This is a genomic window from Flagellimonas pacifica, from assembly GCF_900215465.1.
Classification (GTDB): Bacteria; Bacteroidota; Bacteroidia; order Flavobacteriales; family Flavobacteriaceae; genus Flagellimonas; species Flagellimonas pacifica.
Window position 1 is genome coordinate 1,153,430 of sequence record NZ_OBEH01000001.1, and the last position, 115,343, is coordinate 1,268,772.

Annotated in this window: 83 protein-coding genes and 1 tRNA gene (2 of these 84 running past the window's edge); 38 read left to right on the forward strand and 46 right to left on the reverse strand. The window is 38.2% G+C overall.

Annotation, left to right across the window (positions count from 1 at the left end; genetic code table 11):
• Positions 1 to 1,259, forward strand: the 3' portion of a protein-coding gene (locus CRO15_RS05160) for a GNAT family N-acyltransferase (RefSeq protein ID WP_097044684.1). The gene continues 562 nt to the left of window position 1, outside the view; the window shows 1,259 of its 1,821 coding nt (coding positions 563-1,821); its start codon lies beyond the left edge, outside the window; its stop codon occupies positions 1,257 to 1,259.
• Positions 1,260 to 1,271: 12 nt separating this feature from the next.
• Here CRO15_RS05160 and CRO15_RS05165 read toward each other — a convergent pair whose 3' ends face one another.
• From CRO15_RS05165 to CRO15_RS05255, 19 genes are all read right to left on the reverse strand, one after another.
• Positions 1,272 to 1,694, reverse strand: coding sequence for an arsenate reductase ArsC (locus CRO15_RS05165; RefSeq protein WP_097044856.1), 423 nt, complete (start codon positions 1,692 to 1,694; stop codon positions 1,272 to 1,274).
• Positions 1,695 to 1,710: 16 nt separating this feature from the next.
• Complete coding sequence (locus CRO15_RS05170) at positions 1,711 to 2,187, reverse strand: GNAT family N-acetyltransferase (RefSeq protein WP_280950953.1); 477 nt, start codon at positions 2,185 to 2,187, stop codon at positions 1,711 to 1,713.
• Positions 2,188 to 2,211: 24 nt separating this feature from the next.
• A complete protein-coding gene (locus CRO15_RS05175) occupies positions 2,212 to 2,706 on the reverse strand; it encodes a DUF6428 family protein (RefSeq protein WP_097044686.1) in 495 nt (164 codons plus the stop codon).
• A gap of 2 nt (positions 2,707 to 2,708) precedes the next feature.
• A complete protein-coding gene (locus CRO15_RS05180) occupies positions 2,709 to 3,032 on the reverse strand; it encodes an ArsR/SmtB family transcription factor (protein ID WP_097044687.1) in 324 nt (107 codons plus the stop codon).
• 98 nt (positions 3,033 to 3,130) lie between these two features.
• Positions 3,131 to 3,556, reverse strand: a complete 426-nt coding sequence (locus tag CRO15_RS05185; protein ID WP_097044688.1) for a TM2 domain-containing protein — start codon at positions 3,554 to 3,556, stop codon at positions 3,131 to 3,133.
• 51 nt (positions 3,557 to 3,607) lie between these two features.
• Entirely contained in the window at positions 3,608 to 3,994 is a 387-nt protein-coding gene (locus CRO15_RS05190) for a VOC family protein (RefSeq protein WP_097044689.1), read from the reverse strand.
• 6 nt (positions 3,995 to 4,000) lie between these two features.
• Complete coding sequence (locus tag CRO15_RS05195) at positions 4,001 to 4,456, reverse strand: DUF1801 domain-containing protein (protein WP_097044690.1); 456 nt, start codon at positions 4,454 to 4,456, stop codon at positions 4,001 to 4,003.
• Positions 4,457 to 4,464: 8 nt separating this feature from the next.
• On the reverse strand, positions 4,465 to 4,971 hold the full coding sequence (locus CRO15_RS05200) for a DUF4199 domain-containing protein (protein ID WP_097044691.1): 507 nt from the start codon (positions 4,969 to 4,971) through the stop codon (positions 4,465 to 4,467).
• Between the two features lie 186 nt (positions 4,972 to 5,157).
• Positions 5,158 to 7,182 (reverse strand): PepSY-associated TM helix domain-containing protein, encoded by a 2,025-nt coding sequence (locus CRO15_RS05205; protein ID WP_097044692.1) that lies wholly within the window; start codon positions 7,180 to 7,182, stop codon positions 5,158 to 5,160.
• Positions 7,179 to 7,490 carry a hypothetical protein gene (locus tag CRO15_RS05210; RefSeq protein ID WP_097044693.1) on the reverse strand — a complete coding sequence of 104 codons (312 nt, stop codon included), beginning with the start codon at positions 7,488 to 7,490 and terminating at the stop codon, positions 7,179 to 7,181. Before CRO15_RS05210 ends, CRO15_RS05205 begins: the two co-directional genes overlap by 4 nt.
• Complete coding sequence (locus CRO15_RS05215) at positions 7,491 to 7,823, reverse strand: hypothetical protein (protein ID WP_133067206.1); 333 nt, start codon at positions 7,821 to 7,823, stop codon at positions 7,491 to 7,493.
• Positions 7,824 to 7,882: 59 nt separating this feature from the next.
• Complete coding sequence (locus tag CRO15_RS05220) at positions 7,883 to 10,306, reverse strand: TonB-dependent receptor (protein ID WP_097044695.1); 2,424 nt, start codon at positions 10,304 to 10,306, stop codon at positions 7,883 to 7,885.
• Between the two features lie 153 nt (positions 10,307 to 10,459).
• On the reverse strand, positions 10,460 to 10,876 hold the full coding sequence (locus tag CRO15_RS20005) for a response regulator transcription factor (RefSeq protein WP_097044696.1): 417 nt from the start codon (positions 10,874 to 10,876) through the stop codon (positions 10,460 to 10,462).
• Positions 10,877 to 10,885: 9 nt separating this feature from the next.
• Positions 10,886 to 11,818: a 2-hydroxyacid dehydrogenase gene (locus CRO15_RS05230; protein WP_097044697.1), complete on the reverse strand. Its 933-nt coding sequence runs from the start codon at positions 11,816 to 11,818 to the stop codon at positions 10,886 to 10,888.
• Between the two features lie 20 nt (positions 11,819 to 11,838).
• Entirely contained in the window at positions 11,839 to 12,204 is a 366-nt protein-coding gene (locus CRO15_RS05235) for a cupin domain-containing protein (RefSeq protein WP_097044698.1), read from the reverse strand.
• 12 nt (positions 12,205 to 12,216) lie between these two features.
• Positions 12,217 to 13,569, reverse strand: a complete 1,353-nt coding sequence (gene mgtE / locus CRO15_RS05240) for a magnesium transporter (RefSeq protein ID WP_097044699.1) — start codon at positions 13,567 to 13,569, stop codon at positions 12,217 to 12,219.
• Positions 13,556 to 14,413 carry a 16S rRNA (adenine(1518)-N(6)/adenine(1519)-N(6))-dimethyltransferase RsmA gene (gene rsmA / locus CRO15_RS05245; RefSeq protein WP_097044700.1) on the reverse strand — a complete coding sequence of 286 codons (858 nt, stop codon included), beginning with the start codon at positions 14,411 to 14,413 and terminating at the stop codon, positions 13,556 to 13,558. Before rsmA ends, mgtE begins: the two co-directional genes overlap by 14 nt.
• A gap of 59 nt (positions 14,414 to 14,472) precedes the next feature.
• Positions 14,473 to 14,790: a DUF4286 family protein gene (locus CRO15_RS05250; protein ID WP_097044701.1), complete on the reverse strand. Its 318-nt coding sequence runs from the start codon at positions 14,788 to 14,790 to the stop codon at positions 14,473 to 14,475.
• A gap of 34 nt (positions 14,791 to 14,824) precedes the next feature.
• Entirely contained in the window at positions 14,825 to 16,609 is a 1,785-nt protein-coding gene (locus CRO15_RS05255) for a tetratricopeptide repeat protein (RefSeq protein ID WP_243396903.1), read from the reverse strand.
• Between the two features lie 203 nt (positions 16,610 to 16,812).
• Here CRO15_RS05255 and CRO15_RS05260 point away from each other — a divergent pair, with 203 nt between their 5' ends.
• Positions 16,813 to 17,196 (forward strand): hypothetical protein, encoded by a 384-nt coding sequence (locus CRO15_RS05260; protein WP_097044702.1) that lies wholly within the window; start codon positions 16,813 to 16,815, stop codon positions 17,194 to 17,196.
• Positions 17,197 to 17,286: 90 nt separating this feature from the next.
• On the opposite strand, the gene serS is transcribed toward CRO15_RS05260, so the two are convergent.
• Both serS and CRO15_RS05270 read right to left on the reverse strand, forming a co-directional pair.
• Positions 17,287 to 18,558, reverse strand: a complete 1,272-nt coding sequence (serS, locus tag CRO15_RS05265) for a serine--tRNA ligase (protein ID WP_097044703.1) — start codon at positions 18,556 to 18,558, stop codon at positions 17,287 to 17,289.
• Positions 18,559 to 18,718: 160 nt separating this feature from the next.
• On the reverse strand, positions 18,719 to 19,318 hold the full coding sequence (locus CRO15_RS05270) for an RNA polymerase sigma factor (RefSeq protein WP_165769910.1): 600 nt from the start codon (positions 19,316 to 19,318) through the stop codon (positions 18,719 to 18,721).
• A gap of 114 nt (positions 19,319 to 19,432) precedes the next feature.
• Between CRO15_RS05270 and CRO15_RS05275 the strand changes: the two genes are divergently transcribed.
• From CRO15_RS05275 to CRO15_RS05295, 5 genes are all read left to right on the forward strand, one after another.
• Positions 19,433 to 20,608, forward strand: coding sequence for a FecR family protein (locus CRO15_RS05275; protein ID WP_097044705.1), 1,176 nt, complete (start codon positions 19,433 to 19,435; stop codon positions 20,606 to 20,608).
• Between the two features lie 130 nt (positions 20,609 to 20,738).
• Entirely contained in the window at positions 20,739 to 24,281 is a 3,543-nt protein-coding gene (locus tag CRO15_RS05280) for a TonB-dependent receptor (RefSeq protein WP_207763816.1), read from the forward strand.
• A 47-nt stretch (positions 24,282 to 24,328) separates the two neighbouring features.
• On the forward strand, positions 24,329 to 26,233 hold the full coding sequence (locus CRO15_RS05285; RefSeq protein ID WP_165769911.1) for a RagB/SusD family nutrient uptake outer membrane protein: 1,905 nt from the start codon (positions 24,329 to 24,331) through the stop codon (positions 26,231 to 26,233).
• A gap of 29 nt (positions 26,234 to 26,262) precedes the next feature.
• Positions 26,263 to 27,483, forward strand: a complete 1,221-nt coding sequence (locus CRO15_RS05290) for a DUF5000 domain-containing lipoprotein (RefSeq protein WP_165769912.1) — start codon at positions 26,263 to 26,265, stop codon at positions 27,481 to 27,483.
• Positions 27,484 to 27,553: 70 nt separating this feature from the next.
• Positions 27,554 to 28,768 (forward strand): DUF4998 domain-containing protein, encoded by a 1,215-nt coding sequence (locus tag CRO15_RS05295; RefSeq protein WP_097044708.1) that lies wholly within the window; start codon positions 27,554 to 27,556, stop codon positions 28,766 to 28,768.
• Positions 28,769 to 29,054: 286 nt separating this feature from the next.
• On the opposite strand, the gene CRO15_RS05300 is transcribed toward CRO15_RS05295, so the two are convergent.
• The 3 genes from CRO15_RS05300 to CRO15_RS05310 all read right to left on the reverse strand — a co-directional run bounded on the left by CRO15_RS05300 (position 29,055) and on the right by CRO15_RS05310 (position 34,038).
• Positions 29,055 to 31,490, reverse strand: coding sequence for a TonB-dependent receptor (locus CRO15_RS05300; RefSeq protein WP_165769913.1), 2,436 nt, complete (start codon positions 31,488 to 31,490; stop codon positions 29,055 to 29,057).
• Between the two features lie 303 nt (positions 31,491 to 31,793).
• Positions 31,794 to 33,107 (reverse strand): HTTM domain-containing protein, encoded by a 1,314-nt coding sequence (locus CRO15_RS05305; RefSeq protein ID WP_097044710.1) that lies wholly within the window; start codon positions 33,105 to 33,107, stop codon positions 31,794 to 31,796.
• Position 33,108: 1 nt separating this feature from the next.
• On the reverse strand, positions 33,109 to 34,038 hold the full coding sequence (locus tag CRO15_RS05310; RefSeq protein ID WP_097044711.1) for a bifunctional riboflavin kinase/FAD synthetase: 930 nt from the start codon (positions 34,036 to 34,038) through the stop codon (positions 33,109 to 33,111).
• Positions 34,039 to 34,220: 182 nt separating this feature from the next.
• Here CRO15_RS05310 and CRO15_RS05315 point away from each other — a divergent pair, with 182 nt between their 5' ends.
• Positions 34,221 to 37,892: a reprolysin-like metallopeptidase gene (locus CRO15_RS05315; protein WP_243396904.1), complete on the forward strand. Its 3,672-nt coding sequence runs from the start codon at positions 34,221 to 34,223 to the stop codon at positions 37,890 to 37,892.
• A gap of 2 nt (positions 37,893 to 37,894) precedes the next feature.
• Positions 37,895 to 38,578: a hypothetical protein gene (locus tag CRO15_RS05320; RefSeq protein ID WP_097044713.1), complete on the forward strand. Its 684-nt coding sequence runs from the start codon at positions 37,895 to 37,897 to the stop codon at positions 38,576 to 38,578.
• A gap of 1 nt (position 38,579) precedes the next feature.
• Here CRO15_RS05320 and pth read toward each other — a convergent pair whose 3' ends face one another.
• The 3 genes from pth to CRO15_RS05335 form a co-directional block, all read right to left on the reverse strand.
• Positions 38,580 to 39,209, reverse strand: a complete 630-nt coding sequence (pth, locus tag CRO15_RS05325; protein ID WP_097044714.1) for an aminoacyl-tRNA hydrolase — start codon at positions 39,207 to 39,209, stop codon at positions 38,580 to 38,582.
• Positions 39,210 to 39,299: 90 nt separating this feature from the next.
• Complete coding sequence (locus CRO15_RS05330) at positions 39,300 to 39,944, reverse strand: 50S ribosomal protein L25/general stress protein Ctc (RefSeq protein ID WP_097044715.1); 645 nt, start codon at positions 39,942 to 39,944, stop codon at positions 39,300 to 39,302.
• Between the two features lie 83 nt (positions 39,945 to 40,027).
• Positions 40,028 to 40,969 carry a ribose-phosphate pyrophosphokinase gene (locus CRO15_RS05335; RefSeq protein WP_097044716.1) on the reverse strand — a complete coding sequence of 314 codons (942 nt, stop codon included), beginning with the start codon at positions 40,967 to 40,969 and terminating at the stop codon, positions 40,028 to 40,030.
• A 153-nt stretch (positions 40,970 to 41,122) separates the two neighbouring features.
• Between CRO15_RS05335 and CRO15_RS05340 the strand changes: the two genes are divergently transcribed.
• The 13 genes from CRO15_RS05340 (at position 41,123) to CRO15_RS05400 (ending at position 59,231) form a co-directional block, all read left to right on the forward strand.
• Positions 41,123 to 41,204 (forward strand) — tRNA-Leu (locus CRO15_RS05340).
• A gap of 130 nt (positions 41,205 to 41,334) precedes the next feature.
• On the forward strand, positions 41,335 to 41,685 hold the full coding sequence (locus tag CRO15_RS05345; protein ID WP_097044717.1) for a hypothetical protein: 351 nt from the start codon (positions 41,335 to 41,337) through the stop codon (positions 41,683 to 41,685).
• 331 nt (positions 41,686 to 42,016) lie between these two features.
• The gene (locus tag CRO15_RS05350; RefSeq protein ID WP_097044859.1) at positions 42,017 to 42,706 is read left to right on the forward strand and encodes an ABC transporter ATP-binding protein; all 690 of its coding nucleotides are present in this window, start codon (positions 42,017 to 42,019) and stop codon (positions 42,704 to 42,706) included.
• Between the two features lie 7 nt (positions 42,707 to 42,713).
• Positions 42,714 to 45,215 carry a TonB-dependent siderophore receptor gene (locus CRO15_RS05355; RefSeq protein ID WP_097044718.1) on the forward strand — a complete coding sequence of 834 codons (2,502 nt, stop codon included), beginning with the start codon at positions 42,714 to 42,716 and terminating at the stop codon, positions 45,213 to 45,215.
• 64 nt (positions 45,216 to 45,279) lie between these two features.
• On the forward strand, positions 45,280 to 46,722 hold the full coding sequence (locus CRO15_RS05360) for an ABC transporter permease (RefSeq protein WP_097044719.1): 1,443 nt from the start codon (positions 45,280 to 45,282) through the stop codon (positions 46,720 to 46,722).
• Positions 46,719 to 48,068, forward strand: a complete 1,350-nt coding sequence (locus tag CRO15_RS05365) for a DUF3526 domain-containing protein (protein WP_097044720.1) — start codon at positions 46,719 to 46,721, stop codon at positions 48,066 to 48,068. Before CRO15_RS05360 ends, CRO15_RS05365 begins: the two co-directional genes overlap by 4 nt.
• A gap of 103 nt (positions 48,069 to 48,171) precedes the next feature.
• A complete protein-coding gene (locus CRO15_RS05370; protein ID WP_097044721.1) occupies positions 48,172 to 50,469 on the forward strand; it encodes a TonB-dependent receptor in 2,298 nt (765 codons plus the stop codon).
• A gap of 26 nt (positions 50,470 to 50,495) precedes the next feature.
• On the forward strand, positions 50,496 to 51,719 hold the full coding sequence (locus CRO15_RS05375) for a DUF4374 domain-containing protein (protein ID WP_207763818.1): 1,224 nt from the start codon (positions 50,496 to 50,498) through the stop codon (positions 51,717 to 51,719).
• A 1-nt stretch (position 51,720) separates the two neighbouring features.
• A complete protein-coding gene (locus tag CRO15_RS05380; protein WP_097044722.1) occupies positions 51,721 to 52,422 on the forward strand; it encodes an ABC transporter ATP-binding protein in 702 nt (233 codons plus the stop codon).
• Between the two features lie 48 nt (positions 52,423 to 52,470).
• Positions 52,471 to 53,907: a DUF3526 domain-containing protein gene (locus tag CRO15_RS05385; RefSeq protein WP_097044723.1), complete on the forward strand. Its 1,437-nt coding sequence runs from the start codon at positions 52,471 to 52,473 to the stop codon at positions 53,905 to 53,907.
• A complete protein-coding gene (locus tag CRO15_RS05390) occupies positions 53,900 to 55,336 on the forward strand; it encodes a DUF3526 domain-containing protein (protein WP_097044724.1) in 1,437 nt (478 codons plus the stop codon). Before CRO15_RS05385 ends, CRO15_RS05390 begins: the two co-directional genes overlap by 8 nt.
• Before the next feature lie 15 nt (positions 55,337 to 55,351).
• Complete coding sequence (locus CRO15_RS05395; protein ID WP_097044725.1) at positions 55,352 to 57,574, forward strand: DUF5916 domain-containing protein; 2,223 nt, start codon at positions 55,352 to 55,354, stop codon at positions 57,572 to 57,574.
• 244 nt (positions 57,575 to 57,818) lie between these two features.
• The gene (locus CRO15_RS05400) at positions 57,819 to 59,231 is read left to right on the forward strand and encodes an alkaline phosphatase PhoX (RefSeq protein WP_097044726.1); all 1,413 of its coding nucleotides are present in this window, start codon (positions 57,819 to 57,821) and stop codon (positions 59,229 to 59,231) included.
• Positions 59,232 to 59,249: 18 nt separating this feature from the next.
• On the opposite strand, the gene CRO15_RS05405 is transcribed toward CRO15_RS05400, so the two are convergent.
• The 4 genes from CRO15_RS05405 to CRO15_RS05420 form a co-directional block, all read right to left on the reverse strand.
• The gene (locus CRO15_RS05405; RefSeq protein ID WP_097044727.1) at positions 59,250 to 60,143 is read right to left on the reverse strand and encodes a slipin family protein; all 894 of its coding nucleotides are present in this window, start codon (positions 60,141 to 60,143) and stop codon (positions 59,250 to 59,252) included.
• 1 nt (position 60,144) lies between these two features.
• The gene (locus CRO15_RS05410) at positions 60,145 to 60,513 is read right to left on the reverse strand and encodes a GntR family transcriptional regulator (RefSeq protein WP_097044728.1); all 369 of its coding nucleotides are present in this window, start codon (positions 60,511 to 60,513) and stop codon (positions 60,145 to 60,147) included.
• A 231-nt stretch (positions 60,514 to 60,744) separates the two neighbouring features.
• Entirely contained in the window at positions 60,745 to 61,185 is a 441-nt protein-coding gene (locus CRO15_RS05415) for a DUF6438 domain-containing protein (protein ID WP_097044729.1), read from the reverse strand.
• A gap of 42 nt (positions 61,186 to 61,227) precedes the next feature.
• Positions 61,228 to 62,298 (reverse strand): putative zinc-binding metallopeptidase, encoded by a 1,071-nt coding sequence (locus CRO15_RS05420; protein ID WP_097044730.1) that lies wholly within the window; start codon positions 62,296 to 62,298, stop codon positions 61,228 to 61,230.
• Between the two features lie 241 nt (positions 62,299 to 62,539).
• On the opposite strand from CRO15_RS05420, the gene CRO15_RS05425 reads away from it, so the two are divergent.
• The 16 genes from CRO15_RS05425 (at position 62,540) to CRO15_RS05500 (ending at position 87,940) form a co-directional block, all read left to right on the forward strand.
• A complete protein-coding gene (locus tag CRO15_RS05425) occupies positions 62,540 to 63,058 on the forward strand; it encodes an RNA polymerase sigma factor (protein WP_097044731.1) in 519 nt (172 codons plus the stop codon).
• A 10-nt stretch (positions 63,059 to 63,068) separates the two neighbouring features.
• The gene (locus CRO15_RS05430) at positions 63,069 to 63,980 is read left to right on the forward strand and encodes a FecR family protein (protein ID WP_133067207.1); all 912 of its coding nucleotides are present in this window, start codon (positions 63,069 to 63,071) and stop codon (positions 63,978 to 63,980) included.
• Positions 63,981 to 66,536, forward strand: a complete 2,556-nt coding sequence (locus tag CRO15_RS05435; protein ID WP_097044733.1) for a carboxypeptidase-like regulatory domain-containing protein — start codon at positions 63,981 to 63,983, stop codon at positions 66,534 to 66,536.
• A 355-nt stretch (positions 66,537 to 66,891) separates the two neighbouring features.
• Positions 66,892 to 77,013, forward strand: a complete 10,122-nt coding sequence (locus CRO15_RS05440) for a T9SS type B sorting domain-containing protein (RefSeq protein WP_133067208.1) — start codon at positions 66,892 to 66,894, stop codon at positions 77,011 to 77,013.
• A 37-nt stretch (positions 77,014 to 77,050) separates the two neighbouring features.
• Positions 77,051 to 77,971: a PorP/SprF family type IX secretion system membrane protein gene (locus CRO15_RS05445; RefSeq protein ID WP_097044861.1), complete on the forward strand. Its 921-nt coding sequence runs from the start codon at positions 77,051 to 77,053 to the stop codon at positions 77,969 to 77,971.
• Between the two features lies 1 nt (position 77,972).
• Positions 77,973 to 79,922 (forward strand): OmpA family protein, encoded by a 1,950-nt coding sequence (locus CRO15_RS05450; protein WP_165769914.1) that lies wholly within the window; start codon positions 77,973 to 77,975, stop codon positions 79,920 to 79,922.
• Between the two features lie 154 nt (positions 79,923 to 80,076).
• Complete coding sequence (locus CRO15_RS05455; protein WP_243396905.1) at positions 80,077 to 80,616, forward strand: RNA polymerase sigma factor; 540 nt, start codon at positions 80,077 to 80,079, stop codon at positions 80,614 to 80,616.
• Positions 80,613 to 81,161 carry a hypothetical protein gene (locus CRO15_RS05460; protein ID WP_133067209.1) on the forward strand — a complete coding sequence of 183 codons (549 nt, stop codon included), beginning with the start codon at positions 80,613 to 80,615 and terminating at the stop codon, positions 81,159 to 81,161. The genes CRO15_RS05455 and CRO15_RS05460 overlap by 4 nt, the downstream gene beginning before the upstream one ends.
• A complete protein-coding gene (locus tag CRO15_RS05465; protein WP_133067210.1) occupies positions 81,142 to 82,230 on the forward strand; it encodes a hypothetical protein in 1,089 nt (362 codons plus the stop codon). The genes CRO15_RS05460 and CRO15_RS05465 overlap by 20 nt, the downstream gene beginning before the upstream one ends.
• Before the next feature lie 81 nt (positions 82,231 to 82,311).
• Positions 82,312 to 82,974, forward strand: a complete 663-nt coding sequence (locus CRO15_RS05470; RefSeq protein ID WP_097044738.1) for a hypothetical protein — start codon at positions 82,312 to 82,314, stop codon at positions 82,972 to 82,974.
• Positions 82,964 to 83,143 (forward strand): hypothetical protein, encoded by a 180-nt coding sequence (locus tag CRO15_RS05475; RefSeq protein ID WP_097044739.1) that lies wholly within the window; start codon positions 82,964 to 82,966, stop codon positions 83,141 to 83,143. The genes CRO15_RS05470 and CRO15_RS05475 overlap by 11 nt, the downstream gene beginning before the upstream one ends.
• A 16-nt stretch (positions 83,144 to 83,159) precedes the next feature.
• Positions 83,160 to 85,502: a TonB-dependent receptor gene (locus CRO15_RS05480; protein ID WP_097044740.1), complete on the forward strand. Its 2,343-nt coding sequence runs from the start codon at positions 83,160 to 83,162 to the stop codon at positions 85,500 to 85,502.
• A gap of 15 nt (positions 85,503 to 85,517) precedes the next feature.
• Positions 85,518 to 86,354 carry a GIN domain-containing protein gene (locus CRO15_RS05485; protein WP_097044741.1) on the forward strand — a complete coding sequence of 279 codons (837 nt, stop codon included), beginning with the start codon at positions 85,518 to 85,520 and terminating at the stop codon, positions 86,352 to 86,354.
• 39 nt (positions 86,355 to 86,393) lie between these two features.
• Positions 86,394 to 86,684, forward strand: coding sequence for a DUF6958 family protein (locus CRO15_RS05490; protein ID WP_097044742.1), 291 nt, complete (start codon positions 86,394 to 86,396; stop codon positions 86,682 to 86,684).
• Positions 86,685 to 86,730: 46 nt separating this feature from the next.
• Positions 86,731 to 87,372 carry a DUF4202 domain-containing protein gene (locus tag CRO15_RS05495; protein WP_313788455.1) on the forward strand — a complete coding sequence of 214 codons (642 nt, stop codon included), beginning with the start codon at positions 86,731 to 86,733 and terminating at the stop codon, positions 87,370 to 87,372.
• Complete coding sequence (locus CRO15_RS05500) at positions 87,359 to 87,940, forward strand: precorrin-2 dehydrogenase/sirohydrochlorin ferrochelatase family protein (protein ID WP_097044744.1); 582 nt, start codon at positions 87,359 to 87,361, stop codon at positions 87,938 to 87,940. The genes CRO15_RS05495 and CRO15_RS05500 overlap by 14 nt, the downstream gene beginning before the upstream one ends.
• Positions 87,941 to 88,000: 60 nt before the next feature.
• On the opposite strand, the gene CRO15_RS05505 is transcribed toward CRO15_RS05500, so the two are convergent.
• The 15 genes from CRO15_RS05505 to CRO15_RS05575 all read right to left on the reverse strand — a co-directional run.
• Entirely contained in the window at positions 88,001 to 88,753 is a 753-nt protein-coding gene (locus CRO15_RS05505; protein ID WP_097044745.1) for a LytR/AlgR family response regulator transcription factor, read from the reverse strand.
• A gap of 1,025 nt (positions 88,754 to 89,778) precedes the next feature.
• Positions 89,779 to 90,453, reverse strand: a complete 675-nt coding sequence (locus tag CRO15_RS05510; RefSeq protein ID WP_133067211.1) for a hypothetical protein — start codon at positions 90,451 to 90,453, stop codon at positions 89,779 to 89,781.
• A gap of 215 nt (positions 90,454 to 90,668) precedes the next feature.
• Positions 90,669 to 91,055, reverse strand: coding sequence for a hypothetical protein (locus CRO15_RS05515; protein WP_133067212.1), 387 nt, complete (start codon positions 91,053 to 91,055; stop codon positions 90,669 to 90,671).
• A 265-nt stretch (positions 91,056 to 91,320) separates the two neighbouring features.
• On the reverse strand, positions 91,321 to 92,334 hold the full coding sequence (locus tag CRO15_RS05520; RefSeq protein WP_097044748.1) for a dienelactone hydrolase family protein: 1,014 nt from the start codon (positions 92,332 to 92,334) through the stop codon (positions 91,321 to 91,323).
• An 18-nt stretch (positions 92,335 to 92,352) separates the two neighbouring features.
• On the reverse strand, positions 92,353 to 93,294 hold the full coding sequence (locus tag CRO15_RS05525; RefSeq protein WP_097044749.1) for a PorP/SprF family type IX secretion system membrane protein: 942 nt from the start codon (positions 93,292 to 93,294) through the stop codon (positions 92,353 to 92,355).
• A 936-nt stretch (positions 93,295 to 94,230) separates the two neighbouring features.
• The gene (locus CRO15_RS05530; protein ID WP_097044750.1) at positions 94,231 to 97,563 is read right to left on the reverse strand and encodes a VCBS repeat-containing protein; all 3,333 of its coding nucleotides are present in this window, start codon (positions 97,561 to 97,563) and stop codon (positions 94,231 to 94,233) included.
• A 163-nt stretch (positions 97,564 to 97,726) separates the two neighbouring features.
• A complete protein-coding gene (locus CRO15_RS05535) occupies positions 97,727 to 99,433 on the reverse strand; it encodes a SusD/RagB family nutrient-binding outer membrane lipoprotein (RefSeq protein WP_097044863.1) in 1,707 nt (568 codons plus the stop codon).
• A 13-nt stretch (positions 99,434 to 99,446) separates the two neighbouring features.
• The gene (locus tag CRO15_RS05540) at positions 99,447 to 102,581 is read right to left on the reverse strand and encodes a SusC/RagA family TonB-linked outer membrane protein (RefSeq protein ID WP_097044751.1); all 3,135 of its coding nucleotides are present in this window, start codon (positions 102,579 to 102,581) and stop codon (positions 99,447 to 99,449) included.
• Between the two features lie 220 nt (positions 102,582 to 102,801).
• On the reverse strand, positions 102,802 to 105,039 hold the full coding sequence (locus CRO15_RS05545; RefSeq protein WP_097044752.1) for a GH92 family glycosyl hydrolase: 2,238 nt from the start codon (positions 105,037 to 105,039) through the stop codon (positions 102,802 to 102,804).
• Between the two features lie 51 nt (positions 105,040 to 105,090).
• A complete protein-coding gene (locus CRO15_RS05550; protein WP_097044753.1) occupies positions 105,091 to 107,424 on the reverse strand; it encodes a glycoside hydrolase family 20 protein in 2,334 nt (777 codons plus the stop codon).
• 25 nt (positions 107,425 to 107,449) lie between these two features.
• Complete coding sequence (locus tag CRO15_RS05555; protein WP_097044864.1) at positions 107,450 to 109,735, reverse strand: GH92 family glycosyl hydrolase; 2,286 nt, start codon at positions 109,733 to 109,735, stop codon at positions 107,450 to 107,452.
• Between the two features lie 52 nt (positions 109,736 to 109,787).
• On the reverse strand, positions 109,788 to 112,046 hold the full coding sequence (locus CRO15_RS05560; RefSeq protein WP_097044754.1) for a GH92 family glycosyl hydrolase: 2,259 nt from the start codon (positions 112,044 to 112,046) through the stop codon (positions 109,788 to 109,790).
• 17 nt (positions 112,047 to 112,063) lie between these two features.
• Complete coding sequence (locus CRO15_RS05565; RefSeq protein WP_097044755.1) at positions 112,064 to 113,152, reverse strand: carbohydrate-binding family 9-like protein; 1,089 nt, start codon at positions 113,150 to 113,152, stop codon at positions 112,064 to 112,066.
• A gap of 10 nt (positions 113,153 to 113,162) precedes the next feature.
• A complete protein-coding gene (locus CRO15_RS05570; protein ID WP_097044756.1) occupies positions 113,163 to 114,128 on the reverse strand; it encodes a glycoside hydrolase family 130 protein in 966 nt (321 codons plus the stop codon).
• A 37-nt stretch (positions 114,129 to 114,165) separates the two neighbouring features.
• A protein-coding gene (locus CRO15_RS05575; RefSeq protein ID WP_097044757.1) for a sodium:solute symporter family protein crosses the window boundary here: on the reverse strand, positions 114,166 to 115,343 show its 3' portion. Its footprint extends 700 nt past the window's final position; the window shows 1,178 of its 1,878 coding nt (coding positions 701-1,878); the start codon falls outside the window, past its right edge — the gene reads right to left on this strand; it ends in the stop codon at positions 114,166 to 114,168.

Sequence of the window (115,343 nt, forward strand, 5' to 3'; positions counted from 1 at the left end):
TAAGAAAGGCAGAAGTGCCTGTAGTACCTATTTATTTCCATGCAAGGAACAGCCATCTTTTTTACAGATTGTCCAAGATCAGTGATGTTTTTAGAACTGCTAAACTACCTTCTGAACTTACCTCCCAGAGTAGGAGACCTATTAAGGTTCGAATTGGGCAGCCAATATCTGTAAACGCTCAAAAAGAAGAAGAGTCTTTGGAATCGTTTACGGAGTTGCTTCGGAAAAAAACCTACCTCTTGGCCAATGTATTTGAAAAAGAGAGTTTGTTGGATAAGATGCCCACTACTTTGAAAATTCCAAAGCCACCAAAAAAGATTGCCTCTGCAGTAAGCAGTGAGGTTTTAGAAGGGGAAATTGAAAAGTTGAGGGAAAAAGATTGTCGAATGCTTCAGAGTAAGAACTATGAAGTGTATCTGGCCCAACAGTCTGACATGCCCTTTATTTTGAATGAAATTGGGAGGCAGCGGGAAATAACCTTTCGAGAAGTTGGAGAGGGAACCAATAATGCGGTAGACTTGGATGCTTTTGATTCCTATTACCACCATTTATTTCTTTGGGATAATGATTCAAAGTGCATTGTTGGGGCGTACCGAATGGGGCTGGGTTCGGAGATATTTAAAAAATATGGCATTGATGGGTTTTACCTCCAAGATCTTTTCAGATTTGAACCTGAATTGTATGGGATGATGGAAAAATCCATTGAAATGGGAAGGGCATACATTGTTAAGGAATACCAGCAAAAGCCTATGCCATTGTTTCTGTTGTGGAAAGGAATTGTCCATACTACCCTGAGACACCCAGAGCATAAATATTTGATTGGAGGGGTAAGCATAAGCAACCAGTTTTCCAATTTCTCAAAATCGTTGATGATAGAGTTCATGAAATCTAACTATTGGGACCCCTATGTGGCGCAATATGTTAGACCAAAAAAGGAGTTTAAGGTTAAATTAAAAGATGCTGATAAGGAATTTGTTTTTGATGAGACCCAGGCCGATCTCAATAAGTTTGACAAGTTGATCAGTGAAATAGAAATGAGCAGTCTTCGTTTGCCAGTACTCATTAAGAAGTATATTAAACAAAATGCCAAGGTGGTGGCCTTTAATGTTGATCCTCTCTTTAATAATTCAGTAGATGGATTGATGTACATTAAAATAGCAGACCTTCCCGAAAGTACTGTTAAACCAGTAATGGAGGAGTTTCAGGCTGAGCTTGAAAGAAAAATGGCGGAAGGAAACAACCATACCGCCATAGAATAAGTTTAATTGATGTTAGTTTACCAATTCTTCTTTCACAAAATCATGGCAAAACTCCTTGATTTCATTTCTTGCCTTTAAAAAAGCGGCATGCTTAACTTCCTCTGTTCCGGTAACTTTTGAAGGATCAAAAAAGTTATGGTGAATTCGCTCCGCAGTTTTAGCTGGGATAAAAGGACAATTTTCTTTGGCATGGTCACAAACAGTGATAATATAATCCCAATCAATGCCCTGGTACTCATCCACATGATTGGAAGTGTGATTTGAAATGTCTATCCCATCTTCCTTCATGATGGACACAGCGCCGGGATTTAGACCATGGGTTTCTATTCCCGCACTGTAAACATTAGCCAAAGAATCTTGAAAATGGTTTAAATAGCCATGCGCCATTTGACTTCGACATGAATTTCCTGTACAAAGTACCAATACGTTTTTCATTTTTGTTTTTCGGTGTTTAATCTGTTCCAACTTTTTTGCTTCTTCTTTCAAATAGCAGGTTATCTTTCCATTGACCATGCAATTTGCCTACGCGTTCGCGTTTGCCAATGTAGCGAAAACCAACTTTTTCATGAAGATGGATACTGGCTTTATTTTCTGGAAAAATACCGGATTGAATGGTCCACAATCCGGCATTTTCACTCTCAATTATTAATCGTTCTAAAAGCAGTTTTCCAATTCCTTTGCCCTGGTTATTAGCCCCGATATACACACTGATTTCACCAATGCCTCCATAAACACATCTACTGGAAACAGGAGATAAGGCTGTCCATCCAAGAATGTTATCGGATTCTTCTGCTACCAATCTGCATTGAGTTAAATGGGCCTGGTTCCAATTTTCATAACTCGGGATTTCTTGTTCAAATGTTGCAAAGCCGGTAGCTATGCCTTCGGCATAAATTTGGGATACTTGTTCCCAATCCGATGCTTTCATTTCTCGGATTAGCATACTAGGCAATTAGCAACAACCACTTTCAGGGGCACAACAAGCTGTTTCCGTAGTCACTTTCTCCGATTTTTCAGTAACACCACAGGTTTCTTTGGCCTTGCAATCCGTTTTTTGAACAGATAACTTAAAGGTTAATGTATCTGAATCCAGAGCATAATCGTTAACAAAGAGTTGTGCTGTGTGGAAATTAGCATTACTATATTCAAACTTAACCTCGGCATCTTTGTTCATAGGTTTCATTCGGTCTACTTTATTCAAAATCCCCAATGCTTTATATGCAGACATAAACTCTGTTTTTCCAATCTCCTTTGGACTTTCCCATAGTTGTACTATAGTTTCTTTCCAAAAATCGGTTCCTGCGCCACAATCTACAGATTCAACCGTAATGTTCTTCACTTCAGTGATGTGATAATTGGCACCTACAAGTTTACCTTCTGTGTATTCAAAAAGTAAACTTTTATCCTGATGTTGTTTTAATAGTGATAGAAATTCTGATGTATTCATGATTAACAGCAATTATAATTAATATTAGAAAAGAACAGATGAAAAGATTGTTGTAATTCTTCCCAGCGCTCTTCATTTATGCAATAGCAAAGATTTTTACCCTCAAAGGTTCCTTTTAAAAGGCCAATTTTTTTGATTTCGTTCAAATGTTGAGAGATAGTGGGTTGTGCAAGCCCAATAACATCTACAAGGTCATTGCAAATGCAACCTTCTTGCTTACTTATATATTCCAAAATGGCAATACGAGCAGGGTGGGCCAAAACCTTTGCGGCTTGAGCCAATTCGTTTTGCCTTGAGGTGAACATATGTGTTTTAGTAACTCCCATATTTAAAGCAAATATATAAATTAATTTTAATATTGCAATATTACGATTATAATAATAAATAAAAAGGCCAGAAGAAATAACTCTGGCCTTTTCTTATGTTAGAACCATGGTTTTTTACCCACTTGGTATGTGTTGTAAAATTCCTCATCAGATTTTGTGAGGTAAATAATTCCTTCAACAACAGTCACTACCCAAACAACCATATTGGCCATACCGCAAGTAACAATCCCTAATACTATGGTACAAATTAAAAGTATAATCCCTTCTTTATTATACCCTAAAATAAATTTATGGATTCCGAACCCGCCAAGCACTATGGCAAGGATTCCTGCAAGAATCTTTTTATTGTCCCCACCGGCACCTTTTATGCCTTCGGCAAATTCGTTGGCCGTCTTTTTGGCTTCGTCGGCAAAATCACTAGCTGCCTCTTTGGCATCTTCTGCAGCTTCCTTTGCGGTTTCTTTTGCTTTGTCAAAAGCTTCCTCCGCTTTATCTCCTAAGTCTTTCTTTTCTTCTTCGGACATGGTATTATTTGTTGGTTAAACTTGTTTTAAAAGTAGCAAATAAATCAATACCTAGAGAAAAGCTTTATCAACAGGCTCCCAAAGCTCAATTTTATTGCCTTCAGGGTCAAGAATCCACCCAAATTTACCGTAATCATATTCCTCTATTTCTCCTACAACGGTGACACCTTCTTCTTCTAAAGTCGCTAAAAGCTCAACAAGGTTCTCAACCCTAAAGTTCATCATAAACTGTTTTTCACTTGGTTGAAAATAGGTGGTATCATCTTTAAAAGGACTCCATTGTGTCATACAATCGTTACCATCTTTGTCTTTCCACCAAAAACTCCATCCATATTGATCGGTTGGAATGCCAAGCCTTTCTTTATACCATTTTTTAATGTTATCTGGATCTTTGGTCTTGAAAAAGAAACCACCCAATCCTGTTACCCTGTTTTTCATTCTAATCTATTTTTTTATATTCTTTTCGTACAATGAAATCCAATCTTTTGGGGTCATTTTTTGACACAACTCCGCAATTAAGTCATATGGGATAGTTTCTACTTTTTTAAACCGAATGCAGCTTTTGCCCATATCCAATTTGGTTTTTACATACTTGGGATATTCACCTACAAACCAATTCATTAGATTTTTATCGGCATAAATACCGGAGTGATACAAGGCCACAAAATGCTTTTGAGAGGCAATGTTGATAAAAGGAAGCGGCAACTTTGGGTTGCAATGGTATCCATCAGGATAAAGCGAGTGAGGCACTACATAACCAATCATTTTATAACTGATACATTCTTCAAATCCATCTGGTAGATTTTGTTGGACTGTTTTGCGCAGTTTGGAAACAGCTTGTTTTCGGTCTTCAGGAAGTTTGCTTATGTATTCATCTGGAGTTTTTGCGTCGATTGTCATAGTAGAAATTATTTACGTTGTAGAACCAAAGCTGAAATTAAGGAAATTATACTACCGATCACAAATACGGTCATGGCCATAAATGCAAAAGAAATTAATGGGTTTGAAAACATTTCCTTTTCAGCATTTAGTTCTGCTAGTCTTTTTTCAAATTCATCGGGCGGAAGAGTATTTCTTAGACCTTCAACAATTGTATCGTAATAGTCCACCATGAAATCAGGATTCAATATCTGTGAATAAATAGTGTCCAATATCCCGAAGGCCAAAGCTGTGATTAAACTGATCAAGATTCCGATGATAAGGGCATTTTTAAAACTGACCTTTCCTTCATTTTCCGTATCCCTAAAATGCCTTATCCCAAAATAGACAAAACCCAAGGAAAGAATCATGGAGACATAGCCTATAATTTCTTGGGCAGTGAAAGACAAATTGTCCAATAGGAATAAACTTATCAGAAATAGGATCCAAATTGTAATTGCGCCATAAAGCCCAAATCGAATTATTGTTTTTTTCATATGTATTTGTTTTGATGGTTGAAGCAAAAATACCCAGCGAGGGAAATAGGGGAGTCATACTAAAGTACCAAAACCATTAAATTATTATCTGATAATGAATAAAAAAAAGCCCATTCTATATATAGAATGGGCTTAACAAACTAAACTAACTCAAACTTAAAATAAGATTTTTGTTATGATAAAATGTTAGTCCACTTGCTTGGTCCATTTGATTATACTGATGAGCAAAAACACGTTTGCCACGACCATCATGGCAAGGATGAGTAGCTCGGAAATATTTGAAATTTCATAAAACAAGGAGGCCACAAAATGGTATACATTAAAAAGTCCAGCCAATAGGGCCCAAATAAAAGCGGTCCATTTATACCAGTTTTTTTTTACTTCCAAAGTGAGTAAACAGAATAGTAGGGCCAAACCTTCCAAGGCAATGCGCCAAAGATGATGTTCTGTAGGAACCGTACCATCAGAACCTTCTATCATAACAGTTTCATTATAGTACACGCCAAAAAGGCCATAAATATGGTGTACAATGTATCCGACTGCCAAAAACAGCCATAAAATTGAAATTTTTGTTCTCATAAATTTTAGTTTTTCATTAGTTGTTATTTCATGTTTTTGCTGATATTCTTGAAAAGCTTCTTCTCTAAGTATTGCGTGTTCTATTTTGGGAATTGGACGTTTTAATTTTAATAAAACAAGTACGGAAACCAATCCGACCATAATCCAGAACAAGTCAACACTCAAAATTGCATATTGATTTGCAGCATACATTTTCCAAAACCAATTGCCTGATGTAACTCCGTTGCAGATAGGGATTAAGAAAGCAAAAATACTCCCGAATAAAAGGCTGTATTTGTTGATTTTGAAATTGTCCCGTGTAAATCTAAGAGCAAAGGACAATGCTATCCACCCTAAAAAGAAAACACCGTATAAAATGGATTGTCTTGAGGCGTCCAAATTTCTGGGAAGTACTTTGGCCACAATAAAAGTGAAGGCCGTAATGGGATACATGCCCAAACAGATAGCAAGATAGATATGTCCCACTTTTCTATTGAAAAGCTTTTGGGTAGTGGGCACTTTATTCTTATTTCTGGCCTCAAGCCAAATCAATACTCCGGAAATAATCACAAAACAGGTGATGAAAGCCAACACTAGATATATGAATTTTAAAGGAAGGCCTCCATAATCACCAAAATGCAATCGACGGATGGTCAGTTCCACATCCTCTACATAATCATTTATATAGGGGTCTTTTTCAGCTTCCAATTTTTGCGACATTACATCGAAGACCAGCCTGCCATTTCCTAAAAATTTGTTTTTGGTATCGAGCAGTCCATCCACCTGAAACTTCATGTTTGTTGCTCCGTAATTTCTTATATAGACCTGGGCAGGTGTAAAAGTTTCCCATTTTGCCAAAGTTTTGTCCATAAATGGATTTAAGGAGGGAACACTATCTGCTTTTTTGCCTATTTCATAGGATTTGGTCATGGGCCGCAACTCTTCGGAGAGTTGTTTGGTGTCATTTTTATATAGATAGTTGGCAGGAATCAATATCAACACGGATAAGCACAAAAAGCAACTGGTGACGGCAAACACAAATTGAAAGGGCAACCCAATAATTCCTAATGCGGTATGGGCATCGGTCCATACCGTTTTCAGTTTTTCTTTTGGACGAAAAACGTAGAAGTTACTGATGATTTTTTTCCAATGGACAATTACTCCCGTGACTATGGCAAAAAGGAAAAATAGGGCCACAAAACCTGCCAAATAGAGGCCCAAGGTTGGGATTTGACTAAAAAAATGCAAGCGGTACAGCAGTTCACCCAAGCTGTAAAAAGCATAGTACTCGGAGAGCTTATAGGTATTGGCATTTACATTAAAATAGTAATACTTATCGGGTTGATTGACTATGGTGCTGTCCTGAGATTGACTCAACAACACATAAATTTCCTGTTTGGCATCAGGTGGGATTATCCTAATATCCCTACCGTATAGGTTATACCCATCTGCTTTAATGGAATCTACCAATCGATCATAATCTATGTTTTGGATTTGTTCCGTAGTTTCGAGGTCACCCTTTTCCCAAGCGGTAATTTCATCTTTGATCAATGCAAAGGCACCGGCAAAGAAGATAATGTAAAGGGCAACGCTTATAACTATCCCGCTTACCGTATGCGTATGAAGAAAGACATTGTAATTTCTTTTGCTCATGATTTGGGATTAATGGGATGATACAAATTGCCGTAATGGACAGCGACAGCGAGGATAAGGATGACCGCCATATAGATTAACCAAACCTTCCATCCGTTTTTTGATAGAAAGGGAAGCAACAGACAGAGTGTCCAAACTAAAAAAATGCTATAAGCTGACGTGATAAGTACAACCCTATGATTAGGCAACCATAATGCCAATGCCATATGGAACATGGCGGCTATTAGGTATCCTCCAAAAATACCCGCTGAAATCTTGGCAAAAGCATGCCAACCAGAATGTGATAGATATTTGGGATTTGCTGGCATCTATGATAGGGTTAGTTCCAATATCAAAAACCCGGCAAAAATGGCAACCAAGCTTTTGTAATCAATCATCTTTAAAGGACTTATCAAGATCACTATGCTCCCAACTGTCGTAAGTAGAATAAATCCCCAAAAAAGCCCCGTGCCAACTCCTTTGTAAATCCCTAGAAGGGTAAAACCAATTACCAAAAAAAAGATTCCAATAACATTAAGGCCCAAATTGATTTTTGGCGTTAGTTTTTCAAGGAAAAGAGGAGGGCCGTATTTGTTCCTTTTGGAAGTTAGATAGGGCAAGAAGAAACCCAAAAAGAAAAATGCGATAATAATTGTAAGCATGGTCATGATTTTAATATTGACCTAGAGGAACCAACCCCTAGGTCGTTGTGCTGAATGACTTAAAATTTATAGGTGAAATTGGCATATAAAGCTCTGGGCATTTGCGGGGTAATAGTTGTCCATCCCTTATAATATTCCTCATTAAGTGCATTGTTCAGTTTTAATGCAATGCGATATTTATCCACTTGGTAGAAAACAGAAGCATTTACCACGGTATAGCTGGGAAGAATAAACTCCCCGGTGGAAGCAAAATTGATGGCAAAGCGTTCGCTTGCGCCATTAAAGCCCAATCCCAATCCAAATCCATCCAATTTTCCTTCTTGGAATTCATAGTTGGCCCAAAAATTATATAAGTTTTCAGGGCCGGCGTCCAAAGGCCTTCTGTTCAATATTTCAGCATTATCAGATTTTGTGGTTTCACTATCATTGTTACTATATCCAGCTCTAATGTTAAGTCCTTTTACAGGGTTGGCATTAATTTCAATTTCAATGCCGCTACTTTTCACTTCACCACCCTGAATTTTATTAAATGGAGACGAGGGGTCTGTAATCACACGGTCGGTAACTTTAATATCATAATAACTTACCGTTGCATTAAATCTATTGCTAAATAGGTTGGTCTTAAAACCAAACTCCAATTGATTGGCCTGCTCGGGGTCAAAAGTCTTTAATGTTTGTGGTCCGCTGTTAGGGTCTCCCACCAATTCAGGTGCTACATTGGTAAATCCATTTTGATAGTTCGCAAAAAGGGACAATTTATCCAGAATAGGTTGGTATAGAATTCCAAATTTTGGAGAGAATGTAGTCTGATCGTAATCATCATCTACATTGGCCAAATCACCCTCATTGTCAAAAATATCCAATCGAATGCCGGCCATAGCGGAAAGTGAAGGGGTAATGTTCAGCACATCGGAAACATAGGCACTATAGATATGGTTTTTGGATTTCACATTAGCAACTCCCTGCGATTCCAAAACGGCATCAACACCTGAAGTGGACAATGGGTATGGCGTGGTTTCAACATCTGGTGTAAATGGATTATCACCGCTGGAACCCCCTTCCGGGGTTATGTTTCCATAAAAGGCATAGCCACTGTCATTACTTGTCATGGTAGAGTTAAAATAATCTATGCCAAATACAAGCCTGTTTCGTAAAGTTCCCAATTTAAAATCCCCAATAAAATTCTGTTGAATATCCGTGGTCTGGGTGTTGGAATTTTGCTTGCTAATAAAACGGGAGAAGGTATCATTGCCCAAAACTCCAAAATCGAACAGGTAAGAATAATACCCTTTGGTAGAAGTGGAACTCTTCGATAGAATGGTCTGTGATTGCCATGTATCGGAAAGTTTGTAATCCATCTCTATGCGATAGTTTTGGGTTGGATTTTGAAGCGTAAGCTCGTTACTGGTGAAAGAAAGCTTATTGTTATAGGCAAGTTCATCCAAATTTGCCGATTGTGTGGGTGCGCTTCGATTTAAGAACAAAAACATGGGATTGGTTTGTTCCGCCTGTGAGATTTCTCCATAAAATGAAAAGGATAACCTATTATTTACGCGATAAGAAAGTGAGGGAGCCACAAAAAATGACTTTCTAAAACCTGCATCCTGAAAGCTTTGTTCCGTTGCATAGGAAGTGTTCAATCTAAAGTAGATGTTGTTTTCCTTGTCCAAAGAGGTGTTGAAATCACCACTGATCTGATTAAAACCATAAGTACCAGAAGTAAAGGAAAGTTCACCGCCAAAACCTACATACGGTTTTTTGGTTACCACATTGATGAGTCCGCCATACGAAGTAACTGCACTACCAAAAAGTGTTGCTGAGGGTCCTTTTATCACTTCAATACGCTCAATGTTGGCGGCATTGATGGTGCCGTTGGTCAAACCCGGTATACCATTGACCAATTGAGGTTGTACGGAGAATCCACGGAGCGAGTAATAACCTGCGCCATCTCCTCCACGTCCGGTAGAAGTCCATAATTTTTCTACACCAACTGCATTTTTAAGCGCGTCTTCAAAGTTTGTGACTACTTGAGATGTCAACAAATCTGAAGTTATGGTGCTATATACCTGGGTGTTTTCCAAATCTTTGAGAGGCAGTTTGGCAACATATGCCGTTTTTTTTCTTGAGAACTTGTTCCTGCGTTCTCCTTCAACTATAACCTCTCTAAGAATCTCATTTCCTTCGTACAAAATAATCGATGGAATTTCTTGAGTTTTGCCATTGGAAATGTTAATGGGAATTTCTCGGGTTTTAAAGCCGATGTATGAAACAATGAGTGTATAATTTCCATCCGCTACATTCAAAATTTCAAACTGCCCTTTTTCATTCGTTTGTGTTCCTTGGGTTGAATGACCTATAAGAATATTAACCCCTAGTAATGGCGTTTGTGCGTTATCTGTTATTGACCCTTTAATACTTCCATTTTGAGAAAAAGAGAGAGAAGTGGCAATAAAAAACAAGATAAAGGTTAGTTGGTTTTTCATTTATTTTAATTTAGACTTAATTCAAATAATTTATTTCGGCGCAAATGTAAACCTCAAATTTTCTTGGGCAAAATTTATTTAGAATTATTTTAAATAATATTTTATGGAAGGACAAACCACCCCAATTTTATGGATATTGGGATTAAAAATTGCCTACGAATTCAATATTCGTAGATTTTTTGCATTTTGGATTGCTTGAGTTCTACGTTTGGCATTCAGTTTTAAAAGGAGACTGGATACATGTGTTTTTATGGTACTTTCAGATATAAAAAGTTTATCAGCAATCTCTTTGTTGGATAACCCTTCTGACATATGAACCAATACTTCGTATTCTCTTTTACTTATGCCCAGGTAATCAATCTTTTTTAAATCAATAGATTGTGTAGAAGTGGATTTTTTACTCAAGGATTTTCTGTTGACGTAAACTCCTATTATGAAAAAGACAACTGCTACAGTGGCAATGGCCACCTCAATAGAAAAATCGCCAGAGACATAAGAATATTTACTCAATTGGAAAAGCACCAAAAGTGCCACAATGAGTGCTGAAAAAACAAAGACGGTCTTTTTCACCCACTAAATTTAACAAAATCTACCCTGGATTTTGTCCACTATGGTTTGGGCCAACTTTTCTTTGCTTTGTAATGTCCAACCAGCCACATGGGGGGTTAATAGCACATTTTTGGCCTTTCGAAGATATTTGAAAGCCTTGGGTTTTTGCGTAAACATATTCTCAAACGACTTCTTTTCATATTCCAAGACATCCAATCCTGCCCCTAATATTTTTTCTGATTTGAGCGCTTTTACCAAATCTTTAGTGACTACGCACTTTCCTCGTGCTGTATTCAGAAGCCAAAAAGATTTGTGGAACTTGTCTATAAATTCTGAATTGATCATTCCTGCCGTTAATTCGGTTTGCGGTACGTGTAAACTGATCACATCAGATTTTTGCTGTAATTCCATGATTCCAACCTGACGGGCATTTTCATCGCCAACGCCCCCCACAATATCGTAACAGATTACTTCGACATCAAAACCTTGAAGCTTTTTTGCAAAGGCTTTTCCCATATTGCCATAACCAATAATGCCTATGGTATTTCCATCTAATTCTACACCGCGATTACCTTCACGATTCCATTTGCCTTTTTTTACTTCTCGATTGGCTTTGGTCATTTTGTTCATGAGAGATAACAGCATGCCCAAGGTATGTTCACCAACCGCATTTCTATTGCCCTCAGGTGCAGAAGCCAAAAACACGTCTCTGTGTTTTGCATGTTCCGTATCAATGTTTTCTAGTCCAGCCCCAACTCTTCCTATAAATTTGAGATTGGTGGCTTTGTCCAAAAATTGTTGGTCCAAAGTAAATCGACTGCGGATAATAATACCATCATACAAATGAATCTTGTTTTCCACGTCTTCTTTAGAAGATGTGTAATCTTCATCATTTTCAAATCCCAGTTGGGAAAGCTGTTCCAGGAGTAGGGGGTGGTTGGTATCTAGGTGGAGAACTTTCATGAAGCTAAATATACAATTCCTTAAATTTTCGGATAATCCGTTTGCGTCTTTTCATGTTGAACGTCGCCAGTATGAGCTGTGGTCAGTTTTTCAAAAAGGAGGACATGTACTTCCTCTCCATTTTTGGTAAGGGGGTTATGTTCAACTCCTTTAGGTACCACAATAATTTCACCTTCATTTATTATTTCTGTCCTATCCCTAAATTGCATATAAAGTGTTCCTTTGATTACTTGGAACAGTTCATCCTCATGCTCATGGGCATGCCAAACAAATTCTCCCTCTAACTTTGCCAAAAGTACTTGCATATCATTAACCAATGCTATTTGGTGAGGGTGCCATTGCTTGGTAAACTCCGCATGTTTTTGTTTTATGTTGATAGGTTTCATAGGTGTTAGAAATTATATGCCCAAAATGATTTTAGCGATCCAAAAGTAGATCAGAATACCAAAAATATCGTTACTGGTAGTAATGAAGGGACCCGTAGCAATAGCGGGGTCAATTCCCCTTTTATTTAAAAACAATGGAATAAATGTGCCAATAATTCCAGCTACAATGATAACAGCAACCAGAGAAATGGAGATGGCCAGAGCAGTTAGGAAATCACCCTTCCATATCCAAGTAAATATCAAAAGCAGTAAGGCCAATATAAGCCCATTTAGTAAAGAAAGCAGCATCTCTTTGATAAGCCGATTACTGATACTTCCTTTTAGGTCGTCATTGGCAAGTCCTTGTACGATAATCGCACTGGATTGTACGCCAACATTTCCGGCCATGGCTGCAATTAATGGGGTAAAGAAAAACAGAATGGCGTGTTTGGATATCATTTCCTCAAAACCACCCATGATAGCAGCAGCACCTAGCCCACCAAATAAACCTAAAATTAACCAAGGTAAACGTGCTCGAGTAAGTTCCCAGATGCTATCATCGGCTTCTACATCTTGAGATATACCTGCAGCCATTTGATAATCTTTATCGGCTTCTTCTTTAATAACATCTACAATATCATCAATGGTAATCCTACCCACCAATCTGCCAATTTCATCTACTACGGGAATGGCTTCCAAATCGTATTTTGACATGATCTTAGCAACTTCCTCAGCCTTTTCATTGACATCTACAGAGTCTACTTTTGAGATATACACATCTTTGATGTGTGTTTTTGTAGATGTGGTCAAAAGGTCCTTTAAAGAGAGCCTTCCTTTTAGTTTTTCTTCATCATCCACCACATAAATGGAATGTACCCGAGTAACATTTTCAGCTTGTGCACGCATCTCTTTTACACAGGTAAGCACGTTCCAGTTTTCCCTAACCTTCACAAGCTCTTTTGCCATGAGACCTCCTGCAGAATCTTCATCGTAACGCAAAAGGTCAACAATATCCTTGGCGTGATCTTTATCTTCAATTTCAGAAATGACCTTTTGGATAATCTCTTTGGGGAGCTCACTAACAATATCCGCAGCATCATCGGTGTCCAATTCTTCCAGCTCACCGGCAATTTCTTTCACTGAAAGGTTGTTCAAAACTGCTTCCCGGATATCTTCATCCATTTCAGCGAGAATATCAGAGGTTTTCTCACTGTCGAGGAGTTTAATGAGATAGGTGGCCTCGTCTACGGTAAGTTCATCAGCAATTTCAGCAATATCCGCATAGTGGAATTCTTTCATCATTGACCGAAGGTCACCGTTCTTATTTTCGGTGATCAACAGTTTAATGTCTGCTATAAGCTCGTCTGTGAGTTTAAACGGGGTCATCTGCTATCTTCTGTGTTAGCGCTACAAAATCGGCAACGGTTAGCTGCTCTGGACGCTGGTCAAAGATAGTATCTTCTTTTAGATTTTTAGATAGGTTGAAAGTTTTAAGACTATTGCGAATGGTCTTGCGTCTTTGGTTAAAGGCAAGCTTTACCACTCTAAAAAACAATTGCTCATTACAAGGAAGGATGATATCGTTTTTCCGAGTTAGGCGCAAAACTCCGGAATGTACTTTGGGCGGAGGATCAAATACCTCTGGTGGAACCGTAAATAAGTATTCCGCATTGTAGAAAGCTTGTGTGAGTACAGACAGAATTCCATAGGTTTTACTCCCTGGTTTTTCGCAGATACGTTGCGCAACTTCTTTTTGGAACATTCCGGAAAACTCTGGAATTTGTTGCCGTATTTCCAGCATTTTAAAAACAATCTGGCTGGAGATGTTGTAAGGAAAATTTCCAGTTATCGCAAATTGTTCATCTCCGTACAATTGCTTCAAATCGAACTTTAGAAAATCGGCCTCAATAACATTTAATCTATTGTTCCTTTCCAAAATTGCCGCATGTTCCAACGGAAAACTATGATTCAAATAAACAATTGATTCTTCGTCTAGGTCCATGGCGACCAAATCTAAATCCCTTTGTAAGAGATATTTGGTAAGAACTCCCATTCCCGGGCCAATTTCTATAACATTGGTATAGCCACTAAGTGAAAGGGTTTCTGCAATTTTTTGAGCAATGGATTCGTCCTTCAAAAAGTGCTGGCCTAGATGCTTTTTAGCCTTTACCGCTCCATTGATATTCCCGTTTTTACTTTTGGAGAACTTTTTCTTGTTTTTTTTGGACACGAGACTTTTTTGAAAGTTAGTTTGATCTTCAATTTTGGCGATTTTGAAGCCCTTGCTTGTTAGGCTATCTGTTGGCTGATAATTTCAAGCTCTGTTCTAAATGCCACAAATTTGTTTGCGAACAGTTTTAAGGCATCACCCCGAAGTCGTTCGGCATCTTCTATATAGTATAATTCCAGGGTTTCGCGATCTTTTGTGGTGTATTGCACGGAATAGGTTGCACCTCCCATATCTTCTTCAACCAATACCTTTGCCATTTTGGCATGGGAAAACTTTCCTGTGGCCAGCATATCTGGAACATGTTTGTCTTTCATCCATAATAGCCATTGGTCATGAACACTTTCATCAACATTTATAGTAACGTTATAAATAAGCATCTAATTTTGTTTAACGAATCAAAGTAACAAAGAATTAGTTGATTGCATCACCTCTGAGTCTTCTAAAATGCTTGCGAGCCTTTGGAAAATAGTAACTGTCCTGGTAGTTGTAGATTATTTTTTCGTAATGAACTTTTGCTTTTTCCTGTTGATTCAATTTGGTCCTGTACAATTCGCCTAGAGCAAAATGGGCATCATCAGCTAGAATACCATCAGCATAAAATTCTACTATTTTTTTATAATTGAACTCGGCGTCAGAAAAAGATTTTTGATTTTCTAAAAGTTGCGCCTGTTTCAACAAAGCTTCATCCTCTATTTTTTCTCCCTTGTGGTGTTGTAAAATGTCTTCCAATGCCTCAATGGATTCTTTGTTCTTATTTTGATAAGCCAAAAGATCGGCTCGTGCGTATTTTTTTAGAGCGGTTTGGGTGGAGTCTTCAAGTGAGTTGTCAGAGATCAAAAGACTCAATTGCATGGCATCATTTGCAATTAGTTGAGAAGTGGAACCACGAAGCACTTTTAGTTGTGTGAGTGCCCAATCGAAGTCACCTTTGTAAAAACTGGTCTGAGCTACTTTAAAACGGGCATCTTGACCCAGCACATCATTTTTTAGGCTTTTTTGGACTTGAGTAAAATAAATTAATGCTTGATTGAATTTTTGATCAAACACCAAAATATTGCCCAAAGCCATTTTTACATATGCAACGCCCATACGTCCCAAAGGAAGCTTCAAACTTTCTTTTAACATTGCAATGGCAGGAGTTGCAGTTTCTTTCTTAAAAGTTAGAAAATTGGCGTAGGCAATTTGCAATTGGAGTGTTCTACTATCATTTCCATATTCCCTAACTAACTCATTGAATTTTTTTTCAACAGCATCCAATTTTTTGTCATTGGCATCTACAAGTTCAATATCAATAATATGAAGTTCGGCGTTTAGTTTGGTGACGGGGTCATTACTATTTTCTATCATGAATTTATAAATGGAAGCTGCAGACTCATGGTCTTTGTCTTCCATGGCAATTTGTCCCAGGTTATTGAGGCGATCCAATGAAGCTCCTTCGGAACGCTTATAGATAGCTTTTTCTTGCCCAAATGCACTTTTGTATTGTTTTTGCTGAATGAAAAGCCAACTCAATAGCTCATTCCACAAGATATCAGGGTTTTTCTGGGCATTTTGTAGTAGTACTTTTCGTAGTAAAATGTTATTGGCATTGGATGGAACTTCAGAAATAAAGTCATCCAGATTCCTAAGAACGTTGGAGCGGGAGGTTCTGCCTTCTACAATTAGATTTAGATAGGACTGATACATTTTTTCAATATTGCCCTGTTCTCCATAGATTCTTGCTAACTGAAAATCGTAATTTAAATCTGGCTTCAGTGCCATAGCTCTGGTATAGGCCTCAATGGCATAATCCAATAGTGCATATTTTTGAAACCGATATCCCACACTATAACCAAAGTTTGGATTTTCTTCTATTTTTTGAATGGCCTTATCATAATAAATAGTAGACTGATCTGGCTGGTTTTGCAAAGTATAATTATAGCCCAATTCTATAAAAAATGTTGGGAAGGCATAAGTTTCCTTTATTTTTTTTGAAAGAAAGTCTTGAGCTTCAGTATATCGTTCCAATTGTTGGTAACAGGCCACCAATCCCTCTGAATAATCTGTGCGTCTTGGGTTTTTTTGAACCAATTTTTCATAAAAGACTACGGCTTTTTCATAATCTCCATTATTGAAATACTGTTTGGCCAGAAAATCTTCTTGAGAATAGCTAGCCTGAAGTATAAAACATGAAATAAGAAATATGAAGTGTCGCAATTCGTTGTTTTATTTCAAATATAACGTAGAAAAATGCCGGTTGATGTTAAGCAAGTCCAAATAAGTGATTTATTTTTAAACGAGCGACTCGGAACTCGTATTGATCATATAATGGGATTTAATAATCATTTAACAATATATTTATGTATGTAGGAAAATTATTACATAATTTTAATGGATATTAATATTTAAACCCCACTATCATGAAAACAAGAAGTAAATTTATGATTGCATTATTTGCATTAACTCTAATTACATTTGTTACTGCACAGAATGTTGAATCTGCCCCATCTTTATTAGCTAATGATGCTCCATCGGAAATTAATTCTTTGGAATCGGCAAAAGCTGCAAGTATATCCCTTTCTTGGTGTGGAACTGGGCCTTATGGACAGGTTGATGCCTCGGTGATGGGAGGTACAGGTCCTTATAAATGGTATCAAGGCGGCAGTCTGCTTACCACTACATTTTCCTCGTCAGTAACCTTGAGTTTTGGTTGTAACGGTGGTGTTATAACTGTAAAAGATGCCAATAATAATCAGGATTCTGATATTGTGCCTCAGGGATGTCAAGATCATGGCTGTAATTAACAAGGAGTAGGATAAAATCCAACATAAAAACTATCGAGAAGTGTTCAGCTCTCGATAGTTTTATTTTTACAATATATTTTTCTGAAGGGTTTACTTGATTTCATCAAACCCACAATAGGGAACCAAAGCGTCAGGAACCTTAATACCATTTGGGGTTTGATAATTCTCTAGGATTCCAGCTAAAACTCTAGGTAAAGCTAATGCACTTCCATTTAGAGTGTGTGCCAACTGACTTTTTCCATTCTCATCTTTAAAACGAAGCTTTAACCTGTTTGCCTGAAAGGTTTCAAAATTGGAAACCGAGCTTATTTCCAACCATCTGTCCTGGGCTGTGGAAAACACTTCAAAATCGTAGGTAAGTGCAGAGGTAAAACCTAAATCCCCTCCACAAAGACGAAGAACCCTATATGGGAGGTTCAATTCCCTAAGAATATTTTTGACATGCTCTACCATTTGGTCCAATGCTTGGTATGAGTTGTTTGGATGTTCAATGCGAACCACTTCAACTTTATCAAATTGGTGCAAACGATTTAAGCCTCGAACATGAGCTCCATAACTTCCAGCCTCTCTTCTAAAACATGGGGTATATCCAGTATATTTTATTGGAAAATCCTCTTGGGAAACCATGTCACCTCTATGTAAGTTGGTAATGGGGACTTCAGCTGTGGGAATTAAATACAAATCATCTGCCTGTATATGATACATTTGGCCTTCTTTGTCAGGTAACTGCCCCGTTCCATATCCTGAAGCCTCATTTATCATGAGCGGAGGTTGTACCTCGGTGTACCCAGCTTCTGTATTTTTATCCAGAAAATAAGAAATCAGTGCACGTTGTAACCGAGCACCTTTGCCCTTATATACAGGAAACCCAGCTCCTGTAACTTTTACACCAAGCTCAAAATCTATGATGTCGTACTTTTTTGCCAACTCCCAATGGGGTAATGCATCTTCTGAAAGGGATGGAATTTCCCCTTCACGGAAAATCTCTTCATTGTCTTGATCAGTATTGCCTGACGGAACTGATTGATGAGGGATATTAGGCACTTGATACAAGTGCTCTTGAAGTGCGGCCGTGGTGGCATTTAAATCTTCACCCAGCTGTTTTGATGTTTCTTTGAGACCTGCGGTCTGCGCTTTTATGGCATTGGCTTCCTGTGCTTTTCCAACTTTAAAAAGCTGACCAATTTCTTTGGATAATCTATTGGACTCCGCCAAAGTGCCATCCAATTCGGTTTGGATAGAGCGCCTTTTTTCATCTAAATCCAAAATTGCACATAGGATGGGTTCCGCATCAATATTTCGTTTTTTAAGTGCGGTAACGATACTTTCTTTATTCTCCCGAATGGTCTGTAATTGAAGCATGGGTTTTTATTAGAGCTGCAAATTTAGGGTATCTTACAATAAAACGAGGTAAGCATTTAATTGAATCTGATAAAATGAATTCAATGTAATGAACAACACAAAAGTAACTTGACTAAAGTAAGGTTAACCTATATCATAGTATAAGGCTATTGCCATTAAATCAAGCATTACCTATTTTGAAGCCAAGCAGGTGCTTTTTTAAAAACAAGAGAAATATTTTCGGGGAATCATGATACACTATTTTTTTAATTTGTTTTATAGCACGACTAATATGTTTTTCAACTGTTTTTTCCGAAAGGCCAAGCTCTGTAGCAATTTCCTTGTATTTGTAGCCTTCCTTTTTACTAAGTAAAAAGACTCTTTTCCGTTTTTTTGGTAATTGGTCAATTGCTTCTTCCAAGAGTTTTATTTTTTTCTCTATTATTTCACGATCCATATCAACCACTTGACCTAGTACTTCCTGTTTCAGCTCTAAAAGCAATTTTTCTTTTTTCTTTATTATGCCTGCATCTTTTACAAATTCATTGAACACTGCACGGTACAGGTAACTCTTTAAAGATGTTGTGATTTCAATTTTATCTCTGGTCTGCCAAATTTTTATAAGGACGTTCTGTACAATATCTTCCGCACGATGAACATCACCTGTTAAGGCATAACAATACTGAACCAAGCTCTTATAATAAAGCTCATAAAGATTTTTATAAGCTCTTTCGTCGCCTCTCTTTAACCCTACCGTCAATATTTCCTTTTCTATGGGCAAATTTTCAGAATGAAGATGATTGTTATTAACAAATATTAACAAATATTAAAAAAAGTTTAAAAAAAGTGTAGGGTAATCATTAAATAATGAGTCATAGTTCTAGATAAAGTCAATATGACAGACAAAAAACTGGAAATTTTACTACAACGTTTTCGACAAGGTGGTTTGACAGAGAAAGAACTGGATAATCTTATCGATCTACTTTCGGATGAGAAAACCAAGAAAAAGTACAAAGAATCTGTTGAGGTTGAATATTTATTATCCATTAAGTATGTTGATATAGACCCAAAAGCTGCTTACTTGGATTTTTTATCCAAAAAATCATTAAGGGATAGAAGTGGAAATGCTTTAAGAAAAAGACGTAATGCATTTTTTGGATATGCAGCTGTATTCCTTGGTTTTATAGGCCTAGGTTATTTACTATGGCTAAACAATGGAAAGGAATTATCTCCATCCCCATTGATAGAAATAGAAGAAAAGGCTATTACACTGCAGTTAGAAAGTGGAAAGACAAAGGTAATCCATGAAGATGGGAGTTCTCAAATAACAGATGAAAATGGACGTACCCTTGCAGTACAAAAAGATGGGGGGATTACCTACGAAGAGAATACAGATATTGAAAAACTTGTCTATAACGAACTTCATGTCCCTTACGGGAAAAAATTTAGAATAGAGCTTTCTGATGGAACCATGGTGCATTTGAACTCTGGGTCATCTTTAAAATACCCTATCAAATTTTTAAAGGGGAAAAATAGAGATGTTTTTATAGATGGAGAGGCATTTTTTGATGTCATTGAGGATAAAGAACATCCATTTACAGTTCATGCAGGGGAGGTAAACGTAAGAGTGTTAGGTACTAATTTCAATGTGTCTTCATATAAAGAAGATGTAAGTGTAAATACTGTTTTGGTATCGGGGCATGTTAAATTGTATGATGCTTCTGATAGGTATGATTCAAAAACGTCATTTGATATTGAACCGGAGCAAATGGGAGTATGGAACAAGGAACAGGGGGAATTCAGTTCAAAACAAGTTGACACAAATATTCATACGGCTTGGATGCAAGGAAAACTCATTTTTAGAGATATGCCCTTTAAGGATATTCGTAAAAAATTGGAAAGACATTACAATGTTTCCATTGTAAATAGTAATGAAGTATTTGATGAAAACACGTTCAGTGCTGCTTTTGATATTGAAAATATTGAAGAAGTCTTGGAGACGTTTAGTAGAAATTTTGGAATCAAATATGAGATAATAAATAATGAAGTAATAATAAAACCTAAAAACTAACCGCCTATGTGAAAACGAAAAACAAAACCAATCAATTTGATCAGATACAAAAAAGGGGAATGCTAGGAACACTCCCCTGATTTTAAAGATGTTCGATTAAATAAATAACCAAACAAAGCAACACAAAAATATGAAAAAACCAATAATACTTGGGCGTCCCATGATTGCCTTCAAGTACGACCTTAAAATGAAAATAACCACCATACTACTCATAGCGGTTTTTTTTCAAATCAATGCAAGTACATATTCCCAAAACACAAGAATTTCTCTGGATTTTACCCAGGTAACTTTGGGAGATGCACTGGATGAGATTGAGTCATTGACAGAGTTCAAATTTTTTATAGATACAAAAAGAATAAACGTAGATAGAAGGGTCACCTTCAAAGGAAAAAACGTGAGGATATCCAGAATCCTTAAAAGATTGTTCCATGGTACTGATATTGTTTATGAAATTTTCAACAAGCAAATAATATTAAGAAGGGAAGCTCCTAAAATAGCGCCAATTTCTAAGGGAGTCCAACTACAGGACATCAGAAATGTTCCACAGTTTACCATTTCTGGAACAATTACAGATGATCAAGGAGTACCATTGGCCGGTGCCAATGTGCTCGAAAAAGGAACTGTAAATGGTACGTTGACCGATTTTGATGGAAACTTTACATTAAATGTGGCTGATGGAAACGCGATATTGGTCTTCTCTTATTTAGGTTTTGCAACCAGAGAAGTTGGAATCAATAATAGAACTTCCTTGACCATAAACATGCAAGAAGATGCTGCTGGTCTTGATGAAGTGGTAGTGGTAGGTTTTGGTACTCAAAAGAAAGAAGCAGTTGTTGGAGCTATGACTTCTATAAAACCAGCAGAACTAAAAATTCCATCTAGTAACCTTACAACGGCGCTCGCAGGTAGATTGTCAGGGGTTGTGTCGTTTCAAACAAGTGGTGAGCCAGGTGAGGACAATGCCCAGTTCTTTGTTCGTGGAGTAGCATCCTTTAATGGACAGAATGGACCTTTAATTCTAATAGATGGTGTTGAACTGACCGCGGATGACCTTGCCAGGTTACAACCAGATGATATTGAAAGTTTTTCGGTGCTTAAAGATCCAACAACTACAGCTATATATGGAGCGCGAGGCGCCAATGGTATTATCCTTGTAACCACAAAAACAGGGGTAAAAGGAAAACCCGTTATCAATTTTAGAGTTGAAAATTCGTATAGTGCACCTGTGCAGATAGTTGACTTGGCCGATCCCATTACCCATATGCGCCTTCAAAATGAAGCCGATCGGACTAGAGGAAGGTTCCCAAGTTTTACCGAAGAAAAAATTGCTTCCACAGAAAGGGGCCTAAATCCAAATATATACCCTGCAATAAACTGGTTTGATGAGCTTTTTCAGGATTTTTCCATTTCTAGGCGTGTCAACCTTAATGTAAGAGGAGGAGGAGATAAAGTAAGATATTATGTTGCTGGATCAATTAACAACGACGAAGGTATTTTAAAAGTCAACAAAGAAAATAGCTTTAGTAATAACATTAAATTGAATCGTTTTTTGCTCCGGTCCAATGTCAATGTAGACCTACATGAGAATACGGAGATGATTGTGAGACTGCATTCAACAATAGATGATTATAGAGGTCCTTTGCAAGGAGGAAACAACATCTATAATGCCGCGGTACGGACTAGTCCTGTTAGGTTTCCAGCTGTTTTTGAGCCAGACCCTTCATTAGAAGGAGTGCCTCATATTCTCTTTGGAAATGACCAAGGTCCAAGGTTGGGCACTTCCAACGGAAATAATCTGGCTGCATGGTTTAATCCCTATGCAGAACTTCAAAGAGGTTACAGAGATTATAGAAGACAGTTGAATTTGGTGCAGCTAGAATTCAAACAAGACCTTAGTTCCATTTTAACTGGTCTGAGTGCACGTTTTTTAGGAAACTTCAACAATACGTCTTACTTTGAGAATAGAAGATCATATCTCCCATATTTTTATAGGGTATTAAACTCTGATTCCAATACAGGTGAATACCAATTGGCGAGGACAGTTGAAGGTAATGAATCTTTGGAGCTGGAACGTCGTTTTGAAGATAGCGTAAATAATTCCGTGATATACATGGAAGCCGCTGTTAACTACTACAACACCTTTAATGAAAAACACAATGTAAGCGGACTTTTAGTGTTTACTGCACGTGAGTTTTTGGATGGAAACGCTGGTACGGTGCAATTATCACTTCCAAGTAGGAACTTGACATTGGCAGGTAGGTACAATTATGACTATGACAACCGCTACTTTTTAGAAACAAATTTTGGATATAATGGCTCAGAACGATTTGCAAAAAGTAATCGTTTTGGGTTTTTTCCTTCTTTTGGTGCAGGTTGGCTGGTTTCAAATGAAAAGTTTTTTAAATCCAAAGTAATAAGCAGGCTTAAATTACGAGCATCTTATGGTTGGGTTGGAAATGATAGAATTGGAAACACAAGAAGTGATCGCTTTTTCTACCTGTCAGAAGTCAATATAGACAGTCCAGGAAGAGGGTATACTTTTGGAACTGAATTCAGTGAAGGGATAAATGGTGTCTCTATTTCAAGATATGCCAACCCGGAGGTTACTTGGGAAACTTCGGAAAAAGCCAATATTGGTGTAGAGTTGAATTTGTTTGATGATGCAGTTCAACTTAGAACAGATATATTCCAAGACAAGAGATCCAATATTTTACAAACCAGAACTGATATTCCAACAACCCTTGGATTGCAGACTACTATACAGACAAATGTAGGTGAAGTAACGCAAAAAGGTATAGATGCATCTTTGGACATTAACCATTCTTTTAATAATGGTGCTTGGTTGCAGGGTAGGGCCACTTTTGTTTATAGTGATAATGAGTTTACTGTTTTTGAAGAACCAAATTATGATGGTGTTGGCACACCATGGCGTTCTAACATAGGTAACAATGTAAATGTTAGGCAAGGTTTTATAGCAGAGCGTTTGTTTGTTGATGATGAAGAAGCCCTAAACTCACCTATACAATTTGGAACGCCAGGAGTGGATTATGGCGGTGGAGACATCAAGTACAAAGATTTGAATGGAGATGGCCAGATAACTTTTGAGGCTGATGCAGCTCCAATAGGAAAACCTACAATTCCTAAGATCACTTATGGATTTGGTCTATCAGGAGGGTTTAAGAATTTTGATCTTAGCTGTTTCTTTCAGGGATTGGCCGAAACCTCCTTCTTTATAGACCCTGTGCGTACAGGACCATTTATAAACAGCCTTGTTGGACAACAGAATGATGATATTATAGTATCCACAGGTAATGGGCTTCTTTCAGAAAACGGACTTCTCCAGGCTTATGCAGATAGTCATTGGTCTGAGGAGAACCGGGATGTATATGCCTTATGGCCTAGATTATCTACAGAAATTGTGCAAAACAATGTACAGAGCAGTACATGGTGGTTGCGCGATGGCTCATTCTTAAGGCTAAAACAAGTAGAACTGGGCTACGATTTGGCCGATGCACTTAACAATGATAGTGTGCAAAGATTCAGGATATACCTTTCAGGGACCAACTTGGTTACATGGAGTAAATTCAAAATGTGGGATCCTGAATTGGGAGGTAGAGGTTTAAACTATCCTTTGCAACGTGTATTTAACTTAGGAATCCAACTAGGGTTTTAATAGCGTACGTGATGCAATCATTAAATCAATTTAAGAAAAAGAGAATCATGAAAATAAGACTATTAAAAGGGCTGATGACCATTTTGTTGATATTGAACACAATGGCATGCTCAGATTACGTTGATGTAGTTCCGGAAAACATTGCAGTAATAGAAGATGCCTTTGAGACAAGGGACTCCGCTGAACGCTTTTTGGCAACCCTTTATGGGTATTTGCCAGCATATGAAAACGCAAATGCCAACCCTGCACTGAGTAGCGGTGACGAGATATTTGTTAATACAAACGTTTCAAGAAATTGGCCTTCGGCCATACTGGCGCAGGGAGGCCAGACAGTTTCTAGCCCATTAATGGGGTATTGGGGAACAGGCAGTGTAAGTAACCTCTTTATTGCACTTAGAGATTGTAACATTTTCTTGGAAAATGTGGACAAACCTTTTAACCTTACAGAGGATGAAAAAATAAGATGGATAGCGGAGGCCAAATTTTTGAAGGCATACTATCATTTTTATTTAATGCGCATGTATGGCCCTATTCCCCTTGTTCGAGAAAATATTGAGGTAAGTGAAGGAGTAGATGCGGTAAGGGTACCACGTAATTCGGTAGAAGAAGTAACGGATTATATTGTTGAACTGTTGGATGAGGCCATAGCGGACTTACCTGCTTCAATCGCTGATGAGGGAGCTGAATTGGGTAGGATTACTGCACCAATTGCTGCGGCTATAAAGGCCAGGGTATTGGTTACAGCTGCCAGCCCTCTTTTTAATGGTAATGCCGACTATTCTAGTTTTTTGGATAGTGATGGTAATGAACTTATCAGTACCACTTATAGTGAGGACAAATGGGTAAGGGCTGCTGAAGCCTGCCAACAGGCCATACAACTTGCTGAAGCCAATGGACATTCACTGTACCAATTTGACGATCCTCTTCCTACATGGGCAGATATTACAATTACCAAATTGAGTATAAGAGGATCTATTACCGAAAGATGGAATCCTGAAATTATTTGGGGAGCATCTGGAGAAACGGTAGCTACCCTACAAAACTGGGCTCAGGCAAAAATTGCAACTGGATTAACCGGTGAAAATAGAGAAAGTGTTCAGTCGTGGTGGTCTCCCCCGTTGCAGATAGCCGAAATGTTCTATTCTGAAAATGGTGTACCCATAGATGAAGATACAAGCTACGATTTTGCGGGAAGATATGATGTTATTACCGCAACAGCTGATGATTTGTACAATATTTCAACTGGACATGAGACAGCAAAATTGCATTTTAATAGAGAACCAAGATTTTATGCCTCAATTGGATTTGATGGAGGTACATGGATGGGGCATGGCAGGGAAGATGACACCAATTTATTGTTTCCACAAGCTTTGGCCGACCAAAAGTCTGGGAAACTGGATGCGCAGCGCTTTGCTGCGTCAGGGTATTGGGCTAAAAAACTGGTCTATTATGAAAATGTTCAAAGAACAGGAGGGGCCACTGGCTATAGTCTGAGAGCCTACCCATTTCCGGTTGTGCGCTTAGCTGACCTTTACTTACTGTATGCTGAAGCACTTAACGAATCTGGTAATACAAGTGAGGCTCATTCATGGATTGATAGAGTTAGAAACCGTGCTGGTCTGGATGGTGTTGTGGATTCATGGGCCGCAGCATCCAATAATCCTGCTAAACCTACAACCAAGGATGGTCTAAGAGATATTGTTCATGATGAACGTATGATTGAATTGGTATTTGAAGGACAACGCTTTTGGGACATAAGAAGATGGAAAAGAGCACCTGAATTCTTAAATACTGATATTTTGGGATGGAATATTGATGGTGAAACTCCCGGGGCATTTTACAATGTAATAAGCGTGGGGACCTATAAGTTTCAAAGTAGGGATTACCTATGGCCTATTCCGGAGAGGGATATTATTACGAACGATAGATTGATTCAAAATCCGGGATGGTAGAATTATTAAACTTTAAAAACATAGATAAAATGAAAAAGATAGTTGCTAATTTTCCAATATTGGTATTACTGCTTCTTATGGCATTAATATCATGCGATGAAGAGGAAAGAGGCCCTCTTGTAACGGATAGCACCATTCCTGGTGAAGTTTCTGATTTGTCTGTACAAAATTTGTCCGGAGGCGCTAAAATAAGTTATAAAATACCTTCAGATGAGGACGTGTTGTATGTTGAGGCCACTTACGAACGGAATGGCCTACCAGTCAGCACGCGATCTTCCATTTTCAAAGATTTTGTAACCGTAGAAGGACTTAATACCACGGAATCCGTTGAGGTAAGCTTGGTCGCAGTTGACCGTAGTGAAAATAAATCTACCGCTGTGAGTGTTACGATCAATCCGGAGAAATCACCTTTGAAGAAAATTTTTGAAAGCATTGAACTTGTTCAAGATTTTGGAGGCCCAAGGCTTACATACAATAATGAAGACGGCGCAAAGGTTGAGTTTTTACTCTATACCATAGAAAATGGACAAAGGGTATATCAACAATCAGCTTTTATTGAAGATGGACAAAATACATTTTACAACTTTAGGGGCTTTCCACCCGTATTGACAAGGTTTGGTGTGGAAGTGATTGATCGATGGGACAATATAGCTTCTTTGTACGAGGCTGATGTGGAGCCATTTGAAGAAATAGTATTGGATAGGTTGGCCATGAGCGGTAAAGCGTTGACAGGAGATGAAGAGAGTGCATTTGGCTGGACGTTGAACAATCTTTTCAATGGCGTAGCAACTGGTGCAGGATTTCACACGGATCAGGCCAACCCTGGAACTGTTGTGCCTCCATACACAGAAGGATATCACATGTTTTCTGTAGATATGGGTGTTACGGCCAAACTCAGTAGGTTCAAATTTTGGCCTCGACAAGGGGATTGCTGTAATACACCATTTGGACATGGAGATCCTAGGTATTTTGAAGTATGGGGGATAGATGAAATTCCTGCGGACAATGGAGCTTCATTAGATGGTTGGACCAGATTGGTTGAAAATGGAGAGGTAATTAAGCCGTCAGGGGCTCCTTTGGGTTCAAACAGTGCCGAAGATCAGGCCCTTGGTGCATCAGGATTTGAATTTAATTTTCCTATAGAGGCACCTCCGGTACGCTTTATCCGTTTTGTGGTTTTTGAAAACTGGTCGGGAACCAATTTCACCCATGTCATGGAACTTGAATTTTATGGGCAGATTGAGCAATAGTCTATAATGGTCTATTTAACCATGGCTTAATGATAAAATCAGTATTTGATGAAAAATATAAAAATATAAAATGAAAAATTTAATAGCTAAAATTGGAATGTTCTCATTTGGTTTGGTACTTATTATAATAAGTTGTGAAACCCAGAACGAGACTTTTGACCAGTTTACAAAGGATGGCGAAACAATATATATTGGAACACCTGATACCGTGATTGTGGTTCCTTTAGGTGTTGATCAAAGCCGTTTTTATGTTACTGTGAACGCGGATCCAAAAATAAGTAAAGGAAAAATTCTTGACCTTGATAAGAATGCTGTTCATGAATTTAATGTGGATAGGAGCAGTTTGGTGGACAATACACTGCAATTTGATCTTAACCTTGATGAGGGGGATTATTCTTATAAGGTCGTTTTGGAAGACGATAATGGAAACAGTTCTATTCAAAAAGAAGTGACATTTAGAGTTTACGGGGAAAAATATCAAGCTACATTGCTTAGTCGATCGGTTACTCAGGCAAGAGCTACCTCGGAGAATGTAACATTGCAGTTTTCGGACCCATTGGATGGACTAATATCTTCTATTTTAAGTTATGAAGACGCAGATGGTGCAATGCAGCAAATGGATTTGCCCAACAATGTATCAGAAGTTGTTATTGATAGTTATAAATTGGGAGGACTGATAGGCGTTTCTGGGTCATATAAACCCACGGAAAATGCTATTGAGGAATTTCAATCCAATTCGCTGGAGAGCAACTTTCCAAGTAGTTTTGCTCTAGACTATAACCTGATAAGTGCTCTTAAATTACCTTTTGATGCGACAGATGGGTGTTATGGCTCTACCTATGAAAGATTGACCAATGGCGCCACAGGGGAATTTTGGCACAGTTGTGAAGGAGATACGGATAATGCTGATAAATACCCATTTGTTATGAGTTTTGATTTAGGTGTTACGGCACAACTCAGAGGTTTTCGTTTAGACGAAAGATCTGGTTGTTGTGGTGACAGAAGTCCAGCGGCCTATCAGATTTGGGCCACAAATGACCTTGGTCAGGGTGATACCGCTGACATTGATGCTGGTCCCATTGCAGATTGGGAAACTGATGCTGCCGCGAAGGGATGGGTGAAATTATTGGATGTTACTAATAATGCCAATCCAACTTTTGAGGTGGAAATTCCTGAGGTGGCAACGCATTATAGGTATGTAAGAGTAGTTGCTATTTCTTCCATAGGTGGAGGAACAACTGCCAATTTTGATGAATTCACCTTTGCAGCTTCTAGTATAGAATAATCTATAGTTTTATGCTTTGTGTATTTACTTCTTTAGTTGAGTGAGTATTCAAACATAAAGATTAAAATTTGGTTTAGTTTAGAGTTGGTTAGTTGCTCTTTAACTTGAAGTCCCGCTAATTTTTTAGCGGGATTTTTCATGGTTTTTGGTTCATTTATCCTGCAGAGAACGTTTACTGGAGATTTAAAAAATAAACGGAGAAGTAACTAAGAAAGCTACAGCTGTTGTCATAGCAAAATAATGGCTTTATCAAAAAAGAATACAGAGAAGATAATCGCCTTTACTTTTATTGATTGACCTCATAGCTTTTTCTTACCACAATAGGTTGACCGGTTTCGGTAATTCCCTCCAAAACCAAATTTATTGAATTACTAGCTTCACTATTGTAGTAGGAAAGTTTTGCGGTTCCATTTTCATTAGGGTGGACATAGGGTTCCCAAAATATGGTATTTCTCAGATCTCTTTTATTAAAATCCAGTGTGGTCGGATCTCCATAATTAGGGGCATAAAACTTTCGGGCATTGTAGAACCCTTGAACCAATTGGCTTACGGTATAAGACTTCTTTTTAAAAGCCCGGTTTCGAGCACCGGGCTTGGTAAAAATCATAATTACACCATTTCCTCCTTGTTGCCCGTAGACTGCTCCACCCGGACCAGTAATGGCCTCAATGCGCTCTACATCATCGGGTACTATATCCCCCAATATATCAGAATCTATTTGAAGCCCGTCCATAAGAATCAAAGCAGGGTCATTAAACCTACTGAACCGAATGCTCTTTCCACTTTGAACGGTACCTGGAACTGCATATGGAATAAGTTGTAACAGTGACCTAAAACTCGGGGTGCGATCATCCAGAACTCTCACAATATCTGCGTTCCCTATAGAGTTAGTTTTTGGCTTCTTTTCTTCAACATTCCTTTTACTGGTAACTACCACTTCATCCAATTGATTGCCACTACTAACACCATAATTCATGTTTTTTTGAATTAATTGTTGTTTAAAAAGATTCCCTTCATCTAATGTGGTGAATGAGAAAAAAATATGGTCAATTGCTAAGGTGTCTTGACAAATAGGATATAACTCCAAATTTCCTGCATTCTCCTTTTTTTGGTTTTGACTATTCAATAAAAGGGAAGCATGTCCATTAAAGTTAATGGGGTCAAAGATAAAATCTCCAGTAGGGAGGGCATCCACGTCATTCATGAAAATATCACCTTCTTTGGTAAGGGCCATATTTATTTTATATTGATTTCTATTGTTTTTTCCGGTTCTTTTCACCTTCCCAGAGATTATAATACCTTTCTCAGCCTTATAATATTCTTTTGATATGGGTTCAGGAATACTCTTCCACAAAAAATCACGCCATCCCTGAGTCAATAATAACAAATCCATTTGTGCAAAACGTTTAGGATTGGAAACATCAAAATAGTTTCCCGGATTGAATATTTTTCCTTTAATATCAGACTCCATTAAAAAATACGAACAGATATTACTATTCAAAAGAGATTTGTTTGTCCCATTACTTTCTTTTACAACTAATGAAAAACTGGCCGGGATGATTTGTCCTTCAGTGGTTTTGGAAGTTACGGTCAAGTTCACTTTTTGCTTTGGCGTATAAGCTGTTTTATCAATGGACAGTGTTACTTTGGCACTTGGTTCCTTGTGAATATAAACAAGACGTTCACTGTGAGGTTTCATGGCCTCATCATATAATGTGATTTGCGTTATGCCTTCAGGAAAATCTTGAGCAGGCAACACAAAAGTCAGGTTTGGAGATTGTAGTGCTTGTGAACCTTCAAAATATGTAATGCCCCTAGTGGAAGCCACTAAGGTAAGTTGCTCTCTTGGGTTTTTCTCAAAAGTCTTTTTGTTTGTCTTTAGAGAGATATAATATTTACCCTTGCGTTCATTTATACCAAGAAGATACCCTTCTTCTAACACTTTAGGCAAAGCTTTTTTTATTTTGGTCGTATCGTTTTTTATTGAAAATTCTGCGAAAAGATTTTGTGGCTTCAACTCATTCAAAATAAAGATCCCCATCCCATTATGTAAACTCGAAAAGGTTGTTAAAAGATTTCCGTTTTCATCAAATATATTTCCATTGATTTCAATGGGATTTCCATATTGGTCAACCGACTTAAAAGCAATTTTTGATGTTACACCAGCCAATAAAGAACCTCCTTCGGGGAAAAACTGTAAGTCAACTTTATCTGTTGAAGCAAAAGATTTTTGTTTTGTGGCCAAATTTGGTTGCTGACCTACTCCTTTGTTGGGAACAGTTGCGCCTAAATCAACGACTTTAATTTCCTTTGTGAAAATAAAATCCTTGCCAAAATTTCGTGTCCAATTGGTGTAAGCCCTCAACTGATAGGTGCCGGCCTTAAAACCATCAAGCTCGGAAAGTGAAAAATCTCCGTTCCCCAGACCTTGGTCTAAACGTGTAATATTACGAGCTATTACTTTAGAGTCTGGGGAAATTAACTCAACATACAATACTTTACTATGATCTAAGATGGTATTCGAATATGCATAAGTAACATAGACTTTGTACCAAAGGTCTTCATTTATTGCATAATTGGAGCGATCTGTATGCAGATATACTTTTTCAATTATAGGGATTGAAGAATCCTCTAAGCTTTTTTTTTGTTGGGATATGGCAGAAAAACAAATAGAAAAGAGTAGTAATAAGTTAACAGAAATGGTTTTTGTAAATAGTTCCATAATTCTAAGGAAATTCATTGATGAAAGTGAAAAATATTTAGAAGCGTATCAAAATAATTGGTAAGAAGTTACATTTACAAGATCATCAATTTTCTTCTATATTCCAGTTAAATTTCTTCTTAATGCACCTTAATTTGTTATACTGTTTAAATGGATGGATTACATTGTGATTGCTGGGGAGGGGCCAAGTTTGAACCTAGCTTTTTGGGTAATGATTTAGTGCAAATTTATAGAAGATAAGTCCGGAGAAAAGAACTATTTTAACAAAGGGATGATTTTGATTTATTGTATGCTTTGGTAGACCTATTTTTTTGAAGGTCTTAACCACTCATTGTGAGAGAAATGTTTCCAGGGAACACGGGTCAGATCTACTGTTGGATCTATAAATTCATGGTATTTGCCTTTATTGACCCTTACTCTACTACTCACAAAAACTTGAATATCATGTCCTCTAGAAGCATAATCCTTTTTTAGATGTTGGGCAAACTGCCAAATAAAATCGGGATAACAAGCTACTCTGTTCCGCTGTTTTTGAGTGAGATAATCAGCTAAGTCAATTGTATTGCTTTGTCCAGTTTTCTTATTGAGAATTTTAAACTGTACTATGCCCGAACGACTTCTCAACATCATTCTCCAACTCAGCCGGTGGCCTTCCTCGGTCCATAGTACATCATCCTTTATTATATGATGTCTTAATGGTAGAAAAAATTGCATAATGAAATAGATCCCCAAAATGCCAAGTACCCAGTTTTTGTTTTTTGGTGGTTGAACAACACGATCAATAACAACTTCCTTTTGTTTTAAAAAAATGCTCCTTATGGTTTGCGGTGGAAAGAAGAATATTATAAAAGCTAAAGACAGATAGGGGAAAATGCCTATTTGAAACACGATGCTATTGAACAAATGGAAGAATATAGAGCATATGAATGCGATCTTGCGCGTAGGTTTCCAAAGTAAGGCCGGAACAATTAATAAATCGAAAAATATGCCAAAAAATGCTACTACTTTGTGCACCCATTTTTGTTGTAGAAAATCACCGATTAGGATATAATCGCTTTTGGGCTTCATTAAAAGTTCTATGATGCTGAAATCTAACCAATCTCCATACAATTTTGCCACAGAGGCATAGGTGTACACAATAAACAATTGTAAAATGATGATCCATCTAACCCAATTGTGCATGGAGTGTAAACGAAATTTTGGATTTTGAAGGGCATCCAATGAAAAATCTCGATTTGCAGGCAAAAAGGCCATAATGAATGCCAAGAGCATCAACAAATAATAATGGTTGTTGTATGATGTTTTTTGCATTAGGTAAACCCCTGTCCACATTAAAGCAAAGGCAAAAGCACTATACCTATACTTATACCCAACCGTAATCAGGAGCCCTAAAGTGCCCATTATGGCAAAATAAAGGTACATGCCACTTCCCGATAAGGGTTGTAGCCACTCAAAACCAATAAAAGAGAATGTGAATTTGGGTTCTACCAAAGTTTTCCGCACCCAACCGGTTACAATTGCGCCGTAGCATTCTGCAGCTACCAATAATCCATAAAACATCCTGAAAACAACAAGTTGGGCATTGTCTATTTTCTTATAGAGGAACTGGTTCAACATCTTACTTTGAAATTAGAACTAAGGACTGTTCCTTGTCTTTTTTTAGTTGTTCTTTTAATTCTTGAACCGAATCAAATTTATGTTCATCACGAATGCGATGTAAAATATCTATTTGCAATTTTTTATCATATAGATTACCGTCAAAGTCAAAAAAGTTGACTTCTATACTTCTTGTTGTACCTGAAACCGTGGGGTTAAATCCAATATTCATCATTCCAAAATATTCCCTGTCAGCTAGCTTGCTGTTCACCACATAAACTCCATTTTTGGGAATAAGTTTATATGTTTCCGTTATATGTAGATTTGCTGTTGGAAATCCAAATTGTTTACCAAGTCCCTTTCCTTTTTGAATGGTCCCGGTTAACATATATGGGTAGTTAAGATAATTGTTTGCTGTGGTAATATCTCCCTCTAATAGTGCATTCCTGATTTTTGTAGAACTCACGGAAACCTCATCAATTTCTTGAGCGGGAATTTCTTCCACATTAAAATCCAAGGTGTTGCCAAAGGCAATTAAATCTTGAATGTTAGCATTCCTGTTTCGGCCAAACCGATGGTCATAACCAATAATGATTTTTTTAGTTTTTAGACTGTTGACTAAAATATCGCGTACAAACTCGGTAGCAGAGAGCCGGGAAAAATCTTTGGTGAAAGGGTGTACAATCAGATAATCGAGACCCAAAGAATCCAAAATCTGTGTTTTTTCATCCAAAGTGTTGAGCAGTTTTATATCAGTGTCTTTTTGTAATACCATCCTTGGGTGAGGAAAAAAAGTAAGCACTGTGGACTTTAATCCTGTGCTTTTGGCATTATTTATGAGGCGTTCCAATATCTTTCTGTGGCCTAGATGCACTCCATCAAAAGTGCCAATGGTAACCGCAGTCTGAAAAGAAGTGTTGATGAACTTAGAGATACCTTGGATTGTTTCCACAAATAAAGAAAATAAAAAAAGGCTATTTTTGATTCTACTTATGCCCTATGCGTATGAAAGCTAAATTACATCTTGTTTTTTCAATATCCATATTTTTCACCTGCTTTTGTACATATGCACAACAAGGTTATTGGAAATCAATCCCAAAAAAATCCAACTTCAAGAGTGTTTCTATTGAAGATATGAACAAAGCCAAAGGAGTTTTCGGTTTGGACGAAGCAAAATTTTCCAAACAACTTAAATCCTTTTCAAGCTCTAAACAAGAAAAACAGGTCGTATACCTGCCAGCGCAGAATGGTCAAATAATTGCTTTTGATATTAGGGAAACCTCGGTGTTGCATCCAGATTTGGCAAAAAAATATCCAAACATAAAATCCTTTTCAGGATATAGTATAGATGGTCAATACAAGGTTAAGCTCAGTAGCTCTCATAAAGGCTTGCAAAGCATGATTGTGGATTTGAAAGGAGAGAAAACTGCGTTCATGGAGCAATTGTCCAATAAAAAAAACGCTTACGTTGTTTATGAAAAAGGGAAAGGTGCTGCCACAAAAGATGGGTTTGTCTGTAGTACCAAGAAATTACAACTGAGCTTGGATAAAAAACCAAAGCAAGGTGTGGGAAAAACTATCACCCCTTTGATAGATGACCAACTTTTACGCAAGTACCGGATAGCCGTTTCGGCAACAGGAGAGTACACAGATTTTCATGGCGGTACAGTTGCAGATGCACTTGCTGCAATTAATGCAACAATAACTAGAATAAATGAGGTCTTTGAGACAGATTTGGGGGTTACCCTAGAACTGGTTGCAAACAATGATCAGGTAATCTTTACCAATGCAAATACTGACCCATATAATGGAAATTTAAATGGACAGGTCCAAAGTACGTTGACATCAACTATTGGTGAAGCAAATTACGATGTGGGACATTTGTTCCATAAAGTAGCGACATCCGCTCAGAACAATGGAAATGCTGGGTTTATTGGGTCAGTTTGTGAAGACAATAAAAAAGGGAGTGCTTTTGCGTCTGCTGAGACTCCTCAAGGAGATGTGTTTGATATTGATTTTGTCGCCCATGAATTAGGGCATCAGTTTGGGGCCAATCATACTTGGTCTTTTGAATCTGAGGGAACTGGAGTGCAAGCAGAACCTGGAAGTGGAACCACCATTATGGGATATGCAGGTATTGTAGGGGCAAATAATGTTGCTCCTAATGGTGATGATTACTTTCACTATAACAGTATTCTACAAATTTCCAATTATATTAAGACCACTTCCTGTGCGCAAACAACACCGCTTACCAATGCGCTGCCTGTTTTAACGCCGATGGGAGATTATATAATTCCAAAAGAGACTGCCTTTGTTTTAACGGGTGAGGCTACAGATAGTGATGCGGGAGATGTGCTTACCTATACGTGGGAACAAATTGATGATGGGGTGGTTACAAATGGCAATTTTGGCTCGGAAAACCCAAGTGGTGCTAACTTTAGGTCCATGCCTCCAACAACTGACCCTGTTAGGTATTTTCCTAGATTATCACGTGTTGTTCAAGGTAGTTTAACTCAGACAGGCCCTGGAATTAATGATGCCTGGGAGACAATTTCCACAATAGAGCGAGATTTAAATTTTGCATTTACCGTTAGGGACAATGCAGTTGGAGGAGGACAAGTGGTTTCTGATGTGTTAAAGGTTGAAGTAATCAATTCTGCAGGCCCCTTTGTGGTTACTTCCCAAGCTTCCAGTGAGGTTTACGAAGGAGGAACAATCCAAGAGATTACTTGGGATGTTGCCAATACCAATAGTCTGCCCATCAATTGTAAAACAGTGGATGTTTTGTTGTCATTGGACGGAGGTGTTACCTTTCCTATTATCCTTGAAGAAAACACATTGAATGATGGAACCGAAGAAGTCCTAATGCCGGGGAATGCTACTACCGCAGCACGTATTATGATTAAGGCAAGTGACAATGTATTCTTTGCCGTTAATTCGTCTGATTTCACGATTCAGGAATCACAAGTGGTTTTAAGTTTTCAGAGTCTTTCTTTTGAGGTTTGTCAGCCAAATGACCTGATAATTCCTTTTACATATGAGACTTTTTCAGGGTTCAATGAAACCTCAACATTTTCCGCTAACCTACCTGCTGGTTTAACGGCATCTTTTGCTCCCACACAGGCAACAGTCAATAACACAGATGTGGATATGACCATTTCAAATACCAATGGTGTTGCTCCAGGGGTTTACACCGTTACGGTTACTTCATCCTCTACATCGGTAACAAAAAACGTTGATTTAACAGTGGCAATTCGTGATGGAAATTTCACTGATGTGGTATTGTTGAGTCCAACAAATGCTCAGGTAAATACACCTATAAACCCTTTGCTTAGCTGGCAGGCCAATGATTTGCATACGGATTTTGACGTAGAGATTGCCACTGATGTAGGGTTTTCGAATATCGTTGAATCGGCTTCCGGACCGTTAAATTTTTATCAAACAACCAATCTTAATCCACAAACGGAATATTTTTGGAGGTTGAGGCCTAAAAACAATTGCGGTACAGGAACATTTGGAACACCATTTAGTTTTACAACCATTCAAGAGGATTGCAAGAATTTGGAGCCAACTGGGCTACCTTTAGAAATCCCAACAAGTAATACATCTACCGTAACAACTTCTGTTCAAATTTTTGATGACCTCTCCGTTTCTGATGTCAACGTGACCCTGGAGTTGGCACATACATATCTTGCAGATCTTATAATTACTTTGATTTCCCCGTCTGGCACACGGGTAGCGTTGATATCTAATACCTGTGGAGAATTAAACAACATCAATACAGTTTTTGATGATGATGGGGTTGACCTTGTTTGCTCTGGAAATCCGGCTATATCTGGAACTGTGAAACCTTTAGGCTCGCTGGCATCTCTTATAGGAGAGTCCACTTTTGGGGAATGGAAGTTGGAAATTAAGGATACAGCCAATGGTGATGGGGGGTCTTTGACAGCTTTTTCACTGGAGGTGTGCGCGGAAGGAGCCTTTAGGCCAGATGATGACAATGATGGTGTTTTTGATGATGGAGATGATCTATGTTTGGGTACACCAAAAGGAGTTGAGGTTGATACAAGTGGTTGTCCAGTAAACAGATTTCCAGTCGATAATTTTTCAATAGCAGCGCAAAGCGAAACATGTAGGGATAATAACGATGGTTCTATTTCTATTACAGCTTCGGATACTTCAATAACCTATTCAGCAGTCCTAAATGGAAACGGGGCAACATTGAACATGGATTTTACCGATGCACACACATTTCAAACGCTGAGTGCCGGAAGCTATTCTTTGTGTATAACCGGTACTGATGGAGCCAATGACTATAAGGAAGTTTGTTTTAACATTGTGGTAACAGAGCCCGAAGTATTGTCCGCATCAGCCGTAGCTGATGGAAGTGTGTTAAGTGTGTCTTTAACTGGGGGTAGTTTGTATAACGTAGAGTTTAACGGTCTGGTTACACAAACAGATGGTTCAGAAATTCAGCTGGATTTAAAAGATGGAATCAACACGCTAAAGGTATCCACGAACTTACCATGTCAAGGGGTTTATGAAGAAACCTTTTTTAGCTCTTCTACACCTGTCTTATATCAAAATCAGGTTGATGTCAATAAAAAGAATGTATTTCTTAATGGGTTTGTTGGAGATGTAGAAATTCATGTTTTTTCTACAAATGGACAATTAGTACTAGAAACCTTGAAGCGGGTAAATGGAAACGATCTTGAATTGGATTTTTCAAGTTTCCCTACTGGGGTTTATTATATGAATATAAGTGGCTTAGGGATTAAAAAGGATTTTAAATTGATTAAGGAATAGAAATGAAGCGGTTTTTTTTATGTTTGGGGGTACTTGGTTTATTATGGTCCTGTGGTAGTGATGATCCACCACCCGCACCGGAAGGAGCAAATTTGATTTTCCCGGATCAAAACTCTGAATGTACTACTGGAGTAAATGTTAGTGAAACGCTGAGCCAGGTCACCTTTAGGTGGCAGGCCTCTATACATACTGATAGTTATACTTTGAATGTTGTAAACCTGGAAACTAATGTTCCGCAGACAATTTCAACTGCAGCTACCTCTGCCAGTCTGTCAATAGCCAAAGGAACACCATATTCATGGTCTGTTAATTCTGTTAACTCCCAATCCGATCAAACAGCTACGAGTGAGACATGGCTATTTTATAACTCCGGTTTCCAAACCACTTATGCACCTTTTCCAGCGCAATTGGTAAATCCAGTTTCCGGATCTACAGTACAGAAGAGCATTGCTAATGAGGTCGTTCTAAAGTGGATGGGCGCAGATGTTGAGAATGATATTACTTCTTTTGAAGTTTTCTTTTCAGATGAAAACCCACCTACCACTTCAATAGGCACAACAAACCCAGATACAATGGAGTTGAACGTTGGCGTTACATCCAATACTGTTTACTTTTGGAAAGTTATTACCACAGATCAGGAAGGCAATACTTCAGACTCTGGCCTTTTTGAGTTTAAGGTATTCTAGGCTAAGTGCCGTTAAACTGGTTCATAGTATTCTTTATACCAGAGAACACAAAAGAACGAATAACATGGGTTGATTTTTGTAAACGCTCCTTTAGTTTTTGAACTTCATCGTCGCTCCATTTGCCTAACACATAGTCCACTTGTTTTCCTTTACTGAATTCTGAACCAACTCCAAACCTAAACCGGTTATATTTTGAAGTTTGTAGAGTGTTCTGAATATCTTTTAGTCCGTTATGGCCGCCGTCGCTGCCCTTGGTTTTAACTCGCAGAGTGCCAAAAGGAAGATTGATGTCATCAGTGATTACAAGAACATTTTCCAAAGGAATTTTTTCTTTTTCTATCCAATACCTCACCGCTTTTCCGCTTAGGTTCATATATGTGGATGGCTTAAGACATAGAATACTCTTGCCCTTATATTTAAAAGTGGCCACGGACCCTAGTTTGGCCCCTTCAAAAACGAAGGCTTCTTCATCGGCTAAAAAATCCAAAATCTTGAAACCAATATTATGTCTTGTTTCTTCATATTCCATTCCTATGTTTCCAAGACCTACAATGAGGAATTTTTTCATGGTGTCCGTTTCTGGCAGTAGCTGTTTTGAATTGCTGAAAAGTGCTTTGATAAACTGGAACATTGGCAAGCTTCCATTTGTTCAAAAATACAAAAGCATCCCAAACTTAATGTATTCAAAAAGTTGGGATGCCTTGAAAAAATTCTATTAAAACTATTCAGTAGCCTCAGCTGCCGGAGCTTCAGCACCTTCTGCTGCTGCCTCAGTACCTTCTGCACCTTCAGTTTCTTCTTCTTCCTCATCATCAACAGATGTTCTAGAAGCTTTCACCTGAACAACAGCAGTGCTGTCAGGATGAAGAATAGCATAGTCATCGTTTAAAAGTGTTTCCACCGCAATGGTTCCACCAATTCTTAGCTTTGAAATATCAATAGTGATAAAATCAGGCAATAAGTCTGGCAATGCCTTGATAGCAAGCTTTCTTTTTCTGAAAAGTAGACGTCCACCGTTTCTAACACCAGGCGAATTTCCTTCCAAACGAATAGGAATATTCATGGTAACAGGCTTGTCTTTGAACAACTGGTAGAAATCGATATGCAAAATCTTGTCTGATACAGGGTGAAATTGAATGTCCTGTAATACAGCTTCAAACGTTTGGCCGTCTTCCAACTCAATCACAACAGTGTGTGCGTTGGGAGTGTACACCAAATGTCTGAATGCTAGTTCATCAGCTGAAAAGTGCATTGGTTTATCCCCTCCGTACAGCACGCAAGGGACCTTTCCAGCATTACGTAAGGCTTTGGTAGATACCTTGCCCACGCTTTCTCTTTGGGATCCTTTGATAGTAATTGACTTCATAACTTTTGTTAATCTATATAATATTTAATTTATTCTACACATTTTCGAAGTGCCAAGCTTGTCAGCCTGAGCGTAGTCGAAGGCTACATTAAAAATTTAGATGATATGGATGTGTTATGATGAACCCTTTGCATAACGTCTGCAAAAAGGTCCGCACAGCCCAATACCTTTATTTTTTTTCTATCCAGCTCTACAGGTATCGAATCTGTTACGATAAGCTCCGTTAGCTTTGATTTTTCTATTCTTTCATAGGCATTTCCAGACAGCAGCCCATGTGTTGTGATTGCTCTTACACTTAGAGCTCCACGTTCCATCATTAAATCGGCGGCCTTTGTCAAAGTACCCGCCGTATCTACCATGTCATCTACAAGAACCACATTTTTTCCTTTTACTTCGCCAATCAGTTCCATATGTGAAATTACATTGGCCTTAGCACGTTGCTTATAGCAAATAACCACATCACTTTCCAATGCTTTGGAATAAGCGTAGGCTCTTTTTGACCCTCCCATATCTGGTGATGCAATACAGAGATTGTCCAGATTCAGGTTTTTTACATAAGGTAAAAACAAGGTAGAGGCAAAAAGATGGTCTACTGGCTTTTCAAAAAATCCTTGAATTTGATCAGCGTGCAAATCCATGGTAATAATTCGTGTTGCTCCAGCGGTTTCCAACATTTTTGCAACAAGTTTTGCGGCTATAGGAACTCTAGGCTTGTCCTTTCTATCCTGTCTTGCCCATCCAAAATAGGGCATAACGGCTGTAATGTGTCTTGCAGATGCTCTTTTAGCAGCATCCAACATCAACAACATTTCCATTAAGTTCTCTGAACTTGGATTGGTAGATCCAATGATAAAAATACGTGCACCTCTTATGGATTCTTCAAAAGAAGGTTGAAATTCACCATCACTATATCTAGAAAATTTGACCTTCCCAAGTTTTGCTCCATAGGAAGCTGCTATTTTCTCGCCGAGGGCGGTACTTTGCGTACATGCAAAAATCTTAGGTTCTGGAACTTGGTATGCCATTGCAAACTCTTGTTAACTAGCTTTTTAAAGCTCTTTCTGATAAAAGAGGTGCAAATTTAAAAATTAATTTGGGTTGCTAAAGGATTAATCAAGGTATTTTTTGGTGGTAAATGAAATTATTTTTTAGCTTTGCAGTCCTTTTAAAAATTTAATGCTCGAGTGGCGGAACTGGTAGACGCGCTGGATTCAAAATCCAGTTCTTTCGGGAGTGTGGGTTCGATTCCCACCTCGAGTACTTCAAGGAAAAAGCCAAGATTTTAAATCTTGGCTTTTTTTGTTTGGGTTTTGACATATTTGTTAAACCTTGTTTATAGCTACATATATAGGGGTTTGGGTATAGTTGAGAACGTCAATTTCCATTTTTTATGTATTTATTAATACTTTTTTTGGTGGAATTTGGTAAATTCATCGCCGTGAAAATAGGTCGTATAAAAAACTTTGTTGCTTATACTTTTGCTATTGCTTTTCTTTTATTGAAAGTAGCAGGCCTGCACGTATTTACCCATGATCAGGACAATGTTGAACATTGTGAGGTTTGCGACCTTGTTTCCATCAGTAACTTTACACCGTTGGTCAATGATGTTGCTGAGAGTCCCATAATTGGTGAAGTTTGTTTTTATGCCGATGTTGTAATAAGCCGCTATAGTTTCACTTATAGCAAAACCACGCACATCACTTGTCTATTTTCAAGACCTCCTCCTTCTTCTTTAGTTTAGTCATTTCTATTTCATTCAAATTGCTATTCGGTTGTTAAACCTGTATTATGGTTGTTGAGCTCCATATGGAGTGCCAACTCCTCTTTAATTAAGGGTTTATCAATTCTGCGAAGATTTTATCGTGAGAAACAGTGCTAGCCGCATATCAATTACTCATTTGATGGCATTTTGTAATTCAGAAATTTCATAGACTACACTTTATCCCTTTAACAAACCGTCATACCCCACTGGGGTTATATGTTTTCCTAATGGAATGCAATGCAATGGCTGCCTGTTTGCACCCAAGATGATGGTGAAATTCAAGCTATTTAATCACCCAAAAGCATACAATATGCTCAAAGCAATAAACCTATCCAAAGCGTACAACGGAAAAAAGGCGCTCAATGATATCTCTTTTCATGTAGAACAAGGAGAAATATTTTGTCTGCTCGGACAAAATGGCGCAGGAAAAACCACGACCATAAATTTATTTCTTGGCTTTATAAAGCCTGATGGTGGGAGCGCATTTATCAATGATGAGGAAATTAATAATTCTGCCCTGAACCAAAAAGTGGCCTATATCCCAGAAATAGTGCAGCTCTACGGCAATTTATCTGGAGTTGAAAACCTTGATTTTTTTAGTCGTCTGGCCGGATTCACCTATTCAAAAGACGAATTATCGGAGTTCTTGTCCCAGGCTGGGCTGCAAGCCGAAGCACACTATCTGAGTCTATCATCATACTCCAAAGGAATGAGGCAAAAAGTTGGTATTGCCGTGGCCATAGCCAAAAATGCCGATGTCATTTTTATGGACGAACCTACTTCTGGACTTGACCCCAAGGCTACAGCAGAATTTACAAGTATCTGTAAAAATCTGGTAGCAGCAGGAAAGACCATCTTTATGGCTACCCATGATATTTTCAATGCCGTAAATGTGGGTACTTCCATTGGAATTATGAAAGAAGGCTCCCTTGTTCAGCAAATCCAAACAAAAAATATCAATGCTGAACAATTAAAACAACTGTATTTAGAAACTATATAAAACACCAATGAAAAAACAATACTTAGTTATCATGTTGACTCTTATCTGTCAACAGATATTTTCCCAAATAAATGTAACAGGTAAAATAGTGGACCATGAGCAAAATCCTGTTTTGGGAGGTACTATCTCATATTATAACAATAATGAAAAAGGAGGGGCTGTTTCCAATGAGGAAGGTATGTTTAACCTTGCTTTGAGCCAAACGGGAACCTATACCATTAAAATAAGCTTTGTGGGATATGCCTCCAATACCAAGACATACGATTTTCTTGAGAACAAATCGTATGACCTTGGAGCCATCGTATTACAAGAAAACGTACAACAACTTCAATCTGTAGAAGTTGTAGGACGAGTAAAACGTGATTATAATAGTGATTATTCCTTTTCTGCCACCAAAGTGGCCATTTCAAACAAAGAGTTGCCACAGGCCATATCCTCTGTAACCAAGGAACTGATTTCAGATAGGCAGGCATTTCAATTGGCCGATGCGGTAAAAGTGGTGAGCGGTGTTACGCCCTCGAGTGTTTATAATCAATACAATATCAGGGGAATCAGTCAAAATGAGGAAGGCCAGCTCATAAATGGTTTGCGTACCCGACAATATTATTTTTTACAGCCTTTGACCGCCAATATAGAAAGGGTTGAAGTCATAAAAGGACCTGCAAGTGCAACTTTTGCCAGTGTGGATCCAGGCGGAAGTATCAATATGGTCACCAAAAAGCCATTGACAGAAGATAGGAAGGAAGTAAGCTTGAGTGTTGGAAGTTTTAGCACCATAAGGGGCACCTTGGATTTTACCGGTCCGCTCAATGAATCAAAAACATTATTATACCGTGTTAATGGAGCTTACCAAGAAGCACGTTCGTACAGGGATTTGATAGGGAATAAATCAGTTTTAATATCCCCCTCGTTCAGTTATATCCCTAATAATAAGACTGCCATCAATGCTGAATTGATCTTCAATAATATGAACGGAAATTTGGATCGTGGTCAACCCATTTTTGGAGCTGTAGATGGAGAGACAAATCTGAACAGCACCCCGATTGGTACAAATCTGGGAGCCACCAACGACTTTTTCAAATCGAAGGAGGTGATTATCACAGGAAGTATCTCCCATAAGTTTAGTCCAGGTATTACGTTCAACACATCCTATATGAAACAGACCTGGACGGAAGATCTTCAGGAGCATCGGACCACAAATGCATTTGCCGTGGATATTACTGGTGCGCCGGTAACCAGTTTGGCGGCCATGCGATTTATTCAGCGAAAGCAGTTCTGGAACATAGATAATATCAACAGTTATTTCAACTTCGATTTTAAAACAGGAGCATTGGGCCACAAATTGTTGGTGGGCTATGATCTTCATTATTGGGAAAAACAAAAAGGTGGGGGGCAAAACTCTGCACGGGGGTATCTACTGAACGACGGTAGCGTTATCAGAAATTTTGATCCTGATAATGCCTCCAATTATCAGACCATAACCTATGGAGACCTTACGTTGCCAAAACCCAATGTCAATCATTTTGATTTGGCAAACCCATCATACACCATACGTAATATACAAGACTATACCATCAATTCACGAATCGCGGTTCCCTCGGCTCTTACCACCAGTAATGCCGTTTATATTCAGGACCAGGTAAAATGGAACAGGTTTATGCTACTATTGGGAGTGCGCCATGAGTGGTTTAAGGACATTACCAATTATGAAGCGCCCAATGAGTCTTCTTTCACAAATGAAAGACTTATTCCAAGGATTGGATTGACATATTCCATCAGTAAAAGCATAAATATATACGGTACTTATTTGGAAGGTTTTCAGCCACAGTCGAATACTGTCACCTTAATGCCAAGTACAGGACAGTTTTTTTGGGCCGATGAATCTCCAGCCCGTTTTAAACCCCTTATTTCAGATTTAAAGGAAATAGGAATGAAAACCGACTTTTTCAATAAAAGGATAACAATGAACATGGCTGTGTATGAAATCAACCAGAAGAATATTTTGATGAGTGCCAATGATCCTTCGCAACCAGATTTGTTGATCCAGCGGGGAGCTGATCGCAGTCGTGGGTTTGAATGTGATATAGCTGGTTATGTATTGCCCAATTGGCAGGTAAACGCCTCTTACAGTTTTATTGATGCCAAAATTGTGAACGATGCTGATCTTGCTTTAATAGGAGCAAGAAAAGAGAACACCCCAAAACAGAGTGCAAACCTTTGGACACGATACAATTTTGATAGCGCTTCCAAATTAAGGGATTTGGGTGTCGGTCTTGGTGTACAGCATCAAGGAAACAAAATCCCATGGTTTACCCGTGCGTTTGAAGTTCCAGCGTTTACCGTTTTTGATGCTGCGTTTTACTACACTCCAACAAATAGCAATCTGCAATTGGCTGTAAATGTAAACAATGTGTTCAACACAACTTATTGGCTAGGTGCTCAAAGCTATCAGCGTTTGTTTCCCGGAGCACCAAGAAATGCAACCCTTACCCTAAACTATAAGTTTTGAAAATATATAACTCACAAATGTTGGCAAGGTTTACTCCTTGTCAACATTAAAAAAACAACAAAAAATGGGTAAAGAAATACAAATAGCAAAGCTTTTTTGGAAAGCGGCCTTTAAGAACAAGGGCATCTTTCTACTTATATTTTTCATGGGGCTATTATTGGCTTATGCAGCTTATTCTGGAAAAAAGAATTTTGAGACCCAAAACCAAATACGGGACAAATATCAAAAAGAAGCAAGAAAAGATTGGGTAAACAATCCGGATAAACACCCGCACAGAATGGCACATTATGGGCATTTTGCCTTTAGGCCCAAAGCACCTTTGAGTGTTTTTGATTTTGGTATGGAAAGTTTTTTTGGAAATACCATCTTTTTGGAGGCCCATAAGCAAAATACCGTGAATTTTTCTGAGGCCAGTTTCTCTACGGGTATGTTGCGTTTTGGAGAAATCAGCATTGCCATGATATTGCAGGTCCTATTGCCCTTGTTAATATTTTTCTTGGGGTTTGCAGCCATTGCCGCCGAACGGCAAAACGGAACCTTAAAAATGCTACTGATTCAGGGCGTTAAGTGGCGAACCTTGATTTTGGGCAAAAGCCTTGGAATTTTGGCCGTGGTCATGACTCTTTTTATTCCCATTGTTCTTGCTACGATTTTTCTTTTTTCAGGACTTCAAGACATGAACACTTCTGCGGATGAGTTTCTTAGGTTGTTATTCATCGTTCTGTGTTATTTTATATATCTGGTAATCTTTTGTGTAATCGCAGTATTGATTTCTGCCATTAGCAAAACTCCTAAGGCTGCATTGATTTCCCTGATCGGTTTATGGCTTTTGTTGATTGTTGTCTTGCCAAGAATCTCCCAGGCATTGGGCGCAAGTATTTATTCCATTCCCAGCAAAGCAAAATTTGAATCTGCCATAGGTGATGCCATCATGAAAGTAGGTGATAGCCATAATCCGGACGATCCCTATTACAAAGCTTTAAAAGATTCTTTGTTGGAGGCCCACCAAGTTGATTCTGTAAAGGAATTACCCTTTAACTATAGCGGATATCAAATGCGGGAAGGTGAAAAAATCAGCACGGAGATTTACAATCAGCATTACGATCAACTGCTCAATATCTATGAAAAACAAAATGGTTTTTCTAAAATGATGTCCTTCCTGAATCCGTTCATGGCAATCAAAAATGTGTCGATGGCACTTTCGGGCACAGATTTTTCCGCTTTCATGGATTTTCAAAAACAAGCTGAAGACTACAGGTACAATTTGGCCCAGGAAATGAACGAGCTTCAAATAAAGCACATAAGTAATGAGGCCAAAAGCTCTTCGGATAAAAACCACATTCTTGATAATGATCATTGGGAAGAAGTTGAAGAATTCGAGTACAAACCCTCCACCATTTCCCAGACCTTCAAAAACGAATGGATATCCTTTGTGGCCTTTTTGTTCTGGACAGGCTTTTTAGCCTTCCTTATCCATAAACTTTCTAAAACCCTCAAGGCAATATGATACGTTTGGCATTTTACAATTTTATACGATCCAATAATGTAAGAATAGGATTGTTGTTTCTTCTGCTAACTGGAGTTATCAGTCTTTTTATAGGAAAGCAGTTTGTTGAAAAACAGAAGCAGGATATCATTGATACGAGCATTTATCAAAAAGAGTTCATTGAACATTATGTAGAATTCAAGAAAGATGATTTGGGACTTTTGCTATACTACCTAAAGTTCGCATTAGTTAATGAGACCCTACCTATCAGTGGCCTGTCCATTGGGCAGCGAGACGTTAACCCTCAAATAAAAAGTGTTACGATCAGAGGGCTTGAAGGGCAAAAACATGATACTGACCTTAATAACCCCAACAATTTATTACTGGGCAACCTTGATTTCAGTTTTGTGCTGATTTTTTTGTTCCCCCTTTTGATCATTGCTTTCACTTTCAATATTATTTCTGAAGAAAAAGAATCCGGTACCTGGCGTATTGTATCTGTCCAAAGCAAGTCCCTGTCAAAATTAATCCTCCAACTGTTCAGCATTAGACTGGTGCTTATATTGACTGTTTTGCTGTTGATACTTTTTTTGGCTATCCCTATTTTGGATATTCCCTTGAATGTTAAGTTTGGGGCATTTTCAGCGATTTCCATTGGTTATATACTGGTATGGTTTGGAATATGTTTTTGGGTGGTTTCACTACAAAAAAACAGTAGCTTCAATGCTGTTGTCTTACTTTCTGTTTGGATTTTGCTCATCATTGTCCTGCCTGCTGCTGTAAACAACTATCTAACCAATAAATATCCTGTTCCTGAAGCATTGGAAATGACCTTGGAGCAAAGAAAGGGCTATCATGAAAAATGGGATAAGCCCAAAGAGGCAACTATGGACAAATTTTTTGCCCACTACCCGCAATACGAAAAATATCCTGTTCCTGAAGATTCGTTTAGCTGGCTTTGGTATTATGCTATGCAACAAATGGGTGATGACGAATCGTTGGATTCCAACAGAGAAATGAAAGAAAAAATAGCACTGAGACAAAAGGAAAGTGCGGCCATATCTCTGGTTATACCTACCATGCATGCCCAATTGACGCTTAATCAGGTAGCACACACCGACTTGGGCAACAACATGCAATTTCTGAACAACCTGGATGCTTTCCATGAAAATCTGAGGCTCTATTTCTATCCTAAAATATTTGAGGGTCATCCAGTTGAAAATGAGGATTGGAGCAAGTTCACGCCAGAGTATGCTTCAATGTCACAACCTGTGAATTGGAAGAAATCATTGTTGCCATTACTGTTCGCAACCTTATTGCTTTCGGTTATGGGTTTGTTGAACATTAGGAAAATAAGAAGGCTATAAACACTCATCGTTAAAAATGATCGTACCTGTAAAATATCGAAATTATATCCAAGCTATAACTTCTATCGAATACTCGAATAAATATGTATGCCTTTTTGTGTTTATGTTATCCTTTTGTGGTTTTGCACAGGAAACCTCTTTATCTGGAAAGGTGGTCGATATAGATGGTACACCATTGGCCGGAGCACATATTAGTATAGAAGCATTTAAAAAAAGTGCTACAGATTTATCTGGAAATTTTAAAATGACTGGGCTACCAGTTGGTAATCATTCTGTGAAAATTTCCTTTTTGGGATACAAATCTCTACACAAAAAAATTGTGCTGGAAAAAGGAAGCCCCTTAAAACTAACCTTTATAATGCAAGAGGAAACGGCAACGTTGGATGATGTTACCATAACTGGAAAATCCAAAGAGCAGAAACTCAGGGAAAGTGTTGCCAGTGTTGCTGTACTGAATACCAAAGAACTATACACCCAAAACAACAATACAAGTGACGTCATTAAACAGATATCTGGTGTAAATGTTCGACAGACTGGAGGCTTTGGAAGTAGTGCAGAGGTCTTTATCAATGGAATGTCAGGTAAACAGGTTAAATTTTTCTTAGATGGTGTTCCCCTATCATATTATGGCTCTGGGTTGGGGCTCAACGTAATTCCCGTAAACCTTATGGAACAGATTGAGGTTTATAAAGGCGTTGTTCCCGTTGATCTAGGAGCCGATGCGTTGGGGGGAGGCATCAATATTATTCCCAGAAAAAGCTATTCGGATTATTTGGATATTTCCTATTCTTTGGGGTCCTTCAATACCCATAAGGCCAATATAAATGGACAATATGTGAACCCTAAGAACAATACGTTACTGGGCATTAATTCATTTTATAACCATTCGGATAACAATTACAAGGTTGATGTAGAAATACCTGATGAATTTGGCAACCCTAACCCAGCCACAGTAAAACGGTTTCATGATAAGTTTTCCAATTATCTATTGAGTTTGTATACAGGAGTCTACAACAAATCTTATGCGGACAGGTTGTTCATAAGCGTAAGATATTCCGGACTTGATGATGAAGTACAGCACAACGCAATTATGGCACAACCTTATGGAGAAGTTACCTATGATGAAAATACACTGGGTTTTTCGGTAACCTATGAAAAAAGGGAGGTCGTACCTAACACCGGAATAAAATGGTATGGTGGCGTAAATAAAACTAAAGGACATTTTAAGGATATAAGCTTAAATGCGTATACCTGGGATGGTAAAGTTTACGATACCAGACCTTCTGGAGGTGAGATATCTTCCTCTAGAAATTTATTGGATCTAACCTCTAAAAATGCCGTTAGTAGGTTGAACATAAAATATGCCCCTTGGGAAAATGGAAAATTCACCCTTAACATATTCACTTCTTGGTTTCATAGAACAGGAAAAGACCCTTTAGCTGCCGAGTTTTATGGCGAAGACTATTATGCCAACCCTACTGAACTTTTTAAAAATGCAGTAGGACTGGCATATGAGCATACCTTTAAGGATAAAATAACAAGTTACACGGCTGTAAAGCATTTTATGTTGGATGCTGAAGGATATGCCATTGAAAATCTCAATTTTTTGCCCAACAAGCAATCCGCTTCCAATTTTGGGGTTTCACAATCTTTTAAATACCAAATAGCGGAAAACATATTAGCAAAAGCATCTTATGAGTATGCCACACGTTTGCCGGATGAATTTGAGTTGTTCGGTGATTTCACCTTGGTAAGGCCCAATCCGTTTTTAAGACCCGAGCAAAGTCATAATGCCAATTTGGGGATACAGTGGAATACTGCAAAACTAAAATTGGGACTTCACACATTCTATAGACTTACTGATAATGTCATCTGGTTAAAAACCTCTCAATTTTTTGCGCAATATCAAAATTTGTTAAAGTCGCTCACCAAAGGCGTTGAAGCAGAGCTGGCATACCAACCCTATGATTTTTTAAACTTGAAACTCAATGCTACTTATCAAGATTTAAGAAACCGTTCTCCAAAAAATATAACGGGAGCAGTGGACAACCGATATTTTAATGCGCGTTTGCCCAACATTCCCTATTTGTTTGGAAATGCAGAAATCCGCTATCAAAAAGAAGAGTTTTTAGGAGGTAAAAACAAATTTTCAGCTTGGTGGGCCTCCAATTATGTGCACGAATACTTCCTTTTTTGGGATGTGGATGGCAACAAGGATTTTAAAAATGTCATTCCATCACAATTCATACAAAACGTCGGTGTTTCGTATGCATTTCCCAAGAACAAATTTTCGGTAAGTCTGGAAGCAACCAATGTTTTTGATGAAAAAGCATTCGACAATTTTAGCGTACAACGCCCTGGAAGGGCATTTTACATAACCCTCAGAACCTTTTTAAAATAAATCATAACAAATAAATACAGATTAAAATGAAGAACAAAATGAAAATATCCGTATCAAATACTTTAAAAGGCTTATGTCTGGTCCTATTAACTGCAGGCATTATGGCGAGTTGCAGCAGTGATAATTCTCCTGCGGATAATCCAACCCCTGTAGAGAAAAACATTACATATGGTCTGGCCACTGTAAGTGGGGCATGGCCCAATACCACCACCTATTTGCAAGGATTTGAAAATCTTGATTTTACAACTGTAGGAAACGACAAGGCCAAAGAACTTACCGGTACAGCCAGTGTTGTTTCTGAAGGCAAATATCTATATGCCAAACCTTTTGGTGCACCTGCAAATTTGGTGAAATATAAGTTTGATGAAAATGGACTTGCTCAGGAAGACAACAAAATTGTAGTGCCGGGGGCCAATGTCTTTAGTTCCATTCATTTTAAAAGTGAAACTGTAGCCTATGCCACTGTTGCAGGAGGAATTTCAAAACTCATAGTGTTTGACCCAACCACAATGCGTATTGAAGATGAGATTTCCCTTAAAGATATTACGGACAAGTTTCCTGAAGCTACTAGAACCTACTATCAAGATATGGTTGAGCGTGACAATAAACTGTTTATGAGTGTTTATTACGAGAATAATTTTATACCGGTAAACGATTATGCTTATGTAGCCATTATTGACCTTGCAACCAACAAAGTAGAGAAAGTAATTGAAGACCAGCGAACTGGGATGCTTTTTGGAGGACCAACCTCCAATGCAGGAATGATTAAAACCACAAATGGAGATATTTATATTCAGGCAAAAGGAACATCTGACAACGGAGGTAATGCTCCTAGTGGAATTCTACGTATTAAAAATGGGACTACAGAATTTGATGCCGATTACTTTTTTGACCTGAACACGGCAACGGGAAACATCTGTTATGGAATCTATCAAGTAAATGGAAAAACCTTTACTACAAAGGTTGAAGATGAAACTGATTTTTGGGAATATAAGACAGGTAATCCTCAGTTCAAATATTTTGAAATCAATCTAGAAAGTAAAACAAGTTCAGGAGCAGTGCCTGGGTTGCCTACAACTTATGGCACCAGAAATATGAGCATTACTCCGCTCAACGACAGTGAAATTGCAATGACCATCGCCACAAATGATGAAAACGTATTGTATAAGCTTAACACAGACTCCAATAATCTTGACAAGGTGTTCACATCAACAGGAGGTTATATTTCTGGATTCAAAAATTTGAAATAAAATGCTGAAAACGAATGGTTTAACAAAAAAATACGGAGCGTTCACAGCGTTGAACGCTCTTGATTTGGAAATTGGCGAAGGTGATATTTTTTGCCTTTTAGGAGCCAACGGTGCGGGAAAATCCACTACAATAAACCTGTTCCTCAATTTTATTGAGCCCACTAGTGGCAATGCAACCATAAATAATCTGGACGTGAATGAGCATGCTTTGGAAACAAAGCAAGTGCTATCCTACATTCCAGAAAATTTGATGCTCTATCCAAGTTTAACTGGATTGGAAAATCTTGATTTTTTCTGTGGATTGGGTGGAAAAAGCTATTCCAAAGCAGAATTGGAGACATTGCTTCAACAATCTGGATTACAAACAGATTTCATAGACAAACGGGTACAAAACTATTCCAAAGGAATGCGACAAAAAGTGGGTATTGCCCTAGCAAGGGCTCGCGAGGCAAAAGTGTTATTGCTGGACGAGCCAACTTCAGGGTTGGACCCAAAAGCGAGCAATGAATTTTCTGAGCTTTTGTTAGAAATGAAAGATAAAGGGGTAACAACCCTGATGGCAACCCACGACCTTTTTAGGGCAAAAGATACTGGTACACATATTGGCATTATGAAAGAAGGTGTATTGGTTGAAAAGTTTGAATCCAAAGACGTTAGTTTTCAGGATTTGGAAAGATTATACCTAAAACATATGCACAATTAATAGCTGTATATGGGTAGTTCCCCAAACCCATAAAAACCACTCGAACAAATGAAAACTAGCATTCGAATAGCAAAAAAAGAAATAAAGATTGCGCTTAGGGAAAAGTTAGTGCTTGCACTTTCTTGCATCATATTAGTGTTATTGGGTATATCACTGTATACAGGTGCCATCGCATATCAACAACAGCAAGAAGCCATCACTAAAGCTCAGAAAGAAAAACGGGAAGAATGGCTTGGACAGGGAGATAAACATCCGCATATAGCGGCACATTTTGGCACCTTTATTTTCAAACCCAAAACAGTGTTGAGCTTATTTGATTTTGGGTTGGATACCTATACAGGCACCTCTGTTTATTTAGAGGCACATTACCAACACCAATTTATGTTCAGGCCTGCACAAGACCATAGTAGTATGATTCGATTTGGAGAATTGAGTGCGGCACTAGTACTGCAAATTTTAATGCCCTTGCTCATCATATTTTTGGCGTACGCATCTTTTACAAGGGAAAAAGAAAGAGGCACATTACGATTATTGAGTAGTCAAGGAATAACATTGACCAGTATTGCCTGGGGCAAGATAATGGCATATTTCATAATACTTCTAGTCATTTTAGTGCCGTTTGTGTTGGGTATTTTGTTGCTGTCGTATTTGCTGAAAACTCCAGACACCATTACAGATTTGGGAATTCGTATTGTGTTGCTCGGCGCTGCGTATATGGCCTATATTTTTATGTTCATTGTATTGTCGGTACTGGTATCTTTAAAATCATCCATAAGTAGAAATGCCTTGTTGACATTGCTTACCTGTTGGATACTCTTTACCATCATTATTCCCAAGACCGTTGCCAATTTAGGAGAAAGCTTATATCCGTTGCCTTCAATGAAAATCTATAAAGAAGCCATTTTGAAGGATAAGAAAGATGGATTGGACGGAAAGACACCGAGAGCGGTACGAATGGCACAATTGGAAAAAGAACTGCTGACCAAGTACAAGGTGGATTCCGTGCAACAACTCCCTTTCAATTTTGACGGCGTAAAAATGCAAGCGGGAGAAGAATATGGCGATAAAGTGTACGATGTGCATTGGGGAAGGCTTTTGGATCTATTTAACAAACAGAACAAATTGGGCAGTTACGCAAGTCTGTTGAACCCATACATTGCACTACGGAATATATCCATGGGGTTTAGTGCAACGGATTTAAACACCTCAGTGGATTTTCAGAAAAAGGTGGAGAACTACCGTAGAGTTTTCATAAAAAAAATGAACGATGATATGGCGCAAAACTCCAAGTATGGTGAGTTTTATGAATACAGCGTAGGACTGGATATGTGGAAGTCGGTAGAAGATTTCGAATACAATACACCATCAATCTACGCTACATTAAAAAAGTATACTTTGGAATTGACCTCTCTTTTCTGCTGGACAGTGGTACTCATTCTACTGTTGAATTACATAACCCGCAAAACAAAACCCACCAATGGATAAAGTAACCAAAACAATTATACGTTATGAATGGGCATCTTTTGTGCGCAACAAATTTCAGTTATTGCTTTTGGCAATCATTTTCCTTTTTGGAATGTATGCCATTTATTATGGCACGTCTGTAGTAGAGGAACAGCAAAAAACCATTGCCGACGTTCAAATAATAGAAGAGGATGAGTTTCATCAATATCAAGTAAGTTTTGATGAAGAATTAAACTCGGTGGATGCAAAAAGAAAAAGGGACATTGCTTCCGACCCCTCTTATGCGTGGTTCAGGCATGGGTACCATGCGGTACTTCCTCCACATAAATATGCGGCACTTGCAATAGGGCAACGCGATTTACACCCGTACTACCACCGCCTTACGGGAATGAGCCTCTACTATCAACTTTTTGAAAATGAAATAGCCAATCCAGTAAAACTTTATGTCGGTAATTTTGACCTGTCATTTGTCCTCATCTATCTTTTACCACTGCTTATCATTGCCTTTACATTTGGACTCTATTCCATAGAAAAGGAAAGTGGTGTGCTTGCGCTCCTACGAATTCAATCCATAAGCATTCGAAAAATAATAGCAATAAGATTACTGTTCTATTTTATGCTCATTACAGGTTTTGCACTACTAATTTCCTTGATAGGATTATTGGTTTCGGGCAATATGTTTGCGGATGAAAATCTATTGGCGGCTTTGCTTTGGTTGGTAGGGGTAATTTTATACAGTGCCTTCTGGTTTGGCTTGATGTTTTTGATTATCAGCTTTTTTAAAAGCTCAGCGTTCAATGCAATATGTGCAGCAGGGTGCTGGCTTTTATTTCTACTGGTCATACCAGCTATACTGAATGTATGGATGACGACCAAATTCCCTGTAGATACCATCCATTTGGCAGAACTTACTCGAAGAACGGGCCTGGAAAATGAAAATGACGAAAAGGAACGAGCTGAGGTACTTTCTGAATTTTTAAAATATAACCCACAATACAAAGGCAGTGATAGTTTATTTCACAATAATGAGTATGCAAAGGTTTATGCGGCCTTTACAACTTTAAAAGATAGCCACAGCAAAAAAGATGTTGATGCATATAGCCAGCTAATCAGCAAAAGAAATCAATGGGTTAACCAATTTCTTTGGATAAATCCAGCGGTAAATATGCAAGATGCTTTTGCTTTGATTTCAAAGACGGATTTAAACACCTTTCTAAATTATCAATTTGCATTGACCACATTTCATAAGAAGATTACCTCTTTCTATTTTGAAAAGCTTTTTTGGGACAAACCCATCACGCAAGAAGACTATTCCAAACGCCCCATTTTTAAAATGAAAGAGAATGATCAACGATGGAACATGGTACTATATAGTTTTCTTAAGATTGTCATTATCACCTTTCTCTTTGGGATAATGGGCTTTAAGAAAATGAAAAAAGTAACTAACTAAAGAATTATCAACTCTATGAAAACTAAAAATAACTGTCTCATTATTGGAATATTCAGTTTCCTGATATGTATACCCTATGTAAAAGGACAAGAGAGTGATAATTTTCCGCCGCCAGAAAATCCTCAGGAAATACAGGCAACAAAAGCGATAGGAACAATAACCATTGATGGTAAATTGAGTGAAACAGATTGGAAAAATGCTCCGATCTTATCCAGCTTTTTCAGAATTGAACCTAAACAAGGGGGCAAGTATCGATATCAAACCGAAGTGAGGTTGCTTTATGACAACAAGAACCTATATGTTGGTGCTTTTTGTAAAGATTCTTTAGGAGCAAAAGGAGTACGTGTGCAAGATCTGCGTCGTGATTTCTCTTATGGGGAGAACGATATTTTTGCCATTCAGATAGATGCGCAGAACACCAAACAATATGCAGTTTCCTTTCAAACTACACCTTATGGAAATCAACGAGATCTGCAAAACTTTAATGACGATTATACCGATAATGATTGGAATGCTTTGTGGAAAGTACGCACGCAGCGTACCCCAGAAGGTTATTATGCAGAATTTGCGATTCCATTCAAATCTTTGCGATACGATAAACCAAAAGATGGGCTGCCGGTAAACTGGGGCATTACTTTTTTTAGATTGGCCCGGAGAGACTATGAACAGACGGTGTTTCCGGAAATTCCACAGGCCTTTTCCCCTTATCGAATGACCTATGCAGCAAAGCTGATAGGGTTAGAAGTACCGCCACCATCTGCTAACATTCGTATAGAACCTTATACATTATATCAGTTTGATGAAACCAAGAATGGCAATTCCCTGGAGAGCACAAAAAACGATATTAAGGTAGGTGGGGATGTAAAATGGGTTGTTTCCCCCAATTCGGTGGTCGATTTGACCGTCAATACTGATTTTGCTCAAGCAGATGTAGACAGGGCAGTAAACAATTTGGAACGGTTCAATATCTTTTTCCCGGAGAGAAGACAGTTTTTTCTCGAAAATTCTGGGATTTGGGCTGGAGCTTCCAATAGGGACATTATTCCTTTTTTCAGTAGACAAATAGGGCTACAAGGAGGATTTAATGCCGCACCTGCACCTATAGATGTTGGTGCCCGTTTTACCAATAGAGATGAAAAGAAAACCTTGGCGGGGCTCTATGTGCATCAAGGAAATACCAATACCTCTACGGCGGCACATTTTGGTGTGTTCCGATATCTACAAAACTACGGCAAGGAAAACAATCTGGGTATAATGGTAACCCATCGTTTGGATAAAAAGAACAATGCCTTGTCACTAAATGAAAACAACAATACCACCCTTTCCATTGATGGACTTGTTCGCCCTAAAGATGAATGGACCATTTCCTATTTGGCTTCAGCTTCAAAAGATGAAGCACAAAATAAATGGGGCTATGCAGGCAAACTCTTTGCGGGGTACACCACAAACAAAATGTATTGGGGCTGGAGTTCCAACTTTGTTAGCAAGGATTATGATCCGGCTATGGGTTTTGTTTATCAAAAGGATGTGATACAACACAATCCAGGGGGGTATTTTATCTTGCGCCCTAAAAAAATGCCATGGATACGTCGTTGGGACCCTGGTTTATTTATCAATTATTACCATGATTTTTCCCAACCAGGAAATTTTCAGCAAGCCAGTTTATATCTTTTTCCCATCTATACTTTTTTTAAGGACAATAGTTTTTTGGAGTATGCTATAACCCCTACATGGCAGAATATCAATTTTGATTTTGCACCCTTGGGGCTGGCTATTGCCAATGACAGGTATTACTATACTCGACAGTACATAAGATATAGATCCGATCAATCTAAAAAATTCTCATTAAAAGGAAAATTTGACTGGGGGAAGTTCTACAAAGGTCATAGAGAAACTATTACCGCTGGAGCACGTTACGCTCCAATTCCACATTTCTCATTATCATTTGATTACGAATTTAATCATCTGAAAAATATTGGGATTGAGGAAAAAAAACTTGAAACCAATTTATATACAGGTGGGGTACGATTGGCATTGAACCCAAGAGTGCAGCTATCTAATTTTTATCAGTACAACTCATTTACAGATCAGGTTAGATGGAATGCAAGGTTCAGCTGGGAGTATAGTCCAAACTCTTTTCTTTATTTGGTATATAACAATACCCAAAATAATAGTTTGGACCCACTGCAAACTAATCAACAATTTATTGGAAAACTGACGCTATTAAAACAATTTTAAATTGAAACCAATTCTTTTAGAAATATGGGTTGTACGCACATCTCCAGTATTTTAAGGAAAGTTGAAAATTAAGAATGAGAGATGTTAAGGATAGATTAGGAAAATGTTTTGAAATCTGGATGAAACTTATTGTTTTTAATGTATTGGATACATTTGCTCTAAGAAGGTTGGTGCGCGTATATCTTCAATATTAGCACTACCAACTTTATATTTATTCCTTTTTCAAGAAGACTAATAACGTATTATGGAAAATAAGCACAAAGATTACACCCGAAGGCATTTTATAAAGCAATCTACCCTTACTTCGATAGCATTGATATCACTGGTAAATTGTACAAACAAAAAAAAGAAAGAGGAAGGGATTGAAAAAAGTGAAATTGGGAGTTTGGATTTAAAACTAGACCCCAAAGGATATCTTGATCTTCCAGAAGGATTTTCTTATAAAGTCATTTCAAAATCTGGTGAAAAGATGTCGGATGGTTTGTTGGTGCCTGGTAGACCGGATGGGATGGGGGCTTTTCTTAATGAAATGGGAAAGACTATCATTATAAGAAACCATGAGAATAGTCCCAATACATTGGAGCATAGTCCATTTGGACTAACCAATGAATTATTGCCCAACGTGGAATTGAACAAACTTTATGATTCTGGAAACGGAACCAATCCTGGGTTAGGAGGCACTACAACTTTAATTTATGATGAAGACAATCAGGAAGTTGTGGAACAATATATGAGTTTGGCCGGTACTTATAGAAATTGCGCAGGTGGTGTTTCGCCTTGGGGAAGCTGGATTACCTGTGAAGAAGATGTCACCAAGGCAGATGGGAGTCAAATTCTTGAGGACCACGGTTATGTATTTGAGGTGCCTATGAATGCCAAAGAGATGGTAGTACCAACCCCAATTAAGGCAATGGGACGTTTTAATCATGAAGCTGTAGCCATTGACCCTGATTCTGGTTGCGTTTATCTTACGGAAGACAGACACGACGGACTTATCTACAGGTTTATCCCCAAGGAGAAAGAAAACCTTTTGGCGGGAGGATTATTACAGGCATTGGCGATACGTAACAAAAAAAATCTAGACACTAGAAATTGGGAGGCACCTATGGTACAAACAAACAAGGCTATGGAAGTGTACTGGATAGATTTGGATAATGTGGAATCACCGGAGGATGATTTGAGATATAAAGGATTTGAGACCGGGGCAGCCCGTTTTGCACGCGGTGAGGGAATTTGGATGGGAGATGGGGAACTCTTTTTTGCATGTACAAATGGAGGTCCAGAGAATTTTGGACAAGTTTTTAAGTACAAATTATCATCGAAAGAGGGTACGGATAATGAAAATGAAGAACCGGCAATGTTGGAGCTTTACGCGGAATCCAAGGACAAAACTGTATTGCACATGTGCGATAACCTTACAATAGCCCCTTGGGGAGATGTTCTGTTGTGCGAGGATAATGGCGAATTAAATCATATAAGAGGTATAGGTAAAGATGGTAATATCTACACTCTTGCTTGCAATAGGAGCTCCAAATCAGAACTTACAGGTTCGGTTTTTTCTCCTTCTGGAAAAACTCTTTTTGTAAACGTGCAAGAGAATGGCGACACCTTAGCCATAACTGGTCCATGGGAGAAGTTTAAGAAACTACGCACTTAGCGATTTGTTTATTGGTAATCATTCGTTGTTGGTTTTGGTTGGTTCATTCGCTTTAGATAGTGAAACCAAACCGCCCATGGCACCTAAGTTCATTGAATCCAAAGCTGAACTTGGCACGATTACCATAGATCCTTTTTCCTTCAAGCCTTCAAATAGCATGTTCATGCCTCTAAGGTGCAAGGCTACAGGATTCTCACTATACTGTTCGCTTGCTTCTGAAAATTTATGTGCTATTTCTGTTTCAGCGGTTCCTAGAATCACTCTTGCTCTTCGTTCCCGTTCTGCCTGAGCCTCTTTACTCATGGCATCGGCCAAAGCCTGTGGAATGATGATATCTTTTATGCCCACGTTTTGGCAAGTTATACCCCACGGATTGGTATTGTGATCAAGTACCTTCTGTAAGTCTTCAGCTATTTTATCCCTGTCTTGAAGTATATCTGCCAACTCATGTTTCCCTATAATATCTCTAAGTCCGGTCTGGGCAATATAGAAAATGGCTTTCTCATATTCCTGTACTTCCAATGCCGCTTTTTCCACATCCCAAACGGTCCAATATACTACGGCATCCACATTTACCGGAACAGTATCTCTGGTCAAAGTTTGCTCCGCTTTAAAATCAGTGACACGAACACGCTGGTCAATGTATTTATCTATTTGATCAATTACGGGAATGATAAAGAATATCCCTGGTCCCCTTAACCCTTGGTATTTACCCATTCGCAATACCACTGCTTTTTCCCATTGGTCGGCAATATGGATTGACTTGGCAATAAAAAGAAAAAGCAGCAATAAAATAGCCGTAACTTTTAAATCTACAATATCAAAAAAATACAATCCGGCGCATATGGCCAGACCAGAAATTATAATGGCAGTGGAAATGGGGTTCCCAATTTTTTTAATAGAAGTCTTCATTTTAATTCTGATTTTTAAGTTGATTAATTATATCATCTGTTGAAAATCCATAGCTAAATGCTATAGTGGAAAATTCATTGCAAATCTCTTTTAGTTTGTTCCTTTTCTCTTCATCCGATATTTGGATTTTGGCTTGGCTAATGAATGTCCCCGTTCCTTGTTGTGTTTCAAGTATGTTTTGGATTTCCAGCTCTTTATAGGCTTTTGCAACCGTATTCAAATTTACTTTCAACTCCACGGCCAGAGACCGGACCGTGGGTAATTGTTCTCCGGTTTTGAGGTTTCCGAAAGCAATGCCAAATTTTATCTGATCGATGATTTGCCGATAAAACGGTATTCCAGTCTTAGGGTCTAGTTTAAAAGTAATCATTGTTTTAATGTACTATACATATAGTACAAACATACAATAAATTTTTAATAACATAACTCAGCGTTCCAATTTGTAAATAGAAAGTGGTAAAAGAACAGCGGATTTATTTGTTTAATGAAGTTGGCGTTGAAGAATTCATAGACTTAAAAAGCCGAGATAAAAATCTCGGCTTTTATAAATTATCAAAGTTTTCAAGAATTCAATTCAAACTTTGTAAAGCTGAATCTGATGTCATCTGCCCAGTTGCTGGCCAGTAATTATTTCTGCTATCATACCTTCAATTAATATATTTGTCCTTTTAAGCCCGTCTTTTATTTTGGTTGAATGGTACTCATACTTTTTTCCATTGAATCTAAGTTTGGAAATTGGCATGTCTCGCACTTTTTTAAATAAAACAGGCTCTCCTAGATCATTTTTCAAGGATATTTTTAATTTCTTCATTTTTTCTGAGGTCAACTTTCCAGTTATTTCTCTATTTGATTTAATGCCATTTACCTTTTTGTATATAAAATTCCCATCGTGATATACCCAGAAGTCGTAAACAGGGCATCTGCCTAAACAGGGACCTTTGGAATAGTGGAGCAGAGGTTCTTTTTGTTGAGTTACAACTGCTTCCTCACCCGATTTGCAGGCAAATGATAATAAGATTAAAACCATATATATCTTTTTCATAATGAATATGTTTTATGTTAATCACTTGGCTAAAGCCAAGGGTTAATTACCTTTTTTACGATGGGTACAACCCTTCTTTGGGTTTCCAATAATTTTGGCCTTCTTCCAGGATCCTGCTATTGGCAAATAGCTTCTGCCTTTGGATGAAGACATATTACCTCGGATGAAATCCCTAAACGTAATGAGCTCTGGATGATTATACATAAGTTGTATTTTTTGTTCCGCAATAGAATTTCCGTTGGGGCCTCCTTTTCGTGTCACAAAAGTTGCGAATACCTCTGCAATGTCTTCACCAGGATTGGTAGATGCATAAGCGGTTACATAACGATCTCTATGTTTTTGATAAAATTGCTCTAGTTTTTCTTCACTGTCCTGGGCAGTTTCATACTCGCTCCATATATCGGCCCAATATCTGGTTTGTAATTTATTGATGTAAGAATCGGTCTTTGCGCAGCCCTCTCCAGTAAAATAATTGTTACAGTTGCTCTGAGAAATTGATGCATCCACTTGATCAATATCAAGGGTCAAAATATGCCCAAACTCATGAATAATGGTGTAAGCTAGTTCTCCGCCAGCATTAAAACCACCTTGGTAAGCAAAATCAATGGCAATACCCATTTGCCATTTGGACAAGTCATTGGACGTGGGGAAAACATATCCAGCAGTACCACTATTCTCACCGGAGAATATCATGAATTCACTCATTTTGGACAAGTAGCTAGCAGGAACAATTTTCTTTACTAGTTCCCATACTTCATTATGCTTATTGGTGTCTTTTTGAAACTCTAAATCTGAACCACTTACTTTATAATCGGTCTTTTTTACTATGTTTGAACCTTCTACCGTGTAAAGGGTTATTTCACCCTCACCTTCACCTTCTTCGTTTCCAGAGTTGTCTCCTGGGTTTTCATCATTGTTTCCATCCGTATTATCGCCATTAGTATCACTACCATTGTCTGTGTTGTCTCCGTCAGAATTGTTGGTGTCGTCTGTACCTGAAGTATCCGTTACAGGGTTTTGGTCAATAAGGACATCATCCTTTTGACAGGATTGAATGGTGAGTATAGCAAAGAATAATAGTAAAACCCATTTTAATTGTTGTAGCCTTTTCATAAATAAAATCTTTAATTGAACATTATTTTAAAACCACAACAGATAACTTTTGAAGCACCCTATTTTTTTTCATGTTTTTTTGAAAAATGATGAATCAAAATTTTTATCCCTTCAAAAAAAATAGGGTAAAAACAAATCTTCTTGTTGTGTTATTGATAGAGGAAATTTGTAATAATGGGAAAATGAAGGGGATAACTTTTTTGAAATAACTAGTTTTGGAATACAAACCTTATTTCAAAATATGGGATTTGAGGATAAATCCGTTTGTGACGAAAATACCTTTAAGCAGATTTTTGATGATCATTCCGAAGTAATTCGAAATTTCATCTATTACAAATGCAGGGATATGCAACAAGCCGAGGATATTACCCAGGATGCTTTTGTAAAACTTTGGAAAAATTGTAAAAAAGTGGTTTTTGGCAAAGCAAAGTCGTTTGTGATGAAAGTGGCGCAAAATGCATTTTTTAATGAAGTGGCCCATGAAAAGGTAGTTTTAAAATACAATGCTTCAGCTTCCATAAAAAAAGCATTCACGGAAAGCCCTGAGTTTTTATTGGAAGAGAAAGAATTCATGGAAAAGTTGCAACGAAGTATCTCCAGTCTTCCTGAAAAGGAACGGACGGTATTTTTGCTTAGTAGAAAGGATAAAAAAACATATCGGGAAATCGCCGAAATAGTTGGCATTACGCAAAAAGCTGTTGAACGCCGAATGCATCTTGCATTGCAAAAACTAAGGGAAGATATAGGTAGATCCATTTAAAGTGAACAAAATGGAAGAGTTTAAAAATATAGACGACTTTTTGGCCAAATGGGCAAGTGGGGAACTGTCCGATGACCAGAAGAAATCCTTTGAACAATCTGAAGAATACACGTATTATAAAGCTATTCTTGAGGGTACAGAGGTATTGGATGTTCCTCATTATAATAAAGAGGGACTATATCAAAAAGTACAAGCACAAAAAGAAAAAGAAGGAAAGGTAATTTCACTTGTGCCAAAATGGGTGTATACAACAGCGGCGGCCGTTGCAGTACTGTTTTTTGGATATATTTGGCCTACAAACAGTGCCACAGAATATTCCACAGGATATGGGGAGCAGTTGACCGCTCATTTGCCAGACAACAGCGAGGTTATAATCAACTCAAATTCAACCCTATCATTTCATAAAAAAGATTGGAAAAATGGGAATAGAAACGTTGACTTAAATGGAGAGGCCTTTTTTAATGTTGAGAAAGGTTCCAATTTTACAGTTGAAACAACGAATGGGCGAGTGACCGTAATGGGAACGGAGTTTACGGTTAGCTCTGAGGACAACTTTTTTCAGGTAGTTTGTTATGAGGGAAAAGTTAGGGTGTCCCTTAAAGATTTGTCACAAACATTACTTCAAGGAGATGCTTTCAGAATTCATAAAGGAACTGTTGAAAATTGGAAGATGAACAATGTAGAACCAACATGGATACAAGGTGAAAGTAACTTCACCAATGCTCCTTTATCCCAAGTCGTGAAAGCACTTGAAAATCAATTCGATATTACCATTAATACCGAAAATGTTGATACGGATATCCGGTTTACTGGAAGTTTTACGCATGGAGATATGAAGATCGCACTGCAAATCGTTTTTGAGTCCATGGATATTACATATACTTTTACCGACAAGAATACCGTTATTCTTGTTGTGAAGTAGATGAAAAACCTTTTTGTTCCTTTTTTTTTCTTGCTGTGCATTACTGCATCCGCCCAAAAGATCACACATTCGTTTGTGTTTGACGATGTTTCACTAGCAGACGCACTTGATGAAGTTGGCAACGCATTTGATGTTAAATTCTCTTACAAGACCATAGTGGTCAAAAATAAACGTGTTTCGCTGAGTATTTCAGATGGAAATTTGGAAAATGTTATTCGTGATTTAGGAAATCATACAGGAATCACTTTCAATAGAATTAATGGTCGCTATTATGTTTTAAAGGAATCACCACTTGCATTTTGTGGCTATTTAAATGATAAAACAGATGAATTTCCTATTGTTGGCGCTACGGTGGCCAATGTAAAAAAGAGAATGGGAACAGTGACCAACAATGATGGTTTTTTTAAACTTGAAAATATATACGCTTCCGATACAATTTCAATATCATATTTGGGATATAAAACACTCGTTTTTTCAGTTGGAAGTTTCAACGAAAATGATTGCTCTGTTTTCCAACTATCCTCAGACACTCAAATGCTTCAAGAGGTTGTGGTAAAGGAATATTTAGCCCGTGGAATATCCAAGAATCAAGATGGGGCCATTAGAATTTCACCCAATAATCAAGACATCCTTTCAGGATTGCCAGAACCTGATGTGCTCCAAAGCACACAATTGCTTCCGGGAATTGAAAGTCCTAATGAAACTGCTTCGGGCCTTTATATAAGGGGTGGTACACCAGACCAAAATCTTATTCTTTGGGATGGCATCAAAATGTATAATTCAGATCATTTTTTTGGTATGCTGTCCGCGTTCAATCCATACATTGTAAAAGATGTAAAAGTATATCGTAGTGGTGCCCTTCCGGAATATGGTGATAGGGTGTCAGGAGTATTGGATATAGAAACAGACAATCGCATAGCGGACAGGGCAGAAGGAGGATTTGGTTTTAATATGACACACGGCGATGCCTATCTCAAGATTCCCATTTCAGAGAAATTCGGATTTCAAATATCCGCTAGAAGATCTTTTACAGACTTTTTTGACACACCTACATTTAATAAATTTACTGATAAGGTGTTCCAGAATACAAGTATCAGAAGAAATCAAGAGGTATTTGAACCAGAGTTTACAAAAAGCACACAAACTTTTTATTTTACGGATGTTACGCTCAAGACTATTTGGGATATCTCAGAAAAAAATAGCATTACAGTTTCGGCCCTCTCAACCCGGAACAAACTTGACTATTCTTTTGAAGATACTGAGTTTGTGGATATTTCCAGTGATAAGCTCAATATTAAAAACTATGGAATAAGCGCTACATGGAACAGTGACTGGAACACTAAAATTTCTTCAAAATTTCAAACATATCATTCTACTTATGATTTTACCTATGATGGACGAAATCAATATTTCAACTCTGAACGAGTTACCTCCAAAAGAAACACTATAAAGGAAACTGGGCTTTCCTTTAAAGTTAATTGGCAGATAAATGAAAAATGGTCGTTCGGAAATGGGTATCAGTTTTTTAATAATCGAGTTGATTTTCTTTTACAACAAGATGATTTCTCTGAAAGTGATAAGGTGGATAATCCTACCCATAGCTTGTTTCAAAACCTAGTCTATCAATTTAAAACAGGTTATGCTCAAATCGGACTTCGTAGCTCATATTATTCTGAATTGGAACGTTTTCTTTTTGAACCCAGACTTTATGTTGAAAAAAAGCTTGGAAAGAACATTAGATTGAAAGGGTCTGCAGAAGTTAGAGGGCAGGCCATTAGTCAAGTTTTGGAATTCGCTACGCTGGACTTTGGATTGGAAAATCAGATTTGGGCTTTGGCAAACGGAAGGGATATTCCAATGTTGGAGAGTTATCAGTTTTCAGCGGGGCTTCTATGGTATAAAAATGGATGGAGTGCAGAGATTGAGGCATATCATAAAACTATTGATGGAATTACTTCCTTCACACGTGGTTTTGAATCGGTTGACAATAGTTTTACCAAGGGGAAAAGCGTGACGAATGGGGCAGATTTATTTGTCAAAAAGAAATGGAACAATTATTCTTCTTGGTTGGGCTATACCCTTTCTAATACAGATTTTGGATTTTCCGAACTCAATATGGGAAACTCTTTTAAAGGCAATAACAATATTGGTCATTCCCTAACCTGGTCACATTTTTATACATGGAAAAATCTTCAATTTTCACTGGGATGGAAATATAGAACAGGCATTCCGTTTACGGAGGCCGTGAGAGCTATTGAGACAGATGACAATGTTCAAATAGAGTATGGAACAATAAATGATCAAAATTTGCCTGACTACCATAGACTGGATTTTTCACTGATTTATGATTTTGTATTATCCAAAAAACAAAATCCGGTTAAGGCCAAAATTGGATTTTCGCTGCAAAACATATATGGGCAAAGAAATATTTTAAATAGAAGCTATGGTCTGTTTCAAGTTGCAGATGAGCAGAATAATATCAGTGTTGAACTGCAAGAAATTGCTAGATATTCTTTAGGAACTACGCCTAATCTGGTGTTTAGATTACAGTTTTAAATTTGATTCTCCTGTAAAAGCCTCCCTAATTCATATTGTTTTATCATCATTTATGGCTTAGAATTTCACATCATTTTTGCAAAACTTATAGTACAAATCATGTTAGACCTTTTTTGGACAACTTGCATATCTAACTCGTTTATAATCAGCTATTTTTAGAGGAGAGGCAGCAAGGTTTATAACAAAATAGAAAGTTTTATGAGCTTAAATTGATCTAAGGAAGAAAAAGCTTTCATCGTTTATCCGATGTTTCACAACAAATGATCGATGAAATACAACATATTTTCCTTTTAACGGATCGTAGTGGATATGTTTGAATATTCCCACAAGGAAAGACAACTTCAACTCACTGACTATGAACACATCCGTAACCCACCAAAAAAAAGGAACCTTTTTCTTGTTTTTTTTGTTCTTGCTTGCTTCATTTCAGGTAAGCTATGCTCAAAACTGTTCGGTTAATGCAGGAGTGTCAGAAACTATTTGTGAGAACGATGGAACATTTACTTTATCAGGGTCTTCAGCTGGGCTTGTCCAAAGTGCGCCAACATGGTCTCAAGTAGGAGGTCCGTCTGTAATTATCAATGACCCATCCAACCTCAATACGGGAGTTACGGGTCTTGTGGGAGGAAATACATATACTTTTAGATTAAGTGCTACTTGTACAGATGGAACATCGCAGTTTCAAGATGTTGATATCATGGTACAGCCCATTACTATAGCTAATGCTGGAAACAATATAGCTTCATGTCCTGACAATTTAGGAACGCTAACCACCAATGCAAATACTCCACTTAATGGAGGAGAGACAGGGCAATGGAGTATAATCGGCAGCAACAACGCAGGAATAACCATTAATTCTCCAACTTCGCCAACCACAAGTTTGACCCTAGCGGAGACAAGTGCTGGAGTTACGACATTACAATGGACAATTACCGGACCGGATTTTGCGCCCGGACAGTTTTGCGAATCAAGTTCCACCATAACTGTGACCAATTACGGAGGAGTTTCAGTTGTTAATGCTGGTTCGGACCAAAACCTGGATAATTGCTATACAGTAACACAATCAACTTCCATGGCTGCCAGTTTTGGAGGAAACAATATTAATGGACAAGTGGGTGCTTGGTCTTTTGTGAGTGGACCCAATACACCCATCATAGCTAATGTAAATAACAATAATACTGGAATTTCAAATCTTATTGAAGGCTCTTATGTATTCAGGTGGTCTGTAAACGGGCCTTGTGTGACGGGCGAAGATACCGTAACGATCAATATCGCAGCGGCTACTCAAGATATTTCAAGCGCATCTATACAGAATAATAATATCCGTTTTTGTGATGCAGGCATTACTACAGTTACACTTGAAGGGTCTCAACCACAATTTACAGGAGAAACGGTTACTTGGACTCAAACTTCAGGTCCTGGAGGAGCAAGTATTTTAACCCCTAACTCACCAACTACACAAATTACAGGATTGGATGGTAGTAGTACCTACCAGTTTACCTATACTATTGAAAATGGTACTACGTTGTGCAGTGATTCTGCAACGGCAACTATACGATATTCTACCAGCCCCGTTTCTATTACTGCAAATGGAGGAAGTGATATTGTTGCGGCTTGTGGAATAACAAGTGTAAACATTCCATTCACTACTACCGGAAACGGAACAAATACATATAGCATTATCAACGGACCGAGTGGTTCAGCATTGGTCAACCCAGGTACATTTACCAATACTGGGGGAACACCTTTAAATATTGATTTTGATGTTGAAGGGACCTATACTGTATTGTTTAGAAGAGCACTTAGTGGAACTATACAAACAGGTTGCGATGTGGCAACTGATGCCATAAATGTAACAGTGGCTCTGACACCAACAGCGGCGAACGCAGGAACGAATCAAAATTTGGCTTGTAATGTAAGCAGTACAGATATTACTGGTAATACAATTACTGTGGGCAGTTCCCTTTGGTCGCAGATAAGCGGTCCAAATACAGCAATAATAGCTACCCCATATGCAAGAACCACAAATGTTTCTGGTTTAATGCCAGGAACCTATGTATTTCAATACGGGATTTCTGGAGGAAGTGCATGTGCACCCGCCATGGAGGATACAGTTGAAATAGTGGTGTCATCTGATGCTCCAGTTGCTACGGATGCTGGTTTAGATCAGACCATTTGTTTTGGGGCACCTACCCAATTGGATGCCAATGTACCGCCATCGACCAACTTGGTGGGAACATGGACTGTGGATTCCGCTCCAGTTGGAGCAGCCATTGTATTTGAAGATGAGAATGACCCAAAAACCTTGGTTTCTGGATTGGATGATGCTAATGAAACCTATATTTTTCGTTGGACAATAAACAATCCTGGTGACCCAACCTGTCCAAACCCTGGAGCCGATACTGTAACCATAAATACAAATGCAACGCAGGGGCCTACTTTGGCTGATGCTGGGTCCGATCAATGTTTGGGTGCAGGCACTTCTTCGGTGACTTTGGCTGGAAATCAACCAGCGGTTGATGAAATAGGGACTTGGACAGCGGTTCCGGCAACAGGAATTGCATTTGATGATGCCAATCAATTTGATACCGATGCAACTATTACTATAGAACAGAGCTATGTACTTACTTGGACCATTGCAAAAATTGCCCCGGGATGTCAATCTATCTCAGATGAGGTGGAAGTAACCGTGGGCGCCAATGCAATTGCCAATGCAGGTCCCGATCAGACCGCCTGTCAATCTGTTTTCACAATGGATGCTTCTGGATCTGTAGGTAGTAGTGGAGTATGGACCCAAATTTCTGGACCAGGTGGATATACTTTTGATGATGAAACCAGCCCAACGGCACAGATCACTTTTGGTTTTTCTGGACAATATGTTTTTGAATGGACATCAAACAACGGTTCTTGTTCCTCAGATACTGACCAGGTGACATTAAACGTTGGAATTCCTCCAACAACAGCTACTATTACAACTCCATCTGAAACCATTTGCTCTTCTACATCTATTATATTGGATGGAAACCCGTTTGACAGCAATATAGAAACAGGATATTGGACTTTACTTTCAGGAGCACCCAATACACCAACTTTTTCAAATGTTAATGACCCCAATGCTTCAGTGACCGGTATGGTTTCTGGAACTTATACTTTTCGATGGACAATAGCAGGAGACAGTAACTGCCCGACTAGTTTTGCGGACAAAACTGTTGATGTTTTTGTGCCAGCAGATGCTGGCCCTGATTTGGAACTTTGCCAAGTTCAAAATTTCTTGTTGGAAGCCACTTTTGGTTCAACAGGTACATGGACGCAAGTATTTGGTCCAGGAGTGGGCGGTGCACCAGGTACACCAGCAACGATTTCTCAAAATCCATCCGACAGCAATGTAGCTGAAGTGAGCAACATTATTTTAGGAGCAGCGTATATTTTTGAATTTACAACGAACTATCCCGGATCAACAGGATGTGGAAATACTTCGGATCAGGTAAGGGTAGAATCCAGTGGATTGCCAACCGTATTGCCCAATGCCGGACCTGACCAATTATTATGTTTGGGGGATTTGGTAGTGGCCAACCAAACTACTTTGGCAGGGAATACACCACCCGATGATGTGGATGAAGCTATATGGCGTTTTACGGAACAACCTGCCGGAAGTACAGCGGTAATTACCAACGATATGGATCCCACATCCACAATCACAGGACTAACGGTACCGGGAACCTATATTTTGGAATGGAATTTTGAATCAGGACATTGTTTAAATACTTCGGATGTTGTCCGTATTGAAGTTTATGGAACACCATCAACTGCTGATGCGGGCACAGATCAGCTAAATGCGTGTCAGTTGGATGCGCAATTGAATGCTGTTTCTCCAACTTCTGGAACAGGTACCTGGACTTTTACAGTAGACCCCTCTGGTGGGGCAGCGGTGATTGATAACCCCAATTCACCTACCTCTACAATATCTAACATTACAGCAACTGGGACCTATACCCTTACCTGGACGGTGGCCCATAACGGTATAGCTTTTGTTGACAGTCCTTCGGCCTGCGACCCCAGTTCAGATACCGTGGACATAACATTTCCGGCGAATGCTCCATCAACTGCAGATGCAGGACCAGATCAAGAATTTTGTGGAGCAACGCAGACCAATATGGCGGCAGTTGCAATAGCGGTGGGGACTGGAACATGGACTCAAACTTCTGGACCTGGAGTAGGAGGTACACCTGGAACCCCTGCTAATATTGTTGCACCAAATAGTGAAACCACCTTAATTGATACCTTGGAGCCAGGTACTTATGAATTTACATGGACCGTGGTCAATGGAGGTTGTACGTTTGCGGATACCATGGAATTGGTGAATTATGCAGATCCTGGAAGTGCGGATGCCGGTCCAAATCAAAACTTAAATCAGTTTTCTTCAGTAACGTTGGCTGCGGTTCCTGCTACGGCAGGAGTAGGTATATGGACTCAAGTTTCTGGGCCAACAACGGTAGGTTTTGTGAATGAAAATGACCCCGCTACAGATGTTTTTGGAGCAACTACGGGAACCTATGTTTTTGAATGGAGAATATCTAACGGTATATGTACGGATGTTTTTGATACAGTAGAAATAGCGTTGGTTGGAATTGATTTAGAATTGACCAAATCTGTATTGCCCACTTCAACCAATCCTGGCGATACGGTCACATTTACTATAGATGTTTTCAACAATGATACATCCACAACTTCAGATGCAACAGGAGTTTCAGTTAGAGATGTTATTCCTTCAGGATATGTCTTAGTTCCAGGAACAGTTAGCAATGGGGGAGTATACAATGTAGGGGATTTATCAATCACGTGGTCAAACCTCTCCATAACAAATGGAAATACACTAAGCTTAATGTTTGATGCTACGGTAAATGCATCAGGAGATTATGTGAATACTGCTGAAATAACAGCTAATGATATTTTTGATATTGATTCTACGGTCAACAATGGTTTGGCTGGGGAAGATGATCAAGATACCGCGGAGGTAACAGTGACAGCTGCGGATTTAAGCCTGTCCAAAGATGTTAGTTCAGGATCAAGCCTTACACCAAATATTGGTGATACAGTTGTTTTTGAGTTGACGGTCACCAACGCTGGACCGGATACGGCAACAAATATCACAGTTGAAGATATAATCCCTTCAGGATTAACCGTTGGAACCATCAATAATGGAGGCTCCAACTCAGGAGGAACCGTAAGCTGGAACATTGCTTCCTTGGCAGTGGGTACCACAACAGTATCCTATGAAGTTACCGTGAATGCTCCCACCGGAACCCCTAATGAATATGTAAATACTGCTGAGATTACAGCTTCCGACCAGTATGACCCCAATAGTTCACCCAATAATGATGATGGAGATCAAAGTGAAAATGATGAGGATTCAGTATCCCTAACAGTTTCTGAAGAAGCTGATTTGAGCATTGCCAAAAGTGTAATTGTAGGTTCAACAACCCCAAATGTAGGGGATGCTATTACCTTTGAATTGGTGCTTTCCAATGCTGGACCCAATGATGCTACGGGAGTTTCAGTAGAAGATATACTTCCAGTAGGATTTACGCTTACCGCTGTTAACGGAGGTGGAGCTGCAGGGGGAAATACAGCAAGTTGGTCAGGATTGTTTATCCCTTCGGGAGGAAACACAGCACTGACGTATCAAGCAACAGTAAATGTACCTACCGGTGCACTTGGAGAATATACCAACAGTGCTCAGATTACAGCCAGCAACCAATCGGATCCTGATAGTGACCCAACTGTAGGCTCTGGAGCTGATGATTTAGGAGATGCCATTGCCGATGATGATGAAACAAATTTGACCATCACCCCTCAAACAGCTAATCTCTCTTTAGATAAGTCCGTGGATAATACTACCCCAGATGTGGGTGATACCGTAACTTTTACCGTTCAAGTAGATAATTCGGGACCAGATTCGGCTTCCAATATGACTATTGAAGATGTTGTTCCTGTAGGTTATTCCATAGTTGGCGGAAGTGTTTCCAATGGTGGAATCTTCAATTTAGGAGGTTCTGAAGTTATTTGGAATTTGGCTACAGTACCGTTGGCTGGAGCTACTCTTACCTATCAGGCAACAGTAAATGCACCAACCGGAGCACTCGATGAATATGAAAATACCGCACAAATAACGGCAGTGGATCAATTTGATCCCAACAGTTCACCTAATAATGACGACGGCGATCAGAGTGAAGATGATGAGGATGCGCAAATTGTAATTCCAACTGCTTCAGATTTAAGCTTGGTAAAAGATATCAGTGCGGGATCTAGTGCTACTCCAAATGTTGGAGATACCGTAGTTTTTGAATTGACTGTGACCAATGCTGGACCAAGTACGGCGACCAATATAGTTCTTGAAGATATTGTCCCCTCGGGATACACCTTGGGAACTGTTAATGATGGAGGGAGTGCTATTGCGGGAACGTTCATTACTTGGAATATTGTTAATTTACCAGTAGGGTCTACAACAGTTTCATACGAGGTTGCCGTCAATGCGCCCGTGGGTGCTGCGGATGAATATTTGAATACTACCGAGATTGCTTCCGTAGATCAATATGATCCGGATAGTTCGCCAGGCAATGACGATGGTGACCAAGATGAAGACGATGAAGATTTCTTTGAAGTTGCCCCTCAGGTTGTTGATATTGAACTTGAAATTTTGGCAAGCAATACAACTCCAGATGTAGGTGATGTAATAACTTTTACCATCAATTTAAGCAATTCTGGTCCTGAAGCAGCAACAGGAGTATCCATTGAGAACTTAGTGCCGGCAGGATTCGGAACCATAGTAGGAATAAACAATGGTGGAACCTTCAACTTTGGTTCTAGGATTATTACGTGGACCGGTCTAACGGTTCCCGTAGGGACAAACACAACAGTTTTGACATTCAATGCTACGGTTTTGACGCCAACGGGTGCTTTGGGAGAGTTTGACCATGTTGCGGAGGTAACTTTTAGTAATCAATTTGATTCTGATAGCACACCTAATAATGATGACGGTGATCAGAGTGAAGATGATGAGGATGCCATTACGGTGGCACCGGAACAAGCAGATCTGTCTTTGGTAAAAACCGTGGTCGATAATGATATTGCCCCGAGTGTTGGAGATGAAATAAGTTTCGAAATAACCATCTCGAACGCTGGACCCAATGACGCCACCAATGTTGTAGTAACAGATTTACTGCCAACAGGATTTGACTATGTTTTGTATAGTGCAACTGCTGGAATCTACAATGATACAACTGGGGAATGGCAAGTGGGAACCGTTACAGGTGGAGGTTCAGAAACCTTGATTATAGATGTGTTGGTAAACGCTTCAGGAAATTATGTGAACACAGCCCAAATTACTGCTTCGGATGCTTTCGATATTGATTCCACTCCAAGTAATGGAGTTTCAGCAGAGGATGATCAAGATGAAGTTACCATAACCCCATCTGCTTTGGTAGACCTTTCTTTGACTAAAAATGTGGATAATACGAATCCAATAGTGAATACAAATGTGGTATTTACGTTAACGGTTTTTAATACAGGACCAAGTAACGCCACTGCAATTCAAGTTACAGATCAATTACCATCTGGATTTACCTATGTTTCTGATGATGGAGGAGGAAATTATGATGATGCGACTGGAATTTGGAATGTGGGAGCAATGGCCAATGGTGGCAATGCAAGTTTGAATATTACTGCAACCGTAAATCCAACTGGAAACTATACCAATATTGCTGAAATTACAGCTCAAGGTGAAACAGACAATGATTCCACGCCGAATAATGGAGTTGCAGGCGAAGATGACCAAGACCAAGTTATCATCAATGCCGCACCTCTTGTTGATATTTCAGTCACAAAAGCAGCGGATGACCTTACTCCTAATGTGGGTGACCCAATTGTATTTACAATTACTGTACAAAACGATGGACCCAATGATGCCACCAATGTTGTGGTCACAGATTTCTTGGCATCAGGATATGCTTTTGTAAGCGCTGTGCCATCCAATGGGGTATATGAGCCTTTAAATGGGTCTTGGACTATTGGAAACTTGGCTAATACCGCTTCCGAAACCCTTGTAATAACTGCAAATCTGTTGGCTGTTGGAGATTACACCAATATCGCAGAACTAACAGGATTAACCGAAACCGATGTGGATTCAACTCCCGCAAATAATGATGATACAGAAGATGATCAGCAAACCGTTGAACCCGTTCCTGTTTTGGTTTCTGATTTGTTATTGCGTAAATCTGTAAATATTTTGAGTCCGTTGGTGGGTGAAGATGTGATTTTCAACATCAGTATTACAAATAATGGGCCAAGTGATGTTACAGGAGTAGAGGTACAAGATTTGTTGCCTACCGGGTATACTTATATTTCCAACAATAGAACTGCTGGAGTTTATGACCCAAATACGGGCATATGGGAATTGAACGGGGTTATTCCAAATGGAACTACGGAGACCATGAATATTGTTGCTACTGTTAATCCATCAGGAGACTATTTCAATGTGACTGAGGTATTCTCGTCCAGTAACTTAGACCCGAATTCCACGCCAAACAACAACAATATCTTTGAAAATGATCAGGATAGTGCAGGCACAACACCAATTCCCGCTGCAGATTTAGCCTTGGACAAAACGGTAGACAATGCGTCCCCGGATGTTGGTTCCAATGTGACTTTCACTGTAACGGTTACCAATGATGGTCCAAGTGATGCAACAAGTGTTGTAGTTTCTGATGATCTTCCATCTGGATATACTTATGTCTCTGACGATTCTGGTGGGGCTTACAGTAGTGCCAGCGGATTGTGGAATGTTGGAATAATACCTGAAGGAAATAGTGCAGTCTTAAATATAGTTGCCCAAGTAAATGCTTTGGGGAACTACAACAATAGCGCTGAGGTAATTGCTTCCCTCCAACAAGATCCTGATTCCACTCCTGGGAACGATGTTCTTTCGGAAGATGATCAAGATGAACAATCCATCACCCCAAGAACGGTTACCGATATTTCAATTTCAAAAACAGCGGATAATCTAAGCCCATTGGTAGGAGAACAAATCGTATTTACGATCACCGCAAATAATGCTGGTCCCAATGATGCTTCGGGATTAGTGATTGAAGATGTGTTGGCAACAGGATATAGCTTTGTTTCAGCTACTACATCTTCTGGGGTCTATGATGAAATTTCAGGAGCTTGGGCACTACCCAATATTACAAATGGTACTGCAGAAACACTTCAAATAACAGCTACGGTATTAGCCAGTGGAGAATATAGAAATATCGCCGAGTTGATAGCGATGGACACTTTTGATCCTGATTCAACACCTAATAACAATTTGAATGCAGAAGATGATCAAGATACTGTACTTCCCGCTCCTAACGGATTGTCTGACCTTGAACTGACAAAAACGGTGGACAATGCCACACCCAATGTTGGTGATGTGGTGGAGTTTACTGTCATTATTACCAATAATGGATCAAGTGATGCCACAGGGGTGGTAATAACCGATCAATTGCCATCTGGTTATACCTATCAGTCGCATATTGCAACCGCTGGCACGTATAACGAAGGCACAGGAATTTGGAACATTAATGGTACTATTTTTAATCAGAATACCGAAACCTTGGTCATATTGGCAACAGTAAACACCCCTACTGGAACTGCGGATGAGTATTTGAACGTAGCCGCCATTACGGCTGCAGATTTGGCTGACCCAGACAGTAATCCAAACCAGGGAATTGATGTGGATGACTTGGCAGATGGAATTAGCGATGATGATGAGGCCATAGCGATGGTTACTCCGCAAACTACTGATGTTGCAATAACCAAAACGGTGGACAATGCTTCGCCAAATATTGGAGGAGAAGTAGTCTTCACGATTACAGTGACAAATCAAGGTAGTGTAGCCGCAACCAATATTGGTATAGAGGAACAATTACCCTCAGGATATAGATTGATTACTTCCCAAGCATCGGAGGGTGCCTATGATGAAGTTTCAGGTTTCTGGGAGATAAATTCAATTGATGCCTTGGGAACTGCCAATTTACAGCTTACAGTTGAAGTGTTGGATGTCAATAACTATCTGAACATTGCAAGCCTGGCCTATGTAGATCAATTGGATGTCAATGATGTCAATAATTCTGATCAAGCGGAGGTAGAACCTTCATGTTTGACCATATTTAACGAGTTCTCTCCAAACGGTGATGGCGTTAACGAATTCTTTAAGATTGACTGTATCTCAAGATACCCGAACAATGTACTCCAAGTATATAATCGCTGGGGGAACATTGTGTATGAACAACGCTCCTATAACAATGATTGGGATGGCACTTCAAATGGTCGTGCTACCGTTCAGAAAGGAGATTTGCTGCCAGTGGGAACATATTATTATGTCCTGGACTTAGGAGATGGCTCTGAGCCAAGAACAGATTGGTTATATATAAATCGATAACACAATGGGTAGCGCAACGGTCAAAAAAACAACACAAATGAAGAAGCAACTACAATATATCTGTTCCCTGGCTCTACTATTGATGTCCTACGTGGTATCTGCACAACAAGACCCGCAGTTTACGCAGTATATGTACAATACTTTGAGTGTAAATCCGGCATATGCTGGTTCTAGGGGGCATTTAACCGCGTTGTTGATGCACCGTTCCCAATGGGTAGGGGTCAATGGAGCACCTAACACCCAGGTTTTGGCCGTAGATGGTCCAATGGGGAACAATGTAGGTCTGGGACTTGTGCTTTCCCACGATGCTTTGGGACCATCTTCGGAAGTTTTTGTGGATGCCAATTTTTCATATACCGTAAAATTGGATGAAAACGATAAAAAACTCTCTTTTGGATTAAAAGGAGGGGGAAGACTCTTTAATGTGGATTTCACCAAAGGTTTGGTGGAGAATCCAGATGTCGCCTTTCAAAATAATATTGAAAACAAATTTTTTCCGACCATAGGAGCCGGAGTATATTACCATACAGCCAAAAGTTATTTAGGTTTGGCAGTACCCAATTTCTTTTCACAGGACCATTATGAAGGACAAGAACAAGAAATAGCCACGGAACGTTTGCATTACTTTTTGATGGGTGGAAAGATCATTGATCTGACCCCGGATATCAAATTTAAGCCTGCCTTCTTTGTAAAATGGGTTCCTGGAGCTCCGGTTATTGCTGATATTTCGGCAAATGCCATGCTAATGGAAACCTTTACTGCAGGCCTGGCTTATCGGTGGGACGATTCCTTTTCCGCGCTTTTAGGGCTTCAAATTTCCCCAGACCTAAGTGTTGGCTATGCCTATGATCTAACAACATCAGATTTAAGAAGTTATACCAGTGGTACACATGAGGTGTTTTTGAGGTATGAATTCAAGACCGTGGAAAAACGACTTAAATCTCCAAGATTTTACTAAGATGAAAGCAATAAAAACCAACATAACCGCACTTCTTTTTTTGATGGTCTTTGCTGTACAGGGCCAATTAAAGTATAACGATGCCGACATCAATTTTGACAACCTCTTGTATGTAAGAGCGGCCAAACAATATGAAAGTCTTGTGCAAAAAGGAGACGATTCCCAACATGTATTACAGCGTTTGGGGGATGCTTATTTTTTCAATACAGATATGGAAAATGCGGCTAAATGGTACGGGATGTTATTTTCAAAATATGAAAATGTGTTGGAGCCAGAGTATGCCTTTAGGTATGTGCATGCTTTAAAAGGTGTAGGCAATTACAAACTGGCCAAGGGCATTATGAAAATTTACACTCAAAAGCTGGATGTATCAAAATTTGAAGTTGAGCAACTGAAGAACAATGATGAAGCTTTGGATGAGTTGCTGAACAGACAACCTCAATTTTATATTGCCAATTTGGCCATCAACACCCCTGTGGCAGACTTTGGAACAGCTTATTATAAGGACAAAATTGTATTTTCATCAAGCAGGGATTCTTTACTATATGAAACTCGGGTTTATGAATGGAACCAACAGCCATATTTAGATTTTTTTATGGCTGACACCAATGATTTGGGCTCCGATTTGGCCAAGGTAGAGCCGTTTTCTCCAATTTTGAATACAAGATATCATGAAGCTGTTGCCAGTTTCATCCCAGAGGGGAATGTGATTTACTTCACCAGAAATAACTATTCCAACCAAACGTTGGGTCGAGATGGTGAGGGCACTAATCATTTAAAAATGTATACGTCCCAGCTTCAAGGAGGGGAATGGACAGGTGCCACGGAGGTTTCTTTTAATAATGAAGAATATTCCGTAGGACAGCCTGCATTAAGCCCTGATGGTAAAAAATTATACTTTGTATCGGACATGCCAGGTAGCATTGGTGGTACTGATATATTTGTCGTAGACATCCGTAGAGATGGGAGTTTTTCTCAACCCAGAAACTTAGGGCCAACAATCAATACCAGTGGCAGGGAAATGTTCCCCTATATCACTGAGGAGAAATTGTACTTTGCTTCAGATGGGCATTTAGGCCTTGGAGGTTTAGATGTTTTTGAAAGTGAATTGGGCAGAAATGGCTTTAGAGCACCCAACAATTTGGGCAAGCCTTTGAACAGTAATCGAGATGATTTTGCTTATATCGTGAACGAGTCTACCCAACGAGGTTATTTTTCTTCCAATAGAGAAGGGGGGAAAGGAGATGATGACATTTATTCCTTTCAACGTATGGAAGAAACCTGCGAACAGACTGTAAAAGGGAGCGTAATCCGAAAGGCCAATGCGCAACCTATGGTTAATGTAGTGGTAGAATTGGTATCTGCTGGTGGTGCATCATTGGAAAGAACGGCCACTGACCCTTATGGCGCATTTAGTTTTACCACAGTTTTGGACTGTGAAGAAAAGTATAGCGTTCAAATAAGCAAAGATGGTTTTATATCCACCGAAAAATCTTTCAGTACAACCACCGAAAAAGATTTTGTGAACAATGTGCCCATGGAAATCACCAAGAAACTCAATAAATTGATTGTTCGCGAAAATGGGGTGCTAAAAATTAAGATTGATAATATTTACTTTGACTTGAACAAAGCTGATATTAGGGCAGATGCCGCCCAAGAGCTCAACAAGATTGTGGAGGTAATGAAAGAATATCCTAAAATGGTCATTAAAATTGAGGCACATACAGATTCAAGAGGAAGTGATAGATACAATGAGACCTTATCTGATAAAAGAGCAAAATCTACTGGAAGCTACATTATTTCGCAAGGAATCCAGGCCCATCGTATAGAAAGTGCCATTGGATATGGAGAAAAAACACTGTTGAATCATTGTAAAAATGGAATTAAGTGTACCACTGAGGAGCATGATGTTAACCGTAGATCAGAATTCATCATTGTAAAATTAGAATAAGACATGACCAAACCAAATACCAAAAACCTTCAGCGAAAGTTGGAGGTTTTTTCATTAAAAAACATTTTGGTGCAACCTTTCAATTTTTGATTTGTCTTTGGAATAGATGAATAAGGATTATTTTTAGCTGTCATTGAATAACCGTCCAGGATTTTTGGAAGCAAACGTACGTTATACACACCAAGTATTGGTGGAACAGAGTAAAGAAGGAAACAGGAACGCCCAGTACCAGTTGTACGGGCTATATGTGGATGCCATGTTCAACGTTGCCATGCGATTACTGACCGTGCGTGAAGATGCCGAAGATATTTTACAAGAGAGCTTTGTAGAGGCTTTTAAAAAGTTGGACACTTTTAGGTTTGAAAGCACTTTTGGAGCTTGGTTAAAACGAATTGTGATCAATAGGAGTATCAATCATTTAAAAGCAAAGCGACTCTTGTTGTCCTCTTTGGAAAATGAAGCTGAGCCTGTTGAAGATGATAATGCTGAGATTATTCCTGAAATGGAAATTGAAAAGGTGAAAATAGGCATGGGACAACTACCGGAGGGGTACAAGCAAATAATCACCTTGTATTTGATAGAAGGGTATGATCATGTGGAAATAGGTGAAATATTGGATATATCGACCTCCACATCAAAATCACAATATCATCGAGCTAAAAAGAAACTTATTCAAATTGTAAATGAACTATGATGGACAATTTTGAAAAACACATAAAGGAGAACAAGCAGGCTTTTGATGTTCACAAGGTGGACAGGGATAAGCTGTGGGGAAATATAACTTCCCAGTTGGATGAGGAGGAAAAAGGAAAGGTAATTCCGCTATGGAGGTCAAACAAGTTACGTATAGCCGCATCAATCATCCTTTTGATTGGATTGTCTTTAACAGCTTTTTTAACTATAAACAATCCTTCTTCCAATACTATGGATGGGTATGCAACGGAAGAATTGTTTGAAATAGACATGCACTATAAGAATTTGGTCTATCAACAAGTACAATTGGTAAAGAACCACCCTAGTTTGGCAGCCAAGGATAAAGAGGAATTTTTATCCTTTATGGATGAATTGGATAAGGAGTATGAACAGCTAAAATTAGAAATGCAGAGCAATTTGGACAATGAGCTGGTTTTGGAGGCCATTGTAAACAATTATAAAAAACGTATTGAACTGATAGAGAATTTACTTAAACAGATCAATGCTTCTAAAAATGAAATGGATTATGAAGGGTATATATTATAAAAATACAGTACTTACCGTACTACTGGGTTTTCTTACCCTTACTGTATTTGCACAAAGCGAGCGTTCCAAAAAATGGGAAAAGAGCTATGACCTTTCTGCAACCGGAACAGTTCAGATTGAAAACAAGTATGGTAATGTGGTCATTAATGGTTGGGATAAAGAAGAACTTAAGGTGTCCATTGCCATAAAAGTGACCCATAGAAAGGATGAAAACGCTAAAAAACTTTTGGATAGGATCCAACCAGAAGTTACACTGGCGGGAGATTTTGTTAGAGTTACCTCGGAGATTGTGGATAGAAGTTCTAGCGTCTTCTCCAGATACTTTAATAAGGCCAATCCTTTTGACTTTGATAAATCTAATATTCAGATAGATTATGAGGTCTATTTACCTATAAATGCAGAGTTAGGTGTCATCAATAAGTTTGGGGACGTAATAATAAGCACTTGGAATGGAGATTTGGATGCTAACGTACAGCATGGAGATGTATGGGTCAATGAAGATATATCCACTGCAAAGATTGATATGCGTTTTGGAAAATTAAATAGTCGTAGAATGGGCTATGGAAACATAAAAATGAGCAATGGGAGCATTGATATGGAAAATGCCCAAAAACTAAAGATCATAAGCAGTGGAAGTAATATTAAACTCAATGAAGTGTCTAATTTGGAATTGTATTCTAGCAAGGATGAAGTGAGTTTAGCAACCATAGGAAGCTTAAGGGGTGACTTTAAATTTTCGGATGTGGATATCGCCACCATAGAAAATGAAATGTTTTTGACACTAAGAATTGCTGAAGTTGAGATTCATGAAATTCTAAAATCGGATGCCGAGATAGATATTGTTCAAGAGTCTTCCGAAATAAACATTGACATTTCTGGGTTGGCATTTAAATTTAGGGCAACCTTGGAGCAAGGACTTTTAAGAGTTCCTAAATCTTTTGACAACATTGAGACCAATGTTACCAATGCCGGAAGAAAAATCAGGGATATCACAGCTAACTATGGGAATGGCGCACGCGGAGAATTCTCTATAAATGGAATAAAAGGAGTCATAGTACTAACAGATTAAATTTTTATAAAAAAAGGACAATGTTTGTGCAACCTTTTACAATTACACTTGTCTTTAAATCAGCAACCTTATCAAAAAACGATGAAAACAAACAAATTACTACTACCTGTTCTACTGTTATTTACAAGTATAGGACTGGCCCAAAATGAGGAAGAAGGTGACTTTATTGAATTTAATGACCGAAGAAATGTGGTCCACGGAGTGTATCTTGGATTGAGCACCTACTTTGGAGAAATTGACAGCAAAGACACCTATATAGGGAGTTTAAAAGTGGCTTATGTGGCCAATAGAAAATTTGAGGTTGGATTCGTTGGTACGTTTCTCTATTCTGAACAAGATAATCCTCTTACCCCCAATGAGGATTTACTCGCGGTCTATGGAGGGCTGCATTTGGAGCCTATTCTTTTTAGTAAGTCTGCCGTAAATCTTTCTTTCCCGGTACTTATAGGAGCGGGAGCGGTTGGATACTTAGGAAACAATTTTGATGATAGAATTAATGAAGACATTGATGAAGATGATGTAGATGCCATTTTTGTTTTGGAACCCGGGATGAGCGTTCTTTTCAATATTTCCAGATATCTGCAATTAGAAGCTGGAATAAAGTATCGTTTTTCAAGTAAATTGGATTTAGAGTTTAATCCTTTGTCAAGAATCAATGGTTTTTCAGGCGGTGTTGGAATTAAAGTCGGGGTCTTCAATATGGGGAGAAACAGATATAAAAAACATTTGAGAAATGGACAATAACAAATCAAAAAACGAACAATCACTCAACCAAGGTCTAATGGCCAAACATGTATTTTCAAAAAATGGAGCTGTCTTTGTTAGAAGTTCGCAGAACTTAAAAGCAGATGAATGGTCAGCTATAAATTTTTATTGGATGCCCATTCTTAAGCTAGAAAAAGAACTTCGCTAAACACCTTTTAAACATCATGAGAAAACTAAAAACCAAAAACCTTCTGTTCTTGGGCTTACTTTTTGTTGCCATATTTTATGGTAATGCCCAAGATTTAAAACAGACCGTTAAAGGAAAAGTAACGGACATTGCCACAGGGAGTCCATTGATGGGAGCTACTATTGTTTTACTCGGGTCAGAACCACAAATTGGAGTCATCACTGATGCTCAAGGTTTCTTTTCTATGGAAAACGTGCCTGTTGGCAGACAATCGTTTACCTGTAGTTATTTAGGCTATGAAGATGCTTCCATTTCAGAAGTTTTGGTTGGATCTGCAAAAGAGATCAATTTAACCATAAGATTAACGGAATCCCTTAACCAATTAGGAGAAGTTGTAGTTCTTGCACGCAAGGATCAGGTCAAACCCAACAATAAATTGGCAACAGTAAGTGCTAGGTCATTTGGGGTTGAAGAGGCCAAGCGCTTTCCGGCAAGTATAAGTGACCCAGGGAGGATGGCACTTTCTTTTGCCGGGGTAACCAATACTGACGATACCACCAATGAGATTGTGATTCGTGGTAACGCCCCAAACCAATTGTTATGGAGAATTGAAGGGGTTGAGGTGCCAGAACCCAATCATTTTTCTGAGGAGGGCTATTCACCTGGAGCGGTGAGCTTGTTGAGTACCAATATGCTGGGCAATTCTGATTTTTTCACAGGAGCTTTTCCTGCTGAATATGGAAATGCAACGTCAGGAGTGTTCGATATCAAACTAAGAAATGGAAATTCGGAGAACACAGAATATGCTTTTCAATTTGGAGTTTTAGGAACTGATTTGGCCGTTGAGGGTCCGTTCTCCAAAAATTATAAAGGATCATTCCTGGTCAATTATAGGTATTCAACCTTAACAATTTTGAACAATATTATTGAGGTATCAGAGGGCTCTGTGCCCACATTCCAAGATCTCGCATTTAAGGTGAATTTACCACTTGGGGAGAAAACAAATCTTTCCGCTTGGGGAATGGGAGGTATCAGTGAGGATAATCAGGATAATGCAGAACAATCCAATCCAAATGTTTTTGAAGATGAGATTTTTGAGTCAAAGACCTATATGGGAGGGGTTAATCTGAGGCATTTTTTCAACCCTAATACCTCTTTGGATGGAGCACTTTCCTATTCGGGGAACCGCAGTGACTATATATTTTCGTTAGATAGTAGAATCAACACAGATTTCTATAGGGAACAGGACATTCTTAGGAACAATGCCATTAGGGTAAGTGCCAACTTAAATCAAAAATTTAACGCAAAGACCTCGCTTAAAACAGGATTTGTATATAGTAGATTGTCTTATGATGTATTGACTGATGAAACTAGGGATACTGATACGGAAGTATTGGTAAATGCAGATGGCAATGGTACCTTTCTGCAGTTTTTTTCACAAGCTAAATATAGGTTCAATGAAAAATTTTCTACCACTTTTGGGTTGCATGCTTCGTCATTTTCAGTAAATGATGACTTTACTCTGGAACCAAGAGGAGGATTTGAGTATAAAATTTCTCCTAAACATACACTAAGTGGCGGAGTTGGTCTGCATTCAAGAAGAATGCCACTTAATCAGTACTTTATTGGGGTTGAAGATGGACAAGGAAATGTAACCACGCCAAATACCAATTTAGATTTGATGAGGGCTGCACACTATGTATTGGGGTATGATTGGCGTATCATAAAAAATGGTCATTTAAAAATAGAAGCCTATTATCAGGACCTTACTAAGGTAGCTATATCGGCAAATCCGGGTTCAACAAATTCTTTTTTGAACGGGCGTTTTATAGAGGAAGAGTTGACAGATTCCGGTAAGGCAAGAAACTATGGATTGGAGCTAACATTTGAAAAATTCTTTTCCAACCAATACTACTTTTTGGTGACCAGTTCGCTTTTTGATTCTCAGTACAGAGCCGGGGATGGTAACTGGTACAATAGTCGGTACAATGCCAATTACACCTTTAATGTTGTGGGAGGAAAAGAGTTTAAGGTGGGAAAAAACAACAATAATATTTTTGGGATCAATGCCAAATTATTATGGAACGGAGGTAAAAGGGATACTCCGGTGGATTTGGAGTTTTTTGACCAGACTGGTCGAGTTAGACTTATTCAAAATCAAAGAAATACTATTGAACTTGACGATTATTGGAGAGTAGATGCCAGCTTTTCGTATCGAATCAATAGGCCCAAGGTTTCACATGTAATCTCATTTGATATACAGAATGTTACCAATAGACTTAATGTGGATGAAACTTCTTTTAATCCGCTCACCCGTACAACGGAAATTGAGTATCAGTTGGAGCTTTTACCATTACTCAACTATAGAATTGAATTTTAATCAAAAACAAACATCATGACATCAATCAAACAAATCATTTTTGCTCTTGCAATAGGAGCGTTGGCCACTTCTTGTTCATATGAAACAATTAGAGTATCCGATGAGATATCCACAATAAAATACGATTTTGAGAATATCACGGAATTATCGGTCGCTACAGATTTTAAAGCATATGTCACTTTTTCAGAGACCGAAGAAAGTGTTAGTATAAAAGCCAACACCAATTTACTGGGTAAGATTAGGGCTCATCAAGACGGCGGAAGGCTTACTGTTAAACTCAAGAACAATATCAATATTAGAGGTAAGGAAACCTTGGAGCTTTACATTACCATGAAGGAAATTAGGGATTTTAGAGCTTCTTCAGATGCGGATATTTATCTTGATGACCCTTTGAATGCGGATGATGTCACTATTGAACTAAGCTCAGATGCATATTTTAAAGGAGAGATCATTGCCAAAGATTTTGAGCTCAAAGCTTCTTCGGATAGCAATGCCGATTTGTATTTGGAGGCTAAACGTACTTATATGAACCTTTCTTCCGGAGCCAAAGTGGAAGGCGAGATAGAATCCCAAAATGCTACCCTTAACTTATCATCAGATAGTGCAATTGATGCTTTGGGATCAATAGATAACCTCAATGCTAGTTTATCTTCAGACAGTAGAATTAGAGATTACGGATTGCAAATTCAAGATTTGGAAATTTCCTTGACATCCGATAGTGATGCTTATCTTACCGTTTCCAAGACAATAGATGTTACGGCCAATTCTGATGCCAGACTTTTTTATAAAGGAGATGCGGATATTGTAAGACAAGTACTTTCAAGTGATGGAAGAGTCATTAAAAAAGATTGATATAATCTTTTTATCTTCAGTGGGTTAAATATAAAAAGCATGCCCAAGGAAGAAAAAATAATGACTTTGCACCCTCAAGGAAAGGCCGGTGTTAATATACTTAAAAGGAGGTACGACCTTATTAGGGACTATATTGAAAAAACTATAGCCAAACACGAAACAATAACCTTTGAGAAGTTGGGTGATATGGCTATTGAAGAATTAAAGGAAACTTTTGATGGTAAGGTATTATGGTACATTGTTACTGTTAAATTGGATTTGGAAGCCCGTGGCGTCATTGAACGGATTCCAAAAACCAGCCCTCATCAGTTGCGTATGAAAGCGCACTAAAAGTTGATAGAGGTTTTTCAAAATTCTAAAAAAGGGAAATCGCTTTGTGCAAAGAGCTTTTCTCAATAATTTTGAACAAACATTAGCAATGGCCATATCCCAAAAACAAACGGACGCTTTTCAACTTTTTGATGCAGCCAATAGTGCGGACCCCAACTTGGAGTTTTATGGGGAACGAGAGTTTCCAAAAGAATTGTTGTATGCCATTCGCATGACAGAAACTTTGCAAGAATATGAACCTGAAGCTTCAGAAGCTTTGCAATTAGCTGCAAGATGTCAACATATTTGTAGATGGGAAATTCCTAGACAAGACTACGAGAGCAATAGAGCAGGGTATTTAAAGTGGCGGCAAGATTTAAAGAATTTCCATGCGCAAAAGGCTGAGGGACTTCTAAGACAAGCTGGATATGAACAGGATGTTCTTGACAAGGTCGAGTTTCTTCTTTTGAAAAAACAATTGAAGAAGAGTGAAGATACCCAAGCTTTGGAAGATGTGGCGTGTTTGGTTTTTCTACAATATTATTTTGAGCCGTTCATCAAAAAACATGCTGAAGAAAAGGTGGTGGAAATTCTCCAAAAAACATGGAGAAAGATGTCTTCCAAAGGGCAACAAAGGGCATTGGAGTTATCAATTTCAGAAAAAGGCATGGAATTAATCACTAAAGCAATTGCAGATGGAACGGAATGAGTTGTATCCAATTTTTCTTAAAGTATCCAATCTAAATATCTTAATTGTTGGAGGGGGTAATGTAGGTCTTGAAAAGCTTACCTTTTTGTTGAAATCAAGCCCCAATGCCAACGTACAAATGATAGCCCCCAAATTTTTGGAAGAAACACTACTGTTGGCAAAAAAACACAAGGTTGAAATTGTTAAAAAGGAATATGATAAAAGTTTTCTCAATGGAAAACACATGGTGGTTGCCTGTACTGATAAGATTGAAGTAAATGAGCAGGTTTATCAAGATTGTCGAGAGCAAAGTATTTTGGTGAATGTTGCGGATAATCCACCCCTTTGTGATTTTTATATGGGTGGTATTGTGACCAAGGGCAATGTTAAGATTGCTATTTCCACTAATGGAAAATCACCAACAATAGCCAAGAGATTGCGGCAGTTTTTTGAAGATGTTATCCCTGAAAACATTGATGATTTGGTGAGAAATCTAAATACATATCGAAAAACGCTAAAAGGCGATTTTGATGAAAAGGTTGAAGCTTTGAATGAGTTTACCAAAAGTTTGGTGGACAAAAAAAAATAATGCTTGAACAGCAAAACCTACTTATTGATAATACGTTTGGGTTCTATTTAAATTATTGAACTATAGGCGTTTCATGGCTTCCATAAGGTCATCTTTCTTTCTAGGGGAAAGGTTAACATGCATATCATTGCTCATGATAATATAACCTCCATCAGATTTTATGTATTTTTTTACCTCCTTTAAATTTATTAGATAGCTATTGTGTACCCGCATAAACTGTTGGTCGGCAAGCAGGTTTTCATACTCTTTAAGGTGCTTGCTCACCAAAAGTTTCTTTTTGTCTTTAAGAATAAAAGAGGTGTATGATCCACCCGCCTTACAAAGAACAATATCTTCTATTGCAATAAATTCCATTCCCGCTGTGGTGGCCAGGCATATTTTTTCTTGTTTGTTGGATTCTCGGGATAAGCTTTGCATTAGATTATCAATCTGTTGCCGATATACATTAGTGTCCATCCTATTCCTGGCTTTTTCAACAGCTTGTTGTAGTTCATCAAGGTCAATTGGTTTTAGCAAGTAATCCAGAGAACTAAATTTTATAGCCTTTATGGCATATTTTTCAAATGCTGTTGTAAATATTATTTCAAAACTGGGCTCCTTAATTTGTTCTAAAATATCAAAACCCACTCCTGATTGTAGTTCTATATCCAGAAACACAACATCTGGACTGAAAACGGATAGCACTTTAATTGCTTCATTTACAGAACTTGCCATGGCGATGACTTTAACATCACGGCAAAACTCTTCCAAAAGGGTTTTTAACGTTTCTCGGCTATGCTTTTCGTCTTCTACTATAACAACTTTTAAGGTCATAAGGTTGGTTTAAGGTTTAATTACTTCTGGGTTGATAAATAAGTATTTTATATTTTTTTGACCTAGGTCTAGGCATATTTTAAAACGCGTCACCAAACATTGCTTTTTCTTACTTTTCATAAAGGACAATACTATTTTTGGTTGCTGAAAGCAATTAAAGGAACTAAATTAAAGTTCTTATTTAATTTATGAATATTTTTTGTATTGCATTGCAATTGAAAACATTTTAACTGATACTTAAGAAGTACTTGTTTGAGTTGTTTTTTGATTTAGGAATAGTGTTCGTGTTATTTGTTTATCTGATGACTTTATTCCGTATTTTCTATTAAACTAACATTGAGAATTCAACTTTATTATGCCAGCAATACATGTGCCATATTTTTGTTTCGTATACTATTGTGTATATATTCAAATGTCGCTGGGGGAAATTCATTGACCAGATGATTTATGGTCTGGAATTTTGAATTTGCAATTGATAAATAATACTGTATTGATAAAGGATTGTATCCTTTATCTTCATAATGGGGGAAGATAATAAACAGCGGTTTTAAAAGATTACTTTCTCTGTTCCGCTGATAGATTTGTTTAATGAAAAACTCACCACATTCTTTCCTTCCATGCTTTTGCGCAGCATAACCCCATACCAGCTATAAACAGAAAGAAAATACTAGCGGTGAGTTTGTTGTTTGTGAAACGTAATTTTATTTCTAAAGGAATCTAATGTCCGAGGGGTTTTAATTATTAACACATAATATTAAGATTCCTAAATTAAGTTCACATCATTTCTCTTAAACCACATGTAAAACTACTTGGATTGATCTTTGGTTTTATGGCTAATTTGATGTACCTCCGATATGAATTGATAAATTACTTATGTGAATAGATAGAATATATTCTTATATGCTTAAGAATGGATTTGTATCTGATTGTTGAGTGTTGAACAAATTCTTTATTGATGCAAAAAAGTAAAGTGAGATTCTATATGGAGAACCTCACTTTAACAGGAATACACGAACACTAAATTTTTAGCCAGTTGAACACAATTCATGGTTCATTTTGTTTGTGGCAGCTAATTTGTATGAAGAACTACGCATCTGCTTCCCAGGTTTAGGAGCCTTTATATGACCTTTGAAATCTATTGAGGCAATATTGCTGAAATACCCAAGAATGTCCTCATAATCTTCTATGTTTACTTTTGCTTTTCTTAGTGCCTTGTATATAGATGATTTGTCTGTTATTGTGTTCCAATCGCCATACAATCTTTTGTCTTTTGATTTTATAATTAGGATCTTCAACTTGTTCAGATGCCAAGAGGGCACATAAAAATTTGAAACCTGATCCGCCAGAGACTTGAAGGTTACATATACCTTGCCTGTGTTCTTATATACATTTGCTGAATATCCCAATGAGGAATTGTCCAAAGGGAGTTTTAAGCATGAATCATCAGATTCTAGATAGAAAAGAATAGGATTGTTAAGCAGTACTTCTTCAGTGATTTCTGGAACATCCAATGAAAATGACCAACCTGGCAATTGATTGCTTAAATCAAAAGATAGTAACTCAACTGTGTTGGAAGCTAAAAGGGGTGAGTTTTTTTTGCTGGCCTCTATTGTTAGATGCGACTTGTTCAAAAGATAAATGGGATATCCCATAATAACAGATGCGCATATCAGTGTCCAAATAATGATTAGCAAGTGCATAAATATTTTTTTTAGGTTAAAAATTTGGGAATATTTTAATGTACATGTCTAAATAACAACTTTTTAAAGAGTTAGAAACCGTTGAATTTATAAATGCCCCCTCTTATTTGATGAATATGATATTGTCGATGAAATACATTTTTTTCGGACGAAATACATTTTAGGGGGAATTTTGATAGTATTTGGCTTATAAATACATATGATTAATTATGAGATTAGGAATTAATCTCCTTTATTCCATCCAAATGCTCCAATTGTCCAATCACGCCCATTACATCATAATTGGCAATCTTTCTTGTACTGTAATTTCTCTTGATATGATTTACGTAAGAATGGATTTCCAGGGTGTAATAATTTTCAAGCTCAAAAATGCTTTCTTCATTTGATTCTATTTTTTCTTTTACTTCCCTTTTGCCATAAGACCTTGCGTGGTATACAATTTTATAATTGTTATTTTCACTGTCCATCCACTCAATGGTTACTTCAATAAAGTCATCCATTCTTTCCCGTAATCTATATGTGGCTTGTTTGGGAATATTTCCAAATTCATATTCTGATTTTACCAGATTCAAAATCCATTTTTCAAGAAAGCTATCTTTCATGTCTATTAATTTAGGTGTCCTAGTTTGAGCCCATTTTGGGCTATATTGTTTTGATTTTATTCTTTTGAGGATGATTGGGATTCCCAAAATTTTAGACGACCTAAAGGGTTGGTTGTCTTAGATCGTTCTATGGAGATGGATTAATTTGACCCCAAAGGGCATGGGAATAATCAGTTGGTGAGGTTGAAATATGTTATCAAGGGCGGGTTAGGGTTTTTGATAACATTGCGTTGATCCATACTCCAGTTTGTGCATAAATCTAATATCAGTTCATGCTAAACAGTTGTTTAAACCAATCTATGGTATTTTTGCGGGCAAGAGCACTCTGTTCAACTTCATCAGTGTCAAAACTATGCCCAACACCTTCATAAAGATTTAGTTCTACGGGATTTTCTTTTTTAATGAGTAAATCAACCATGCAGAGCGCATTTTCAGCGAGGTAGCCTTCAGCGGCTATCTGAAATAACATTGGAGCATATACTTTATAGATATTATTGGTCATGGCATCTTCATCACAGGGATTTCCTCCCCAGTATCCGCGACCTACAACACCGCCATAATAAAACACCCCTCCTTTAAAACCTCCATTTGAAGGAAGCTCAGGTGGGGGTCTTACTCCATCAGTTGAACTATATTCCTTTCCATCGTACTTTTGAGTCCATTCCCAATTGGATGGAGTAGATTCGGAATCATAAAGTGTTGCGGCAACCGCACCAGCACCATCTGAAAAACCAAGGATGCCAATATCTTTTGGTTTAACAATTTTACTGCCATCATCAAATGTAAGATTCCTTAAAAAAGTAAGAGCGGCATTGGCATATCTTGGGCGTACAAACTGGGTACTGATTTTAAAAATATTTGGGGGATTGTCCCAGTTTCCAGATCTGGTAACAGCACCCGAAGGGGTGTAGCTATCTACAAAAGCGCCAACCATACAGTTTTTGCTAAGTAGATCTTTCCACTCATTAAATTGACTGGACATAATTCCACCTGCCGGATTATCATCTTTCCACATGCCGCCTGACCCGTGCATGACTACAACGGCTGCATAATCTTTTTGGTTGCACCCATCTGGAATGGATAAATAAATGGGAAGGGATGCGTTGTCAACTAAAACATAAATAATTGTATCAGCACTACTTGCTGATAAACTAGCTCCTTTTTCAGGGGAATTAAGTAAAAATCCATTGTCATCATTTCCACAAGAAGAGGAAGAAACAAGAACAATCAAAAGCATAAGTAGGTTGAAAGCTTTTAGTGTGTTTGGGTAAAATTTCATAATTAATAGTATTTGTTTTTAATAAGTACATGTACAATTGGAAATACCTTGAAAAAGGTCAATTCCTAAGGTAATAACATGGGTTCCGGAGGAGTAACCCAGTATTTCGTTCATAATAACTTGATAAGAGTATCCAAAATAGAAATCTCCTTTCTTAAGCCCAATGATGGGGGCTACATAAAGCGGACTTCCAAATTGATCATTTAAGATTCTGTATGTGAAACCCGCATAGTAGTAATCCAAAAAATCATACCACCTGAATTTAATGTTGGCATCTGTAATGGAGCGGCCATCACTTTCAAAATATTGAAAGAAAATGGAGGGTTCCAACTCAAAGACGGACCTTGGCCCTTTTCGATATTTATATCCAGTATAGAAGTAAAAATTGCGTAATGTGTTGGGTTCAAAAATGGGGTTAAATCTTTTGATGTCTTTATTTAGAATATTGGAAACATTTAGACTAAAGTAAAAACCGTCATTGCGGTATAGAGCTCCAACCTCAAAGTTAGGATTGTTAGAAGCTCGGTCGTTCACAACAGCTTGGTCATTGTTATCGATAAAATTTTCAGTATCTATCCGAAACTGATTCATGCTAAAACTTAGTGCAAATGAAAAGTAATTATCATCATATTTGTTTATGGTCAAATGATGGGCAAAAGAAACTTTTCCACCTCGTTGTTTGGTTTCACCATTAGAATCATTGTACAGCACCATGCCAATACCAGACCTATTACCTAATCGAACATCGGCAGACAAAGATTGAGTGTCCGGAGCATCTTGTATTCCAACCCATTGTGTAAGCCCGTTCATTCTTACCTTTACGTAATTGCCTATTCCTGCATAGGAAGGGGACATTAAGAAAGGATTGTCTGAGAGGTACTGTGAGAGCTGGGGAATAGTTAACTCTTGTCCTTTAACGACAAAACTCATCAATAAGAAAAAGAATATTTTAGTATTCATTCATTGTTTTTTATAAAGCATGAAATACCCAACGAACTCTTGCTTATTTGTATCACTTTTTCATTGTCGTTGGCAGAAAAAAGCTTGAAATCTCAATGTTGAAGAATCTCAAGACTATTTTTTCATAGGTTTCAAGTCTTTGGTATTCATTGTTTTGACAGTTTGGGTTTCACTGAAAAACAGATTTCTAAGTATAAAAGAACTTACTTAAAGTTGAAGTAAGGGGATGGAATTAACCAATGGGGGCTTCCAATTGATGAAAAGCCCAAATGGATATATATGGAAATATTTGGCTTTATAATCACACGATATTTTTGTGATATTTTGGCCTGGATGTATAAAGAAAAAGATTACAAATTAGGTTTTGTGCATTTGTATCAAAAAGCAATGGTTAAATTGGTTTTGAACTATGGCGCTTGGTAATCATTTGAACAACAATGTTTTTAATGGAATTGCTGGTAAGCTTACAGATTGTATTTATGCCTCATTTTTAATGATTTAAATTGAGGATTAAACATTGGAACACAAAAAAAGAGTCACTGGGAAATGACTCTTTAAAGCATACTTAGGTTAAATTAATGGGGGTTCTAATATCTTCTTGTCATCCATTACAACCAAGGAATTATTTAAAAATTCCTTGGCGTAACAGAAACCTCAACTAAACTAAACACTTTTATGACCAACAGCCTAAAGTGAATTGCTATATAGACATTAGGATAATTTTGAATTGAACCCATATCCTAATGTGCGATACAAACATAGTATACATATACATATTTGTGGCCCCTTAGCTTATGGATGGCCGTCCTCATTTTACGGATTGGTCATATGAATTAGTGGTTCGGTAAAAGTGTAACTTTTAGAATAAGTATTTTTGTGGAATTGCTCGGTTGGTAGTTTGGAGCAATTTTGAGCTTTTAGAAACCGGAACTGAACTTACAAAGAAGGTGTGGTCAAAATTTTTAATAGGTCTAGCGGTTCGTTATTTTTTCCAACGAGCAAATGCGGTTCACTTCCAATCTCAATAAAATTTAAGTTCTTGACATCTTTTGGTAAAAACAATCCAGAACGATTAGCGTTGACCGGTTCAAAAATGCCTTTTCCTTTGTTCATAAGTACCAAGCCATAGCCAGCATCGTTTCTTGGGGTCTCTATTTCTGATGCAAAAAGATTTCCAGCAAGCACTAAATCATTTAAACCATCTTTGTTAATATCCCAACTTAAAATGGTATTGACAGAAGAAATCTGGGCAATTTCTGGGAACTCTATAAATTCGAAATTTCCATTGTTATTGTTTTTAAGTATGCCACTCTTAAAATTATATGCGGACAAATGAAGGGCATCAGCTAAATTTTTATGTCCGTAAATATCGGAAACGGTTGATTTACCAAAAACATCATATGTAGGGGCAATTTTCTTAACAGAGGGCATTTGTTGTGATGAACATTCTCTGCCCCTAACTGGATATAATTCCCCAAAATTATAATAGCCTAATACAATGTCTTTTTTACCATTATCGTCAAAATCATGATAGTAAACCTCAAAAGGTTCATCTTTAGTAGCCTTGTATTTGTAGTTTTGACCTAAATTTCCTAATATATAATCCTCATCACCATCGTTATCAATATCAATTGGTTTAATAGAGAAATACCAGCCAGATAGAGCCTCAAGTGAAGGCGTGCTCACCTTACTAAAACTACCATCTAAATTATTGAAAAAAGTAGGCTTCATCCATTCCCCAACAATGGAAAGGTCTAAATCTCCATCTTGATCATAGTCGGCCCAAGTAGCATCGGTTACAAGACCAATATCTTGTAGTTCTGGAATCACTGTTTTAGTAACATCAACAAACTTTCCATTAACATTCTTCAAAAGATAACTACTCGCTGGCGAAGGATAATTGTTGGGTAAAAACCTTCCGCCAACAAACACATCTAAATGGCCATCGTTGTCAAAATCCGCAATTCGAATCTTGGAGCTACTAACAGAGATATTGGGCAGTAAATCCATTCGTTTAACGAAAGTTCCGTTTTTATTCTCATACAATCTATCTCGGTAATTAGCTGAACCTGGCTTAAATTCGTTTCCACCTGTAGCCACTATGAGATCTTGGTCTCCATCATTGTCATAATCAAAGAATTCTGCATCAACATCTTCATAAATTACCTCTTTTTCAAAAGATTGTAACAGTTGAAAAGCTCCATTTGCTTTTTGAACGTAGATACTGGAAGGTGTTCCAGTGCTTTGTCCAATAAAAAAATCGTCCCTTTTATCACCATTGATATCACCGACCGCTATGGCAGGCCCAAAGCCAGACATTTTATGAGGTAGTAATACTTGCAATTTGTAATCATCAAAATCGTTTTCCGTATGGGTTATTTCAGCACCAAGTGGAATGGATTCGAACAATTTGCTTGGGAATACTTGTTGATGGTTGTTTTGCTCTTTTTCTGATGTATAAGAAACAGTTAATGTAGTGTTGATGTTAGGATTGAATATATGCTGAATCTTTTGTCCTGGCCAACTTACTGTTATAGAATCCACAATTTTTTGTGTTCCGAGTCCAACTACAATTTTGGGTGGTACTGAAGATTGATAACCTCTTACACTGTAATTCTCATACACTTGTTCTTTACCATCAGAATAAACCTTTACCCTTACGCCGATGCCCATAGAATTCTGTGGCTGATCTTTAAATTCTATTTTTAAGTAATTTGTCTCTCTTAATTCGGAATTGTTTCTTAAGATGATGGCCTTTTCATCAACATTGTTGACCACCATGTCCAAATCTCCATCATTATCTAAATCTGCATAAGCAGCTCCATTGGAATAAGTGCTTTTTGGTTCTTTTTGCCAAATTTTAGACGTGTTCTCAAAACTGAGTCCGCCGGTATTTCTATAAAAGTAATTTGTATAAGGGCGATGGGGAGTGCTATTGATTAAAAATTTTATTTTTTCAGGATTTGAAAGGGCATCATGATTTTCTTTTAGGTATGATTGCAGTTTGCCGTAAAAATCTTTGTTTCTAAAATCCCTTTTAATTCCGTTTGAAATGAAAATATCTTTAAGTCCGTCATTGTCAAAATCTGCAAATAGGGGTGCCCAACTCCAATCTGTATTAGAGATTCCGGACATTTGTGCAATATCTGAGAAGAATGGAATGCCAGAACTATCAATATGACCACTGTTTTTTTGTAGAGTGTTGTACATGTATTGGTGATGCTTGCCAGCAGCTACATTATTATTGAATTTTTGAGGATTCATACTCGCCATGCTGGTTTTCATACCGTAATTGTCCTCAGAGACCATATCCAAAGTAAGAATGTCAACAAAGCCATCATTGTCAAAGTCGGCAATATCATTTCCCATTGAAAAATTAGAAATATGATTGGTGGCCTTTTTGATCACTTCTTTAAACGTCCCATTCTTTTGGTTAAGGTATAAGTAGTCTGGCTCGTCATAGTCATTGGAAATATAAATATCTGGCCATCCATCATCATTTAAATCACTTATACCAACTCCTAATCCATATGAAATGGAATTGGAATGAATACCGGTCTTTTTTGTAATATTTACATACTTCCCATTCTGATTTTCATAGAACCTGTCTCCAAGAGGTGAGAAGGTTTCCGTATTGCCAAGACTAAATGTTTGTGGGTTGTGATTCATTAAGTACATGTCCAAATCACCATCCAAATCATAATCTATGAATGCTGATTGTATGGAATGCCCGGTATCGTTTAAACCAAATTTGGCAGCAGATTCTTCGAAAACCGGAATGCCTTTGGTATTGACACCTTTATTTATAAATAATTCGTTGTGCAATAAATCTTTTCTTTCATAAGGGCCAGATTTACAAACATAAATATCCAACAATCCATCATTGTTAATATCTACCATGTTTACACCTGTTGCCCATCCTCTATTCCCTGTTGTTTTGGAAGGAATACTTATATCTTTAAACTCAAGGTCACCTTGATTTAGGTAAAGTGCATTTTTACCAAGATTTGATGTAAAATAAATATCTTCCAGACCATCATTGTTGATATCGCCAACAGCTACTCCTGCACCATTATATACATATTCATAGAGGAAAGAATTGGTCAATTCATTTTCCACGTTAGCGTTTACAAAATGAATATTGGTATGGTCACTATCCAAATCCGTAAATAGAAATGATGTGTCATTTTTTTTCGTATTACATGAGCTAAATAATACGAAGGTTGTAGTTAATAGCAGTAATGCTTTTATTGTGGGTTCTTTTTTCATCAACAAATGGTAAAGCCCTTCAAATATAAAAAGGGAAGTAAGCTGAGAGAAATTTATAAAAAAGTAAAGGAAGATTGCTCTTCCTTTACTAAAATTAACTATGAATAAAACTAACTCAAACTATAAATTAATCTACTTAATGGACTATTTTATAGAAAGCTTGTTATTGAGCGTACCATAGGGTCACATTCTGCTCATTTGGACCTTGAGCACTAAGTGCTGCATCGAAATTTGGATTTTCTTGAGCTCCAGAACCATAGCTCATACGTTGCGGATATACTCCATTCAAGTCCAAACCTAGTTCAAAAAGAACCGGATCAGAAACTCCTGCAGCTAACTCGGCAGGGTATCCCATGTCACGAACAACTGCCCAAGCTTCAAAACCATCTGTATAGCCTAACAACCAACGTTGTGTTGCTATTTTTTCAAGCTTTTCTTCTTCTGTACCTACTGTGATATCTGCAATAGCCTGTGTGGTGGCATACGTAGTAGCTTCACCTGCCGAAATACCCCAGATTTTCATGGCTTCAACAATTCCAGAATTCATCATAGCTTGGGCATCACCAGTGGCAAGACCTCTTACTATGGCTTCAGCTTGCAAGAAATAAGCCTCCGCACTGGTTAAAATAATCTCAGGATACCCATCTGCTTCTTTACCTCTTGTTTGGGTAATATCATCTGAAGGTAATGAGAACATATCATATCCCATAAAAGGTCTGGTGTCACCATTGGTTCTAATCGGTTGACCAATAAATTGACCTCCGCCAATTTCAACTGTAGTTGTATCTACTTCTACTGATGTGGTATAAACAGCACCTGAATCATCCAAAGACCCCAATAAGAAATCAACACGATCTTGGTGGTTTGGATCAACATACTCACCAGAATCAGGGTCTGTACTATTCACAAGTTTAAAAACACCACCTTTAGCTGGGATTGCATATACTGCCAACCTTGGATCGTTATTATCTTTCAACGTGTTGATCAAAACGTTGGAAACGGTCCATTTAGAAGCTCCACCTCCAAAATCATTCCATGGGTCACCATACGCGGCAGAATTCCATTTGCTGATTTCAAAGTCTTTTCGCATCGTCACACTTCCTGAAGCATCATCCAATAATGGAGCGTTAAGTGCTTCGGTTACTGCTGCTGCTGCAAAGTTTTCTCCAGGAGAACCATAAGCTCTCATGGCTATTCTCAACTTTAACGTATTGGCCAATCGTTTCCACTGTTGTAGATCTCCTCCGCAGTATACATCATTGGAACCTACATCGTCTACACCAAGGCCAGTTTTGGCAGCATCACCAATTATGGACATTGCTTGATTCAAATCTGCAATAATGCCTTGGTAAATGGTAGCTTGATCATCATACTTTGGAGTTAAAATCCCATCAACACCTGCCTCGGTAAATGGAACCATACCATAAATATCTGTATACATTTGGTAGTACAACCCTTTCATGATCAAGGACATAGCATACATGTATTGATTCTCAAACTCACCACCTTCATTGGTAAGGTCTGAGAATGATTTAATGTTACCAAAATAACCTGCTATCCAGTCATAAGTGGCATCGGTATATCCTCCATTTTGGGTATAGCCTAAACCGTCATTCCACCATGAAGCGGTGTGACCGAAAGTAAAATGGCCTGCAAACCGATCTGCGTTGATTAACTGAGCTCTCCAGTACACAAACCTGTTAGGAGCATAAAGCCCTACTTGAGCACTTGTTAAAAAGAACTTGGCGCTTACCTCATCCGCTGTAAAACCTTGCGAATCGGTATTGATCTGATCAAAGTCTTTTGTACAGCTGTTCGCAATGAACAAGAGTACAGCAAGACCCATTAGTTTTAATGTGTTATTTTTCATAATTGCAATTTTTTTAGAAGTTAACATTTAAACTCAAGCCTAAACTTCTGGATGTTGGCAAAGCATAGAACAGAACTCCTTGGCCAAAGTTTGATGTCGAATAACTTGACTCAGGGTCAAAATTATCGGCTTTTTTGTAAATAAAGAACAAATTCCTTCCAATAAAGCTAAGAGATGCATTCTGTACAAAAGTGTCTTTTAACAATTTATTAGGAAATTGATAGCTGATACTTAACTCCCTGAGTCTGAAGTTAGTTTGGTCAAAAACATACTCAGAACCAATGTTACTTACAGCACCCCAATAGTCTTGTGCACTTATAGTAGTTGTATTGGGAGAAAAGGTTCCATCCCCATTGTCAACAACCCCTTCTACCAAAATTCCACCGTCACGGAATTCCAATGATCTTTTGGAAACACCAGAAGCATCTAGAGCTGAATCTGTGAAGGAGAATACTTCTCCACCTACTCTAAAGTCAACCAAAGTGTTCAATGTGAAATTTTTATAAGTAAAAGTATTGGTGATACCACCAGAATAATCTGGCTGATAGTTTCCAAATTTTTCTCGCTCAGTAGTTGCTCTTGGACGTCCTTCTGCGGATACAATTAATTCCCCTGCATCATTTCTTAACCAAGTAGTTGTATAGATATCCCCATATCCTTCTCCTACTTGAGCACGTACATCTACAATACCGCCATTACTGCTACTAAATTGGAAGTTTTCTTGACCTTCAATCAAATCAACCAATTTGTTCTCGTTTTTAGAAATATTTGCAGAGATATCCCATGTGAAATTATCGGTTTGGATTGGTGTACCACCTAATAGGATTTCAATACCCTTGTTTGAGATTTCACCAACATTTTCCCTAAAGGAATCAAAACCAGTTCCTGGGTCAACAGGTACATCAAAGATTAAATCCTTGGTTGAAATATCGTAGTAAGAAACATCACCATACAATCTATTGCCAAATAATCTGAATTCGGCACCTATTGTAGTTGTTGTAATATCTTCTGGACGAAGACTCTCGCTAAACTTGATATTTGGTCTGTTGATCTGCGTATTCCCAAGGTATCCATTTCCAGCTACTGTAAACAAGTTTACAATTTGTCTTGCATCTGTATCATTACCTACACTAGCGATACTTGCTCTTAACTTAAGCATATCGACGGCCGTACCTTGTAGGTTCAATATTTGATCCAATAAAATACTAATGTTAGCAGAACTATAGAAGAAAGACCTATTTTCTTGAGCCAAGGCAGAAGACCAATCATTTCTCGCAGTAAGGTCTAAATAGACCATATTGTCATATCCAAAAGAAGCAGAACCATATAAAGAGTTTACTCTTTTTTCAATCAAATCACTTTGACTTGCCGTAATTAAGCTACCATCCGTATTGTTTAAGAAATAGCGACCAGGAATTTTGAAATCTTCACCACTGGTGCGAGATTCAATCCTAGTTGAATGTCTTAGGTTTCCACCTGCGTTAGCAGTTATATTTAACTTCTCCGAAACATCCTTGTTGAACATTAACAAGAAATCGTAGTTGGTTTCAGTATTGTCATTTTTACCAAATGAAATACGTCCTCTAGGGAAGAAATGATGACCAACAGCGGTATAAGCTTCGGTGTCTTGTGTCACTGCATCAGTACCTACTCTTGCAAAAGCAGACAACCAATCCGTGAATTTATAGTCTAACTTAACCAAACCAATAAAACGCTTTCTTTTATCTCCATTGAAATCGTTTTGTAAAATCCAATATGGATTTGCTCCTAAAGATCCTGGGCCGATTACATTAAACGGATTGTCTGGGTCTATTGGATTTTCTGTATTCTGAAATACTTGGAGGTCGGCATTGCTAACGTTTCTAGCCATGGGCCATAAATAAGCCATAACCCCTTCAGTTCCCTGATTAGGTCTGTTTTTGGCTTCCTGTAAAAAATAAGTGGCTTTGGCATCCAAAGAAAGTTTATCGCTCAATTGTACAAAACCACGTAAATTAAAGTTGTTACGTTTTACATTGGAGTTAGGCAGCATTGACTCCAAATCAGAATTGGTATATGAAAATCTTACTGAAGCATTTTCGTTACCTCCGTTAAGTGCAATGGTATTGACCAAGCTAGTACCTGTTCTAAAGAAATCTCTGACATTATTGGGTTGTGCAGAATAAGCTCTTTGCTCTCCATTGTATGCCAATTGTTGAGAACCGTCAAACCTTGGCCCCCAAGAACCAGCTCCTCTTACAGCATTTAATTGAACTGAAAGTGCGTCTGATGGGTTGATCGTTGGGAAATTTCCATCTGTACCACGGCCATATTCATTCTGATAATCTGGAAGCACTAAAGGGTCTTCAAATGTAACACTGGCGGTGTAATTAACACCTAGACCTCTACTGGTAGATCCTTTTTTAGTGGTAATGATAATTGCACCATTGGCAGCTCTAGATCCATAAAGGGCAGCAGCGTTTGGTCCTTTTAAAACAGATATAGATTCGATATCATCTGAGTTAATATCAGAAATACCATTTCCTAAATCTGGAACATTAAATTCTCCAGTTCCCGCGGTAGCATTAGTACCGTTGTCAATTGGGACACCATCAACAACATAAAGAGGTTGGTTGTTCCCGTTTAGTGAGTTGTTACCACGAATTACGACACGTGTACCTCCACCAACACCTGATGTGGATTTTGACACCACTACACCGGCAACCTTACCGGCTAAAGTACTGGCAACATTGGAATCCTTTATCAAGGATACAGCATCACCGTCTAATTCAGTTACGGAGTAACCTAAAGATTTTCTTTCTCTAGTTAAACCTAATGCCGTAACAACCACTTCGTCTAAAAGCTCTGTGTTTTCTCCCAAGGTGACATTAACAACTGACTGTCCACCAACAGCTACCTCTTTTGAGGTGTAGCCAAGAGCTGAAAACACCAATATTGCCGAGTCGTCTGATACGCTGATGGTATAGTTTCCATCAAAATCTGTAGAAGTACCATTTCTAGTACCTTTTTCTACAACGTTCATTCCTGGAAGTGGGTCACCTGTATCTGCATCGGTGACAGTTCCTGAAACAGTTTTTCCTTGCGCCGATATTCCTTGAATGCATAGGAGCGACACAATCATTAAAAAATAATGAAGCTTTTTGTTCATACTATCTGAGTTTAGTTATTAGTAAAGTAAGCTTAATATAAGCTTAATGTTTGCAATATAAAAGTTTCAATTCCTTATATATATAGAAAATATATTCGACTAATAACGAAGATGGAGAGCTAAAGGACTGTTTAGAACAGGGATTTTCGCAAAAAAAGTATTGACTTTTGCACAATTTTGACTTTTGATAACTCGGTATTTGTTGTATATGAGCTATGTTTTAGTGCAGTGAAAAATTTAACCGTTTGCTATTGGTCAGTTTTTGATGTGAAACAAAGTAACTTTTTATCTTTTTTCCATTTAATTGGATGCTTGATATTTTTCCTTGAGTACTATTTTGGGAAACATCCCTTGTTATTAAAATTGATGAATTTGAATAATAATCAGGGTTTAAATGAATAGTTACTTTATCAAAAACAGGGATGGTCAGGGCATATGTTGGATTGGCTGGACTAACGGGGTAAATGCCCATCATAGAAAAAACTGCCCAGGCACTCATTGTTCCAGTGTCATCATTTCCGGGTAGTCCATCTGGAGCGTTTTTAAAATATGTTTTTAGAAGTTCGGTAACTTTTAGCTGGGTACGCCATTCCTCACCTTTTACATAATTGAACAGATAAGGATAGGCAATATCGGGTTCATTGGCCATGTCGAACTGTTCTTTGTCAAATACCTGTTGTAATTTATTGGCAAAAGGTTTAGAGCCACCCATTAATTTCATCAACCCCTTTGTATCATGGGATACCATGAAAGTATATTGCCATGCATTCCCTTCTATAAAACCTAGGTTTTTGACAAAGTTTGCCCCAGTTTCTGGATTGTAAGGTATCAACCAACTACCATCATCATTTTTTGGTCTCAATAGATTGAACTCCTTGTCAAATAGTTTTCGATAGGAAATTGAACGCTTTGTAAAACGTTTGTAATCTTCTTTTTTACCTAATGCCTTCGCCAATTGAGCAATGGCAAAATCGGTAATATTATATTCCTGTGTTGTGGAAACAGAACCACTGTTTGTGGTTTTGGTAGTTAAATAACCTTTATTGATATAGTCACTGATTCCTGGACGGAGTGGATTCCCATCCAATTGATCAGCGCTTTTTAGCATGGCTTCATAAGCTTTTTCCACATTAAAATCCTGAATACCCTTCAAATAAGTATCAGCAATTATAATCCCAGCAGGATCACCGACCATGGTTGTGGTTTCGGTTGCATTCAATTCCCATTTGGGTAACCAGCCTGACTCATCATAGATTTGCAACATGCTTTTTACCATATTTGATTGTTGCTTGGGATACACCAAACTCATTAATTGATGTAAGTTGCGATAGGTATCCCATAACGAAAAAACCGTATAACGGGTACCATCGGTTTTTAAGGTCTGTCTGGTTCGCATTTTTGGATATTCGCCATTTATATCATTCAATGTGTTGGGGTGAATAAGAGTATGGTACAGCGCGGTATAAAAAATGGTTTTATCATCTTCAGTTCCTCCTTCAACTTCAATTCTCGATAAATATTGGTTCCATTGATTTCTTGCTTCTACCAATATCTGATCAAATGTTTTGCTAGAAGTTTCTTTTTCAAGGTTTTCTCGAGCATTCTCAATACTGACATAGGATACACCTATTTTCATTTCAACCTGTGTAGGTTCTTTAAAATCATAGTGCATATAGGCTCCTATGCTGTCCCCAACCACTTCTTTGGTATAACCTTTCATCAATCGGGTTTTTCCATTGTATCCCATCCATTGGGACTCCAATCCTTCATAGGTGGTTGGTTTTTTCCACGTGCCAAATTCTTTTGCTGGTTTTGAAAATTTAGCTACAAAGTAAACGGGGTATGCTTCTTCCGGTTTATAATAGCAAAAAGAACCCACGCTTCGTATGCCCTCAATTTCAGTTGGGGAAACCACCTTTATTTGAGCGCCTTGTTCATTGGTAAGACCCAACCCCAAGTTTAAAAGAATGTTTGCCTTGCCGGCCGGGAAAGAATATTTGCTGACCCCGGTTCTAGTTGTAGCTGTTGCCTCAACTTTAATGTTGTACTTGTCCAAAATACTGGTGTAATATCCAACTTTTGAAATTTCATCGGAATAAGTAGAGCCATATTCTTCATGGTTGGTGACTATTTCACCAGTTGTGGGCATAGCTAAAATAACACCTAGTTCTGGACAGCCTACGCCACTTAAATTAACATGGCTAAATCCCGTTAAAAATTTGTTTTCATTTACATATGGTGTGGACCACCATCTGCTATCTTTTTCCAATGCGAGATTTTGCGACCCAGCAACATTAAAAGGAGAAACATTTGCCATACCTCTTACCGCTATTGGACCAGGGTTCGTGGTTCCAAAATTGGAAGTTCCTATAAATGGATTTACATAATCAACAGGCTTTTTTTGTGCAGAACAGACAATCGTTATAAAAAAGAAAACCAAAAAAAGATTAAGTCTCATAGTACAAATTATTTACATCTATTTATAAATCTTTCAAATAGAAAGTCTGTATTATTTTATTACAATTTCATCTACAAAGAGCCATGTGCCTCCACCATTGGGAGCTTTTTTAAGATTGGTCGCTTTTACCTTTACATATTTTGTATTTCTCTCTTCAAAAGAAATTGCGAAATCCTTTAAAACTGGATTACCGTTTTTAACATAAGCCCTTTCAATTGTACCCACAGTTTCAAATACTTTTCCATCCATGGAAATTAATACCTCGACTTTAGTTGGGAAATAAATGCCAGGGCCTTGATTTTCCATAGTTCCCAAAGCAACTTGACTTATTGTTTTTTCTTCACCAAGTTCTACGATAGCCTCCATGTCATCATCTAGCCAAGCCAACCATTGTCCATCATGAAAGTTGGTGGTGCCTCTAACGGCGTTGGTCAATGTATATGGTCCCACACCTTGGTAGCTGTCACTATATTTTTTGATGTATTCTATTGGGTGGGCAACAGCTTTGTGGAACACTATGGTATCTTTAAATACTTTTCCAGATAACTTTCCATCTAGAAACAAGCCAGCTTTAATATTGGTAGTTGAATTTATCTTAATAGGGGTTGAATATTTTTTTGAGTCATCATTTAGTTCCCCTTCTCCCAATACGTATCGAATATCAGCTTTTGGAAATTCATTTTGTAAGGAAAGAGTAATAGTTTTAGTATCTAGATTAGCTTCTGTGCTTTTACTGATGAGATAGGCACTTTGGGCATAATTTATTCCCTGAAGTTCATATCTTTTGAACAAATGCTTGACCCTATTGGAAAAATCACCCCAATCTCTAGACTCTTTCGGGCTCCATACGGTTTCGGCCAAAGCTGCTATTCTTGGATAGATCATATACTGGGAATGTTCTGGAGTTGGAATATATTCAGACCAGAGGTTGGCTTGCCCGCCTAGTACATGGGCGGCATCTTCCTCGCTCATGCCCTCAACAACAGGATCAAATTCATATACTTTACTTAATGGAGTATAGCCTCCAATAGCCAATGGCTCATCATCTTGTGGGCCTTGGTAGTGATCAAAATAACAATGACTGCCAGGGGTCATTACAACGTCATGACCTTGAGAAGCGGCTTCAAGACCTCCTTTTACACCTCTCCAACTCATTACGGTGGCATCTGGCGCCAATCCTCCTTCAAGTATTTCATCCCAGCCTACCAATTTTTTGCCGTGTGTATTGATGAACTTCTCCATGCGTTTTATAAAATAGCTTTGAAGTTCTTCCACATCGTGCAGTTTTTCATTTTTCATTCGTTTTTTGCAATGTGGACAGATTTTCCAATTGGTTTTGGTAGCTTCATCACCACCAATGTGAATGTATTTAGATGGGAAAATCTCCATGACCTCTATGAGTACATTCTCTAAAAATTCAAAAGTCGACTCTTTACCCGCGCAATAAATATCCGTGATAGGCCAAACACCTCCAGAAGGTACTCCAACCGGCTCAGGATTATCAAAGCACATAAGTTCAGGGTATGCCGCAACGGCACTTGTAACGTGCGCGGGCATTTCTATTTCTGGAATTACCTCAACATTTTTTGAAGCAGCATAGGCAACAATTTCCTTTAGCTCTTCTTGGGTCAAAAAACCACCATACTTGCCTTTTTCACCTGCTTTTACCGATAACCTGCTGTTCCAGTGCAGGTCTTCCTGGTCAACACGCCATGCACCCACATCTGTAAGTTTGGGATATTTCTTTATTTCTATTCGCCATCCTTGATCATCTACTAAATGTAAATGCAGTACATTCATCTTGTGTGCTGCCAATTGATCTATAGTACTTTTTATGTATTCTTTGTCGAAGAAATGACGTGACAAATCCAACATCAACCCCCTCCATTTAAATCTAGGCTCATCATTTACAGATATGTTGGGGATTTCCCAGTTAACACCATTAACAATGGATTTACTTTCTATGGATTCTGGTAATAATTGACGAATCGTTTCCAAACCGTATAAAAAGCCTGCATTGTCTTTGGCTTTAATGGTTATATGGTTACTGGTCACCGCTAAGGTATAAGCTTCATCAGGTAATGTGTCATCTAAGTTTAGCTGAATGTAATTTTTTGAAGGAGCGGATTCGACAAACTCCAAATCCCAACCTGACACATTTTTAAAAGCATTTTTTATGAACTGGAACACTTCCTTTTGTGAGTCCTTCGAAACAATCAATTTTGTGTTCTCTGTGAACAAAAAACCACCAGAATTTAATTGCAGTTCTTTGGGTTTTGGAAGAATGGTAATATCATCTTCCGTGAAAACCTTTGTACTTTTCGGCTGACATCCTACTAAGGTAATGGTCAAAATAAATACTAAAAGATGTGCTTTTTGGCTCATGGTAATAATCTGGTTGGATGATCTTTTACTTCTGATTGGATAGAGAATAAGGAGTTGACTCGTTGGAAATAGCCCAGTTCTTGTTGGCTTCAGGACCCATTTTAAAATTAAGCTCCCCACCATTTTGAACAGTTTCCGTGCCAATCCAAGTTTTATCGTATGATTTTCCGTTCAAACCGGCAGTTTGGATAAAAGGATTTTCCTTTCCATTGTCATTAGCAGTGATAGTAAAGGTATTCCCGTTTTGCAAATGCAATTTTACCTCATCAAACAGAGGGCTTCCAATTACGTATTGATTTGTGGCCGGAGCTACAGGATAAAAACCCAATGCACTGAACACATACCAGGCAGATGTTTGTCCGTTATCCTCATCCCCACAATAACCATCTGGAGTTGGTGTATAGAGCTTGGTCAATACCTCCCGTACTTTTGCCTGGGTTTTCCAAGGTTGCTTGGCATAGTTATAGAGATAGATCATATGTTGGATGGGTTGGTTGCCATGGGCATAATTTCCCATATTCATAATCTGCATTTCCCGGATTTCATGAATGGTGAATCCGTAGTAAGAATCATCATATTCTGGGGGCATATTGAAAACTCCATCCAGCATTCCTGTAAATTCCTTTTCTCCACCCATAAGGTCAATGAGCCCCTGAACATCATGAAAAACAGACCACGTATAGTGCAAACTGTTGCCTTCGGTAAAAGCATCACCCCATTTTAATGGATTAAATGGAGATTGAAATTCACCATCTTTATTTTTGCCACGCATTAATTTAGTGGATGGGTCGAACAACTTTTTATAGTTCAAGGATTTTTGATAGTATTTCTCAGCCAGTTCATTTTTCCCTAAAGATTTAGCCATTTGCGCAATGGTAAAATCAGCATAGGCGTATTCCAAGGTCCTAGCAGCATTTTCATGAATGTCAACATCGTAAGGAACATATCCCAGCTCATTGTAGTAATCCAACCCTGCTCTTCCTACACTATTGACCGGTCTTCCATCGGCCACGGTCGCATTTTTTAAGATGGCATCCAAAAGCGTCTCATTATCAAAACCACTTACTCCTGTTAAATGCGCATCGGCGATTATTGGTGCAGAATTGGATCCGATCATACAATCACGGTGTCCAGGACTGGCCCATTCTGGCAACCATCCAGATTCTTTATAGGTGTTTACCAATCCTTCCATAATGTTACTGTTTAAATCAGGGTACATCATATTGAAAAAAGGAAAGACTGCTCTGAAAGTATCCCAGAATCCGTTATCGGTAAACATATATCCTGGTAAAACCTCACCATTATATGGACTGTAGTGTACTACTTGATCATTGGCATCAAACTCATAGAATTTTCTTGGGAAGAGTAACACCCTGTACAAACAGGAATAAAAAGTACGTAAATGATCAATGTTTTGGGTGCTTATTTCAATTCTGCTTAATTCTTTTTCCCATGCTTGGGTAGCGGCATCTCTGGTTTCTTTAAAAGTTTTATTGCCAATCTCCCTGTCCAGATTTAATTGTGCCTGTTCTGGACTAATGAATGAAGAAGCTACTTTTACATGAACTTTTTCGCCTCTCTTGGTTTTAAAACCAATGATTGCCCCAACATGTTCTCCTTTGTTTTCGGTAGTGTTTTCTTTTAATTTCCAGTCGTCTCCCCAAGTATGGGTAAGCTCAAAATCTTTATCAAATTCGGCCACAAAATAATTGTGGAAATTTTCAGGAACACCTCCGCTATTGTTTCTGCAGTAGCCGATTATTTTTCGCTCTTCTGGTAAAATCTTGACCATGGAGCCTTTAAAAAATGCATCGAGCATTATAAATGCCTGGTCGGTTTCTGGAAAAGTAAATCTGAAATGTGCAGCCCTTTCGGTTGGTGTTACCTCAGCCACCACGTCATAATCTGCCAAATATACACTGTAATAATCCGGTTTTACGGTTTCTGCCTTATGCGAAAAGTGGGAAACTCGTTCGTCTTCCTTGTATTTCAGTTCTCCTGTGACCGCCATTAGGGAAAATGCAGCATAATCATTGATCCATGGACTGGGTTGGTGGGTCTGTTTAATTCCTCTAATGGTCTTTTCATCATATTTGTAAGTCCATCCATCTCCCATTTTTGAGGTCATGGGTGTCCAGAAATTCATGCCCCAAGGTGTGGCAATGGCCGGATATGTATTTCCATTGGATAAGCTGAAATCTGAATCTGTACCCATTAATGGATTCACATATTCTAATAGTTCTGTTTGATCCTGCTGGGAATTTGTAGCCATTTCTTTTTTGGTTCCTTCTCCGCATGAAGTAAAAACCATTGCTAAAAATAAAATTCCAATTGCTGGCCACTGTATTTTTCTTGTTTTCATACTACTGATATATTTTGTTGACCTCAGGATTTTTCAATTGGCGTTCGTTGGCCAATTTTTCATCACCGGTCATTTTAAAGGTCAATGTTCCGCCGTTACTGATTTCTTTGTGGGTAATATAACTCCTATCTAGTTTTTTGCCATTTAAAGATACGCTTTGCACAAAAGGATTGCCATTTAAACCTTCAGCTTTTATGGTTAGAGATTTGTTATTGCCCACCTGCACAACAGCTTCCTCAAATTGGGGAACTCCCAGATCATAAACTCCTTGTGCCGGGTTAACAGGGTAGAAGCCCAATGAGTTCAAAATGTACCAGGATGACATCTGTCCACAGTCTTCGTTACCGCAGTGTCCGTTCGGTTCATTTTTGTACTGATCTTCTAAAATAGTACTGACCAACTTCTGTGCTTTTGATGGCTGACCAACATAATTATATAAATAGGCAACATGGTGACTGGGTTCGTTACCATGTGCATATTGACCTATCATTCCCGTACTGAACAAAGGTAGTTTGTCTTCAGGTTCTGGGTAATAACTGAACATGGAATCCAGTTTTTGTTCAAAACGTTCCTCTCCACCTGTACTTTTAATAAGCCCTTCAACATCTTGAGGAACAAACCAGTAGTAATGCCAAGCATTACTTTCGCAGAAATATGGCGTGTATTCCTTTGGAATAAAGGGTTCAATAAAATCTCCCTGTGGGTCTTTGGGCTGTAGCCATGTTCTTTTGGAATTGTATAGGTTCTTCCAATTCTGTGATCGCTTCAAGAAGTAATTGTAATCATCGGTTTTTCCCAAATCTTTCGCGAACATGGCAATGCACCAATCATCATAGGCATATTCCATGGTTTTGGAAACCGACCAGTTTTCATGACCGTCATCCACGGGGATATAGCCCTTTTCTTTATAAATATCTATTTGACGTTCGTTGACCATTGCACTTTCCTTACAAGCTTTATATGCCACTTCTGCGTCAAAGTCAAACCCTTTAAAATAAGCATCCACAATTACGGGAACGGCATGGTAACCGATCATCATATTGGTTTCACTTCCCTGCATGGACCATACTGGAAGAATACCGGTTTCGGTGTAATGCGCCAACAGAGATTTAACCATATCCGGCACTTTTTCCGATTGAATAATGGTGTAGAGTGGGTGGGCCGCCCTAAAGGTGTCCCAGAGTGAAAAGGTATCGTAACGATTAAAATTGTCTGCTTTTGCAATCGAATCTGTTCCATCCTTAAGCTTTCCGTTGGCATCATTGGCCGCTTTATATTCGCCATTGCTATCGCTATACAATGTAGGGGCCAGCATGGACTGATACATCATGGTATAGAAAATGGATTTTTTATTTCTATCAGGAGTTCTGATTGTGATTTTTTGCAGTTCTTTTTCCCAAACACCTTCCGTGTTCTTTTTTATGCTGTCGAAATCTGAATTTGCCTCGGTTTGGATGGCTTTGCTCGCAGCTTCTGAACTCACAGATGACAGACCTGTTTTGACAATAATCTGCTCTCCTTCAATTGTACTGTAGTTCAGAATTATTTTTGAATCACTTTCATTTTGAGTCTCACCTCCAACAATTTTATAAGAATCAAACGGTTTTGAAAACCGTATTTCGAAAAATAAACGTTGGTTTCTGGCCCAACCTGTTGACATGCGATGACCTTGTAAAGTGGAATCGTTGGCTACTTTAATGAAAGTGTCGGTAGGCTTGTCCCAATTTAAGGAATAGCCTAAATCCACATGAATATGACTGTTTTCATCCTTTGGAAATGTGTATCTGTGAATACCCACTCGGCTAGTTGCAGTCATTTCCGCCTTGATGCCATAATCCAATAAATTAACCCAGTAATAACCTGGAGAAGCTTTTTCTTGGGTATGATCAAACTTGGAGTAGGGTTTATAATTATTGTCAGGAATGCTGTCAGAAAATCTGCTATTGGTGGGCATCACCAAAATATCGTAGAGGTCACCAGCTCCGGTGCCAGTTAAATGTGTATGTGAAAAACCTGTGATTATGGAATCTTGATAATAATATCCAGCTATACGGTCCCATCCTGGAATGCCAATATCTGGACTCAATTGTACCATTCCAAATGGTGTAGTGGCTCCAGGATAAGTATTGCCCGGACCATCTGTGCCAATAAATGGATTGACATAGCTGGTCAGTTTTTCTTCAAAGTGTTCCTTTTTAGGTTTTTGGGAACAACCTACAAGTAAAAATACAAGTGCTATGCAAACATAATCCGGTTTCATTGGCTCATGGCTTCTGATTATTTTTTATGAACTTCGAATTTTCCGTTTTTATCTATTGTCAATATTTCATTTGTAAACGGACTTTTTGTCCAAATGGTAAAACCTTTGAAGTGTTTTTCCAGAAAGGGGGTCACCTTTTTGTTGAAAAGTTGTGTTGACGGTCCATACACCTGTCCATCTGCATTTTTCCAAGCTATTTTTTGTTGGTTTTTGGAAATCAAATCCCGGTATAGTTCATACAGATACCATTTGATATGTTCATCCTTTGGAATTTCAAACTGGTATGATGAGCTGCCTGCTTCATTTTCTGAGAAATAAACATAGCCCCATCTTTCTGGTTCGTGCATATTGATGACATACTGAGGAGACCATACCCAGTTATATTCATGAAGAAATTCACCTGTTTTTTTGTCTTTTTTTCTTGAGTACTTTCCATTGGTGATGTCAAAATCCCAGTTAACCCTTGAAAAACCTACTCTCCAAAACTTGTTTTTTGGTACATTGTTTTCATAGTACCCTGTGCGCAAATCCCTAAATGGAATGGCTATTTCTATGGTCCATCCTTGATCAACATCTGAAGGATCATTGAGAGTGCCTTGTACGGATACGGCTGATTGTAGTCCCAATGCTTCCCAACCATTCAATGTTTGGTTGCCTGTGCGGTATGGAGCAGTCAAAAATTGATCCCAAACGGTATTTAGAACATTCCATTCCAATTCATAATATCCATGTACATCAGCTTCAGGGTCAAGAAAAATTTCAAAATCATTGTTATGGAAGATTACCGCATCATGTTCGGTAATATCTCCCCACACATGTGGCTCTTCCATTTGTGCAAAAAAGTAGACATTGGTATCATCCCATAACATTTTCATTCGGGTATCGTAGGTGGGCTTTTTGACCCCTTCAATATCTATAAATAAATCTGACCATGGAGCTTTTTGCCACGAGGTTTCGTTTGCTTTTCCATCAATGGTTATTTCGCTATTTGTTTTGTATGCTACATAGCTTCTTGGTGTTTCTTGGGCGTAAATCAAAATGCATCCTATGAATAAGAAGAACGAGATGAAGTTGATTAGTTTTTTTTGTTTTTCCATTGTGTTCATTACTTCCCGCTTATAAACTATTTTCTTTGGTAAACTTTAAAATCTCCGATATATGCCCAAAGGCAAGGGCGGTAACCGTATCTGCTGCGCCATAGTAAATGGCCACTTTATCTTCCTCAAGAGAATGTAATGTTGCGCATGGGAAAATAACATTAGGGACATCTCCTACACATTCATATGTGGTTTGTGGGGATAAAAGATAGGGTTGGGTTCTATATTTTACGTTGTTTGGATTATCCTTGTCCAGAATGGACGCTCCCAAGGAATATCTAAATCCATTGCAGGTATTTATTACGCCATGGTAAAACATTAACCAACCTTCATCGGTTAATATGGGTACGGAACCAGCTCCTATTTTGGTGCATTGCCAGGCACTGTCTTCAAAAGGAGATGCTTTCATAACGCATCTGTGCTCTCCCCAATATTTCATATCTGGACTATAGCTTAGGTAAATATCACCAAAAGGAGTGTGCCCATTATCGCTAGGTCTACTGAGCATGGCATACTTTCCATTAATTTTTTCTGGAAACAACACTCCATTTCTATTGAAAGGCAAAAAGGCATTTTCACATTGGAAAAATTCTTTAAAATCGAAAGTGTAGCCAATACCTATGGTTGGTCCATGATATCCGTTACACCAAGTGATCCAATATCTATCTTCTATAAATGTAACCCTAGGGTCATATTTATAATCAGATTCTATCATTTGGGTGTTTCCAGCTCCAAAGGTTATAGGTTCATGGTTTATTTCCCAGTTGATGCCGTCTTTGCTGAAACCTGCAAAAATATTCATTTGTACAGCTTTGTTATCACATCTAAAAACACCCGCATACCCATCCTTAAACGGGACTACCGCACTATTGAAAATACTGTTTGAAGATGGTATGGCATCTCTTTGTATTATTGGATTTTCATTATATCTCCAAACCACATCTGAAATGTTAGCAGGTCTTTCTTGCCAGGGAATTGTACTCACTTTATAAATTTAATTAGGTGTTATTTATTTTGTAATCCTAGTTAGGGATTTTTTTGGTCTTGTCTAGCCAAGTGAATTTTAAAATTATTGAAGTTATAACAAATACCACAAGTGTTACAAGGGTTTTTGGATAATCTCTGATAATCAAATAAATAGGAAGCAGTATCATGCTCGATTGCCATACTATGCCAATGGCACAGTTCATCATATCCAACCAAAAATCATTGTTCTTCTCAAAAGAAGCATCCTCATTTTTTAATTGGGTATAAATTGGTTTCCACCACCCCCATGGTTTTACATTTTTGTAAAAAGATTTTAATACTTCGATTTCTGTAGGCTTGGTTAGGTAGGTTCCTAAATACGATCCTAATAAAGAGAATCCGAAGATGATAGGGAAAAGATAAATGGCAGATAGATGGGAAAGGTCAAACAGCAGGGATCCTTCTTCAAAACTCCCTTTGTTTTGATCCAGTATAAATTGAAGGGTAGCAATTAGCAATCCAGCCAACATACCCCAAAAATACCCCCAACCATTAAAACGCCACCATATCCATTTTAGAAAATTTGCAGCTACGTATCCCCCAAAAAGGGCGCTACTTATCCAGAGGGTAAGCGAGTTGATGGATTCAGCAAAGAAGCCCATGCAAACGCCAAGGGCCACAACGGCGAAAGAGGCAATGTGGCTAGCTTTGATATAGTGTTTGCTAGAAGCTTCAGGCTTAAAATATTTTTTATAAATGTCATTTACAATATAAGCCGGAGCCGAATTTACAAAAGCAGAAAAAGTAGACATAAATGCAGCTAATAAGCCTGCTAACAAAAGACCCTTGATGCCAACGGGAACATGATGGTTGATCACTTTGGGTAAAATCAGTTCTAAATCACCACCAGATAAAGTTGGATTTGCACTCATCTCTGGAGCCAAAACTACCAGAGCGATCACTACAATTCCCGTAATCAATAAATAACGAGGGATGTACAATACCAAATTGGTAAAACCACTCATATAAGCAGCTTCTTTAACCGATCTAGTGGATAAAATTCGTTGAAAGTCATAACTGGGTACAGGTCCGGCAATACTGGCAAAAAAACCTTTTAAGAGAGACATGCCTATAAAAGCCCCGAACATTTTATAACCCTCTGAATCAATAAGTCGGTTAAAAGCATCAAATTTCTCACTCCAATGCACCCCTAATTCGTTCTTGAAGAAGATAT

Coding starts and splice junctions, on each gene's coding strand:
- CRO15_RS05165 (WP_097044856.1), bottom strand. CDS start 1,694: ATGAAAAACGTATTGGTACTTTGTACAGGAAATTCATGTCGAAGTCAA.
- CRO15_RS05170 (WP_280950953.1), bottom strand. CDS start 2,187: ATGAAAGCATCGGATTGGGAACAAGTATCCCAAATTTATGCCGAAGGC.
- CRO15_RS05175 (WP_097044686.1), bottom strand. CDS start 2,706: ATGAATACATCAGAATTTCTATCACTATTAAAACAACATCAGGATAAA.
- CRO15_RS05180 (WP_097044687.1), bottom strand. CDS start 3,032: ATGGGAGTTACTAAAACACATATGTTCACCTCAAGGCAAAACGAATTG.
- CRO15_RS05185 (WP_097044688.1), bottom strand. CDS start 3,556: ATGTCCGAAGAAGAAAAGAAAGACTTAGGAGATAAAGCGGAGGAAGCT.
- CRO15_RS05190 (WP_097044689.1), bottom strand. CDS start 3,994: ATGAAAAACAGGGTAACAGGATTGGGTGGTTTCTTTTTCAAGACCAAA.
- CRO15_RS05195 (WP_097044690.1), bottom strand. CDS start 4,456: ATGACAATCGACGCAAAAACTCCAGATGAATACATAAGCAAACTTCCT.
- CRO15_RS05200 (WP_097044691.1), bottom strand. CDS start 4,971: ATGAAAAAAACAATAATTCGATTTGGGCTTTATGGCGCAATTACAATT.
- CRO15_RS05205 (WP_097044692.1), bottom strand. CDS start 7,182: ATGAGCAAAAGAAATTACAATGTCTTTCTTCATACGCATACGGTAAGC.
- CRO15_RS05210 (WP_097044693.1), bottom strand. CDS start 7,490: ATGCCAGCAAATCCCAAATATCTATCACATTCTGGTTGGCATGCTTTT.
- CRO15_RS05215 (WP_133067206.1), bottom strand. CDS start 7,823: ATGCTTACAATTATTATCGCATTTTTCTTTTTGGGTTTCTTCTTGCCC.
- CRO15_RS05220 (WP_097044695.1), bottom strand. CDS start 10,306: ATGAAAAACCAACTAACCTTTATCTTGTTTTTTATTGCCACTTCTCTC.
- CRO15_RS05230 (WP_097044697.1), bottom strand. CDS start 11,818: ATGAAAGTTCTCCACCTAGATACCAACCACCCCCTACTCCTGGAACAG.
- CRO15_RS05235 (WP_097044698.1), bottom strand. CDS start 12,204: ATGAAACCTATCAACATAAAACAAAAACATGCGGAGTTTACCAAGCAA.
- mgtE (WP_097044699.1), bottom strand. CDS start 13,569: ATGACCCCGTTTAAACTCACAGACGAGCTTATAGCAGACATTAAACTG.
- CRO15_RS05250 (WP_097044701.1), bottom strand. CDS start 14,790: ATGCTTATTTATAACGTTACTATAAATGTTGATGAAAGTGTTCATGAC.
- CRO15_RS05260 (WP_097044702.1), top strand. CDS start 16,813: ATGAAAACAAGAAGTAAATTTATGATTGCATTATTTGCATTAACTCTA.
- serS (WP_097044703.1), bottom strand. CDS start 18,558: ATGCTTCAATTACAGACCATTCGGGAGAATAAAGAAAGTATCGTTACC.
- CRO15_RS05275 (WP_097044705.1), top strand. CDS start 19,433: ATGACAGACAAAAAACTGGAAATTTTACTACAACGTTTTCGACAAGGT.
- CRO15_RS05280 (WP_207763816.1), top strand. CDS start 20,739: ATGAAAAAACCAATAATACTTGGGCGTCCCATGATTGCCTTCAAGTAC.
- CRO15_RS05285 (WP_165769911.1), top strand. CDS start 24,329: ATGAAAATAAGACTATTAAAAGGGCTGATGACCATTTTGTTGATATTG.
- CRO15_RS05290 (WP_165769912.1), top strand. CDS start 26,263: ATGAAAAAGATAGTTGCTAATTTTCCAATATTGGTATTACTGCTTCTT.
- CRO15_RS05295 (WP_097044708.1), top strand. CDS start 27,554: ATGAAAAATTTAATAGCTAAAATTGGAATGTTCTCATTTGGTTTGGTA.
- CRO15_RS05300 (WP_165769913.1), bottom strand. CDS start 31,490: ATGGAACTATTTACAAAAACCATTTCTGTTAACTTATTACTACTCTTT.
- CRO15_RS05305 (WP_097044710.1), bottom strand. CDS start 33,107: ATGTTGAACCAGTTCCTCTATAAGAAAATAGACAATGCCCAACTTGTT.
- CRO15_RS05315 (WP_243396904.1), top strand. CDS start 34,221: ATGAACAAAGCCAAAGGAGTTTTCGGTTTGGACGAAGCAAAATTTTCC.
- CRO15_RS05320 (WP_097044713.1), top strand. CDS start 37,895: ATGAAGCGGTTTTTTTTATGTTTGGGGGTACTTGGTTTATTATGGTCC.
- pth (WP_097044714.1), bottom strand. CDS start 39,209: ATGTTCCAGTTTATCAAAGCACTTTTCAGCAATTCAAAACAGCTACTG.
- CRO15_RS05330 (WP_097044715.1), bottom strand. CDS start 39,944: ATGAAGTCAATTACTATCAAAGGATCCCAAAGAGAAAGCGTGGGCAAG.
- CRO15_RS05335 (WP_097044716.1), bottom strand. CDS start 40,969: ATGGCATACCAAGTTCCAGAACCTAAGATTTTTGCATGTACGCAAAGT.
- CRO15_RS05345 (WP_097044717.1), top strand. CDS start 41,335: ATGTATTTATTAATACTTTTTTTGGTGGAATTTGGTAAATTCATCGCC.
- CRO15_RS05350 (WP_097044859.1), top strand. CDS start 42,017: ATGCTCAAAGCAATAAACCTATCCAAAGCGTACAACGGAAAAAAGGCG.
- CRO15_RS05355 (WP_097044718.1), top strand. CDS start 42,714: ATGAAAAAACAATACTTAGTTATCATGTTGACTCTTATCTGTCAACAG.
- CRO15_RS05360 (WP_097044719.1), top strand. CDS start 45,280: ATGGGTAAAGAAATACAAATAGCAAAGCTTTTTTGGAAAGCGGCCTTT.
- CRO15_RS05365 (WP_097044720.1), top strand. CDS start 46,719: ATGATACGTTTGGCATTTTACAATTTTATACGATCCAATAATGTAAGA.
- CRO15_RS05370 (WP_097044721.1), top strand. CDS start 48,172: ATGTTATCCTTTTGTGGTTTTGCACAGGAAACCTCTTTATCTGGAAAG.
- CRO15_RS05375 (WP_207763818.1), top strand. CDS start 50,496: ATGAAGAACAAAATGAAAATATCCGTATCAAATACTTTAAAAGGCTTA.
- CRO15_RS05380 (WP_097044722.1), top strand. CDS start 51,721: ATGCTGAAAACGAATGGTTTAACAAAAAAATACGGAGCGTTCACAGCG.
- CRO15_RS05385 (WP_097044723.1), top strand. CDS start 52,471: ATGAAAACTAGCATTCGAATAGCAAAAAAAGAAATAAAGATTGCGCTT.
- CRO15_RS05390 (WP_097044724.1), top strand. CDS start 53,900: ATGGATAAAGTAACCAAAACAATTATACGTTATGAATGGGCATCTTTT.
- CRO15_RS05395 (WP_097044725.1), top strand. CDS start 55,352: ATGAAAACTAAAAATAACTGTCTCATTATTGGAATATTCAGTTTCCTG.
- CRO15_RS05400 (WP_097044726.1), top strand. CDS start 57,819: ATGGAAAATAAGCACAAAGATTACACCCGAAGGCATTTTATAAAGCAA.
- CRO15_RS05405 (WP_097044727.1), bottom strand. CDS start 60,143: ATGAAGACTTCTATTAAAAAAATTGGGAACCCCATTTCCACTGCCATT.
- CRO15_RS05410 (WP_097044728.1), bottom strand. CDS start 60,513: ATGATTACTTTTAAACTAGACCCTAAGACTGGAATACCGTTTTATCGG.
- CRO15_RS05415 (WP_097044729.1), bottom strand. CDS start 61,185: ATGAAAAAGATATATATGGTTTTAATCTTATTATCATTTGCCTGCAAA.
- CRO15_RS05420 (WP_097044730.1), bottom strand. CDS start 62,298: ATGAAAAGGCTACAACAATTAAAATGGGTTTTACTATTATTCTTTGCT.
- CRO15_RS05425 (WP_097044731.1), top strand. CDS start 62,540: ATGGGATTTGAGGATAAATCCGTTTGTGACGAAAATACCTTTAAGCAG.
- CRO15_RS05430 (WP_133067207.1), top strand. CDS start 63,069: ATGGAAGAGTTTAAAAATATAGACGACTTTTTGGCCAAATGGGCAAGT.
- CRO15_RS05435 (WP_097044733.1), top strand. CDS start 63,981: ATGAAAAACCTTTTTGTTCCTTTTTTTTTCTTGCTGTGCATTACTGCA.
- CRO15_RS05440 (WP_133067208.1), top strand. CDS start 66,892: ATGAACACATCCGTAACCCACCAAAAAAAAGGAACCTTTTTCTTGTTT.
- CRO15_RS05445 (WP_097044861.1), top strand. CDS start 77,051: ATGAAGAAGCAACTACAATATATCTGTTCCCTGGCTCTACTATTGATG.
- CRO15_RS05450 (WP_165769914.1), top strand. CDS start 77,973: ATGAAAGCAATAAAAACCAACATAACCGCACTTCTTTTTTTGATGGTC.
- CRO15_RS05460 (WP_133067209.1), top strand. CDS start 80,613: ATGATGGACAATTTTGAAAAACACATAAAGGAGAACAAGCAGGCTTTT.
- CRO15_RS05465 (WP_133067210.1), top strand. CDS start 81,142: ATGAAGGGTATATATTATAAAAATACAGTACTTACCGTACTACTGGGT.
- CRO15_RS05470 (WP_097044738.1), top strand. CDS start 82,312: ATGAAAACAAACAAATTACTACTACCTGTTCTACTGTTATTTACAAGT.
- CRO15_RS05475 (WP_097044739.1), top strand. CDS start 82,964: ATGGACAATAACAAATCAAAAAACGAACAATCACTCAACCAAGGTCTA.
- CRO15_RS05480 (WP_097044740.1), top strand. CDS start 83,160: ATGAGAAAACTAAAAACCAAAAACCTTCTGTTCTTGGGCTTACTTTTT.
- CRO15_RS05485 (WP_097044741.1), top strand. CDS start 85,518: ATGACATCAATCAAACAAATCATTTTTGCTCTTGCAATAGGAGCGTTG.
- CRO15_RS05490 (WP_097044742.1), top strand. CDS start 86,394: ATGCCCAAGGAAGAAAAAATAATGACTTTGCACCCTCAAGGAAAGGCC.
- CRO15_RS05500 (WP_097044744.1), top strand. CDS start 87,359: ATGGAACGGAATGAGTTGTATCCAATTTTTCTTAAAGTATCCAATCTA.
- CRO15_RS05505 (WP_097044745.1), bottom strand. CDS start 88,753: ATGACCTTAAAAGTTGTTATAGTAGAAGACGAAAAGCATAGCCGAGAA.
- CRO15_RS05510 (WP_133067211.1), bottom strand. CDS start 90,453: ATGCACTTGCTAATCATTATTTGGACACTGATATGCGCATCTGTTATT.
- CRO15_RS05515 (WP_133067212.1), bottom strand. CDS start 91,055: ATGAAAGATAGCTTTCTTGAAAAATGGATTTTGAATCTGGTAAAATCA.
- CRO15_RS05520 (WP_097044748.1), bottom strand. CDS start 92,334: ATGAAATTTTACCCAAACACACTAAAAGCTTTCAACCTACTTATGCTT.
- CRO15_RS05525 (WP_097044749.1), bottom strand. CDS start 93,294: ATGAATACTAAAATATTCTTTTTCTTATTGATGAGTTTTGTCGTTAAA.
- CRO15_RS05530 (WP_097044750.1), bottom strand. CDS start 97,563: ATGAAAAAAGAACCCACAATAAAAGCATTACTGCTATTAACTACAACC.
- CRO15_RS05535 (WP_097044863.1), bottom strand. CDS start 99,433: ATGAAAAATAACACATTAAAACTAATGGGTCTTGCTGTACTCTTGTTC.
- CRO15_RS05540 (WP_097044751.1), bottom strand. CDS start 102,581: ATGAACAAAAAGCTTCATTATTTTTTAATGATTGTGTCGCTCCTATGC.
- CRO15_RS05545 (WP_097044752.1), bottom strand. CDS start 105,039: ATGAGACTTAATCTTTTTTTGGTTTTCTTTTTTATAACGATTGTCTGT.
- CRO15_RS05550 (WP_097044753.1), bottom strand. CDS start 107,424: ATGAGCCAAAAAGCACATCTTTTAGTATTTATTTTGACCATTACCTTA.
- CRO15_RS05555 (WP_097044864.1), bottom strand. CDS start 109,735: ATGGTTTTTACTTCATGCGGAGAAGGAACCAAAAAAGAAATGGCTACA.
- CRO15_RS05560 (WP_097044754.1), bottom strand. CDS start 112,046: ATGAAACCGGATTATGTTTGCATAGCACTTGTATTTTTACTTGTAGGT.
- CRO15_RS05565 (WP_097044755.1), bottom strand. CDS start 113,152: ATGAACACAATGGAAAAACAAAAAAAACTAATCAACTTCATCTCGTTC.